This is a genomic window from Caldalkalibacillus thermarum, from assembly GCF_014644735.1.
Lineage (GTDB): Bacteria > Bacillota > Bacilli > Caldalkalibacillales > Caldalkalibacillaceae > Caldalkalibacillus > Caldalkalibacillus thermarum.
Map to the genome: position 1 here is coordinate 1 of NZ_BMKZ01000008.1, position 82,263 is coordinate 82,263.

81 protein-coding genes, 1 tRNA gene, 1 rRNA gene, 1 other RNA gene, 2 pseudogenes, 1 riboswitch and 1 other annotated feature are annotated in these 82,263 nt (G+C 47.9%); of the genes and pseudogenes, 63 read left to right on the forward strand and 23 right to left on the reverse strand.

Annotated features, from left to right (window positions below; translation table 11 throughout):
* The first annotated feature begins 193 nt into the window (after nucleotides 1-193).
* Nucleotides 194-964: a carbon-nitrogen family hydrolase gene (locus IEW48_RS04495; protein ID WP_042685613.1), complete on the forward strand. Its 771-nt coding sequence runs from the start codon at nucleotides 194-196 to the stop codon at nucleotides 962-964.
* A 54-nt stretch (nucleotides 965-1,018) separates the two neighbouring features.
* Here IEW48_RS04495 and IEW48_RS04500 read toward each other — a convergent pair whose 3' ends face one another.
* The 12 genes from IEW48_RS04500 to IEW48_RS04555 form a co-directional block, all read right to left on the reverse strand.
* Nucleotides 1,019-1,612, reverse strand: a complete 594-nt coding sequence (locus IEW48_RS04500; protein WP_188622760.1) for a TetR/AcrR family transcriptional regulator — start codon at nucleotides 1,610-1,612, stop codon at nucleotides 1,019-1,021.
* Between the two features lie 40 nt (nucleotides 1,613-1,652).
* Nucleotides 1,653-4,760 (reverse strand): efflux RND transporter permease subunit, encoded by a 3,108-nt coding sequence (locus IEW48_RS04505; RefSeq protein ID WP_188622761.1) that lies wholly within the window; start codon nucleotides 4,758-4,760, stop codon nucleotides 1,653-1,655.
* The gene (locus tag IEW48_RS04510; protein WP_188622762.1) at nucleotides 4,747-6,000 is read right to left on the reverse strand and encodes an efflux RND transporter periplasmic adaptor subunit; all 1,254 of its coding nucleotides are present in this window, start codon (nucleotides 5,998-6,000) and stop codon (nucleotides 4,747-4,749) included. Before IEW48_RS04510 ends, IEW48_RS04505 begins: the two co-directional genes overlap by 14 nt.
* A gap of 164 nt (nucleotides 6,001-6,164) precedes the next feature.
* Nucleotides 6,165-6,572 carry a c-type cytochrome gene (locus IEW48_RS16975; protein WP_007505493.1) on the reverse strand — a complete coding sequence of 136 codons (408 nt, stop codon included), beginning with the start codon at nucleotides 6,570-6,572 and terminating at the stop codon, nucleotides 6,165-6,167.
* A 240-nt stretch (nucleotides 6,573-6,812) separates the two neighbouring features.
* Nucleotides 6,813-8,162: a homoserine dehydrogenase gene (locus IEW48_RS04520; protein ID WP_188622763.1), complete on the reverse strand. Its 1,350-nt coding sequence runs from the start codon at nucleotides 8,160-8,162 to the stop codon at nucleotides 6,813-6,815.
* 131 nt (nucleotides 8,163-8,293) lie between these two features.
* A riboswitch (SAM riboswitch) is annotated at nucleotides 8,294-8,404 on the reverse strand.
* Nucleotides 8,405-8,511: 107 nt separating this feature from the next.
* Nucleotides 8,512-8,880, reverse strand: coding sequence for a monovalent cation/H(+) antiporter subunit G (mnhG, locus tag IEW48_RS04525; protein WP_007505497.1), 369 nt, complete (start codon nucleotides 8,878-8,880; stop codon nucleotides 8,512-8,514).
* The gene (locus IEW48_RS04530) at nucleotides 8,855-9,142 is read right to left on the reverse strand and encodes a Na(+)/H(+) antiporter subunit F1 (RefSeq protein ID WP_007505498.1); all 288 of its coding nucleotides are present in this window, start codon (nucleotides 9,140-9,142) and stop codon (nucleotides 8,855-8,857) included. The genes mnhG and IEW48_RS04530 overlap by 26 nt, the downstream gene beginning before the upstream one ends.
* Nucleotides 9,142-9,618 carry a Na+/H+ antiporter subunit E gene (locus IEW48_RS04535; protein ID WP_007505500.1) on the reverse strand — a complete coding sequence of 159 codons (477 nt, stop codon included), beginning with the start codon at nucleotides 9,616-9,618 and terminating at the stop codon, nucleotides 9,142-9,144. Before IEW48_RS04535 ends, IEW48_RS04530 begins: the two co-directional genes overlap by 1 nt.
* 62 nt (nucleotides 9,619-9,680) lie before the next feature.
* Complete coding sequence (locus IEW48_RS04540) at nucleotides 9,681-11,162, reverse strand: Na+/H+ antiporter subunit D (RefSeq protein ID WP_007505502.1); 1,482 nt, start codon at nucleotides 11,160-11,162, stop codon at nucleotides 9,681-9,683.
* A complete protein-coding gene (locus IEW48_RS04545; RefSeq protein WP_007505504.1) occupies nucleotides 11,155-11,493 on the reverse strand; it encodes a Na(+)/H(+) antiporter subunit C in 339 nt (112 codons plus the stop codon). The genes IEW48_RS04540 and IEW48_RS04545 overlap by 8 nt, the downstream gene beginning before the upstream one ends.
* Before the next feature lie 2 nt (nucleotides 11,494-11,495).
* The gene (locus IEW48_RS04550) at nucleotides 11,496-11,918 is read right to left on the reverse strand and encodes a Na(+)/H(+) antiporter subunit B (protein ID WP_188622764.1); all 423 of its coding nucleotides are present in this window, start codon (nucleotides 11,916-11,918) and stop codon (nucleotides 11,496-11,498) included.
* The gene (locus IEW48_RS04555; RefSeq protein ID WP_188622765.1) at nucleotides 11,915-14,335 is read right to left on the reverse strand and encodes a Na+/H+ antiporter subunit A; all 2,421 of its coding nucleotides are present in this window, start codon (nucleotides 14,333-14,335) and stop codon (nucleotides 11,915-11,917) included. The genes IEW48_RS04550 and IEW48_RS04555 overlap by 4 nt, the downstream gene beginning before the upstream one ends.
* Before the next feature lie 256 nt (nucleotides 14,336-14,591).
* Between IEW48_RS04555 and IEW48_RS04560 the strand changes: the two genes are divergently transcribed.
* The 9 genes from IEW48_RS04560 to leuS all read left to right on the forward strand — a co-directional run bounded on the left by IEW48_RS04560 (nucleotide 14,592) and on the right by leuS (nucleotide 22,377).
* Complete coding sequence (locus IEW48_RS04560; RefSeq protein ID WP_007505507.1) at nucleotides 14,592-14,828, forward strand: hypothetical protein; 237 nt, start codon at nucleotides 14,592-14,594, stop codon at nucleotides 14,826-14,828.
* 108 nt (nucleotides 14,829-14,936) lie between these two features.
* A complete protein-coding gene (locus IEW48_RS04565) occupies nucleotides 14,937-15,467 on the forward strand; it encodes a YqeG family HAD IIIA-type phosphatase (protein WP_188622766.1) in 531 nt (176 codons plus the stop codon).
* Between the two features lie 4 nt (nucleotides 15,468-15,471).
* Nucleotides 15,472-16,569 (forward strand): ribosome biogenesis GTPase YqeH, encoded by a 1,098-nt coding sequence (yqeH, locus tag IEW48_RS04570; RefSeq protein WP_188622767.1) that lies wholly within the window; start codon nucleotides 15,472-15,474, stop codon nucleotides 16,567-16,569.
* 76 nt (nucleotides 16,570-16,645) lie between these two features.
* On the forward strand, nucleotides 16,646-17,560 hold the full coding sequence (gene aroE, locus IEW48_RS04575; protein WP_371874821.1) for a shikimate dehydrogenase: 915 nt from the start codon (nucleotides 16,646-16,648) through the stop codon (nucleotides 17,558-17,560).
* 19 nt (nucleotides 17,561-17,579) lie between these two features.
* Nucleotides 17,580-17,870 carry a ribosome assembly RNA-binding protein YhbY gene (gene yhbY, locus IEW48_RS04580; protein WP_188622769.1) on the forward strand — a complete coding sequence of 97 codons (291 nt, stop codon included), beginning with the start codon at nucleotides 17,580-17,582 and terminating at the stop codon, nucleotides 17,868-17,870.
* Nucleotides 17,857-18,474 (forward strand): nicotinate-nucleotide adenylyltransferase, encoded by a 618-nt coding sequence (locus tag IEW48_RS04585; protein WP_229703944.1) that lies wholly within the window; start codon nucleotides 17,857-17,859, stop codon nucleotides 18,472-18,474. Before yhbY ends, IEW48_RS04585 begins: the two co-directional genes overlap by 14 nt.
* Before the next feature lie 21 nt (nucleotides 18,475-18,495).
* Entirely contained in the window at nucleotides 18,496-19,086 is a 591-nt protein-coding gene (yqeK, locus tag IEW48_RS04590; protein ID WP_371874824.1) for a bis(5'-nucleosyl)-tetraphosphatase (symmetrical) YqeK, read from the forward strand.
* Entirely contained in the window at nucleotides 19,064-19,414 is a 351-nt protein-coding gene (gene rsfS, locus IEW48_RS04595) for a ribosome silencing factor (RefSeq protein ID WP_007505515.1), read from the forward strand. Before yqeK ends, rsfS begins: the two co-directional genes overlap by 23 nt.
* Before the next feature lie 146 nt (nucleotides 19,415-19,560).
* Nucleotides 19,561-19,838 (forward strand) — a binding site (T-box leader).
* Between the two features lie 103 nt (nucleotides 19,839-19,941).
* Nucleotides 19,942-22,377 carry a leucine--tRNA ligase gene (gene leuS / locus IEW48_RS04600; RefSeq protein WP_188622771.1) on the forward strand — a complete coding sequence of 812 codons (2,436 nt, stop codon included), beginning with the start codon at nucleotides 19,942-19,944 and terminating at the stop codon, nucleotides 22,375-22,377.
* Nucleotides 22,378-22,566: 189 nt separating this feature from the next.
* Here leuS and comER read toward each other — a convergent pair whose 3' ends face one another.
* Nucleotides 22,567-23,397: a late competence protein ComER gene (gene comER / locus IEW48_RS04605; RefSeq protein ID WP_007505519.1), complete on the reverse strand. Its 831-nt coding sequence runs from the start codon at nucleotides 23,395-23,397 to the stop codon at nucleotides 22,567-22,569.
* A gap of 105 nt (nucleotides 23,398-23,502) precedes the next feature.
* Here comER and IEW48_RS04610 point away from each other — a divergent pair, with 105 nt between their 5' ends.
* From IEW48_RS04610 to IEW48_RS04620, 3 genes are all read left to right on the forward strand, one after another.
* Complete coding sequence (locus IEW48_RS04610) at nucleotides 23,503-24,180, forward strand: helix-hairpin-helix domain-containing protein (RefSeq protein ID WP_188622772.1); 678 nt, start codon at nucleotides 23,503-23,505, stop codon at nucleotides 24,178-24,180.
* Between the two features lie 15 nt (nucleotides 24,181-24,195).
* Nucleotides 24,196-24,690 carry a deoxycytidylate deaminase gene (locus tag IEW48_RS04615; RefSeq protein ID WP_188622773.1) on the forward strand — a complete coding sequence of 165 codons (495 nt, stop codon included), beginning with the start codon at nucleotides 24,196-24,198 and terminating at the stop codon, nucleotides 24,688-24,690.
* 88 nt (nucleotides 24,691-24,778) lie between these two features.
* Complete coding sequence (locus tag IEW48_RS04620; RefSeq protein WP_188622774.1) at nucleotides 24,779-27,301, forward strand: DNA internalization-related competence protein ComEC/Rec2; 2,523 nt, start codon at nucleotides 24,779-24,781, stop codon at nucleotides 27,299-27,301.
* A gap of 100 nt (nucleotides 27,302-27,401) precedes the next feature.
* Here the strand turns inward: IEW48_RS04620 and IEW48_RS16980 are convergent.
* Nucleotides 27,402-27,536: pseudogene (locus IEW48_RS16980) on the reverse strand (YqzM family protein); the annotation flags it as partial.
* A gap of 188 nt (nucleotides 27,537-27,724) precedes the next feature.
* On the opposite strand from IEW48_RS16980, the gene IEW48_RS04630 reads away from it, so the two are divergent.
* Genes IEW48_RS04630 through holA form a run of 3 tightly spaced genes read left to right on the forward strand, consistent with a single transcriptional unit; the run spans nucleotide 27,725 to nucleotide 29,954 of the window.
* The gene (locus IEW48_RS04630; RefSeq protein ID WP_188622776.1) at nucleotides 27,725-28,291 is read left to right on the forward strand and encodes an RNA polymerase sigma factor; all 567 of its coding nucleotides are present in this window, start codon (nucleotides 27,725-27,727) and stop codon (nucleotides 28,289-28,291) included.
* On the forward strand, nucleotides 28,288-28,884 hold the full coding sequence (locus IEW48_RS04635) for an anti-sigma factor family protein (protein WP_188622777.1): 597 nt from the start codon (nucleotides 28,288-28,290) through the stop codon (nucleotides 28,882-28,884). Before IEW48_RS04630 ends, IEW48_RS04635 begins: the two co-directional genes overlap by 4 nt.
* Nucleotides 28,885-28,925: 41 nt before the next feature.
* Nucleotides 28,926-29,954, forward strand: coding sequence for a DNA polymerase III subunit delta (gene holA / locus IEW48_RS04640; RefSeq protein WP_188622778.1), 1,029 nt, complete (start codon nucleotides 28,926-28,928; stop codon nucleotides 29,952-29,954).
* Between the two features lie 191 nt (nucleotides 29,955-30,145).
* On the opposite strand, the gene rpsT is transcribed toward holA, so the two are convergent.
* Nucleotides 30,146-30,424 (reverse strand): 30S ribosomal protein S20, encoded by a 279-nt coding sequence (rpsT, locus tag IEW48_RS04645; protein WP_007505527.1) that lies wholly within the window; start codon nucleotides 30,422-30,424, stop codon nucleotides 30,146-30,148.
* A gap of 196 nt (nucleotides 30,425-30,620) precedes the next feature.
* Between rpsT and gpr the strand changes: the two genes are divergently transcribed.
* The 14 genes from gpr to deoC all read left to right on the forward strand — a co-directional run bounded on the left by gpr (nucleotide 30,621) and on the right by deoC (nucleotide 46,630).
* Complete coding sequence (gene gpr, locus IEW48_RS04650; protein ID WP_188622779.1) at nucleotides 30,621-31,775, forward strand: GPR endopeptidase; 1,155 nt, start codon at nucleotides 30,621-30,623, stop codon at nucleotides 31,773-31,775.
* Between the two features lie 116 nt (nucleotides 31,776-31,891).
* Nucleotides 31,892-33,100 carry a stage II sporulation protein P gene (locus IEW48_RS04655; RefSeq protein WP_188622780.1) on the forward strand — a complete coding sequence of 403 codons (1,209 nt, stop codon included), beginning with the start codon at nucleotides 31,892-31,894 and terminating at the stop codon, nucleotides 33,098-33,100.
* 109 nt (nucleotides 33,101-33,209) lie between these two features.
* A complete protein-coding gene (locus tag IEW48_RS04660; protein ID WP_188622781.1) occupies nucleotides 33,210-33,635 on the forward strand; it encodes a DUF3679 domain-containing protein in 426 nt (141 codons plus the stop codon).
* A gap of 238 nt (nucleotides 33,636-33,873) precedes the next feature.
* Nucleotides 33,874-35,709: a translation elongation factor 4 gene (gene lepA / locus IEW48_RS04665; RefSeq protein ID WP_188622782.1), complete on the forward strand. Its 1,836-nt coding sequence runs from the start codon at nucleotides 33,874-33,876 to the stop codon at nucleotides 35,707-35,709.
* A gap of 8 nt (nucleotides 35,710-35,717) precedes the next feature.
* Nucleotides 35,718-36,851, forward strand: a complete 1,134-nt coding sequence (gene hemW, locus IEW48_RS04670; RefSeq protein ID WP_188622783.1) for a radical SAM family heme chaperone HemW — start codon at nucleotides 35,718-35,720, stop codon at nucleotides 36,849-36,851.
* 145 nt (nucleotides 36,852-36,996) lie between these two features.
* On the forward strand, nucleotides 36,997-38,037 hold the full coding sequence (gene hrcA, locus IEW48_RS04675; protein ID WP_188622784.1) for a heat-inducible transcriptional repressor HrcA: 1,041 nt from the start codon (nucleotides 36,997-36,999) through the stop codon (nucleotides 38,035-38,037).
* 99 nt (nucleotides 38,038-38,136) lie between these two features.
* Nucleotides 38,137-38,862 carry a nucleotide exchange factor GrpE gene (gene grpE, locus IEW48_RS04680; protein WP_188622785.1) on the forward strand — a complete coding sequence of 242 codons (726 nt, stop codon included), beginning with the start codon at nucleotides 38,137-38,139 and terminating at the stop codon, nucleotides 38,860-38,862.
* A gap of 94 nt (nucleotides 38,863-38,956) precedes the next feature.
* Nucleotides 38,957-40,804 carry a molecular chaperone DnaK gene (gene dnaK / locus IEW48_RS04685; protein ID WP_188622786.1) on the forward strand — a complete coding sequence of 616 codons (1,848 nt, stop codon included), beginning with the start codon at nucleotides 38,957-38,959 and terminating at the stop codon, nucleotides 40,802-40,804.
* A 130-nt stretch (nucleotides 40,805-40,934) separates the two neighbouring features.
* Entirely contained in the window at nucleotides 40,935-42,071 is a 1,137-nt protein-coding gene (dnaJ, locus tag IEW48_RS04690; RefSeq protein WP_188622787.1) for a molecular chaperone DnaJ, read from the forward strand.
* Between the two features lie 101 nt (nucleotides 42,072-42,172).
* On the forward strand, nucleotides 42,173-43,126 hold the full coding sequence (gene prmA, locus IEW48_RS04695) for a 50S ribosomal protein L11 methyltransferase (protein ID WP_188622788.1): 954 nt from the start codon (nucleotides 42,173-42,175) through the stop codon (nucleotides 43,124-43,126).
* A gap of 76 nt (nucleotides 43,127-43,202) precedes the next feature.
* Nucleotides 43,203-43,958 (forward strand): 16S rRNA (uracil(1498)-N(3))-methyltransferase, encoded by a 756-nt coding sequence (locus IEW48_RS04700; protein ID WP_188622789.1) that lies wholly within the window; start codon nucleotides 43,203-43,205, stop codon nucleotides 43,956-43,958.
* A 4-nt stretch (nucleotides 43,959-43,962) separates the two neighbouring features.
* On the forward strand, nucleotides 43,963-45,297 hold the full coding sequence (gene mtaB / locus IEW48_RS04705; RefSeq protein WP_188622790.1) for a tRNA (N(6)-L-threonylcarbamoyladenosine(37)-C(2))-methylthiotransferase MtaB: 1,335 nt from the start codon (nucleotides 43,963-43,965) through the stop codon (nucleotides 45,295-45,297).
* Between the two features lie 115 nt (nucleotides 45,298-45,412).
* Nucleotides 45,413-45,853, forward strand: a complete 441-nt coding sequence (locus IEW48_RS04710) for an NUDIX hydrolase (protein ID WP_188622791.1) — start codon at nucleotides 45,413-45,415, stop codon at nucleotides 45,851-45,853.
* 96 nt (nucleotides 45,854-45,949) lie between these two features.
* A complete protein-coding gene (gene deoC / locus IEW48_RS04715; protein WP_188622792.1) occupies nucleotides 45,950-46,630 on the forward strand; it encodes a deoxyribose-phosphate aldolase in 681 nt (226 codons plus the stop codon).
* Between the two features lie 39 nt (nucleotides 46,631-46,669).
* Here deoC and IEW48_RS04720 read toward each other — a convergent pair whose 3' ends face one another.
* The 4 genes from IEW48_RS04720 to IEW48_RS04735 form a co-directional block, all read right to left on the reverse strand.
* A complete protein-coding gene (locus IEW48_RS04720; protein WP_188622793.1) occupies nucleotides 46,670-47,611 on the reverse strand; it encodes a Na/Pi symporter in 942 nt (313 codons plus the stop codon).
* Between the two features lie 312 nt (nucleotides 47,612-47,923).
* Nucleotides 47,924-48,250: an NrfD/PsrC family molybdoenzyme membrane anchor subunit gene (gene nrfD / locus IEW48_RS17385; RefSeq protein ID WP_188622794.1), complete on the reverse strand. Its 327-nt coding sequence runs from the start codon at nucleotides 48,248-48,250 to the stop codon at nucleotides 47,924-47,926.
* A 2-nt stretch (nucleotides 48,251-48,252) separates the two neighbouring features.
* A complete protein-coding gene (gene nrfD / locus IEW48_RS17390) occupies nucleotides 48,253-48,711 on the reverse strand; it encodes an NrfD/PsrC family molybdoenzyme membrane anchor subunit (protein ID WP_188622795.1) in 459 nt (152 codons plus the stop codon).
* A 15-nt stretch (nucleotides 48,712-48,726) separates the two neighbouring features.
* Nucleotides 48,727-49,266 carry a 4Fe-4S dicluster domain-containing protein gene (locus IEW48_RS04735; protein WP_229703946.1) on the reverse strand — a complete coding sequence of 180 codons (540 nt, stop codon included), beginning with the start codon at nucleotides 49,264-49,266 and terminating at the stop codon, nucleotides 48,727-48,729.
* A 234-nt stretch (nucleotides 49,267-49,500) separates the two neighbouring features.
* Between IEW48_RS04735 and IEW48_RS04740 the strand changes: the two genes are divergently transcribed.
* From IEW48_RS04740 to glyS, 18 genes are all read left to right on the forward strand, one after another.
* The gene (locus IEW48_RS04740) at nucleotides 49,501-49,824 is read left to right on the forward strand and encodes a histidine triad nucleotide-binding protein (protein WP_188622796.1); all 324 of its coding nucleotides are present in this window, start codon (nucleotides 49,501-49,503) and stop codon (nucleotides 49,822-49,824) included.
* A 150-nt stretch (nucleotides 49,825-49,974) separates the two neighbouring features.
* Nucleotides 49,975-50,148 (forward strand): 30S ribosomal protein S21, encoded by a 174-nt coding sequence (gene rpsU, locus IEW48_RS04745; RefSeq protein ID WP_007504950.1) that lies wholly within the window; start codon nucleotides 49,975-49,977, stop codon nucleotides 50,146-50,148.
* An 11-nt stretch (nucleotides 50,149-50,159) separates the two neighbouring features.
* The gene (locus tag IEW48_RS04750; RefSeq protein ID WP_188622797.1) at nucleotides 50,160-50,606 is read left to right on the forward strand and encodes a GatB/YqeY domain-containing protein; all 447 of its coding nucleotides are present in this window, start codon (nucleotides 50,160-50,162) and stop codon (nucleotides 50,604-50,606) included.
* Between the two features lie 142 nt (nucleotides 50,607-50,748).
* A complete protein-coding gene (locus IEW48_RS04755; protein ID WP_188622798.1) occupies nucleotides 50,749-52,107 on the forward strand; it encodes an NfeD family protein in 1,359 nt (452 codons plus the stop codon).
* Nucleotides 52,108-52,179: 72 nt separating this feature from the next.
* On the forward strand, nucleotides 52,180-53,184 hold the full coding sequence (gene floA / locus IEW48_RS04760; protein ID WP_007504947.1) for a flotillin-like protein FloA: 1,005 nt from the start codon (nucleotides 52,180-52,182) through the stop codon (nucleotides 53,182-53,184).
* Nucleotides 53,185-53,262: 78 nt separating this feature from the next.
* Complete coding sequence (locus IEW48_RS04765) at nucleotides 53,263-53,856, forward strand: YqfB family membrane protein (protein ID WP_188622799.1); 594 nt, start codon at nucleotides 53,263-53,265, stop codon at nucleotides 53,854-53,856.
* A 164-nt stretch (nucleotides 53,857-54,020) separates the two neighbouring features.
* Nucleotides 54,021-54,311, forward strand: coding sequence for a sporulation protein YqfC (gene yqfC, locus IEW48_RS04770; RefSeq protein WP_188622800.1), 291 nt, complete (start codon nucleotides 54,021-54,023; stop codon nucleotides 54,309-54,311).
* A gap of 20 nt (nucleotides 54,312-54,331) precedes the next feature.
* Nucleotides 54,332-55,528, forward strand: a complete 1,197-nt coding sequence (gene yqfD / locus IEW48_RS04775) for a sporulation protein YqfD (RefSeq protein ID WP_188622801.1) — start codon at nucleotides 54,332-54,334, stop codon at nucleotides 55,526-55,528.
* A 4-nt stretch (nucleotides 55,529-55,532) separates the two neighbouring features.
* Complete coding sequence (locus IEW48_RS04780) at nucleotides 55,533-56,498, forward strand: PhoH family protein (protein ID WP_188622802.1); 966 nt, start codon at nucleotides 55,533-55,535, stop codon at nucleotides 56,496-56,498.
* 29 nt (nucleotides 56,499-56,527) lie between these two features.
* Nucleotides 56,528-58,708 carry an HD family phosphohydrolase gene (locus IEW48_RS04785; RefSeq protein ID WP_188622803.1) on the forward strand — a complete coding sequence of 727 codons (2,181 nt, stop codon included), beginning with the start codon at nucleotides 56,528-56,530 and terminating at the stop codon, nucleotides 58,706-58,708.
* Nucleotides 58,705-59,166 carry an rRNA maturation RNase YbeY gene (gene ybeY, locus IEW48_RS04790; RefSeq protein ID WP_188622804.1) on the forward strand — a complete coding sequence of 154 codons (462 nt, stop codon included), beginning with the start codon at nucleotides 58,705-58,707 and terminating at the stop codon, nucleotides 59,164-59,166. Before IEW48_RS04785 ends, ybeY begins: the two co-directional genes overlap by 4 nt.
* Before the next feature lie 5 nt (nucleotides 59,167-59,171).
* Nucleotides 59,172-59,675, forward strand: a complete 504-nt coding sequence (locus IEW48_RS04795) for a diacylglycerol kinase family protein (RefSeq protein WP_007504940.1) — start codon at nucleotides 59,172-59,174, stop codon at nucleotides 59,673-59,675.
* Nucleotides 59,668-60,081 carry a cytidine deaminase gene (locus tag IEW48_RS04800; protein ID WP_007504938.1) on the forward strand — a complete coding sequence of 138 codons (414 nt, stop codon included), beginning with the start codon at nucleotides 59,668-59,670 and terminating at the stop codon, nucleotides 60,079-60,081. Before IEW48_RS04795 ends, IEW48_RS04800 begins: the two co-directional genes overlap by 8 nt.
* A 19-nt stretch (nucleotides 60,082-60,100) precedes the next feature.
* Entirely contained in the window at nucleotides 60,101-61,012 is a 912-nt protein-coding gene (era, locus tag IEW48_RS04805; protein WP_188622805.1) for a GTPase Era, read from the forward strand.
* Nucleotides 61,013-61,127: 115 nt separating this feature from the next.
* Nucleotides 61,128-61,280, forward strand: coding sequence for a YqzL family protein (locus tag IEW48_RS04810; protein ID WP_007504935.1), 153 nt, complete (start codon nucleotides 61,128-61,130; stop codon nucleotides 61,278-61,280).
* A 71-nt stretch (nucleotides 61,281-61,351) separates the two neighbouring features.
* Nucleotides 61,352-62,104 (forward strand): DNA repair protein RecO, encoded by a 753-nt coding sequence (recO, locus tag IEW48_RS04815; protein WP_188622806.1) that lies wholly within the window; start codon nucleotides 61,352-61,354, stop codon nucleotides 62,102-62,104.
* A gap of 251 nt (nucleotides 62,105-62,355) precedes the next feature.
* Entirely contained in the window at nucleotides 62,356-63,249 is an 894-nt protein-coding gene (glyQ, locus tag IEW48_RS04820; protein WP_188622807.1) for a glycine--tRNA ligase subunit alpha, read from the forward strand.
* On the forward strand, nucleotides 63,246-65,339 hold the full coding sequence (glyS, locus tag IEW48_RS04825; protein ID WP_188622808.1) for a glycine--tRNA ligase subunit beta: 2,094 nt from the start codon (nucleotides 63,246-63,248) through the stop codon (nucleotides 65,337-65,339). The genes glyQ and glyS overlap by 4 nt, the downstream gene beginning before the upstream one ends.
* Before the next feature lie 36 nt (nucleotides 65,340-65,375).
* Here the strand turns inward: glyS and IEW48_RS04830 are convergent, their stop codons facing one another.
* On the reverse strand, nucleotides 65,376-66,317 hold the full coding sequence (locus IEW48_RS04830; protein ID WP_188622809.1) for an IolE/MocC family protein: 942 nt from the start codon (nucleotides 66,315-66,317) through the stop codon (nucleotides 65,376-65,378).
* A gap of 279 nt (nucleotides 66,318-66,596) precedes the next feature.
* Between IEW48_RS04830 and ccpN the strand changes: the two genes are divergently transcribed.
* From ccpN to IEW48_RS04875, 10 genes and pseudogenes are all read left to right on the forward strand, one after another.
* Nucleotides 66,597-67,247, forward strand: coding sequence for a transcriptional regulator CcpN (ccpN, locus tag IEW48_RS04835; protein WP_188622822.1), 651 nt, complete (start codon nucleotides 66,597-66,599; stop codon nucleotides 67,245-67,247).
* A 10-nt stretch (nucleotides 67,248-67,257) separates the two neighbouring features.
* Nucleotides 67,258-68,073, forward strand: coding sequence for a pyruvate, water dikinase regulatory protein (locus IEW48_RS04840; RefSeq protein WP_188622810.1), 816 nt, complete (start codon nucleotides 67,258-67,260; stop codon nucleotides 68,071-68,073).
* 314 nt (nucleotides 68,074-68,387) lie between these two features.
* The gene (gene dnaG / locus IEW48_RS04845) at nucleotides 68,388-70,250 is read left to right on the forward strand and encodes a DNA primase (RefSeq protein ID WP_188622811.1); all 1,863 of its coding nucleotides are present in this window, start codon (nucleotides 68,388-68,390) and stop codon (nucleotides 70,248-70,250) included.
* A complete protein-coding gene (rpoD, locus tag IEW48_RS04850) occupies nucleotides 70,250-71,365 on the forward strand; it encodes an RNA polymerase sigma factor RpoD (protein ID WP_188622812.1) in 1,116 nt (371 codons plus the stop codon). Before dnaG ends, rpoD begins: the two co-directional genes overlap by 1 nt.
* 291 nt (nucleotides 71,366-71,656) lie before the next feature.
* Nucleotides 71,657-71,779, forward strand: coding sequence for an acyl-CoA dehydrogenase family protein (locus tag IEW48_RS16990; protein WP_229703947.1), 123 nt, complete (start codon nucleotides 71,657-71,659; stop codon nucleotides 71,777-71,779).
* Nucleotides 71,763-72,264 (forward strand): annotated as a pseudogene (locus tag IEW48_RS04855) (acyl-CoA dehydrogenase family protein); the annotation flags it as partial. The gene IEW48_RS16990 and the pseudogene IEW48_RS04855, both read left to right, overlap by 17 nt.
* 161 nt (nucleotides 72,265-72,425) lie before the next feature.
* Nucleotides 72,426-72,794: a c-type cytochrome gene (locus IEW48_RS04860; RefSeq protein WP_188622813.1), complete on the forward strand. Its 369-nt coding sequence runs from the start codon at nucleotides 72,426-72,428 to the stop codon at nucleotides 72,792-72,794.
* A gap of 130 nt (nucleotides 72,795-72,924) precedes the next feature.
* Nucleotides 72,925-73,647, forward strand: coding sequence for a tRNA (adenine(22)-N(1))-methyltransferase (locus IEW48_RS04865; RefSeq protein WP_188622814.1), 723 nt, complete (start codon nucleotides 72,925-72,927; stop codon nucleotides 73,645-73,647).
* Nucleotides 73,644-74,759, forward strand: coding sequence for a Nif3-like dinuclear metal center hexameric protein (locus tag IEW48_RS04870; protein ID WP_188622815.1), 1,116 nt, complete (start codon nucleotides 73,644-73,646; stop codon nucleotides 74,757-74,759). Before IEW48_RS04865 ends, IEW48_RS04870 begins: the two co-directional genes overlap by 4 nt.
* A 76-nt stretch (nucleotides 74,760-74,835) precedes the next feature.
* Nucleotides 74,836-76,314, forward strand: a complete 1,479-nt coding sequence (locus IEW48_RS04875; protein WP_188622816.1) for an MATE family efflux transporter — start codon at nucleotides 74,836-74,838, stop codon at nucleotides 76,312-76,314.
* Here IEW48_RS04875 and IEW48_RS04880 read toward each other — a convergent pair.
* Nucleotides 76,311-77,270 carry a 4-hydroxy-3-methylbut-2-enyl diphosphate reductase gene (locus tag IEW48_RS04880; RefSeq protein WP_188622817.1) on the reverse strand — a complete coding sequence of 320 codons (960 nt, stop codon included), beginning with the start codon at nucleotides 77,268-77,270 and terminating at the stop codon, nucleotides 76,311-76,313. The two genes, IEW48_RS04875 and IEW48_RS04880, sit on opposite strands and share 4 nt — an antisense overlap.
* Nucleotides 77,271-77,447: 177 nt before the next feature.
* Between IEW48_RS04880 and rnpB the strand changes: the two genes are divergently transcribed.
* Nucleotides 77,448-77,898: RNase P RNA component class A (rnpB, locus tag IEW48_RS04885), an RNA gene on the forward strand.
* 172 nt (nucleotides 77,899-78,070) lie between these two features.
* On the opposite strand, the gene speD is transcribed toward rnpB, so the two are convergent.
* Both speD and IEW48_RS04895 read right to left on the reverse strand, forming a co-directional pair.
* Nucleotides 78,071-78,511, reverse strand: a complete 441-nt coding sequence (gene speD, locus IEW48_RS04890; RefSeq protein WP_007503732.1) for an adenosylmethionine decarboxylase — start codon at nucleotides 78,509-78,511, stop codon at nucleotides 78,071-78,073.
* A 245-nt stretch (nucleotides 78,512-78,756) separates the two neighbouring features.
* Nucleotides 78,757-79,359, reverse strand: a complete 603-nt coding sequence (locus tag IEW48_RS04895; RefSeq protein WP_188622818.1) for a hypothetical protein — start codon at nucleotides 79,357-79,359, stop codon at nucleotides 78,757-78,759.
* A 266-nt stretch (nucleotides 79,360-79,625) separates the two neighbouring features.
* On the opposite strand from IEW48_RS04895, the gene zwf reads away from it, so the two are divergent.
* From zwf to IEW48_RS04915, 4 genes are all read left to right on the forward strand, one after another.
* Nucleotides 79,626-81,104, forward strand: coding sequence for a glucose-6-phosphate dehydrogenase (zwf, locus tag IEW48_RS04900; RefSeq protein ID WP_188622819.1), 1,479 nt, complete (start codon nucleotides 79,626-79,628; stop codon nucleotides 81,102-81,104).
* 47 nt (nucleotides 81,105-81,151) lie between these two features.
* The gene (locus IEW48_RS04905) at nucleotides 81,152-81,784 is read left to right on the forward strand and encodes a cyclase family protein (protein ID WP_188622820.1); all 633 of its coding nucleotides are present in this window, start codon (nucleotides 81,152-81,154) and stop codon (nucleotides 81,782-81,784) included.
* A gap of 110 nt (nucleotides 81,785-81,894) precedes the next feature.
* A tRNA-Arg gene (locus IEW48_RS04910) sits at nucleotides 81,895-81,971 on the forward strand.
* A gap of 227 nt (nucleotides 81,972-82,198) precedes the next feature.
* Nucleotides 82,199-82,263, forward strand: a 16S ribosomal RNA gene (locus IEW48_RS04915); the annotation flags it as partial.

The following is an 82,263-nucleotide window of genomic DNA, read 5'->3' on the forward strand; positions in this document are numbered from 1 at the left end:
CTCTCTTTTTGTCTTTTTTTGCTATATGGTTTTACTTACGTCTTCAAGAAAAAAATAGTCTACCAAGAAACTTAAATTGAGCAAGTTAAAACTTAAAAAATGAAACTTTTTCAGCAATCCCTAATTAAGAAACATGAGCTTAGCCCTTGCTAAGTGGCTAGCTGAAAGTTGGCTGTAGTCGGGTAAAAACTGATTGGTCGCCTCAGTCCAATTTGAAATAAGGGATAGGGAAACAAAGGATGAGCGCATTGAACGCATGATTGGCCTGCTAAAGAAGCTAAAAGGGTATGATTTGATCGTGTTGCCGGAAATATGGGCGACAGGCTATTTTTCCTTTGATCGTTATAGGGAAGAGGCGGAGCCGATCTCCGGCCCTTTTGTGCAGCGTATGGCCCAGGTGGCGCGCCAGCTGAACAGTGTTTTGTTCGCTGGCAGCTTTGTGGAACAAGCAGGGGAGCAGTATTACAATACCGGTGTTCTGTTTGACGCTAACGGTGATCTATTGGCTACGTATCGCAAAATCCACCTTTTTCGCTATGGATCACAGGAAGGGGAGCTGTTAACCCGCGGCGAGGAAATTACAGTGACTGAAACTAAGGTAGGGCGGGTAGGATTGTCTACCTGTTATGATTTAAGGTTTCCTGAACTTTTCAGGAAGCAGGTTGATTTGGGGGTGGAAATTTTTCTGGTAACCTCGGCCTGGCCACACCAGCGCTTGGCGCACTGGCAATTGTTTAATGCTGTACGAGCTGTAGAGAACCAGTGTTTTCTCATCTCTGCCAACTGTGTGGGGCACACGCGTCATGTTTTGCTGGGCGGGTACAGTCAGGTTGTTGACCCGTGGGGCGTTGTCCGGGCACAGGCGGGGGAATCTGAAGCCATTGTCACGGCTGAGATTGACCTGGATGAAGTGAAGCGGATACGGGAGCACTTTCCGCAATTAAAACACCGGGTCCTTCAGTAATACAAAACGCATGGTTTGCTGAAACCATGCGTTTTGCACATCACGGCCCATCCCTTAAGCTTGGGCCGAAACCCTGCGGCTCATCCCGTGAAACAAAAGATCGACCAGTTCGTCAACTGAAAAACATTCGGAACTGTGTGGAGGTAAAAACACACCGAGACTGGAGATGATCAGTGCCGCTGCCAGCTTGGCATTAAGCGGCCGGAACTGACCCGTTTGGATGCCAGACTCAATGATAGCCGCAATGTGATTGACAAAATCTTTCTTTTCTGTTTCCAGCCAGGAACGGAATTGGTCATTGACAAAGGCAAAATCATGAAGATGCAACTGGACCAAGGAAGGATTCTCTTGCAACAGAGAGACATGGATAGTGTACATGACTTTCAATTTGGCCCAGGGATCTGTTTCTTCAGCCAGTTTTTGTTTCAATTCAGACAGATACTTCTTAATCATGGCCTTCAACATTTCCCGCAGCAGCTCTTCTTTACTGGTAAAGTAGAGATAAACAGTTCCCTTGCCGATACCGGCATGTTGGGCTACTTCTTCCACTTTGGTTTGCTGGTATCCTTTTTGGGAAAACACCGCAAATGCACTCTCCAATATTTTTTGACGCTTGCCAGCGTCCGGGTGTATGCCATTGTCTGACATGGTCACACCTCCTTCATCACACGGGATGTGAACTGGTGGTTCAATGCGGTTCAGCCAGCAGCTTTTTTCTCTGCTTTAACCGCCTTTTAAACCATTCTGTCAACCGGTCCATATAGATGTACATGACAGGGACCACAAACAGCGTGATCAACGTTGAAAAAGATAGACCAAAGACAATCACAACCGCCATAGGGGCTTGTAATTCGGCACCTTCACCCAGGCCAAGGGCCAAGGGTGCCATGGCCAGCACGGTGGTAAGCATGGTCATCATAATGGGGCGCAGCCGCTCTTGCCCGGCGGTTAAGAGCGCGTCTTCCCGGCTCAGTCCCCGCTGGCGCAAAGTGTTGGTATAGTCCACCAGCACAATGGCGTTGTTCACCACAATGCCAGCCAGCACAATTAAACCGATAAAGGCTGGTGTACTGAACGAATGGCCGGTTACAAACAGGCCGACAATCACCCCGATACTGGTCACAGGCAAACTAAACATGATAATAAAAGGATACATCAGCTTTTCAAACTGGACAGCCATAACGGCATAAACCAAGAAGACAGCCAAGCCCAATGCCAGGGTTAAGTCACCAAAGGCTTCGATCATTTGTTCATACTGGCCGCCAAACTCATACTGGTAGCCCTCGGGAAAAGGAATCTCCTCCAGCTGGCGGCGGATATCTTCTACCACACTGCCCAAATCCCGCTCAGTGGTTAAATCAGCACTGATGGCCACACCCCGCTGCTGGTTTTGACGGGAGATCACAGGCGGTCCTTCTGTCTGTTCAAAACGGGCAATTGTATTCAGGGTGATGCTGTCACCCAACGGGGTGACCAGCGGCAGTTGGGCCAGATCCTCAACAGATTGCCGGTTCTGTTCGGAAAGTAACACGCGAACATTGATCTCTTCGCCTTCCTTGCGGATCACGGTGGCCACTTGCCCTTGAAAACCCAGGCGGATGGTTTGCATCACTTCGTTCTGTGTCAAACCATACTGACTGGCTAAATCCTTGTCTATGATCACTTGCAATTCAGGGCGGCTCTGTTCAAGAGACGTGATGATATTGGCCAGACCAGGCACTTGTGCCATGCTCCAGCTGACTTCCTCAGCCAGTTCGGCCAAGGTGTCCAGTTCGTGCCCGGAGATCTCGATTCGGACAGGTGCTTCATCCATTCCAGTGCTGTCCAGCCTACTCACCGTCACTTCAGCATCAGGAATGGACTGGGTGAGCTGACGCAGCTCCTCCATCACAGCTGTGGTGGAGCGTTCCCGCTTATCTGCAGGGAGCAGGCGAATATACATGCTGCCCCGGTTTTGGGCATTGCCCCGCATAGCCATGTTGTCTTGTCCTGCTGAGGTAAAGACCAGTTCCACTTCAGCGATGTCCAGTATCTGTTGTTCCAGTCCGGCCAGCACCCCGACCGTGTGCTCCAGACTGCTGGCGACAGGCAGTTCTACCTCTACCAGGATTTCACCTTGGTCAAGAATGGGCAAAAACTCAACCCCAATGGAAGGAACCAATGTCAAACAGCCACCGAGCAACAACAGGGTGGCCACTAGAACCGTCTTGCGATGGGCAATGGCCCAGTTAAGGGCTTGCCTGTACCGCTGACCAATAAGCGCCAGCATGGATCCCAGCCGATCGCTCAGCCGGGTAAGCCAACCTTGGGTTTCTGCTGGGGAGGAGGGCGGCATCAAGCGGCTGGCCAGCATCGGCACCAGTGTGATAGCGACCGCCAGCGAAGCCAAAAGAGTAAAGGCGACCGTAATGGCCAGCGGAAAGAAAATTTCCGCTGCCAAGCCGGTGGTGAAGATGATCGGTAAAAACACAACCACGCTGGTTAAGGTGGAAGCGATGACGGCGCTGCCAATCTCTTGGGCTCCCCGTTTGGCCGCTTCCACAGCATGAAAGCCCCGTTCCCGGTACTTATAGATGTTTTCTAAAATAACAATGGAGCTGTCCACCATTAAACCGATGCCCAGAGCCAGCCCTCCCATGGTCAATATGTTTAAGGTTTGGCCTGAAAAATAAATGAGGGTAAAAGCGGAAATCAGGGCAATGGGGATGGAAGCCGCAATCACCAGTGTGCTATGCACGCTGCGCAAAAAAACTAAAAGAATAAACACAGCCATGCTTGCGCCCAAGATCATATTGCGGACCACATTGTTTATAGACTCCCGTATAAACTGGGAGGTGTCCAAGATGGTGTTAATCTCGATAAATGAAGGCAATTCAGCTGCCAGTTTCTCCAGTTCACGCTCGACAGCCCGGGCGACGGCGACAGTGTTGGCGTCTGATTGCTTGGTGATATTAAGGCTGAGTGTGGGTTGTCCATTGACAAAGGCATATGACTGGGTTGGAGCGGTGGTATCTTTGACCTCAGCCACATCCTCCAGCCGGATCACTTCTCCTGTGGGCAATGGGATGAGCAGACCGCGCACATCTTCACTGTCCTGCAATTCCCCGATGACCCGCAAGGACATTTCCATTTGTCCGCGGGGCAGCGTGCCAGCTGATGTGCTTACATTTTCAGTTCCCAACAACTGGACAATATGCAAAAGGTTTAATTGATAGGCAGCCAGACGGTGGGGATCGACTTCAACGTGGATCTCCCGTGGTGTTTGGCCGATCAGACTGACCTGCGCCACACCCGGTAACCGTTCCAGGCGGGGAATTACTCTTTCCTCAGCCAGACTGGTCAGCTGTGCTTCGCTGACACTGCCAGACAAGCTGAGTTGGATGATGGGGAAGGCATTGGGATCAAAGCGGAACAGCGCAGGATCATCAGCTCCGTCAGGCAATGCCTGGCGTATCAGATCCAGACGGTCCCGAATTTCCAGCATGGCTTGATCCATATTGGTGCCAAAATCGTAGACCAGAATGATTAAGGATTGGTTCTGGACCGACAGTGATTGAATCCGTTCCAGCCCTTCAAGCGTGCTTAGCCCTCCTTCAAGCGGGCGGGTCACCAACGTTTCCACCTCTTGAGGTGCCGCACCCGAATAGGAGGTCATCACTACAGCAACTGGCAAATTAATGTCTGGCAACAGATCTATAGACAAATTGGTCAAGGAGATGGCACCCAGAATCATGACAGCGATCACAATGATGACAACACCGACAGGGCGATGTACTGACAGATCAGTTAATTTCATCTACATGACGCTCCTTACGTATGTCCACTTTAGCACCATCTACCAGACTATATTGGCCGCTGACAACAATCTGTTCACCCTCGTCAAGCCCGTCTTCGATCACCAGCCATTCTCCCAACTCTTCACCAACTGTGACCGGCCGGGCCCTGGCCACGCCATCCGTGATCACAAAAACGACATGACGGTCCTGGTCGTAGACGACGGCGTCAACGGGTACCATGAGTTGCGCCTCGGCAGAAGTTAAATCTGCTGTCACCCGGGCCAGCATCCCCGGCACAACCCCGTCAGGGGCCTCTGCCCAGGATATTTCCACGGGATAGGAACGGGATTGCTGGGCGGGAAGAGGGCTGATGTAACTGATTTGCCCGGAGGTGACGCTGTTCAAGGCGTTTAAGACAATCTGCACCTCTTGGCCCACTTCAATCCACTGCAATTGATCTTCACTGACAGTGGCGTGCACATAGGGCCGGGACAGATCAACAATGCTCAGCAGTGGCAGCTGGGGAGAGACAAATTGGCCCTCCTGCACGGCCAGCTCAGCAACCTGGCCTGCAATAGGAGCTGTGAGACGCGTATGCTTTTTTTGTTGCTGGGCTATTCTTAAGCCAACTTCCGCCTGTTGGACGGCTGCTTCTGCTGCCTGTACTGATTCTGTTCCTTGAGCCTGTTCCAAGGCAAGTTGAGCGGCTCGGACGCTCATTTCTGCCTGTTGCAATTCCCTTTCCCGTTGAGCCTGATTCATTTGCACAAGAGGATCTAGCACTTCTCTGAGTTGTTCATTGTCTTCATCCAGACGGATTTCGGGCGCTTCAGCAGACTGGACGGCCTGGTATGCCTGCTTAGCTTGTTCCAGCTGCAGTTCAGCTTGGCGGATCGCTTGCTGCCGCATCGCTTTGGCACTTTCCAGCTGGGCCTGGGCTGCCTGAAGCGCTGCCTCCGCTTGTTCAATACTGTTGTGAATCTCTGTTGCTTCCAATTCTACTAATAGTTGACCCGCTTCCACTTGGTCACCGTTTTGGACATGCACTTTTTTGACTTCTCCTGTCACAACGGGAAAAATGGGCAGGTGTTCCCTGGCCATCACCGTACCTGTAAATGAGATGGTCTGTTCTACGCTTTGCTTACTGACAGTATAGAACTCAACCGGGTAGACCTCTGCCTCTTCCGTTTGTACATTGGTCCCATTGCATCCGCTTAAGAGCAGGATGACGAATATCAGCAGCAGATACCACTTTCTCATCCCGTACCCCTACTCCTCTCCACAGTTTACATGATTCTCTAACAAGTATACGTTCTGACTGACGGGTCAGTCAACAGCTAAAAAATATACAAAAAGTTGTTTGTGTGGTCTAAAGAAAAGAGAGGATTGCCATCCCCTCCTGTCCACTCTCACATGTGTGCATGTTAGTCTAACGTCATGAGGTAAGCAATGACCTCTTCCTCGTGACCGCGGGCCGTTCCAGCGGGCATGCTGCCGATGCCATTCACCAGGATGTCATACAGCTCTTCACGGGTATACTTTTCGGTTATGCCATGTAAACTGGGCCCCATTCCGCCTTCCAAGTTTTCACCATGACAAGAGACACAGCTTTGCTGTACGACAGCTTCCCCTTCAGCAATCATTTGGGCATCTGCTCCCTCTGGAGCGGCTTCTTCCTCAGGGGTTTCTGTGTCCGGTTCAGCCTCATCAGGTACCGTTTCATCTTCGACTATATCCTCTTCTGGAGGCGGTTCATCGGCTGGCCTGCACCCCCCTGTCAGCAATAACGTCAACAATGTACATACCAGCATTCCTCGATAAAGGAACTTCATTTAAGTCTCCTCGCTTTCTAGAAAGGTTCAGTCAGCGTTAGTATTTGCCACTTTCATGTCAGCTATGTAGCACGAAAGAAAAAAGACAAAAAAAGATTTTCTGGCTACAGCGGCCGCACAAGAACTGGCAACTGATGCAGGATAAGGATTTGATCAGGGTACCGCTGGCAGTGCGGCCACAGCAGAAAGCATGTTGGGCCCGTTAGGTGATATAAACAGGAGAGACAGCAGTTGTAAGGGTTAGGTATAAGCAGGGCTCTCCACATCTGTCTGTATGCTTTCCAGAGCGGTGGTTTGCCACTCATCTCCATTAATGAGAACCGGGTAAAGGGTAACTTCCGGACAGCAGATGAGTTCTTCCCGCCAGCGGGCATCGGTCATTCTTAACAGTCCTGTGCCAAATTGCTCTGTCTGCTCACAGTACAGCCATTCTCCTTGACTGTTTTGGACCAACCGCTCAACTTCACGCTGCCCCTTTGTTTGTTGCCAAAAAGCAATAACGTAATCTTCTCTGTGATGACGGGAGGGTTGATGCTTTTCCGCTCCATTTTTTTGCTCTGTCCCATTTGAGTCAAGGGCTGGCGCAGGGACTTCAGAGGATGCAAATCGCCCGGGATGGGCTGGAAAACAACCGGTTTTAAACTGCTGATGGCCGAAGACAAAGTCTTCAATCATGGCACTCGCAGTTGGATGTTTGCCTGCCCCAGGGCCTTGAAAGACCAACTGGCCGACCGTATCACCTGTGACCATGACAGCATTGGTCACTCCATTCACTTGGGCCAAAGGATGGCCAGCAGGCAAGAAGACAGGCTCAACGCGCCCTTCCACTCCTGTGGCCGTCCTGAACAGGGAGGCAGTCAGCTTGAGCGTCAGGCCGAACTTTTGGGCTGCCTTCAAGTGCCAAGCTTGGACCTCGCTGATCCCACGGCAGGTAAAGCTGGAGCTGTACTCCCAGCTCCCGGTTATCAGGTAAGCTAAAATTTGCAGCTTATATAAGGCATCCCATCCTTCCACATCGCTTGTGGGATCTGCTTCAGCATAACCTAATGCTTGTGCCTCATGCAAAACATCGCTGAAAGATTTTCCCTCCTGACTCATTTTGGTCAAAATATAGTTAGTGGTTCCGTTTAAGATGCCTTGAAGTTCTGAAATATGATTAAACTTTAAAGAATTTTTTAAAGCTGCCAAAATGGGAATACCGCCGGCCACACTGGCTTCATAGCTCAGCCAGGTGCCCGCTTGGCTGGCTATTTGATGCAATCGCTGTCCCCGCTTGGCGATCAATTCTTTGTTGGCTGAGATGACAGGAATGTGATGCTCCAAAAGATAGGAGACATAAAAGTAAGCGGGATCGACCCCCACAATAGCTTCAAAGACCACATCGGGTTTCCGGGCGATAAATGACTCAAAGTCGGTCACCAGCAGCTCCTGGGGGACATTTGGACGTTCCTTACGGCTGTCCTTGATGAGAATGCTGACCACTTCTACCTCCTCACCTAGCAGCCGTTTTAGCCTTTCTTTGCCGGTGGTAATGGCTTCATAAACACCGCTTCCCACCGTACCCAAGCCCAACAATCCGATTCGCAGCATCGGCCATTCTCCTTTCGTCTGCAATTTTTTTCTTTCAATCAAGGAACCTGTCTGCTCACACGCCACAACAATCTTAAATGAAAAACCCCCTTCCGCGAGGAAGGGGGAGAATATGCCCATTAGCATCCTTCCTCTTATCTCTCGAAGATGGAACCATCTTCGCAGGAATTGGCACCTTTCCAGCCTGAGCTGGCGGTTGCCGGGCTTCATCGGGCCAGTCCCTCCGCCTCTCTTGATAAGAGTGGTGACGTCACGCTATTCAGTTGAAAGGGGGTATAAGACTTGGCAATGCTTTTAAGTCTTGAAAATTATCTTAAGATATTCGCACTTGATTGTCAATGGTTCGCAATCACTGTTTTTCTTCTGACTGCTCTTTCTTCGGGGGATACAGTGTTTTTAAATCATCCTGAACCGTTTTTTCCCAGAGGGGGACACCCACGCGGTAAGCAGAACGGGAAATCATCAGTGCGGCCACGGGCGCTGTCAAAAACACAAACAGAATTGCTAATAAAATTTTTCCGCTGAAGATCCCGTGTTGCCACCAAAAGTAAAGGAAAGCGCTGAGCATGATACAGATCACCCCGAGGGTTGCGCTTTTGGTAGCGGCATGCAAGCGGCCATAGACATCTGGAAAGCGCATCAGTCCTACGGATCCTAATAAGCAAAAAAATCCGCCGATGAAGAGGAATATACTAATGACGATCTCGATCAAGATCAAGGACAGTCCCCCTTTCGATAAATTTAGCTAAAGCGATGGTTCCGATAAAGGCTAATATACCGATCACCAGGGCCACTTCGACATAGGCCAAGGTGTTTTGAACCATGATCAAAAGTCCCACAAAACCGATTAGGTTAATGCCAATGGTATCCAATGCCACCACTCTGTCAGCGGTGGTAGGTCCTTTCAGGACGCGCAGGAAACAAATGAGGATAGAAACTGACATCATGATCAAGACCAGCCATAACACGGCTGATAGCATCAGCGGGTCACCTCCAGAATGGCCCGTTCAAAGCCCTCTTTAATGTTTTTGACCGCTTCTTCTTTGTCTTTCATGTGAATAAAGTGGACATAGATGATGTCTCCCTCCTCGGAGAAAGCCATCGATAAGGTTCCGGGTGTCAGAGAGATCAAAGCGGCTAAAGTCGTCTTTTCCCAATCCGTCTTCAAGCTAGTGGGGACCGCCACAATACCAGGTGTAATGTTGAGCCTTGGACTCAGCACGATTTTGAGCATATCGATGTTAGCCAGGATCAACTCGTATATAAACAAAGCGATTAACTTCACCAGGGCCACGACACGCTCCATATAAAAGCGGGTTCCTAAAAAGCGGCGTAACACAAACAAGAGAACAATCCCCAAGACATAACCTAACGTAAATTGCACAAAAGTGAACTCATTCTGCAAAAACATCCATAATATGGCGATGCCAATGTTAATCACAATCTGAAAGGCCATAACAACCTACCCCTTATTTTGAAAATGAGAGGCTTCAGCGCCGCCGCGCTGAAGTGAAACAGCTACTGTCCAAGCACAGCCCGGATATAAACTGTTGGATCTAAAATCTGCTCAGCGACTTCCAAGGAGAAGCGGAAAATGGGCTCGGCCCCTAAACCAAGTCCGATCGTGAGTACAATCAGCGGGGCAATGGGCCACAGCAAACCGCTCACTCTGGTCCGTGCCTGCTCCTCAGAATGTTTTTGTTCACGCCAAAAGGCATACATAAATATTTTCATCATGGAGAACAAGGTGAGCAAGCCGACGACTAAGCTGACAAAGACGATAAACCAGCGGCCTTCTTCCAGACCCGCTAAAATTAAGGCAAATTTGCTGAAGAACCCACTCAATGGCGGAATGCCTGCTAGGGAAAGGGCCGCGACTAAAAACAGCCACCCCAGCCAGGGATGGGTTTTGAGCAGTCCCCCCATTTTATGCAAATCGGTGGTGCCCGTCACTTTTTGTGTCGCTCCGGCAAACAAGAATAATGCTGCTTTAACAATGATATGGTGGGCAATATAGTAAATGGCACCAGCTAAGGCCAAGGGGGTATAAATACCCAAGCCCATCACCATATAGCCTACCTGGCTGATGATGTGATAGGATAAAATGCGCTTAAAATCAAATTGGCTGACCGCCCCTAACACACCAAAGAACATAGTGGCACCGGCCAAAGCCAGAATAATATTGTGGGTAAAGGCCGGGTCATGGGTAAAGATGAGCGTAAACGTGCGAATGATCGCATAGATTCCTACTTTTGTTAACAATCCGCCGAACAAGGCAGCAATGGCCGCTGGTGGACCGAAATAGGAGCGGGGCAGCCAGAAATAAAGGGGAAAGAGTGCGCCCTTAATGGCAAAGACCAAAAGCAAGACAATGGCAATCACATTAAGAATTCCCTGTTGGTCTGCTTCGGCGACCCGCTCGGCAATATGGGCCATGTTCAGCGTACCTGTCACTCCGTACAGGTAAGCGATGCCAACGATAAACAGAATGGATGAGAAAATATTGATGGCCACATATTTAAACGATTCCCGCAGCTGATATTTGGTGCCGCCGAACACAATCAGGATATAGGAGGCAATCAGCATCACCTCAAAGAAAACGAACAGGTTAAAAAGATCTCCTGTTAAAAAGGCACCGTTGACCCCTGTTAACAAGAAAAAGTAGAAGGGATAGAAGTAAAACTTTTCGCGGTCAGGGTGAATGGTTTTAAAGGCAAAGAACAAACAGACAAAGCCAACAATAGCACACAAGATCACCATCATCGCGGCAAATAAATCGGCCACAAGCACGATACCAAAGGGAGCAGGCCAGTTGCCCAGCTCCAATGTTTGAATGCCTTCATGATAAACAACATAGGCCAGATAGATGGACACAGCCAGCAACATTGTTACCGCGACGGCGCTGATCACATGCTGAACTGTGCGGTGTTTGCTAAAGAAAATCAGCACCACACCAATGATAAACGGCAAAAGGATGGGTACAATGACTAAGTTATTCATCGGCAGATCCCCTTAACTGGTCTAAATTGTCGGTTTGATGTTCCTTATATGTCCGGTAGGCCAAAACCAGCAAAAATGCAGTCACGCCGAAACTGATTACAATCGCTGTCAAGATCAAGGCTTGGGGCAATGGATCAGTATAACTTAACGCATCTTCTCCCAAAAGGGGAGGGGCACCTGTCTTTAGTCTGGCCATGGTTAATAAAAGCAAGTGTGCGCCATGGGACATGAGGATAAGCCCCAACACAACCCTCAGGATACTTTTGGTTAAGATCAAATAAGTGCCAACCATAAACAGGACACCGACCAAAACGGACATTAGAAGTTCCATGCCTATCGATCCTCCCCGATGGTCAGAATAGACAACAACGTAATGCCTACAACGGTTAAGTAGATACCCACGTCAAACAGCACAGCTGTAGCCAGCTCCGTCTCTCCCAGGAAAGGAAGGTCAAAGTAGTCAAAAAACTGGGTGAGGAAGGGATAACCAAGCAGCATGCTGGCCACACCCGTTCCCAGTGACAACAATAAACCGATGGCGATCATCCAGGTGTAGTTAAACGGGATTATCTGTTTGATGGTCTTCAAGTCAAAACTGAGATATAACAATAACAGCGCGGCGGCCGTCATCAGTCCGCCGATAAATCCTCCGCCTGGATTGTGATGTCCAGCAAAGAAGAGATAGATGGAGAAGGAAAGAATGATAAAGACTACAACACGAGTAATGGTATAGAGCATGACATTGTTTACTCTCATACATCTTCCCTCCCCGTCATGCGCAGTTTAACCATGGTAACCACACCCAAGGCAGCTATGGCCAAAACAAGCACTTCCAGGACGGTATCAAGCCCCCGGAAGTCAACCAAAATCACGTTGACCATATTTTTTCCGCCCGCCAGGGTATAAGAATTTTCAATGAAATAAGTTGAAATCGGCTCGAAGTTAAGATGGTGACCCGCTGCCAGTGAACCAAAGGCAATCAGCGTAACGATAGCACCCACCGCAACTGAAATGATCACATTGGTCCATTTGAAGATCGGCTTGAATGATTCTTTACGCAGCTCTGGCAAATGATAGAAACAGAGCAAGAACAAGACCACCATCACTGTCTCCACCAACAATTGGGTGAGTGCCAAGTCAGGGGCACGGAACACAACAAAGAGTAATGCCAATAAGAAGCCAATGACACCAACAGCGATAATGGCCGTCAGGCGATGGTTGATAAAAGGTACACTTAAGGTGGATAAAATAAAGACAATGGCCAGGATCCACACGTAAGTTGAAATAGGTGCCACAGATTCCATATCAATCGCCAAAGCTTGGTAACGGTAAGTGGCATAACCCAAAAGCAAAATCATGAAGACAGACATATAGGCAAAATAATCTCGCAACAAGCCCGTCATTTGTACTCGGGTAATTGCGATCGAGCCCTTTATGAGGCCCACTAGAGCACTGTCATATATATGATTGAGGGGATCGGTTTGCCGCAGACGCTCGTAGATTGACTCCCCCTTAAACATGACACGGTACAGCACTGTTCCCGCAGCAACCACACCGATGGTCATCATCAGTTCCGCATTAAAGCCGTGCCACATATAAATATGGACACCAAAGTGGTCAATGGTTTCCAGCAGCATGGGTAAAATGGAAACCATGGCGGGTTTGAGTAAGGTGTGGGACAAAACGTTCGGGAAGAAGCCCAAAATAATAACCAACGAACCCAGAATGACCGGACTGACCAGCATGCCGACCGGTGCTTCGTGAGGTTTTTTATCCAGTTTTTCCGGCTGATATTTCCCGGTAAATGTTTTAAAGAGCAAGATCATGCTGTAGATAAAGGTAAACACACTGGCCACCCATGCAATGACAGGAAAAAGCAGTCCCCATGTTTCCATGTTGAAAATGTCTAATTGGGCAGCTCGGAGCACAGCTGTAAAAAACATCTCTTTACTCAGAAAGCCGTTAAAGGGGGGCAGGCCAGCCATAGATAAAGAGCCGACAACCGCTAAGGTGAAAGTGACCGGCATGAAAGTCATCAAACCGCCCAGCTTGCGAATATCACGTGTGCCTGTTTCGTGATCCACAATGCCGACCACCATGAACAAACAGCCCTTAAAGGTGGCATGGTTGATGAGATGAAAAACAGCGGTCAGGGTGGCAATTAAATACAGTTCAGACTCCGGTGAGCCATAGCCAAAGTGAACAGCACTGGAGCCAATGCCCAGCAAACACATGATCAGGCCCAACTGGCTGACCGTGGAGAAAGCCAGGATCGATTTTAGATCCGTTTGCTTAATGGCAGAATAAGAGCCCCAGATTAAGGTGAACAAACCAAATCCAGACACGATCCAGAACCATTCTGCTCCTCCGGCAAAAACAGGCGTCAGGCGAGCAACCAGGTAAATCCCTGCTTTGACCATGGTGGCCGAATGCAAATAAGCACTGACAGGCGTAGGGGCTTCCATGGCATCGGGAAGCCAGATATGAAAGGGAAATTGAGCAGATTTGGTAAACGCGCCCAACAAGACGAGCAGCATGGCAGGCAGAAAGAGGGCATGTCCAGCAATTACATCTGCCTGAGCGATCAGTTCACGAATGCTGAACGTTCCGGCCATCACGTACAGAAGTGAAAAGCCAGCCAGCATGGCGAAACCGCCAAAAACGGTGATTAACATTGATTTTTGGGCCCCATAACGGGATTTTTCCCGGTGGAACCAATAGCCGATCAAAAGAGATGAAGCCAAACTAGTCAATTCCCAGAACACGTACAACACAATTAAATTATCGGCCAAGACCACGCCCAGCATGGCGCCCATAAACATTAGCAGATAAACATAAAAGTTGTTTAATGCTTCCGTTTTTTTAGAAAGATAATAGATCGAGTATAAGACGACCAGGGCGCCAATTCCTGTAATCAAGAGAGCAAAGAGGAGCCCTAACCCGTCTACATAAACAGTAAAGTTGATCCCCAGTGACGGCACCCAGGCCATTGTTTCCATAATGGACTCTCCGTTAGCAACCGACGGCAAAAATTGAATAAGATACGCAAAAAGGAGAACAGGCAAAAGCAGAACAAACCAGCCTGTATGAATCTGACGCAAGTATCTGTATAAGAAAGGCACAACGATGGCCATCAAAAAAGGTGCCAATACGGCGAGATGCAGCAAGGTCAATGATGATACCTCCTTTACCCTCTCCTAAATGATCCCCTCTGAAAAATCCCTTTAAATTATAGCGTAAAATTTTTGCCCTTGCACCTTATGGTGTCTCATCAATTAAAATTTCACTCTTTTTTTGTGGTCTTATAAATAAGAAGGAAAACAGCAAAAAATTATTTGTTAAAATTTTGTGAACAAAAGGTGATAAACAGCTTTGAGGTATAAACTCTTTTTTTTTTTACCAAGATAAAAAAAGGAGTGTGGAGCAAAAATGTGGACAAAAGCTGGTGTTGCCTTAGGTATTTTCATCGTGCTTTTAAGTTCTGTCTGGTATTACGATCAGATCATTCTGCGTGACAAACATCCTTCCTTGCAGCTGATTAATGACCCTGATCAGGATGGCATTGAGATTCAGCAAATCAATCCTGAGCATTTATATTTGGAACCCATCATTGAGCCGTTTAAACCCCGGGAGTATATACGTATTTATGAACTGCCTTTACCTTAGCATCCTATATGGGATGCTTTTTTTGCTGACTAGAGAAGAAAAAGAAGCGAACACGGTCCAATATTTTGTTACAATATGGTATGATGGACTGGTTGGAGGTGACGTTGGTTGTTAAAGCAACTTCTGCCGGATTTGTATGTTCCCTCGGTGTATGATATTGACCTTGAAGCCTTAAAACAACGAGGGGTGAAAGGCATCATTACCGACTTGGATAATACCCTGATTGAATGGGATCGTCCCAGTGCCACCCCTGAGCTGGCCGAATGGCTCAAAAAGGTGGAGCATATGGGTTTTAAAATTGTGGTGGTATCAAACAATAATGAAGACCGGGTGAGGCGCTTTTGCCAGCCGTTAAGCATCCCGTTTATACATAAAGCGAGAAAACCGTTCCATTTTGCATTTAAGCGGGCGCAGCACATGATGAACTTGTCCTCCCGGGAAGTGGTGGTGATCGGCGACCAATTGCTGACCGATGTGCTGGGAGGCAACCGCCTGGGGTTATATACCATATTGGTTGTGCCTGTAGCGGATACAGATGGCTTTTTTACCCGCATCAACCGGCGCATTGAGCGCATTGCCTTTTATTGGATGAGAAAAAAAGGTATGCTGACCTGGGAACAAGAAGAGGGAAGGAGGTAAAGATATGGCCGTGTTCTGTACAGGATGCGGGGTGAAGTTGCAAAGTGAAAATCCTGGGCAATCAGGATATGTTCCTGCTTCAGCTTTGGAAAGGGAACAAGTCATCTGCCAGCGCTGTTTCAGAATCAAGCACTACAATGACTTGACGCCAGTACCCATGGACCATGATGAGTTCATACATATTTTGCACCGGATCGGGGAAGCGAGAGCCCTGGTGGTGAAAATTGTCGATCTGTTTGATTTTAATGGCAGCTGGCTGCCCGGTCTGATGCGTTTTGTCAATTTTAACCCTGTTGTGCTTGTCGTCAATAAAACAGACCTGTTTCCCCGTGTCAACTGGGGGCGGATTGAACAGTGGGTTCGCCGCCAAGCCAAGGAAGGGGGGCTAAAACCGGTTGACGTCGTCTTTTGCAGCGCAGAGAAGGGAACAGGTATTCAAGCATTGATGAAATCCATTGAACAGCACCGGCAGGGGGGAGATGTGTATGTAGTTGGCGCCACTAATGTGGGCAAATCGACCTTGATCAACCAGATTTTAAAGCAGGCCGGAGCGGAGAAAGCCCCGGTTTTAACCACGTCCAGATTTCCAGGAACAACATTGGATATGATTAAAATCCCCCTTGATGATGGACAGGCTCTGTATGACACCCCTGGTGTGATTAATGACCACCAAATGGCCCATTATGTCGCTTCCGAAGATTTGAAAGTCATTTTACCTAACAAGCCGCTTAAGCCTAAAGTTTACCAGCTTAATCCCCGTCAAACTTTATTTTTCGGGGGATTGGCCCGGCTGGATTTTGCGAGCGGAGAGCGTCAATCTTTTGTCTGTTATATGTCTAACGAGCTTCCTATTCACCGTACCAAATTGGAGAAAGCGGATGAATTGTATAGCAAGCACCTTGGCGGAATGTTGAGCCCTCCCGGGAATGAATCGCTAAAGGAGTGGGGACCTCTGGATCAACATACCTTTAGTCTGAAAGATGAACCATGTGATATTGTCTTTTCCGGTCTGGGGTGGGTAGCTGTAAAGGGGACGGGAGCCCGGCTGACAGCCTACGCCCCCAAAGGGGCAGGCGTCTATGTACGCCCCTCGATGATTTAGGCCCAATCTGTCCCTGTATTTAGTTTTACGTCAGTGGCTTAAGGAAAATGAGTATCTATGAGCTGGGAGAGGAGGAATGGGGGTGTCCGCATCACAAAAACAGTTATTCGGGTTGTTTGCCCACCCGGTTGGCCACAGCTTGTCTCCCGTCATGCACAACAGGGCTTTTCAAGCATTGGGGTTACCGTTTTATTATCATCCTTTTGATATTCCTCCTGAGCGCTTGCCGGAGGCGGTTGCCGGATTAAAAGCGCTGGGCATCAGGGGAATTAATGTGACCATTCCCCATAAGGAAAACATTGTTCCCCTGCTGGATGAGCTGGATCCCGAAGCGGAAGCGATTGGGGCAGTCAATACGGTTGTTTTGTCTGAAACAGGCCGGTTGACCGGGTATAATACAGATGGAGCCGGTTATGTGCAGTCGTTGCTTTCGGAGACAGGGATCAACTTGAAAGAGACAAACGTCCTGCTGTTGGGAGCCGGTGGCGCAGCAAAAGCGATTGCGGTCTATCTGATTAAACACGGCTGTGCCAGTTTGACCATTGCCAACCGGACGGAACACAAAGCCGAAACATTGGCGCACCATGTTCAGCGTTACGCCGCTCAGAGCCATGCTGGGAAAAGGAGTTCCTCACCCGTGCGGATTAATGTCCACAGCTGGTCCCAGCTGGACCGAGACGGGGTGAAGGCATACCAGCTGATCATCAATACCACGCCTGTCGGGATGTGGCCTAATGTGGGGCAGGTCCCTCTCGAACTGAAAGAACTTTCTCCGGGAACCATTGTCAGCGACATTGTTTACAATCCTCTGCAGACTGCGTTTTTAAAGGCGGCTGAACAACTTGGCGCACAGGTTCACCACGGGTTGGGCATGTTCATCTATCAGGGGGCGTTGGCCTTCAAACTGTTTACCGGGTATGAAGCCCCCCTTGAGGTCATGCGCAAGGTTGTGAAGGATCAGCTCAACTTATCGTCATCGCAAGGGAAATGAGATCGAAGGAGGGAAGAACATGCTAACCGGAAAACAAAAGCGTTATTTGCGTTCACTGGCCCACCATCTGAATCCTATTTTCCAGGTGGGCAAAGGGGGCGTCAACGACAATATGCTGCAGCAAATCAAGGATGCGCTTAAAGCCCGGGAACTGATTAAGGTATCCGTTTTACAAAACTGTGAGCAGGACAAACATGAGGTGGCTGAAGAGTTGGCCCAGGGCACCGGGGCTGAACTGGTTCAGGTTATCGGCAAACAGATTGTGCTGTACAAAGAGTCGGAGGAAAACAAGCAGATTGAGTTGCCGTAAAATTGGCCTCTTGGGCGGAACATTCGACCCGGTGCATCTTACCCATTTGCACATGGCTGAAGTGGCCCGGGATGAATGTCAATTGGATGAAGTCTGGTTTGTGCCTGCCAAGGTGCCCCCTCATAAGCAAGGATGCCCTATTACACCGGGAGAGACGAGGATTGAGATGCTTAAGCTGGCGCTGAAAGGTATTCCTTATTTCAAACTCTCTCTGGTTGAGTTCGAACGGGAAGGGCCGTCGTATACGATTGACACCGTTAAGCATTTGCAACGCCGTTATCCTGAGTGTCGCTTTTACTTCATTATTGGCGGAGACATGATAGCCGAACTGCCTGCATGGCACAAAATTGAGGAACTGGTTCAGCTGGTAAGATTTATTGGCGTGGGACGGCCGGACGTCACTCGTAAAATTAGCCACCCATGGGCACGTTATGTCCACCAAGTGGAGATGATTCCCTCCCATCTGTCTTCCTCCCTGATCCGCAAGCGGAGGCAAGAGGGAAAAAGCATTCGTTTTCTAGTGCCTGAGCCTGTATACGAGTATATTGAACGTCACGGCTTATATCACACGAGTGGCAAATACAGCCGAAACAAAGGAGAATGATGGATGTTTGCCCAAAGGAAACTGAACCGGGAAGAAATGTTTGCACAAGTGAAAAAGGTATTAACTCCTCACCGTTACCAGCATACGATTGGAGTCTGGCAAACAGCTGTCCGCTTGGCAGAGCGGTATGGTGCCGATGTGGAGAAAGCAGAAGCAGCTGCCATTTTCCATGATTATGCGAAATACAGACCAGAGGGTGAAATGCGCAAGCTGATTGAAACGGTAAGAGAGATTCCTAATGACTTGGTGGAGTACAACAAAGAATTATGGCATGCCTTTGTAGGCGCTTATGTGGTCAAGCATGAAGTGGGGCTCCAAGACGAAGAAGTGCTGGCCGCGATCCGTTATCATACCACGGGAAGAACTGGCATGACCCCGCTGGAAAAAGTGGTTTATCTGGCTGATTACATAGAACCTGGACGCTCCTTTCCCGGAGTGGACGATGTGCGGCGGACAGCTGAAGAGGATCTGGACCGGGCAGTATACATGGCTTTGGAGAGGACCATCCGTTTTCTTGAAGAAAGAGGGGAAAAAGTGTATCCTTTGAGCAGAGCTGCTTATGAAGACTTGAAAATTAAGGAGGAATCCCATGGAGACTCAGGACCTTCTTAAAGCGGTGGTGGATAGCGCCGAAGATAAAAAAGCCCAGGATATTGTGGTGCTGGATATTAGAGGGTTGTCTGTCGTTGCCGATTATTTCGTGATTTGCCACGGGAACTCGGAAACACAAGTACAAGCCATAGCTGAGGCTGTGCGGGAAAAGGCTGAGGAAATGGGATTAAATCTCAAGCCGCTGGAAGGCTTTGAGCAGGCCCGCTGGGTGTTGATTGATCTGGGAGATGTGATTGTTCACGTCTTTCACAGGGAAGAGCGTGAGTTTTATAATCTGGAAAAAATTTGGGCAGATGCGCCCCGCCTGGCTTGGTCAGCTGAAAGATAAACAAGGTTTAAGCTGAGCCGCAAACGGAAAAAATAAACAGTAAAAACAATAAAAAATCCCTCGAAAAATGTTGACATGCCTTCTGGTTGTTGCATATAATTCATACTAAAATACTATCAATCCCTATTGACAGACGAATATCAGGGTAAAGGGCGATGAGCAGGAGTAGTAGCTTCTGTTTTGCTTTACAGAGAGTTGACGGGTGGTGCAAGTCAACAAGCAAAAGGAAGCGAACTCGCCTGTGGAGTCCGTAAAGGTGAAGCTGAGTAGCCTTTACCGTTTTCCGCGATAAGGAGCAATGAGGAAACAGCAGTGTTGCCTGATCATTTGTAAATTAAAACATTTTTCACAACCATGCTGCTGTTTCGAATTAGGGTGGTACCACGGGAAGGTAGTTAACGTGAACAAACCTCTCGTCCCTAGCCAGAAGGCGCTGGGGGTGGGAGGTTTTTTAGTGACATCCACCGGTTTTGTTCAGCTGGTACATAAGTTTTCAAAAACATCAAGAGATAGAAGGAGGTTGCGGCATGTCCAAAGCAGGTTCAAGTTATCCCTTCCGTGACATTGAACGGAAGTGGCAAACGTACTGGGAAGAAAACAAAACTTTTAAAGCGACCGATGATCCGGATAAAGAGTATTTTTACGTACTGGATATGTTTCCCTATCCTTCCGGTGCCGGACTGCACGTGGGCCATGTGGAAGGATATACGGCCAGTGATATTGTGGCCCGTTACAAGCGGATGAAAGGCTATAATGTATTGCACCCTATGGGCTGGGATGCCTTTGGCCTGCCTGCCGAGCAGCATGCTTTAGAGACCGGTGAACATCCGCGGGAGATAACCAAGCGCAATATTGACAACTTCCGGCGCCAGCTCAAATCCCTAGGCTTTTCCTATGACTGGGACCGAGAATTTAGCACCACGGATCCAAAGTATTACAAGTGGACCCAGTGGATTTTTTTGAAACTGTACGAAAAAGGATTGGCTTATATCGATGAAGTGCCAGTCAACTGGTGCCCTGCCTTAGGCACAGTCTTGGCCAACGAGGAAGTGATCGATGGCAAGAGTGAACGGGGCGGCCACCCGGTCATCCGCAAACCGATGAAACAATGGATGCTCAAAATTACGGCTTATGCTGACCGTTTGCTGGAAGATTTGGATGAGCTGGATTGGCCTGAAAGCATCAAGGAGATGCAGCGGAACTGGATCGGCCGCTCGGAGGGGGCCAACATCACCTTCCGCGTTGACGGCCATGATGAAAGTTTTGTGGTCTTTACCACCCGCCCAGATACGTTGTTTGGCGCCACCTATTGCGTATTGGCACCGGAGCATCCGCTGGTAGATAAAATTACCACCCCTGAACACCGTGAAGCCGTCAAAGCATACCAGGAGCAGGCAGCCCGCAAGAATGACCTGGAGCGCACTGAACTGCAAAAAGAGAAAACCGGCGTGTTTACTGGTGCCTACGCCATCAACCCGGTTAATGGGGCCAAACTGCCCATTTGGATTGCTGACTATGTGCTGGCCCATTATGGCACAGGGGCCATTATGGCCGTTCCCGGACATGATGAGCGTGACCATGCGTTTGCCAAAAAATATGATCTGCCTATCGTGGAAGTGGTCAAAGGGGCGGAGGATATTCAAGAAGCCGCCTATACAGGAGACGGGGAGCACATCAATTCCGGGTTTTTAAATGGCTTGTACAACAAAGAAGCGATCGAAGCGATGATCAACTGGCTGGAAGAAAAAGGGATTGGCGAGCGCAAAGTCAGTTACAAGATGCGCGACTGGCTGTTCAGCCGCCAGCGCTACTGGGGAGAACCTATCCCTATTTTGCATCTGGAAGACGGCAGCATAAAACCTGTCCCTGAATCAGAATTGCCCTTGACTCTGCCGGAAGTGGACGAGATTAAACCGTCTGGCACCGGTGAATCGCCGCTGGCCAATGTGGAAGAATGGGTCAATACGGTCGATCCTGAAACAGGAATGAAAGCACGGCGGGAGACCAATACCATGCCCCAATGGGCCGGCAGCTGCTGGTACTATTTGCGTTTCCTTGATCCCCATAATAAAAAAGAACTGTGTTCAAAAGAGCAGCAGGAAAAATGGCTGCCTGTGGATCTGTATATTGGCGGTGCTGAGCATGCGGTTCTCCATCTTTTGTATGCCCGTTTCTGGCATAAGGTGTTATACGATCTGGGTCTGGTCACCACCAAAGAACCCTTTAAGAAACTGGTGAACCAGGGGATGATCCTAGGTGAAAACAATGAAAAAATGAGCAAATCCAAAGGCAATGTGGTCAATCCTGACGATGTGATTGAAGAATACGGGGCCGACACGTTGCGGGTGTACGAGATGTTTATGGGTCCGCTGGAGGCCAGCAAACCGTGGAGCACGGATGGCTTGGAAGGGGCTCACCGCTTCCTTAACCGCGTCTGGCGCCTGGTGATGACAGAGGATGGCACTCTGGCTGACAATATCCAAGATGTAGAGGGCAGCGAAGCGTTTCAGCGCATCTGGCACCAGACGATCAAGAAAGTGACCGAGGATATTGAGGGGCTCCGGTTTAATACAGCTATCAGCCAGTTGATGGTCTTTGTCAATGAGGCCTACAAACAAGACGTATTGCCCAAACGGGCCATTGAGGACTTTGTTAAATTGCTGTCCCCCATTGCCCCCCATATCTGCGAAGAAATGTGGCAGGCTCTCGGTCATCAAGAGACGCTGGCTTATGAGCCCTGGCCCACATATGACGAAAGCTTGCTGGTGGAAGACAGCGTTGAAATTGTGATTCAGATTATGGGCAAAATCAAGGCACGCATGGAGGTGCCGGTTGATTTAAGCAAAGAAGAGCTGGAACTGAAAGCCCTTGAACATGAAAAAATTAAGGACGAACTGGAAGGAAAAACCATCCGCAAAGTGATTGTAGTTCCCAATAAATTGGTCAACATTGTGGCAAATTAAAGACTAGCATCATGCCCTAATCCCTGTTAGGAAGGGGTTAGGGCATTTTATGCTCGGCATGCGGAAGAAGGCATAAAAAAACCGGAACATTTTCTTTTTTCTTTACGTAAGTAGACAGGATTTTTAAAAAACATGTAGAATAGTGTTAAAAAAGATAAAAAGAAAAGGCATGTTTCGAAGCGCAACAGGTTAGGTGGATGTTTTGTAAAACATTTCTTGCACCAGTTCCACATCTTCGTTGAACTTAAGCTGAGTCGCTTTGAACAGTTTATGGAACATGTCATCCACTTCCCGTTCCAGCACGCTGATGCCGACACCGGTAACGCCCCCTGGCACACACACCCTCTCTTGCAAAGACTCCAGAGTAAATTTGTTTTTGGCCATGAGTGCTCCAAAACCGATCATCATCTGGGTGAAGAGGGTGACCGCTTTATCCCGGGGAATTCCTGTTTCTTCTACAGCAGCGTCAATCATCCGTTGCAGAAGGAAGCTGATAAAAGCCGGGCCGCAGCTGGCAATATCAGCAGAGATACGGGTATATTTTTCATCCAGCCACAGGGGGTGGCTGATCGATTTCATCAGCTGGAAGAGGACATCTTTATCCCGTTCGGTCAGGCGCTCGCCGGCCATGATCAGGGAAGCCCCTCGCCCTGCGGAATTCGTAATGCTTGGAATCACTTTGGCCACTTTCGCTTTTAATTTCCGTTCCAAGTCTTTAATTTCAACGGGGCTTGTGATGGAAACAATGAGGTGTTCTTCATGCACCTCATCCTTGATTTGGTCAATGACCGTTTGGAATTCAAGCGGCTTAATGCAGAGAAAGATAATGTCGGCTCTCTGTACCACACGGACGTTGGAAGGATAAGCGTGTAAACCTGTGTATCTTTTAGCCAGCGCTTTAACTTTGTCAAATGTCCGGTTAGAGGCATGGATTTGTGACGGCAATAGGGCTTTGGTTTCAATAAAGGCTTCGATCAGGATACTGCCCATGCTTCCCGTGCCAATAAAACCGACGCGCATACTCCAATCCCCCTATCCCGTTTATGTTATACATATGTGGGCAGTGCTTGGCACATACCTCTTTTTCTGGGGAAAGGTTAAAAATTTAATAAGGAGCAGATAGGCGTGTTTAATGGGTGGACAAGCCGTGAAAAAATGCTGCTTTCGGTAACCATCATCCTGCTGCTGGCAGTGGCCAGCCTCTTGTTCAGCCGCTGGTGGGACCATCATGCACACGCACCCGCTGGCAGCTTAACGTTTCCAGCTGCTTTTGAGCAGTTTGAGCAGGAAAAGGTCCGGCTTCAAGGGGTTTCAATAACGACAGATGGCGGAACGGCTCCAGAGCAACAGGCAAAAGATAAAACGGTTGTGGTCGACATTAAAGGGGCGGTTCAAGTTCCCGGCGTGTATTCGTTAACAGACCAAGAGCGAGTTATCGATGCCATCCATGAAGCAGGCGGTCTGGCCGAAAACGCGTCTACGCTCCTTCTAAACCTGGCCCAGCCTTTATTTGATGGCATGGTGATTTACGTGCCCACAGAGGAAGAAGTGGAAAGGGAAGAACTCCCCCGCATATCACCTTCTGGAGCGGGCTTAGAGGGAAATGCTGCGGCTAAAATCAGCATTAACCGGGCGACAAAAGAAGAATTGCAACAACTGCCAGGCATTGGCCCGACACGTGCAGAAGCGATTATCCGCTACCGGGAAGAGAACGGTCCCTTTGGTTCTGTAGAAGAGATTATGAATGTGTCCGGGATCGGTCCAAAAATATTTGAGAATATTAAAGAGGAAATTGAACTTTAAGAAGGTGATGGACACTTGCGTAAATCATGGGATCATTACTTTATGGATATGGCCTACATGGCGGCCTCCCGGGCCACATGCCCCCGCCGGCATGTAGGCGCAATTCTTGTTAAGGATAAGAAGATTTTGGGCACAGCCTATAATGGTGCACCGGCCGGGGTGCCTGATTGTTATGAGGCAGGTTGTATGCTGGTGGAAACCTATGAGGAAGAGGACGGACAAATGGTTAGAAAGGAGCGGTGCATCCGCGCCATTCATGCCGAACAAAATTTGCTGCTGTTTACAGACAGGGAAGACCGGCAAGGGGCAACGGTATATGTGACAGACCAGCCATGCTGGACCTGCACCAATATGTTAGCCAACAGCGGCATTGCCGAGATTGTGTATCACCGGGCCTATGCCAAAGACCAGGACAAGGTGAGGGCGCTGTTGAAACAGAAGGGTATTGTGCTCCGCCACCTTTCAAATTATGTTCCGCCTGCCGGGTTAAAACGAGAGGTGGTCGAGTAAGCCCCTCTGCACAGCCTTTGAATTGTAACCACAAGAACCGGGATTGGGGCTGGCCAACACTCTTAAATGGAAAGTAAGTGAAAATATGTTGGAGTTGGCGACCTATTTCATCGTTTTGTTTACATTACAATTAATGATCATTCTCCAAGGGGGCTCTTCATGGTGGTTCAATCTGATCTGGGCCTCTTTTTTTGTCGCTTTATTCCTGGGGCGGGACAAGTTGTATTATCCGCCAGATCATCCCCATGCCAAGCTGCGCAGACAAAATATCCGCCTCTGGCTGGGCCTTTTTATTTTGCTTATTTTTTTCAACCTCTATTTTTCTATCTATGTGGCAACGCAGCACCAGTCAGCTATCACCTCATTCTTTACCGGGCAAGTGTTTAAAGGGGGGAGTGCATGGGAAGAAAAACGTTTGGCCCACATGGCACATATCAACCAAAGTTACGAACACGTGACGTTAAAAGGAACGATCCGTTCGGCTGTTGACATCGATGGTAACAGGGTCCGCTTTGACTTAAGGGTGGAGACGATCAATGGGGCTCCTTTAAGCCAAGCAGAGAAAGTTGCCGTTACCCATTTTGTGCGCACACTTAAGGAAAGGGAAAGATACATAGAGGTGCAGCGCGGAGATGAGTGGGAAGGAGTGGTAGATTTAACCCGGGCTCATCCAGCCAGAAATCCGGGGGCATTTGATTATCGACGTTATTTACAACAACGAGGGATCCATTATACGGCCCATGTCAGAGACTTAGGGAACATCCGCTCCAGGCCGGGGGTGGTGGATCAACTACTCAACAGGGCAGATCAATACCGGTTGAAATGGATTGGGCAAACGGAAGCGTTGTTTGGGGAACAGACAGCATCCATTGTGCAAGCGATGACAGTAGGTTACCGGGACGAATTGGACAGACAGGTGTTAGAGATGTATCAGCAACTGGGGATTGTCCACTTGCTGGCTATTTCAGGGCTGCACGTCGGAATCGTGCTTGGCTGTCTGTATCTTTTGCTTTCCCGGTTGCCGCTTACCCGGGAAACCATTTATCTCATCCTGTTTCTCGTGATTCCTGTTTACATCATGTTAAGCGGGTGGCAGGTGTCCGTTGTCCGGGCAGGCTTAATGGCGATGGCTGTTCTCATTTGTCTCTTTTTCCGGCTGCGGCACCATTCCCTGGTGGGGCTGTATGTGGTCTATATCCTGATCCTCATGGTCAATCCTTACTATTTATATCATGCAGGCTTTCAGCTCTCCTTTGCCACCACCTTTGCCCTCATCACTGTGGTGCCTAAGTTGTACCCGCTCTTGCCCGGCAAGAGTGAACGGTTTAAGCAGGCTGTGGCCGTGGCTGTGGTGGCCCAGGCGGTTTCGCTGCCTGTTGTGATGTATCATTTTTATTCTTTTTCCCCGTTGGCACTGCTTATAAATTTGATTCTGGTCCCCTTATATTCTGTGGTGTATATTCCCGGTGCATTTGGACTCACATTGGTCAGCTTCTTCAGCCTTGATCTTATCCGCTTGCCGGCCTGGGCCTATGAAGAGAGCCTCAATCTTTTGCACCGGGGATTGGAGTGGCTGTATCGTTTACCTTGGGCCACGGTCAATACGGGACAGCCAGGATGGTGGTGGCTTATACTTGCGGTTGTGTTACTCGTCATTTTGGGCCGGTGCGCCGAGTTGAGACAAAAGGGAGCGGTCGGGCTGGTTTTGGCTTGTTTTTCCTGTTTGCTTGTCCTCCAACCGCTGCTTCCCTATTTGGACAGGCAAGGGTATGTGATGGTCTTAGATGTAGGTCAGGGCGACGCGATTGTCATCGAGGCGCCTTATCGCCGCGAAGTTGTGTTGATTGACTTGGGAGGGCAGCTGGCTTTTTATCAAGAAGAATGGCAGCGGCCGTCCCGGACATTTGAAACAGGCCGCGATGTGATTTTACCCTATTTAAGGTACAGGGGAATTAACCAGGTGGATAAAGTTATCGTTTCGCACGGTCATTATGATCACTTTGGCGGCATTCAAGGCTTGTTGGGCCATATCTCCATTGGCATGGTGTTATATCCGCCTGTCATGCCTCAGAGTGATTTTGAACGCCTGTGGTTAACCCGAATCCAAGAAAAGGGTATTCCCCTTTACCATGTTAGCAAACAGGATCACTGGGGAAACAATGAAATTCAATTTCTCGTTTTACATCCCCCCTTGCCTCAAGGGGGACTTGTGAAACAGACGCCCAATCTCCATGACTATAATCTGGTGTTATGGAATAAGATTTATGATACCACTTTCATATGGACAGGAGATGTGGAAGAACCAGGTGAATACCAGATGTTAGATGCTTTTCCTTGGTTGCAAGCGGACGTCTTAAAGGTTGCTCATCACGGCAGCCATACGTCCACCTCGGAGCCCTGGCTGGCGCAGATAAAGCCCCAGGTTAGCGTTGTGTCGGTAGGCGGGAACAACCGCTATGGCCATCCTGATCGTGAAGTGATCCGGCGCCTTGCAGAGAGTGGAGCCCCACTGTTTCGGACTGATCATCACGGAGGAATTTTGATCGTCATCCGCCCTGGGCAGTACAGCGTGGTGCCAACTTTACAAGCAGATAGGGAACAGGTACAATAGGCGCATGGTAAATATTGATAAACCAAGGATGAAAAAACCCTGTTCCTCGCATTGGAACAGGGTCAAGGCAAATAGGGCAGGTCTTGCTGGCAAGCTGTCATTATGTAAGCTGGCTAATAATTTCAAACAGCACAAAGATGGCAAACACAGTCATGAAAAAGCCAAACGAAACAATAAAGCCGACACCGGAGTCAATCAGGTCGTTTCGCTGGTCATGGGGCTGTTCAAACTTGTTGCTGCGAACGGGTTGCTCTTGCTTTTGCTGATCATAATTTACACTCATCCACTTCAACCTCCTGTTTCTATTTTAGTATAAAAGAAATGCGTCCAAAAATCCATGCCTTTGAAAATTATTTTTGACGATCTTGCAACAAAAATGACGTTGTTTTCGTCTAACCCATAAGGGGAGAGGGGGAATAGTGAGTGCCAGACAGCGAACTGGTCAAACGGGCTCAGGAAGGCAATCAGGATGCACTGCTTCAATTGTTGCGCGAAATAGAATCCCCTTTATACCGCACTGCTTATTACATGCTGGGTCATGAACAGGATGCTCTGGATATGACCCAGGAAGCCCTGATCCGTATTTATCAAAATATTCATCAGTTTGACAAGAAAGCCCAGTTCAAGACCTGGGCCCAGCGGATTGTAACCAACTTGTGCATTGACCATTTCCGTCAGAAAAAAAACACTGTCTCCACTGACCAGCATGATCACTTGCTCCATCAGCGGCAATATGATCATGTGGAGCAAACCGTTGAACAATCCATTTTAAAGGATGAAATTCAGCAGGCGATAAGCCAGTTAAGCGAGCAGCAGCGGGCCGTGGTCGTTTTGCGCTATCTGCAAGACTTTTCCTACCAGGAAATCGCTGATGCTCTGGACTTGCCCCTCAACACTGTCAAGTCCCATCTGTTCCGGGTCAGAAAAGAGTTACAGCGTCTTCTCTTCCCCGAAGAAGAGGGGAGACTGAAAGGTGGTGTTAAATCGTGAGCTGTGAGGAAGTCCTCCACCTGATACAGCGCCTTTTGGATCATGATCTGACGGAGGACGAACATCGGCAGTTAGAACAACACCTGAGTCATTGTCCCAGTTGTGCCGCCACTTTTCAAAAGTATCAAGCGCTACACCAGCGATTGGAACAATTGCCTCAAGTGAATCCCCCCCTCTCTATTGTGGACCGGATAGATTTTGCCAAAGTGGACGAAAACAATGAAACAATAGGGAAGCAGAGCCATACGTCCACCTTTTTATCAAGCCGTAAAATCGTCTGGGCCATCGGCGGTGTGGCTGCCTTGATTTTAGCGTTAGCGGCTTTTTCCCTGCTGTTCGGCCAAGATCACGAGCAGGCTTTGGACGAAGGCAAACGAATTGATGGCCAAGATCAGCCGTACTATATATCTGCCAATCCAGTCAGCAGTGCCTGGATCATTGAAGAGATTGAATGGGTTTCTGACCATGAATTATACTATGTTCTGTACCATGAAGAGCGGGATGAGCGCCAATATTGGCTGTTCAATGCAGAGAAAAGGGAAGAAGTTCAGCTGGAAGGCCCCTATCCGGAATACCAGCCTGAAGGGTCTTAAGCAGCATGAACAATCGTTGATCACAGGGGTGCGAGGTTACCATGAATATCACGGAGGTCAACACACAAATTAAACAGGGCCATATTGCACCTGTCTATGTTCTGTACGGATCGCAGCGGTTTCTGATCGATGAGATCATTCGCAACTTAAGCGAGCATATTCTGGACGAGGCCAGTGTGGATTTCAATTATGAGACGTTCGACTTGGAAGAACATCCAATCCAGAGTGTACTTGAAGCGGCGGAAACACTGCCTTTCATGGGTGAAAAACGGTTGATCGTCGCCTACGGAGCCCATTTTTTAAGCGGGGCAAAAGAAAAATACAAGGTTGAACATGATTTAGAGGCCTTGATGCGCTATGTAAGCCATCCCGTTGATTATTCTGTATTGGTGCTTGTGGTGCCCCAGGAAAAGCTGGATGAGCGCAAAAAGGTAGTCAAACTGCTGAAGAAAGAGGGGGCTGTTGTGCAAGCCGGTTCCCTGCCACTGGATCAGCTTGTTCCCTGGCTGAAGCAACGTGCAGCCGATCTGGGGGTACAGATCACAGATGAAGCTTGTGCATTGTTACATCAATTTGCCGGGGATCACATGCAGATGCTGGCCAACGAAATGGCTAAAATGGCCAGTTATGTGGGCAAACAAGGCGTCATAACGGAGGAAACGGTTCATCAACTGATTGCCAAAACAGTGGAACAGGATGTGTTCAACCTGGTGGACCATGTGGTGCAACTTAGGGTCAGCCAGGCTTTTGCCACCCTGGAGGAGTTGCTCAGGCGAAATGAAGAACCCATTAAAATATTGTTTCTGTTGGCCCGGCAATTCCGCCTTATCTATCGCGCCAAAGATTTGGCTAAGCAAGGGTATTCTGAGCGCCAGATGAGCCAGATGATGGGTGTCCATCCCTATGTCTGCAAATTGGCGGTAAGGCAAGGACGGCGGTTTTCGCTGAAGCAGCTGGCTGAGGTCCTTGATCAATTGGCTGAGCTGGACTTTAAGCTGAAAACAGGCCAGCTGGACAAACGCTTGGCCCTTGAATTGTTTATTTTGCAGTTAACAAAAAAAGCAGTCTAAAGGTATAAAGGGCGGGGTAAACAGAACCCTGCCCTTATTGTTGCCGCTTAAGCTTGAGTACTTGGCTCCCCCTGCTCTGTATCTGAGAGATATAACAGGAGATTCCACCTGGCTGGTAGAAACCAATCTGGCAATAAAAAAGCTTATTGCTACACGGGCAGTGAGCAATAAGCTTGGTGGTTTCGTTGAGCTTAGGCGGACGCTTCCTTATTGAGGGCGTTAAATTTTTTCATTAAGCGGGACTTTTGGCGGGAAGCCGCGTTTTTATGGATAAGGCCTTTGGAAGCAGCTTTGTCTAGCTTCTTGGTTGCCAGAGCCAGCGCTTCTTTAGCCCCTTGAATATCATTTTGCTCAACAAGCTTTTCAAATTTTTTAATGGCTGTACGTAATGCTGATTTCATCGCGCGGTTGTGGGCGCGTCTTTTTTCGTTTTGTTTGGCACGTTTAATTGCCGATTTGATGTTAGCCACTTTCTTCACCTCCTTGACTGGCGGTTGAACCGTCCAAAATGAACATCAAAAATTATACATTGAAAATATACCAATTGCAACAGTTCAGCCTTAAATCTAAACAATGGTCTTATGGAATAATGTGCGCAGACCGGCGGCACACTAAGCAAAATAGTTGATACAGTAAGGATAACAGTGTGCTGTGAGGTGATCCCCCATGACTGATAACCAACAGAAACAACATCTGGATCTTTCTCCTTACCAGATTCGGACCGATTTAGCTGTTGAAGCGCACCAACTGGCTTTGGAAAAGCAAGCTCAAGCAGAAAGGGCGGAGAAGAAGGATGCCATTGACGGGGTTCGTATTGACGAATTTGAAGAAGATGACATTAAAGTGATTAAAGTCCATATTGATACACAAGAGGCAGCCGAGCGAGTGGGCAAGCAAAAAGGACGGTATTTAACCATTGAAGCCAAGCGCTTAAGGCAGAAGGACAGTGACTTTCAAGATAAAGTCACGACGCTCATGGCCAATCAGTTTTATCAGTTTCTGCACGAGATCGGTATTCCTTCTCATGCCAGTTGTCTGGTGGTTGGTTTGGGGAACTGGAACATTACGCCCGATGCCTTGGGACCCATTGTTGTGGAACATATGATTGTGACCCGTCACCTGTTTAAGCTGCAGCCAGACCAAGTGGAAGAAGGCTTCAGGCCGGTCAGTGCCCTCACTCCCGGTGTGATGGGATTGACCGGGATGGAAACGAGTGACATTATACGGGGAGTTGTCAATGAAACCAAACCAGACTTTGTGGTTGCCGTTGACGCCTTGGCGGCCCGTTCCATTGAGCGTTTAAACACCACCATTCAAATTAGTGACACCGGGATTCATCCCGGATCAGGTGTGGGGAACAAGCGTGTCGGTTTGAACCGGGAGACTTTAGGCATCCCGGTCATTGCTGTTGGCGTACCTACCGTAGTGGATGCCACCTCTATTGTCAGTGATGCCATTGATTTCCTGTTGGCCCATCTAGGCAAAGAAATGCGGGATCAGGAAGAAGGCACCAATGCCAGACGAGCTTTGGTTCCTGGCGGCATGAGCTTTGGTTTTCAAAAGCCGGAAGACTTCGATCCGAGCACCATTCCTGATGAAGAAGGCCGGCGGGCCCTGTTGGGGCTGGTGGGCACCTTGGAAGATCAAGAAAAGCGCCAGTTGATTTACGAGGTTTTAAAACCCCTTGGCCATCACCTGATTGTGACCCCTAAAGAGGTGGACGAGTTTATCGATGATATGGGCAATATGCTGGCCAATGCGATCAGTGCCGCCTTACATGAAAAGATTGATATGAGCAATGTTTCAGCTTATACCCATTAAACTTTTTCACGGGAGACAATCCCCTTTCATCATGTGGTTCTATTTCTTAGCTGGTGTTCATATGCTGGAGTAGACAAGCTAGCTGCTGGGGAACCGCAGATGAAAGGATGATGGACATGTCTCCCCGTTTTTTTAACAAGAGGCGTTCTTATCCCCGCAGGATTCGCCCATTCCGGGGCCAGCACTGGAACGCGTCATACATGGTCAGGCGTATGGCCCTGTATGTGATGATTGGTTTCTTTTCGTTGTTAACCTTAGCTTCTGTTTTTTCCTACGTTCAGGCTCAGTTTAACTTGACCTCAGAAACATTAAAAAAGTGGACAAACCATATGTCAGTTCATACGTTTATCGCTGCCCTTACAGTGGAAATTCCTCAATTGCAAACCTACAATAAATCAGCCCAAGTAGATTTGCCCAAGGTTTCAAATATTGTGGTGGAAATGGCCACCTCGTTAAACCCTGAAGATCCGCGCACTTTGATCCGGCGTGAAATCCCGGGCTTTGCCTTTTTTGACGGGGAATTGATTGTCGCCGGCCAAGGTGTGACCTATGCCGATATTTCCTATGAGTCATCTCCTCCTTTGGATGTGGTGCTGGCCGAACGGGAAGCAATCACCGCAGCATTGGAAGAAGAGGAACGGGATGAAGCACCGTCACAACAGCCTTCCTTAAGTACGGAAGGACGGAAAGTGGTGTTTATCTACCACACCCATAACCGGGAATCATGGATGCCCCATGTTCCTTCCGCTTCTACTCCGGATGAGGCTTTTCATCCTGAAATCAACATTACTAAAGTTGGATTGAGATTAGGGGAGGAGTTGGAAAGAAGGGGCATAGGTGTCCAGGTGGACACGACCGATATTGGCCAGTTGTTAAGTGAGGCAGGCTTGCCATATAACTACTCTTACGCCAAGTCCCGTCACATTGTAGAAACGGCCATACAGGAAAATGAAGATATTACCTTTATGTTTGACCTGCATCGTGATGCTGTGTCACGGGAGAGCACCACATTTGAAATGGATGGCAAAACCTATGCCCGGCCGTTCTTTGTCATAGGTAAGCGCAACCCGGATTATCAAAAGAATGTGAGATTTGCCGAAGAGTTAAACCACCTGTTAGAAGAACGTTATCCAGGGCTGTCCAGGGGCATTATGGCCCGAAATAGAGGCAATGCAGAGTATAATCAATCCATTTCTGAGCACAATGTATTAATAGAAATTGGTGGTGTGGAAAATACATTGGAAGAATCATACCGGACCGCTGAAATACTGGCTGAAGTGATTGCCGATCTTTATTGGGAGAAAGCAGGCGTTCCTGCTCAATAGTTTTAATTGGCAGTTTTACCTGACAGCGCCGGTGGTGAAAAGAGCATCGTTTATTTTGTTTGTTAACAAAGAATGGTACAAAATCGGAGTCCAGAAAGGATGGACAATGATGGCCCGGTTTATGGTGAAAGTGCTGCTTTTAATCTGCACGTTGCTGTTCGGGATCCTGTTGGGCATCCAGCAGGCAGAACACGGCATTTTGTCCATTTTGGGCACATCCTCACTAGAGGCTGCTTCCGGACCAGCAGCACAGCAGGCAGAAGAGGCGGAAGAGCAAACAACTGAAACGCCAGAGAATGGAGAAGATAAAGAGCCTGAAGTGTATATTAAGCGTATTGATGGTGAAGAGGTGGAAGTGGGCGTGGTTGGCGAACACTTCTCCATTCAGGATTTGGAAGAGAAGCAGGAGAAATGGGAAGCCCTGCACCATCATAACCGGTACAGCAAGCTGGGCACCGCCTTAGGTGATGCAGTGTACGGCCTGTCGCAGAAGGGGGCAGAGTGGTTTGCCCGGCAGCTGGCTAAAGTGTTTTAGAAAGGCACCTTCCAATACGGAGGTGCTTTTGTTTTGTATGCGTCCAGAAAGGGGCGGTATGTTAAAGTGTAAACTAATAAAATGTTGATTTTTGGATCCGTTTTTGTCTGTGCAACGGTCTTTTCGTCTTTCCTTCACCCGTTTTCTTTGCTCAGCTCATCTGCTATAATCAAATTTAGTGTACTTGCTGTCAACATTGGATTTCTTAAATCGGCAAATGTGTAGGAGTGAACGTTTGATGAACCACGAACAGCGCAAACAACGGCAGCAAAGAATTCGCAATTTCTCCATCATTGCTCATATCGACCACGGCAAATCTACACTGGCTGACCGCATATTGGAGAAAACGGGAGCGTTAACAGAACGAGAGCTTAAGGAGCAGTACCTGGACCAAATGGACTTGGAGCGCGAGAGGGGCATCACGATTAAGCTCAATGCGGTCCGCCTTAACTATACAGCCAAAAACGGTGAAGAATACATCTTTCATCTGATTGATACCCCGGGGCACGTGGACTTCACCTATGAAGTATCCCGCAGCCTTGCTGCTTGTGAAGGGGCGCTATTGGTCGTCGATGCGGCTCAGGGTATTGAGGCCCAAACCTTGGCCAATGTTTATCTGGCCTTGGATAATGATCTGGAGATTCTGCCAGTGATCAACAAAATTGATCTGCCCAGCGCTGAGCCGGAACGGGTCAAGCAGGAAATTGAAGAGGTTATTGGTTTGGATGCCAGTGAAGCTGTTCTGGCTTCCGCCAAGGAAGGCATCGGGATAGATGAGATCCTGGAACAAATTGTGGAGAAAGTGCCCCCGCCCTCTGGTGACCCTGAAGCACCGCTAAAAGCTCTTATTTTTGACTCATTATATGATCCTTACCGGGGGGTCATCACTTATATCCGGGTGGTAGACGGCGTGTTGCGCCCAGGTATGAAAGTAAAGATGATGGCGACGGGCAAAGTGTTTGAAGTGACCGAAGTGGGCACTTTTTGTCCCCACCCAACCCGGGTAGACGAATTAACGGTGGGCGACGTGGGCTTCATGGCTGCCTCGATTAAAAGTGTGGGCGACACGCGTGTGGGGGATACCATTACGGATGCTGACAACCCGGCCACGGAACCATTGCCCGGTTACCGCAAAGTGAATCCAATGGTCTTTTGCGGCATGTACCCGGTGGATTCCGCTGATTATAACGCTTTGCGTGATGCCTTGGAAAAATTGCAATTAAACGATGCCTCACTGCAGTGGGAACCAGAATCGTCTCAAGCACTGGGCTTCGGGTTCCGTTGCGGTTTTCTTGGATTGTTGCATATGGAAATTATTCAGGAGCGCATTGAACGAGAGTTTAAAATTCCCTTGATCACCACAGCGCCTAACGTCATTTACAAGGTCTACAAAACAAACGGGGAAGAAGTGCGGATTGACAACCCCAGTTTAATGCCTGAACGGCAAAAAATTGACCGCATTGAAGAGCCATACGTGAAAGCAACCATCATGGTGCCCAATGACTATGTGGGGGCTGTGATGGAGTTGTGCCAGAGAAAGCGCGGCATATTTAAGAATATGCAATATATGGATGAGAAGCGTGTCAACATCCAGTATGAAATGCCGCTGGCTGAAATTGTCTATGATTTCTTTGACCAATTGAAATCCAGCACCAAAGGGTATGCTTCCTTTGACTATGAATTGTGCGGCTATAAACCGTCTGATTTGGTGAAAATGGATATCCTGATTAACGGGGAGCGGGTGGATGCCTTATCCGTTATCGTGCACCGTGACCAGGCCTATTATCGGGGCAAGGCTCTGGCAGAGAAGCTGAAAGAGTTGATTCCCAGGCAAATGTTTGAGATCCCTATCCAGGCGGCGATCGGTCATAAAATCATTGCCCGTGAGACCATCCGTGCTCTGCGCAAAAACGTGTTGGCCAAATGTTACGGCGGTGACGTGACCCGCAAACGGAAGCTGTTAGAGAAACAAAAAGAAGGTAAAAAGCGGATGAAAGCCGTTGGCAATGTGGAAATCCCCCAGGAGGCCTTTATGGCTGTCTTGCAAATGGATCAAGGCAACGACAAGAAGTGAGGACCAAGATGCCACACGCTGTATATATCCACATTCCCTTTTGCCACCATATTTGTCCCTATTGTGATTTCAACAAATATGTCCTGGCTGGCCAGCCGGTGTGGGAGTATTTGGAGGCGCTCAAACAGGAAATGGCGGTTACTTTTGAGCGCTGGCCGGCCCGGGAGATCCGCACCATTTACGTGGGGGGAGGAACGCCAACGGCTTTAAATGCTGAACAGATGAACTTTTTCCTGGAGGCTGTGGCCCGGTATGTACAGCCGCAGGCCTCAAATGTTGAATTTACCGTGGAAGCCAATCCGGGCACTGTGGATGAGGAACTTTTACGAGTGATGAAAACAGGGGGCGTCAACCGCCTTTCCTTCGGGGTCCAAACCTTTGACGCCAAGCTGCTCAAAAAGCTGGGCCGGATTCATACCAGTGAAGATGTGCATCAGTCCCTTGTTTTGGCCAAACAGCTCGGGTTTAATAATTTGTCTGTCGATTTGATGTTCGGTCTTCCCGGTCAAAGTGTGAAGATGTTTATGGCGGACGTGGAGCAAGCATTGGCTCTCAATATTCCGCACATTTCCGCCTATAGCTTGAAAATTGAAGAAGGCACCCCTTTTTACCGTATGTATAAACACAACAAGCTCCACTTGCCGTCTGAGGACGAAGAGGCTGAAATGTATGAACTGCTCATCAAGCGCCTGACAGAAGCAGGTTACGTCCACTATGAAATCAGCAATTTTGCCTGGCACGGTTACGAAAGCCGTCACAACTTAACCTACTGGCGCAATGAAGAATATTATGGATTTGGTGCCGGAGCCCATGGGTACGTACAGGGAATCCGTCATGTGAACGCCGGCCCTGTTCGGCAATATATTGACATGGTCACCACCGAAACCTTGCCCCGGGTGGAAGTCCACCCTGTGACGAAGCAAGAAGCGATGGAAGAGATGATGATCATGGGCTTGCGCACCCGTGAAGGGGTGGCCAGGCAAACCTTTCTGGAGCGCTTCGGGATTAAGCTTGAGCAGCAGTTTGGAACCCAACTGAAAGAACTACAAGACAAAGGGCTCATCACCACCGATGGAGAACGATATTGGTTAACGGAAAAAGGCCTTTTTTTAGGCAATGAAGTGTTTGCCTCCTTTATATGAAAACGAGATGAACATCTCGTAAATAAGCACGAGATGAACATGTCATAAATAAGAGTAAGTGCATTGACATTTAGGCAGCTGTTTGGTATGTTTTTAGTAGTTTTAGCACTCGTGTAAAAAGAGTGCTAACAGGTGGTGAGGCATCATGTTAACAGAGCGTCAAAAATTAATTCTCCGTCTTGTAGTGGATGATTATGTCCGCTCGGCAGAACCGGTGGGTTCACGCACCATTGCCAAGCGTGAAGGGATTAACTTTTCGCCTGCTACGGTCCGAAATGAAATGGCCGACTTGGAGGAAATGGGTTATTTGACCCAGCCACATACGTCTGCAGGCCGTATTCCTTCCCATAAAGGGTACCGGTTCTACGTGGATCATCTCATGGAACCTGAACAGTTATCTGTGGATGTGATTCAGAAAATTCGCCGATTGTATACAGAAAGGTTCATGGAATTTGAACAAGTGATCCAACAAACAGCGTCTGTTTTGTCCAAGCTGACCAATTATATGGCTATTGTGTTGGGGCCTGAGTTTTTTGACGCCAAGTTAAAACATATTCAGCTTGTTCCCATTTCTGAAGGAACAGTCGTGGCTATTATTGTGACGAATACCGCCCATGTGGAGCACCGCGCCCTGTCTGTGCCAGAAGAGATCCCCGTGTCTGAAATGGAGAAACTGGTCAACCTGCTTAATCATAAACTGAGAGGGGTACCCCTTTACCAGTTTAGGGAACGTCTCTATTCTGAAATTGCCCAAGAGCTGAAAAAGCATATTTCCCAATACCAAGCCGTCATGAAGATACTGGAGCAAGCCTTGCTCAGCGACAGAGAAGACCGTGTCTTCATGACAGGCACCACAAACATCTTTTCCCAGCCTGAATTTCGGGATGTGGAAAAAGTAAGGGGGTTGTTTGAACTCCTCGAACAGCACGACCGCATTCAGGGTATCTTGGCTTCCACGAAGACGAAAACGGGCGTTCAAGTATTGATTGGGCAGGAAAACCTGGATGAGGCCTTTGCAGACTGCAGCATTATCACAGCTTCGTACTCCATAGGCGGCAGGCCGGTGGGCTCTCTCAATATTTTGGGACCAATGCGTATGGAGTATAAAAAAGCGGTCTCTATCTTGCGTTATTTAACCCAGGATTTGAGCTATTACCTCGACCGTTTGTATGAAAAGGGCACTTAACGGCAACAAAAAATAAAAACAGAAATGGGAAGCTCAGGGGCTAAAGCTGTGTCTTTAGCCCCTCTGCTGGGTAAACATATAAAATAGGAGGTGTCCGGCGTGACCGGTGAGAAAAACACCACGCAAAGCGGGCAAAAGGATCAAACGGAAGTGAAAGAAACAGAAGTAAAAGACCAGTCCAAACCGGAAGAAGAGGTAAATGGTGCACAGGAAACAACCAATAACCAGCCTGAATCCAACGGGTCAGCGCAGGAAAGCGGACGGTCAACAGAACAGACCGGCTCAGAAGATAACGGAAACGAAAATGAACAAGAGAACGCTCAGAGCGTGGAGGAAAAGCTTGCCGCTCAAAAACAGCCTTCCGTTGAAGAGCTTCAAGCTCAACTAGAAGAGGCGCTTCAAAAAGCAGACGAATATTACCAACGCTATTTGCGTGCTCAAGCCGATTTCGATAACTTCCGCAAACGGACACGCAAAGAAAAAGAAGAGCTGCAAAAGTACGCTGCTTTGCCAGTGATTGAGCAGCTGCTTCCCGTGCTGGATAATTTCGAACGGGCTTTGGCTGCCGGCCAGTCCACGAAGGATGCAGAGTCCCTGATGAAAGGTGTAGAAATGGTTTTCAAACAGGTGCAGCAAGTGTTGACCAAACAGGGACTGGAAGAGATTGAGGCCGTAGGAAAACCCTTTGACCCCCACTTTCATGAAGCCGTCATGCAGGTGGAAAGTGAAGAACACGAATCAGGTATCGTTGTGGAAGAGTTGCAAAAGGGGTATATGTTAAAAGGCAAAGTGATCCGTCCTGCCATGGTGAAAGTGAGCCAATAGCGCAACATGCTTCCCAACGATCGTAGGGTTTAAATAGATAGTCTTCACACCAAACTATCCAATTCACACAGATACGCCAAAGGAGGAAGGAAACATGAGCAAAGTGATCGGTATAGATTTGGGAACAACCAACTCTTGTGTGGCTGTCATGGAAGGGGGCGAGCCCGTTGTTATCCCCAATGCAGAGGGCGGGCGAACCACCCCGTCTGTGGTGGCCTTTAAAAATGGAGAGCGTTTGGTCGGTGAAGTGGCCAAACGGCAGGCCATTACCAACCCGGAAAAAACCGTGATTTCCATCAAACGGCACATGGGCACTGACTACAAGGTCAAAATTGACGACAAAGAATACACGCCACAAGAGATTTCTGCCATGATTCTGCAAAAATTGAAAGCAGATGCTGAGGCTTATCTGGGCGAAAAAGTAGAAAAAGCAGTCATTACTGTTCCCGCCTACTTCAACGATGCCCAGCGCCAGGCCACGAAAGATGCTGGTCGTATCGCCGGTTTAGAGGTGCTGCGCATTGTCAATGAGCCGACGGCTGCTGCGCTTGCTTACGGCTTAGACAAAGCACAAGACCAGACCATCCTGGTTTACGACCTTGGCGGAGGAACGTTTGACGTTTCTATTTTGGAGCTGGGGGACGGTTTCTTTGAGGTTAAGGCGACCAGCGGGGATAACCACCTTGGTGGGGATGATTTTGACCAGGTGATTATTGATTACCTGATCGATAAATTTAAAAAGGATACGGGCATCGATCTCAGCCAGGATAAAATGGCCCTGCAGCGCTTGAAAGATGCTGCGGAAAAAGCCAAAAAGGATTTGTCCGGTGTCACCTCCACGACGATCTCCCTGCCCTTTATTACCGCAGATGCTACCGGACCGAAGCACCTGGAAGAAACTTTAACCAGAGCCAAGTTTGAAGAGCTTTCCGAGCATCTGGTGGAGCGCACGCTGGGACCCACCCGCCAAGCACTGAAAGATGCCGGCCTTGAGCCCAGCGATATTGACAAGGTGGTGCTGGTCGGAGGATCCACCCGCATCCCTGCCGTCCAAGAAGCGATTAAGAAACTGATTGGTAAAGAGCCCCATAAAGGGATTAACCCTGACGAAGTGGTAGCCATGGGTGCTGCCGTGCAAGCTGGTGTGTTAACTGGTGATGTCAAAGATGTTGTCCTGCTCGACGTAACCCCCTTGTCATTAGGGATTGAAACCATGGGCGGAGTTTTCACCAAGCTGATTGAACGCAATACTACCATTCCGACCAGCAAATCTCAGATTTTCACCACAGCGGCGGATAATCAAACATCTGTTGAGATCCATGTCCTGCAAGGCGAGCGGGAAATGGCCGCTGACAATAAAACTTTGGGTCGTTTCCAGCTGACCGACATCCCGCCAGCGCCTAGAGGGGTACCGCAAATTGAAGTGACTTTCGATATTGATGCCAACGGAATTGTGAATGTATCAGCCAAGGATCTGGGTACGGGTAAAGAACAAAAAATCACCATTAAATCCTCCAGCGGTTTGTCCGAGGAAGAAATTCAGCGCATGATCAAAGAGGCGGAAGAGAACGCGGAAGCAGACAGAAAGAAACGGGAAGCTGCTGAGACCCGCAATGCGGCAGATTCCCTCTTGCACACTGTGGAAAAAACCTTGAAAGAACTGGGCGACAAAGTGGATCAAGCCGAAGTGGATAAAGCCAACGCTGCGAAAGACAAGCTGAAAAAAGCCCTGGAAGGGGACGATATAGAGGAGATCAAAAAGGCGAAGGACGAGTTGCAGGAAGTGGTGCAGCAGCTCTCGGTCAAGTTATATCAGCAAGCCCAGCAACAGCAAGCACAAGGCGCAGCCGGCACCCAGCAGCAGGGTGAGGACAAGACCAAGCGGGATAATGTGGTCGATGCCGAGTACGAAGATGTCAATGACCAGAAGAAAAATAACTAGTATAAGCACCGTCTAGGACAACTGCAGCCGAATCCTAACAAAAAAGTCAAAGCCGCTTACAGGCTTTGACTTTTTTGCTCAACATGTTAAGATAAATCTTATGGATAAAAGTCGGGAGTGTGCATAAAGGATGAGTAAACGGGACTACTACGAGGTGCTTGGTGTCAGCCGGAATGCCAGTCCGGAAGAGATCAAAAAAGCATACCGCAAGCTGGCGCGCCAATACCATCCGGATGTCAACAAATCTCCAGACGCTGAACAGAAATTTAAGGAAGTGAAGGAAGCATATGATGTTCTGAGTGATCCCCAAAAACGGGCCCAATACGACCAATTCGGCCATGCTGGTGTGGGACAGGGGGCCCAGCAAGGAACAGGGGGCTTCGGTGGTTTCGGCAGCCATGATTTTGGTGGCTTTGAAGATATTTTTGACATGTTTTTTGGCGGAGGCAGCCGTCGCAACCCCAATGCCCCAAAAAGGGGAGCCGACCTGGAATATACCATGACCATTGATTTTACGGAAGCGGTTTTTGGCACGAAAAAGGAGATTCGCATTCCGAAAGAAGAAACGTGTGATACATGCCATGGTTCAGGGGCCAAACCAGGTACTCAGCCGGAAACTTGTCCTGTTTGCCGTGGAACCGGACAGCAGGAACAGGTGCAAAACACACCTTTTGGACGCATTGTCAACCGCCGTGTATGTATGAGTTGTCAAGGCAAAGGCACCATCATTCGCCACAAATGTCCCACCTGTCGGGGCACCGGCCGAGTGAGAAGACAGAAAACTATTCCCGTTCATATTCCCCCTGGAGTGGATCACGGCACGCAGGTCCGGGTGGCTGGCCAAGGTGAACCCGGGGAAAACGGCGGGCCTCCTGGTGATCTGTATATCTTGTTACGCGTAAGAAAACATGAGTTTTTTGAACGGGACGGCCAGGACATCTACTGTGAAATGCCCATCACCTTTGTTCAGGCTGCCTTGGGGGATGAAATTGAAGTGCCCACGCTGACCGGCCGGGTTAAGTTAAAGATTCCCCCCGGCACCCAAAGCGGCACCTATTTCCGCCTCAGAGGCAAAGGGGTGCCAGCCAACCGGAACAGAAGGGAAGGGGATCAGCATGTGAAAGTGAAGGTGGTCACTCCCACCAAACTTACTGAGCGCCAGAAAGAATTGCTCAGAGAGTTTGCAGCGATCAGTGGTGATCAAATTCCGGAAGAACAGACCGAATCCTTCTTTAAACGGATCAAAAAGGCGTTTCGCGGTGAATAACGTCTAGCATAACGGGAATGTGGTCTGAGACTTCTAGAACATTGATAGGGCAGTGGGGTTGTTGTCAGGAAGAATGGGAGAAAAGGATGGATGATTGAAGAATGACGAAATGGGCGGAAGTGAGTGTACACACCACTCAAGAAGCGATTGAAGCGGTGGCCAACATCTTGCATGAAGCGGGCGCAAGCGGCGTTGTCATTGAAGATGCGGAGGACTTAAAACGGTTGGCCTGGCAAAAGCAAGCCGAAGCTGAACAGTACTTGGTTGAACTGAATCCTGAAGACTATCCCAAAGAAGGGGTAATCTTAAAAGCCTATTTTCCCATGAACAGCTTTTTGGGAGAAACGATTGAGGAAATTAAGACGGCTTTAAATAATCTGCTTCTGCATGATATTAATTTGGGCCGGGGAACAGTGACCATGACCGAAGTGTATGAAGAAGATTGGGCCCATGCTTGGAAAAAATACTACAAGCCTGCGCGCATCTCGGACAAAATTACCATTACCCCCACTTGGGAAGATTATCAGCCGCAAACAGAAGAGGAGCAAGTCATTGAACTGGATCCGGGAATGGCTTTTGGCACCGGCACGCATCCTACCACAATCCTGTGCATTAGGGCCTTGGAAAAATATGTACGCCAAGGGGATAGGGTGATTGATGTGGGCTGCGGCTCCGGTGTGCTTAGCATTGCGGCAGTCAAGCTGGGGGCAGGCCAAGTGCTAGCGCTGGATATTGATGAATTGGCCGTTAAAGTAACCCGCGAAAATGTGAAGTTGAACGGCGTAGCCAACCAGGTGCAAGTGAAACAAAACAACTTGCTCGATCACATTAACCAAGAGGCAGATGTCATTGTGGCCAATATCTTGGCTGAAGTGATCCTGCGCTTTGTGAAAGAAGCCTATGCGCTGCTCCGGCATGGCGGCTACTTCATTACATCCGGGATTATCTTTCAAAAGAAAGAAGCGGTGCAAGAGGCGCTGGTTTCCCATGGATTTACCATTGTGGAAACAGTTTTCATGGAAGACTGGGTAGCGATGATCGCCAAAAAAGAGTAAGATAGTATCAGCTTGCCCGTACCCGGTCCATTTGCCTTGCGGCCATTTTAACGAGTTAAACAAGGAGTAAAGGGATATGCAGCGTTACTTTTTGCCACCTGATCACTTCACACCGAACCAGTGTGTCATTACCGGGCAAGATGCCTATCATATACAGCGTGTGATGCGCATGTCACTGGGTGAACGGGTGATCTGCTGCGATGGACGCGGGCGCTCCGTAGTGGCAGAACTGACTCACTTTGATACAGATGTGGTCCGTTGTCATATTGTGCAGGAATTGGATGAACAGCGGGAGCTCCCTGTTCAGGTGACGATTGCACAAGGGTTGCCCAAGGGAGACAAAATGGAATGGGTCTTGCAAAAAGGGACTGAACTGGGTGCTGTCCGCTTTGTGCCCTTTGTTTCTGAACGGACCATTGTGAAATATGACCAGCAAAAAGAAAAAAAGAAAAGGCAACGGTGGCAAAAAATTATTAAAGAAGCGGCTGAGCAGACCCACAGGCAATGGTTGCCTGAGCTCAGTCCGATTGTCACGATAGATGAGCTGGCCCAGCTTGAAGCAGACACCAAGCTGGTGGCTGACGAAGAACAAAGCACCAAGCTTTCCTCATGTCCGTCTGCCTTTGTACAAGCCCTGAAGGGACTGGAGGAAAAACAACATCTCGCTGTGGCCATTGGGCCTGAAGGTGGCTTTTCCAGGGAGGAGATCCACTTTCTAAAACAGCACGGGTTTACGCCGATTTCCCTAGGCCGGCGGATATTGCGCACAGAAACCGCCTCACAGTACGTGTTAGCGGCAATCTCTTTTTATTTCGAACAGATGGGAGGTTGAAAAGATGGCAACAGTCGCTTTTCATACGCTGGGATGCAAAGTGAACTACTACGAAACGGAAGCGATTTGGCAAATCTTTAAAGAAGCCGGCTATGAAAAGGTTGATTTTGAACAAGTGGCCGATGTCTATGTCATTAACACCTGCACCGTGACCAACACCGGGGATAGAAAATCCCGGCAAGTCATTCGCAGGGCGATTCGCAGAAATCCTGACGCTGTGATTTGCGTGACCGGCTGCTATGCCCAAACATCGCCTAAAGAGGTTATGGCCATCGAGGGCGTAGATATTGTCATCGGCACCCAAGGCCGATCTAAAATCATTGATTACATTGAACAATACCGCCGGGAGCGGGAGCCGATTAATGCGGTGGGCAATATTATGAAAACACGCACGTTTGAAGAGCTGGATGTGCCCACGTTCAGTGAGCGGACCCGTGCTTATCTGAAAATTCAAGAGGGATGCAACAACTTCTGTACTTTCTGCATTATTCCCTGGGCCCGCGGTTTGTTGCGTTCCCGCAAGCCAGAAAATGTGCTCAATCAGGCCCGTAAACTGGTGGCGTCCGGTTACAAAGAAATCGTTTTAACCGGCATCCACACGGCAGGGTATGGTGAAGACCTGGAAGATTACAGTTTTGCCCAGTTGCTGTGGGATCTGGAACAAATCGAAGGATTGGAACGCTTGCGTATCAGTTCCATTGAAGCAAGTCAAATTACAGATGACGTGATCAATGTATTGCAACGTTCGTCTAAAATCTGCCGCCACTTACACATTCCGTTGCAAGCCGGTGACGATACAGTGCTGAAGCGGATGCGGCGCAAATACACGACGGCTGAATTTAAAGCAAAAATTGAAGAAGTGCGCCAGGCTTTGCCCAACTTTGCCCTGACCAGTGACGTGATTGTCGGTTTTCCAGGGGAAACGGAAGAGCAGTTTATGAACACTTACCACTTTATTCGTGACTTACGCTTTGCCGAGTTGCATGTCTTTCCTTATTCACCACGAACAGGCACTCCAGCAGCCCGCATGAAAGACCAGGTGGATCCGGATGTGAAGCAGGAACGGGTTCAGCGTTTGATTGCCCTGTCTGTACAGTTATCCAAGGAATATGCGTCACAATTTGAAGGTCAGATTCTGGGAGTGATTCCTGAACAGCATTATGAGCAAAATCCGGATCTTCTGGTCGGTTACACAGACAATTATCTCAGAGTGGTGTTCAAAGGCGATGACAGCCTGATGGGCCAATTGGTCAAGGTGCAGATTGACCGGGCCGGTTATCCCTACAATCTCGGTTCAATGATCACCCCATCCACAGAGCAACGTGTCAATACGGCTTGACAGGTTATGAAGATTCACAGTCAGGGCCTCAGGGCCGTTGCTAGCCATAACGGCAACGGCCCCTCTTCTCTTATTTTTTTGTGTTGATTTTTAAACAGAGGAGCTGAGTCGAATCATGAAGGAAATTTCTGCTGGAGGCGTGGTGTTTAAACAGGAAGGATCCAAAATAAAAGTGTTGTTAATTGAAGACCGTTATCACCAGCTTACAATCCCTAAGGGGAAACAAGAAGCAGGCGAAACATTAGAGCAAACAGCGTTAAGGGAGATTGAGGAAGAGACAGGGATTAAGGGAGAAATTATCCAGCCTTTGACCAAAGTGTATTACACCTATACGGATCCTAAGCGCGGCCACATTGAGAAAGAAGTCATGTACTATTTGGTTAAGGCCACAAGCGGTGAAGTGGAGCCGCAGCTGGAAGAAATCAACAAAGTGTTTTGGTTGGATTTGCACAGCGCTTGGCAAGCACAGCAGGAAAATGGATATGATAATAATGATGAAGTGTTCAAACAAGCCTATACATACTTGCAATCCTTTCTTAACTCAGCTGAGAAGTGACTCTGCCATGACAACCTCCCTTTTCTCTGTCAAAATCATACACACCAGTTTTTTATTGAAAACAAACTTTACTTTGTAAAATTGGAGGAAACATTGATGCAGATGGATCAATTGGCTGCTTATATTGACCATACCTTGCTAAAGCCAGACGCTACTCAGCAAGAGATAGACAAGCTGTGTGAAGAGGCCCGTCAATACCAATTTGCCTCTGTCTGCGTCAACCCGACCTGGGTGAAAAGATGTGCTCAACAACTTAAAGATACCCCTGTCAAAGTGTGTACTGTTGTCGGTTTTCCTCTCGGGGCCAACACTTCGACGATCAAAGCGGCCGAAACGGAACAAGCCCTTGCCGACGGGGCTCAAGAAGTGGACATGGTCATCAATATTGGGACTTTAAAGTCCGGCCAGCATCATGCGGTAGAAGAAGATATTAAAGCTGTGGTGAAGGCAACCCAAGGCAAGGCTGTGGTGAAGGTGATTATTGAAACCGCTTTGTTAACGGATGAAGAAAAAATCATCGCCTGTCAGCTTAGCAAACGGGCCGGCGCCGACTTCGTCAAAACTTCGACCGGCTTTCTTGGCGGGGGTGCCACCGTTGCAGATGTAGAGCTCATGAAAAAGACGGTCGGAGACACCTTAGGGGTGAAAGCCTCCGGAGGCATTCGTGACTATGCAACAGCCATAGCCATGATCAAAGCGGGTGCCACCCGTCTTGGTGCGAGTGCCGGAGTGGCCATTGTCACCGGAGCCAAGGCATCAGGCGAGAGCCAGTATTAAGCAGGAAACAGGATGCGCTCATATTTGCAGGACGATTTTTTAAGCCTGAGCTGATCCTCGCGTCACGAAAAGCACCATGCGTTCAAATGCCTTCGTAAAAGGCAAGGCCAACAGCGAACACAATACATTAAAAATGGTTTGGGCATGGGCCACCTGCAGCATGGGGTTGCTGGTCAATTGCTCAACAATAACAGTCAGCAAGGGAATAAAGGGAATGAACAGGAATACTCCCAGGACATTTAAGAGGACATGGGCCACGGCCACTTGCCGCCCGGCCAAATTGGTGGCCATGCTTCCCAAGAGGGCGGTAACGCAGGTGCCAATATTGCTCCCCAGCACGATGGCAATGGCCAGCGGCAGGGAGATCAGCTGTTCATAGGTTAAATTCATGGCAATCGCTGTTGTTGCCGTGGAGCTTTGAATGACAGCGGTGAGCAGCAGGCCAAACCCAATACCGCTTAATATCCCTTTTTGCCCCCATTGGGAGGCATTCTCCATCCAGCTTAAGGACTCTAAAAAGGGAGCAATGCCCTGCATCGTTTCCATGCCTAAAAAAAGCAAACCAAAGCCTCCGGTCACCATCCCTGAAGCGCGCAAGGCTGTCCGGGGACACAAAAAGAGCACGGCACCAAGAATAAAAAAATAAACGCCCAGTTGGTGCACACTGATAGCTAACAGCTCTGTGGTTACCACTGTGCCAATATTAGCACCCAGGATCACACCGATGGTTTGCCGGAAAGTCATTATCCGGGCGTGGGTTAAACCTATCACCAGCAACAACACGGCACTTGAGCTTTGCAAAATGGCAGTGGCAACAGTTCCGCTCACCAAGCCTGTCACAGGGGTGCGTGTCAGGGTACCCAGTATCTTTTTGGCTTTTTCTAAAAAAAGATGCTCAAAACCAATGCGCATCACTTGCATGCCAAATAAAAAAATGGCCAGTCCCGCAGCCAATGGTATGACCAGATCTTTCATCACCATTCCGTTTGTCCTCCCCTCAGTACATGCATATGAAGAGGGGAGGATAGGCATGACTGGCTTAGGATAGTAGAATTTCAACCTAGAATTTATTACTGTTAACGCTATAATAAAAATAGAAGGCTTAATGTATCCAATATTCATACTTTAAAGTGGGTTAAGATATTGACCGCCAGGCGACGGCGAAATTGAGTCCGTGGTTAGAAAATGCCAAGCTGCCCAGAATAACCAGAAAACTGGACAGGATTAAACTTGATCTGCTTCCTAACAGACCGGGTTTTAATTTCATGAGCAGGGGCAGAAGGAGTCCCAAGATCACGAACCCCCCCACAACAACCAGGCATAATGGCCACTATTAACGGTGTGGGACCAGTCGCCCAAGCTTAGCACAAAGATCATAATGGCTGCGAAGTTGAGAATCAATGCCGAAATGACGATACGGTTCAAACCTTGGATAAGGGCCTCATACTCCTTAGGCTTGGAGAATATCAAGACCAGAATAATGGCTGAGGCGCCAACTACCAGTGCAGATACAAGCCATAACATTGGAATGAAGGGTGTTGCATTCCAAGCCGGGACATGGGTGGTGGTCACCAGTATGCCAAGATAGGAGCCAAACCAGGCGGCTAAAGCACTGCCCACAGTCAGATAAATTTTTGCTGCCAGGCCCCCTCATGAAGATAGCCGGCCAGCGCACCAAGTTTTTTAAACCATCTCCAGTGGAGCAAACCGTCTTTATTGATCGCATAGATCACGCTGATGACAGCAAACAGGCTGAAAACTGTTAACACCCAGGCTCCCATGGACATGGGGGAGTTGGTGTTCAACATCAGCATGCTATCTCTGGAATTCCACAACACGTTGATGAAACGTGTCTTAATCTGTAATTTGCCGATCAGGAACAGACCGCATAATGGTAGAAAAAGGAAAGTGATGTAATAAGCCTTATGCAGGCCATTGCGGCCTGTTTTCCCTCCAAAAGCCTGCAACAGGGCAGCAACGAGAAAGGAACCGGCAGCGATTCCGTTGACAAAGAGATAGGCGACAACTTGCCAAGGGAAATGGGGGCTCTTTATTTGGGTAATTTCATAAATGTAGGGCATCCTGATAACCCCCTTTTACAGATTGATGTCTTGCGTCTCTTCTTGTTGTTTGCGTTGTCCGCGTGTGCGGAAAGAGAGGAGAGACACCAGGCCAATACCGATAAAGCTCAGTATACTGCTCCAGTAACCGCCGAGCATGTTTTTCTGGGGCAGTTGAGGATTAGCCGGTAAACCATATTTTTCAGGCTTATCCAATAGCAGATAGAAAACGTTCAATCCCCCCAGGATATCGGAATCGCCATATATTTGGGCTCTGGATTCACCATTGGCTTGCAGCTGTTTTTCTCTTTCTTTGGCTTTAGCCATCAATTCATCCACATCGCCAAATTCAATGCAGTCTGTGGGGCAGGCCTGGGCACAAGCCGGCTGCTGCCCCACCTGCAATCTGTCGTAACATAAGGTGCATTTTTCAGCTGTACCTGTAAACAGACCGATATCGATAACGCCAAATGGGCAGCCGGAAACGCAGTATTTACAGCCAATACAAACGTTGGGATCGATGTATACCGTATCATATTCCGTGCGGATGATGGCGTTGGTTGGACAAACTTCCATACACCTTGCTTGCTGGCAATGTTTGCAGGAATCACTTAGAAACAGCCAGTCGCTTCAGAACGGTCTTCTGAAAAATCTTCTATAAATTTAAAATTTATTTTTTATTATCTATTTTCGGATTTAGCCACTCACTTCTTGCCTCTGAATTCTTATACCTTGTTCTATTGAATATTTACACCAAAGAGGCCAAACTCATGATATAATCAATAAAAAAGGTGAGGAGTGGAAAAAACAATGAGTGAAACCATTTTCAGTAAAATTATCCGCCGCGAAGCACCAGCCAAGATTGTGCATGAAGATGAGCTGACCATGGCTTTTCACGACATTAACCCTAAAGCGCCCATACATATTTTGATTGTCCCGAAAAAGCCGATCCCGACGTTGGCTGATGTGAGCGAAGAAGATCTGCCATTAATCAGCCATATTCACAAGGTGGCACAAACGCTGGCCAAAGCGTATGAGTGTGAAGGTTGGCGGTTGGTGGTCAATGTAGGTGAAAAAGGCGGGCAAGAAGTGTTCCACCTTCATTATCACTTCCTGGGCTGGCCGAAAGCATAGCCAGCCACAAAGGAATGTTTGACCTTCTCCAACAGGTATACTATAATAAAGGGTGACCTGTCAGGACTTCTTCTATCCTTTTAGGTTTGAAAGCTAAAAGGTATGTGAGATTGAAGTCCTCCTACCGTGTTACGGAGGGAGGGAAAGATATTGGCTCAGGTACGCGTCCGTAAAAACGAATCCATTGACGATGCATTGCGCCGTTTCAGACGTACATGCTCCAAAGCTGGCGTGATTTCTGAGGTGCGCAAACGCGAATTTTACGAAAAACCGAGCGTGAAGCGCAAAAAGAAATCAGAAGCGGCTCGCAAACGCAAGTTCTAGGGGGTTTTTGGATGTCCTTAGTTGATCAATTAAATCATGACATGAAGCAAGCGATGAAAAACAAGGAAAAGACCAGATTATCGGTTATCCGTATGGTTAAAGCAGCCCTTAAAAATGAAGAGATCAAACTGGGGAGGACTTTAACCGATGACGATGTGTTAACTGTTCTCTCCAGGGAGATGAAACAGCGCAAAGAATCCCTCCAAGAGTTTGAAAAAGCGGGACGCGATGATTTGGTTGAAACATTAAACCAAGAAATCGCTGTTTTAGAGACGTACCTGCCTGAGCAATTGTCAGAAGATGAGCTGCGTCAGCTTGTCTCTGACACCATTGCTGAAGTTGGGGCTACCTCTAAGGCAGACATGGGTAAAGTGATGGGGGCCATCATGCCTAAGGTGAAAGGAAAGGCAGATGGTTCACTGGTTAACCGTTTGGTTCAGGAAGCTTTAGCCAAATAATCGCCTATTGTTTCCTTCAAGTATCATCGCGGCTGACAAATCATAAATCAAGCGTCTTACTTGCCAGTAAGGCGCTTTTATTACGCTCTCATTTTGGTATAATAAAATATACGGTTAATAATGGAAAGCAGGGAGACAAAAGATGAATGTCATCGGATGGAAGACGAAGAGCATCGTAACGGTCTTTGTTGCCTTGTTCGTCATAGTCAGTGCGGCAGGTTCCTTTTGTTTTGTGTCCAAGGATGCCTCTGCTCAGAATGAAGCGTTAGTTTATGTGGTTCAAGTAAACAACGTCGTAGAGAAAGGGCTCCTGGCCTATATGGAGCGGGCCTTTGGGGAAGCAGAGGAAGCGGGTGCAGATCATATTATCCTGGAGATCCATACGCCGGGCGGCGCTGTGGACGCAGCCGGTGATATTGGCAACTTGATGCAGCGCACCACGATTCCCATAACCGCCTTTGTCAATACAGATGCCACCTCAGCCGGAGCATTTATTGCCTTAAATGCGGATACGATTGTGATGGCGCCTACAGGGGCCATGGGATCAGCCCAAGTGGTTGATCTGGAAGGAAGAGCTGCCGATGAAAAAGCCCAGTCCTACTGGAAGAGCCGCATGGCGGCGGCTGCGGAAGCAGCCGGGCGTGACCCCATCTATGCCATCGCCATGGTGGATCCCAGCGTGGAAATAGAAGGTCTGGTCACAGATGGACAACTGCTCAATTTCAGGGCTGACGAGGCGCTGGAACATGGCTATGCGGAAGCAATCGCCAGCAATTTACAAGAAGTATTGCAATCTTTAGGGCTTGAGCAGGCCAGAGTGGTGGAAGTGGAAATCACCTGGGCTGAACAGTTGGCCCGTTTTATTACACATCCTATCGTGGCGTCCATCCTCTTGTCCGTGGCCAGTCTCGGCCTGATTCTGGAATTATACAGCCCTGGATTTGGGGTTCCCGGTATTTTAGGCATTGCTGCCCTGCTGCTGTTTTTTTTCGGTCATACGGTGGCCGGCTTTGCCGGAATGGAAGCCATATTATTGTTGATTGCTGGATTAATTTTAATTGTCATTGAAATGTTCATGCCAGGGTTTGGTATATTTGGTATATTAGGAATAGTCGCCGTAGGGGCTAGTTTAACCTTGGCCAGTGAAAGTGTGATCATTGGCTTGCAAAATCTTGGTATTGCTTTGTTACTCACAATCGTGGCCGCTGCCATCTTAAGCCGTTATTTGCATACAAAAGGCGTGTGGTCCCGCCTGGTGCTGCAAGAAGAGTTATCAACGGAGGAAAGCCGGGCTGTTTTGCAGCAAAAGTCAGCGCTGGTAGGAAAAACAGGTATTGCTTTAACAAAATTGCGCCCATCGGGAGCTGTGCAAATTGACGGTCAGCGTTATGACGTTGTCAGTGACGGCACCATGATTGACCGGGGGGCTAAAGTGAAAGTCATTAAAGTGGAAGGACCAAGAATTGTTGTCACTGAAGTTGATGACGATCCTGAGGCGTAATAAGGAAAGACTTGTGGTTATAAGGGGGCTTTTCCCTTATCATAAACACATTAAAAATGAAGGAGGATGACTATGGAAGCCGAAGCGATTATGCTCATACTGATTATTGCTTTAGCAATAATCGCCATTTCCATCTTCTTTACCTTTGTCCCTGTAATGCTCTGGATCTCCGCTTTAGCTGCGGGTGTGCGCGTCCCCATCTTTACTTTGGTCGGGATGCGTTTCCGCCGGGTTATTCCGGCCCGAGTGATTAACCCGTTGGTTAAAGCACGTAAAGCCGGGCTGGACTTAAGCATCAACCAGCTGGAAAGCCATTATCTGGCAGGTGGTAACGTCGATCGCGTGGTTAACGCTCTGATTGCTGCTCACCGGGCTAACATTGATCTCAGTTTTGAACGGTGTGCTGCCATTGACCTGGCCGGGCGTGATGTGTTGGAAGCGGTCCAAATGAGCGTTAATCCTAAAGTGATTGAAACGCCGTACATTGCCGGGGTGGCCATGGATGGAATTGAAGTGAAGGCCAAAGCGAGAATTACGGTCCGTGCCAATATTGACCGCCTGGTTGGTGGTGCCGGTGAAGAGACGGTGATCGCCCGTGTTGGTGAGGGTATTGTGTCCACGATCGGTTCTTCTGAGCTGCATAAAGAAGTGCTGGAGAATCCGGACAAAATTTCCACCACTGTACTGGAAAAAGGACTGGATGCTGGAACCGCCTTTGAAATCTTGTCCATCGATATCGCTGATGTTGATATCGGCAAAAACATTGGAGCCGAATTACAAACCGACCAGGCTGAAGCCGACAAGAAAATCGCCCAAGCCAAGGCAGAAGAGCGCCGGGCTATGGCTGTGGCTAAGGAACAAGAGATGCGTGCCCGCGTAGAGGAAATGAGAGCCAAAGTCACCGAGGCAGAGGCACAAGTGCCATTGGCTCTGGCCGAAGCATTGCGCAGCGGTAAGCTGGGTGTCATGGACTACTACAACCTGCAAAACATTATGGCTGACACCGATATGCGTCAATCCATCGGCCGTGTCACTGACCAAGGCGACGACAGCGGCAAAACAGGCCGGGAGAAATAGGGATTTCATACACCAGCTGCGCTCTGGGCTAACTGCCTTAGACCTGGAGAGCAGGACTTTAAACTGGAGGAATGTCCAGTGGATCTTTTTGAGTTTATTATGAACAACTTTATATTCTTCCTTGTTTTACTGTGGATTGTGTCCAGTTTGTTTGGGAAAAGAGGTCAGTCTGAAAATGAACAGCCGCGGCCTGTGCGCCGCCATCCCCAGGAGCAACCAACCTGGGAAAAGATGGAGGGTTGGGAGCAGGAAAAACCTTGGGAAAAGGCTAATGAACTTCAAGAAAAAGTGTCAGACCAGCCAGGCCAAGAAACATTGGCAATAGAACTGGAAAAACAACCTGGCAGAGTGGGGGGAGAAAGCTCGCCCCGTGAAGCTATTTATAAGCAGATTGGTCTGACGGAAAAACAACGCCGGGCTAAGGAGATGGACTTAACTGACGCCAAGGTGGCTGCCAATGAAATTGGCAGCATGGGAGAGATGAGCGGACTCAGGCCTAAAGAGCGCTTCCGGCAAGAAGCACAGGCTTGGCTGGACTTCAAAAAAATGACAGATAAAAGTGTGGTGCAAGGCTACATCTGGTCCGAAATATTCGGCAAGCCAAGATCCAAGCAGCCGCATCCCTTGTATGCCCGTTACCGGCGACTTTCTCACGTTAACAAAGGAAAATAAAGGAATATCAGTTATGGGGCTGCCCTTAAGCGTGCTGAAACTCTAGGGCAGCCTGTTTTATGTTATAGGTTATAGGGCTCGCCATTTGGCGAGCTTGCTTTGTGTTTGGAGTCATACTCCCCTTCCTGTGATGCATAACATCAATAAGAGGGGAGGAGGAGCGGATGCGAAAGCTTCATCAGAAGTTGAAGCGCTGGGCAGCTGGAGTACTCGATATACCCCAGGACGTTATTTTGGATTTGCCCCGCATCACCATGATCGGGCCGTTGCAGATGTACGTTGAGAATCACCAGGGGGTTTTGCTGTTTAATCACAATGAGCTGAGACTTCTGCTAAGCAATAAAGGACAATTGCTTGTCCGTGGGGAAAAGCTGGTCATCCGCCAAATTTTACCCGAGGAAGTATTATTGGAGGGATATATCCGCCAGGTGCAGTATTTAGACCCGGGTCACTAATGGCAAGGGGAGGGATTGAGATGATCAACAATGAGGAATTGGTCTATTGGTGGAAAGGTTACGTGGTCATCACCATTAGAGGAAAACGCTTGGAACGTCTCATCAACCGTATGATGCACCAGCGTTTAGCGGCTTGGGATCTTACCCGCGAATCTGAAGACAAGGCCCAGGTGTGCATTACGGTACCGGACTTGTTCCAGTTGCGCAAGTCTTTAAAGGAGACAGGCTGTCGCATCCGTATCGTCAAAAAAATAGGATTGCCCTTTATACTGAAAAAAATGCGCCGGCAGTCCGGTTTATATTCAGGAGCTATTTTGTTTCTGGCCATGCTCTATCTGTTATCCTCTATGATCTGGTCTGTTGAGATTGAAGGGATCAGTGTGCCGGAACGGGAGGCCCAGGTCCGGCAAACTTTGGCTGACTTAGGAGTCAAGCCTGGGGCTTTTAAATTCAGAGTTGCGGAACCAAGTGAAATTAAACGGCAGGTTACTCAACGGCTTGACAATGTGACTTGGGTGGGTTTTGGTTACAAAGGAACCACGGCTTATCTCGAAGTGGTGGAAAAAACATTACCCGAAGAACCAGAGCCCGTTTATCCCCGCGATTTAATAGCCAAGAAAAAGGCAGTGATCCACGATATATTTGTGGAGTCAGGAACGCCCATGGTCAAACCGAATCAGTATGTGAAGCCCGGTGATCTTTTGGTATCCGGAAAAATTGGCAGCGAGGAGGCCCCTCAGCTAACGGCAGCCAAAGGGAAAGTGTGGGGAGAAGTGTGGTATGTGAGTGAAATCAGGGTACCCTTAAAACTGGAGAAAGCGGTATTGACCGGGGAGCGGAAAACCCGGTATTATCTGCATGTCGGACCGTACAAGCTCAAAGTGTGGGGATACGGGCAGATCCCGTTTGACCATTATGTAACCCGGGATGATAGGTATTCATTATCTATCGGCTCCTTTACCTTGCCAATAGCTTGGACGATTGAACAGGTGCAAGCAGCCCGTCAAGCCGAGGTGACGCTGGATGAAGCAAAAGCATTGAACATGGGCCTCAAACTGGCCCGGGAAAAAATGGTGGCCAAGCTGCCGGAGGATGCTGAAATTGTGGAAGAAAATATTTTGAAAAAGGGAATTGATAGTGGTAAAGTTTATATTAAGATACACTATAGTGTGATTGAGGAAATCTCAATGGCAAAATATACAAGTCAAGGGGAATGAGGCATTGCAGAACCAACTAGAAAAGTACGTTTTACCCATTGTGTCATCTCAAGAAGAGCAAGTATTGTTCGGGCCACGGGACCGTTTTATCCGCAACATTGAAGAAGCGTTTCAGATTCAGGTGCATGTTCGGAACGGGAAGGTTACCTTGGCCGGACAGGGTGACAATGTTCAGGCAGCTGCTTCTATGTTTCAGGTGCTCCTGGAGCTGATCCGTAAGGGATATACTTTAGCTGACAGGGATATCTTGTATGCCATTCAGCTCGCCAAAGAAGGGCTGATCGGTCAGCTGAGAGAATTGTTTGAGGAAGAAATCACTAAAACGTATAAAGGGAAACCCATCCGGGTCAAAACATTGGGACAGAGACATTATGTCTCCGCTATCCGCAAGCATGATATCGTTTTCGGCATTGGTCCCGCAGGTACAGGAAAAACTTATCTTGCCGTTGTGCTGGCCACCCATTATTTGAAAAAGGGGCTGGTTAAACGGATTGTGCTCACCCGTCCTGCCGTAGAAGCAGGGGAAAATTTGGGATTTTTGCCCGGGGATTTGCAGGAGAAGGTAGACCCCTATCTCCGACCGCTGTATGATGCGTTGTATGATGTGCTTGGCGTGGAGCAGGTTGCCAGGTATTTGGAAAGGGGAACGATTGAGATTGCCCCTTTAGCCTATATGCGCGGCAGAACCCTAGATGATTCCTTTGTCATTTTGGATGAAGCCCAAAATACAACTCCGGAACAAATGAAGATGTTTTTAACCCGGCTGGGTTTTGGCTCTAAAATGGTGATTACGGGTGACCGCACCCAAATTGATTTGCCCAAAGGAAAAAAATCTGGATTAATAGAAGCGGAGGGACTGTTGAGAAATGTTGAGGGGCTGAGCTTTATTTATCTTCAGCAGGCAGACGTCGTACGCCATCCTCTGGTTCAGCGGATTATTGAGGCTTATGACCAGCATGACCGCCGGTGATCCGTCTTGCAAGCTAAGGAGATGTTATTATGAAAAAACGTATCAATGTTGATGGTGATATCTCGCGTTGGGGGCGCTTTTGGAATAAATGGAAAGATCATGGGCTGGTGCGAACCGTCATATACGTCGCCTTGGGTCTCATTTTATACTTATTGATGATTGGCAATATTGCCCCCGATTTTGTAGACGTCCAAGTTGGCTCCAGGGCAGAGCAGGACATCATTTCACCGGTTACCGTTGTGGATGAAGAAGCTACGGAAAGGGCCAGGGAACGGGCTGCCCGTGAAGTGGCTCCTGTCTATATCCTGGACCCCTCCATCACCGAAAACCAGGTTGCCAACCTGGAGCGGGCTTTTGATGTGATTAAGGAAACTTTGACTAACGACAATTTATCCCGGGAAGAAAAGCGCCAGCAGCTTAAAGAGCGCATTCCATACGAATTGAGTGACGAGGCCTATGACATCTTCTTGAACCATTCTCTGGAGGAAATTGAAACCTTAAAGCAATTTACGCGTAGCATTGTCTACGAAATTATGTATGCCGGGGTGAAAACTGACACCCTCGAAGCTGCTTTGCAGGAAGTGAATAACTCCCTGATTTTATCCACCTTGGACAGCGATCTGCGCAAAGTATCGCAAGAGATGGCCAAAGCAAGCATTGTCCCTAACTATGTACTGGATCCTGAGGAAACAGAACGCTTGCGCCAAGAAGCCCGGGAGCAGGTGCGCCCCATTGAGATTCGTGAGGGCGAGATTATCGTGGCTGAAGGGGATATTGTCACCCAAGAGATTTACCGCAAGCTGGGCAAAGTGGGTTTGTTAAGCGAATCAGCCAATTTATACCCCTATCTGGGATTGGCTTTGTTTATCGGACTGATACTAGCTTTTATCGCCTGCTATATCCATTACAGTGATTTACCAATCAAGAAAGATAACACCCAATTTTTGATGTATATTGTCATTTTTATCTTAAACGTGGTGTTCTTAAAAGTGGTTAGCATCGGGCAAGTGCTGGACTATCATGGTATTGGTTTTATGGCGCCGGTCGCGTTTGCCACGATGTCTATGACCATGTTGCTGCATCAGCGTATCGCTTTGTTTAGCAGCTTTCTGTTTGGGTTGATTGCCGCCATTATTTTAAACGGTGAAACCACCCGTTATATGGATTTTACCTACGGGTTGGTGGCCATGTTCAGCGGAGCTGCCGGTGCCTTTTTCCTGGGAAATGCCACGCGCAAGACACGCATTTTACAGGCTGGATTTGTGGTATCTGTGGTGACAGTCTGTGCTGTGGTTACGATGATCATGTTAACCCAGTCACCGTTCGGCTGGTTAGATTTGGCCCAATATGTCGCCTACGGGCTGATGAGCGGCATTTTGGCTTCCGTTCTGACCATTGGCATCATGCCGTTCTTTGAAGCGGCTTTTGGCATTTTGTCACCGATGAAACTCATTGAATTGTCTAATCCCAACCAACCTCTCTTGCGTAAAATTTTGCTGGAAGCGCCGGGGACATATCATCACAGTGTGATGGTGGCCAATCTGGCTGAAGCCGCTGCCGAGGCAGTAGGGGCTAACGGCTTGTTGGCCAGAGTGGGTGCTTACTATCATGACGTGGGTAAAACCAAACGTCCCCACTTTTTCATTGAGAATCAATTCAACATGGATAATCCCCATGACAAAATCGCACCTCAACTGAGTGCCACCATTATTACCGCCCATACGAGGGACGGTGCTCAGATGTTAAGGGAGCACAAATTTCCCAAGGCGATTTGTGATATTGCCGAACAGCACCATGGGACGACTCTGCTTAAATATTTTTACCATAAAGCTAAAGAAGGGTCGGATTGTCAAGTCAATGAAAGTGATTTTCGCTATGACGGACCAAAAGCCCAGTTTAAAGAGTCAGCTATTGTGGGGATTGCCGACAGCGTGGAGGCAGCTGTGCGTTCATTATCCAAACCGACCCCCGAGCGGATTGAAAATATCGTCAGACAAATTATCAAGGATCGTTTGGAAGACGGACAATTTAATGAATGTGATTTGACCCTGAAGGAATTGGATACCATTGCCAAGGTGATTTGTGAAACATTGAAGGGTATTTTCCATTCCAGGATTGAGTATCCTGATGAAACGCTCAGAAAAGCACACCCTAAAGGAAGAGAGGATAAACAAGCACCAAAACTGCCAAAGGTGGAAAATCAATCATGATCAAGGTACAGATACAGGATAACCATGCTTTACTTGAGGAACAACATGTCCGTCTGTTGGAGGAGCTGATTGCAACAGCGGCCCGTATTCTTAACCTGGGTGAGGGAGAAGTCTCAGTTACTTTGGTGAACGATGAGGAAATCAGGGAATTAAACCGTCAATACAGGAACAAAGACCGGCCGACAGATGTCCTGTCCTTTCCCATGTATGAAGCAGAAGAATGGCCACACGTGCTTAAGACGGGTGAGTACCTGATGCTGGGTGACATCATTATTTCTGTGCCCCGCGCCCGGGCACAGGCCGAAGAACTGGGTCATTCGTTTGAACGGGAGCTGGGCTTTCTCCTCGTGCATGGCTTATTGCACCTTGTTGGTTATGACCATCAGGATGAAGAAAGTGCCCAGCGTATGTTTCAGAAACAAGAAGATATATTAAGTGCACATCGCTTATTCAGGTGAGGACCATGCCCCAGGCGAAGCAAACCAAAAGATTGTCCCAAAGCTTTAAATATGCCTTCCAGGGCATCGCCTATGTCTTAGCCAGCCAGCGGAATATGAAAATTCATTTCGCCGCAGCCGTCGTTATTTTGATCTTATCCTTCGGTTTAGATGTTTCTGCATCCCAGTTTATCTGGGTTATTTTTTCTATTTTTTTTGTATTATGCATGGAAACACTAAATACAGCCATAGAACGGACTGTGGATTTGGTGACGACGGACTACCATCCTTTAGCCAAGCTGGCCAAAGACATTGCAGCGGGAGTGGTCTTGTTTGCTACTCTGTTTGCTGTGGTAACGGGACTGGTTGTCTTTACTGAGCCTTTATTGTCTATAGCAGAGATTCAACTGCCCTTCCCCATTGAGCATATGATCATCGTACTGATATTATGCTTTCTGGCTGCTGTGTTTCTCTTCAGCATTGGGCAAGGCAGGAGAAAAGTAAGAAAGGCAGGGAAAAAAGATGGATAAAGGCCAATTGATTGCCCAAGCTAGAGCTGCCCGCCAAAAGGCTTATGCTCCTTATTCAGGATTTCCAGTTGGAGCAGCGCTGCTTACGGCTTCTGGAAAAGTAGTATGGGGTTGCAATATTGAAAACGCATCGTATGGCTTAACCAATTGCGCTGAGCGCACAGCTGTCTTTAAGGCGGTTTCAGAAGCCGAAAAGGAGGCAGACCGCACATTTCTAGCTATTGCTGTGATTGCTGACACCGATCGCCCCGTTGCCCCGTGCGGAGCCTGCCGCCAGGTGTTGGCTGAATTTTGTAAGCCGGATATGCCGGTCTATCTTGCCAATGTTAAAGGTGAACAGCTGGAGACAACAGTGGGGGAACTGCTCCCCAATTATTTCAGCCAACTTGATCTTCAAAAGAAATAGAAAGGAGGATGGTCAGCCTATGAGTGAAGGTACTTTTCGTTCTGGATTTGTGGCTCTGATTGGCCGTCCCAATGTGGGCAAATCGACGCTGATGAATCAAATCATTGGTCATAAAGTGGCCATTATGTCTGACAAACCCCAAACCACCCGCAATAAGATTCAGGGCATTTATACTTCGGCCGAAGGGCAAATTATTTTTGTGGATACCCCTGGCATTCACAAGCCCAGAACCAAACTGGGTGATTACATGGTTAACGTCGCCCAGAACACCTTGAGAGAAGTCGATCTGATTCTGTTTCTGGTCGATGCCAAAGAGGGCTTAGGACCTGGGGATCAATGGATTATCAATCACCTTAAAGATGTCAGCACACCTGTTTTTCTGGTTATTAATAAAATTGATCTGGTTCATCCCGATGAGCTTTTACCATTGATTACCCGTTACGTAGAACTATATGATTTTAAAGAGGTCATTCCTGTTTCTGCTTTGCAAGGCAACAATGTGAGCCGTCTGATGGAACAAATTTTCCGCTATTTGCCCGAGGGGCCGCAATATTATCCTAGTGATCAGGTGACGGACCATCCTGAGCGGTTTATCGTTGCCGAATTAATCCGGGAAAAGGTGCTCCAACTCACCCATGAGGAAATACCCCATTCCATTGCTGTCGATATTGAAGAAATGAAGCAGCGGGACGGCAGGGGCACGGTGTTCATCTCGGCTGTGATCTACACTGAACGGGATTCGCAGAAAAAAATTGTGATCGGCAAACAGGGACGGATGTTAAAAGAGATTGGTACCCGGGCCAGACAAGAGATCGAAGCCTTATTAGGAAGCAAAATTTATCTTGATCTATGGGTTAAAGTGAAGAAGGATTGGCGCAACAAGATGAGTCAGCTGCGTCTGTTTGGTTACCATGAACGGGAATACTCATAAGGAATATGAATTGTTAATGATTTCATGGCATAGGGGAATACGGGTGAGTTATGCTAAGGGTAGCAGGGGGTTTTTGTGTTAAGCAAGGATCGACAGAAGAGAGGAGAGCACTGCCATGCGCCAATTTTCCTGGAACGTCTTTGCGGCTACGGGCAATATTGAAGCTTATCTTTTGTATAAGGAATATGAACTGTTCAACAAAAGGCAAGACCAAAACAGCAAGCTTTTGCCAGAGGATAAGACAGACGAAGAAGCGAAACTGATGTGAGTACCTGTGCTCCAAACGGCAAGACAATGAGGGATGACCCCCGCTCATGACCAAAAAGCAGGTGGCAGACGATGCTGTTAAAAACGGAAGGCATTGTGATACGTTCCAAAGACTATGGTGAAGCAAACAAGATTATTACGTTATATACTAAAAATTATGGAAAACTCTCCTTAATGGCCAGAGGGGCGAAAAAACCAAAAAGTCGCCTCTCTTCTATTTCCCAGTTGTTTACCTACGGCCATTATTTATTTTTCCGCGGTTCTCCACGGACAATGGGAACGCTGTCTCAAGGTGAGCGTCTGGATTCCTTTAGGGGGTTGCGGCAAGATCTGGCCAAAACAGCCTATGCGGCTTATGTAGCGGAACTTGTTGACAAGCTGATAGACGAAGAAGAACAACCGCATAGTCTGTTCAGTTTGCTGTTAACCATCCTAAAATTTTTAGATGAAGGAAAAGACCCTGAGATTTTGGCCCGCTTATTTGAATTAAAAATATTGGTCATGGCCGGCTATAAACCAGAAGTGGACAGGTGTGTGGTTTGTCACAGCGTTAAAGGCCCTTTTGCGTTTAGCGTCAAGGAAGGAGGGTTTCTTTGCCAACGCTGCCATCACGCCGATCCACAAGCGCTTCGCCCCAAAGACAATACCCTTAAATTGATGCGGTTTTTGTATCATTTTGACCCTTCCCGTTTGGGTGAAATCAACGTAAAACCTGAAACAAAAGCTGAGCTGCGCCACGTGATGTGGCTGTTCATGGATCACCATACGCCGCTACGTCTTAAGTCCCGACACTTCCTGGAACAAATGGGTCAATTTTGGAAATAAATTGACATACCGATCAGAAATCAGTATGATATTTATCAGTAAAGTGGATTGAAAACATACATATGGAAGCCTGCGATGAAGGAAGTGGCGCTCCCGAGCATGGCCGGAAAAAGAGGATGGGTGAGGCGCCTGGCGATGCCTGGCAGTGCTTCCCATCAAGTAGGGTGGAACCGCGGGAAAACTCTCGTCCCTAGTCTTTTGGACTAGGTATGAGGGTTTTTATTTTGTTCATGATAGTGGAGGTGTGCGAGATGAATGTTCAAGACATGATTCTGACCTTGCAGCAATTTTGGGGCAAGCACAATTGCATCATTGCCCAGCCCTATGATGTGGAAAAGGGTGCGGGAACGATGAATCCCATGACTTTTTTGCGCTGCATCGGCCCTGAACCGTGGAATGTGGCCTATGTGGAACCCTCCAGACGGCCTGTAGACGGCCGCTACGGGGAGAATCCCAACCGTTTATATCAGCACCATCAATTTCAAGTGATTATGAAACCGTCTCCTGATCATATTCAAGAGCTATACCTGGATAGTTTAAAAGCCTTGGGCATCGAACCGGCCCAGCATGATATCCGCTTCGTGGAAGACAACTGGGAAGCCCCAACCCTGGCTGCTTCAGGCTTGGGCTGGGAAGTGTGGTTGGACGGAATGGAAATCACCCAGTTTACCTATTTTCAGCAAATCGGCGGACTGGAAGCGAAGCCCGTCTCAGTTGAAATCACCTATGGTCTCGAAAGGTTAGCTTCTTACCTTCAAGACAAGGAAAATGTGTTTGATCTGGAATGGGTGAATGGCATTACCTATCGGGACATTTTCCTGCAGCCGGAGTATGAGCATTCCAAATACACCTTTGAGCTGTCGGACAGCAAAGTCCTGTTCCAGTTATTTAACATTTATGAACAGGAAGCCAAACGGGCACTTGAGGAAAAATTAATTTTTCCTGCTTATGATTATGTATTGAAATGTTCCCATACTTTTAACCAGCTGGATGCCAGAGGAGCCATCAGTGTGACCGAGCGGACCGGTTATATCGGGCGAGTGAGGCAGCTGGCCAGAGCGTGTGCCAAAGCTTATTATGCTGAGCGGGAACGCCTCGGCTTTCCTTTGTTAAAAGCTGAAGAGGACAAGGGGGATTTAGCATGAGCCAACAAGATGTGTTGCTAGAAATCGGACTGGAGGAGATTCCGGCCCGCTTTGTTGAAGAAGCAAGGCGACAATTAGAGGAACGTTTGTCGGAATGGTTTAACGAACAGCGCATTCCTTTCCGTGACAGCATGTCCTTCGCCACACCCCGCCGCTTAGCCGTACTGCTGAAGGGAGTTGCCGACAAACAGGAGGATCAAGTGGAAGTGGCCAAAGGTCCGGCCAAACAGATTGCCCTGGATGAACAAGGTAACTGGACCAAGGCAGCCCTCGGCTTCGCCCGTTCCCAAGGAGTTGAGCCGGAAGAACTTTATGTGGATACCTATAAAGGAACTGAGTATTTGTTTGTTAGAAAGCACATCAGCGGACAACCGACGAAAGAGTTGTTGCCGCTGATGAAACGCGTCATTGAAAGTATGACCTTTCCTAAAAATATGCGCTGGGGAAACCATGAGTTTACTTTTATACGCCCGATCCGGTGGATTGTGGCCATGTACGGCCAGGAAGTGATTCCCCTCGAGATCACCGGGGTCAAGAGCAGTAAACAGTCTCGGGGCCACCGGTTTTTAGCCGGTCAGGTCACCATTGAAGATCCTGCCCAGTACAGAGAAGTGATGAAGGCACACTATGTACTGGTAAATCCGGACGAAAGGAAAGCAACCATTTGCAAGCAGCTGCAGCGTTTGGAAGAAGAGCATGGCTGGCTGATTCCAATTGATCAAGATTTATTGGAAGAAGTCACCAATTTGGTTGAGTATCCAACGGCAATCTGGGGTACGTTTGATGAAGCTTTTCTAGACATTCCAGAAGATGTACTGATTACGTCCATGAAGGAACACCAGCGCTATTTTCCGGTGAAAAACAAGGAAGGCCGGCTCCTGCCATACTTTGTGACGGTTCGGAACGGACAAGCGGATACGGAAGGTATTGTGGTTAAGGGCAATGAGAAAGTGTTGAGGGCCCGCTTAGCCGATGCCCGCTTCTTCTATGAAGAAGATAAAAAATTGGAAATCTCGACCGCCCTGTCCCAACTGGAAAATGTTATCTTCCATGAGAAGCTGGGTTCCATAGGGGACAAAGTGCGGCGAGTCAAGACGCTGGCACTGGAAGTGGCAGCCATGTTAGAGTTTAAGGATCCGGTTAAAGCTAAAATCGGCCGGGCAGCAGATATCTGCAAATTTGATCTGGTCACTCAGATGGTCTATGAGTTTCCTGAATTGCAAGGGAAGATGGGAGAAGAGTATGCCAGACTTGCCGGTGAAGACGAACAAGTGGCTAAGGCCATTTTTGAGCACTATCTCCCACGCTCGAGCGGTGACCAACTTCCCCAAACCGATGTGGGTGCTGTTTTGGCCATAGCCGATAAGCTGGATTCTGTCGCCAGTTTCTTTGGTATTGGCATTGTTCCTTCCAGCTCCCAAGATCCCTATGGTTTGCGCCGCCAAGCGGCAGGCATCGTCTCCATTCTAGTCGATCGCAAATGGGCCCTGTCTTTGACAGCACTATTCGATTTGGCAGTCGGTATTTTGGAACAGCGCCAGCTTCTGGAACTTCCCCGGGACAAGGTGTTACAGGAGTTGTCTTCCTTCTTCAAGTTGCGGTTGAAGACCCGTATGCAAGAAGAAGGGTGGCGGTACGACATTGTTGAGGCGGTGTTGGAGGCGGATGACGACGCAGTCGTGGCTATGCTTGACAAAGTAAAAGCATTGTCTAGCGAAATGGAAAGAGAGACCTTTAAACCCAATGTTGAAGCGTTGACTAGAGTGACCAATATTGCCAAGAAGCTGGACCGGCCGCTCGAGGACGTCCAAACGGATTTGTTTGAGCAGGAAGAAGAGAGGGTGTTATATACCCGCTACTGCCAAGTGGAAGAACAAGTGAACCGCCTGGCCGAACAGGGAGATTGGCAAGGGGTGTTACAGGCCTTGTTTGAATTGAAAGATCCCATCGATCGTTATTTTGACCAGGTGCTGGTGATGGTGGAGGAAGACACGCTTCGCTACAACCGGCTCAATATGTTGGCTTCGATCGCCCGGTTGATTAATCGTTTTGCGGATTTTGGAAAATTGGTTTTTCCAACTCAAGCATAAGCTTCGGCTGGAAAATCAAAACCGGTTAGGCTTGTCCTAACCGGTTTTCAGCTCTTTTAAGATTTGCAGCATTTGTTCCAGATAAGTCCCTTGCAAAGGATCATCTTCATTTTCCCGCAGATGGAGAACAATAGGGGGAAGGTCATCACCCAATCGTTCGGCAAACTTCAATAGTTCTTGGATATGATCAGAACGGAAAGGAATGTTGTTGCTTCCTGGCGTGTCACCCCAGGACAGGCTGTCGCAAAGATGAATAAGCTGGACATGATCCCGGATCTCTTCATAAAACTCCAGCCAGTCTGCCGGTGCAGTTAAAATCTCTTCTTCAGTCGCTGCTGCAAATACACTGCGGGAACGTTTCATATACTGGAGCACGTTGGTTGAGATGCGTGCATGACCGGTGTGAAAGCACAAGCCAATCCCTGTTTTCTCCGCGATCTGTTTCAAATGGCGGGGAGTGCGCAAAGCAGGATATATTTTGGCTTGGCCTGGTTCAAAATAACAGGGGCCTCCCATAGGGACATTTTCAATCAACAGCTGGAGGTTATGCTTGTCAGCGACGGGTTTAATGAGTGCGCAGGTTTGGATAATGTTTTCCACCCACACTTCTTTGAAATCATACAGGGCTTTAAAATCGCCTGGCTTGGTTTCAAAGTACTCAAAAATCTCTCCCAATGCTACTGCTTTGGTTTCCAGAACAATAAACGGACGGGGATCTTGGAATGCTTGGGCCAGTGTATCCAAAAGACGGAACAGGTTTTCTAAGTCTACCGCTTGAAGTCCCAGATGAAACATTTGAGGCAGGCGAACGGCAACCGGGGTCACCTGGGTGATTTTCAGCATATCTTGTAGTTCATCGGTGGTATAATCCATATGTTTCAGCTCCAGTGTGACCCAGTGGATGCCTTTTTCGCGGATTTTCCGTAAGGCATGATAATCAAAGGGACTGAGGGCGCCCAGCTGCTCCTTAAATAACATGTCCATCACCTCTTTGTGGGGTTTCATCCTGTCCGGATAATATCCTGCGTTTGTATTATAGCTTAGTTTTACCTGGCTGTCTGAAACTAAGAATAGCAAGTGCTTTCTCAACATTGGTATAATTATTTATAATTACTATAGTTCAGGGAGGAAAGGACTTGAATCCTGCCTAGTGAACGGCTAGTATTATTTTTAGACGCAATGAAACCTGAAGGCGGATGATTTGATTTGGCCAAGAGTGAGCAGGGGTTGCCTGGAAAATAAAGGTGGTGAACAATCATAGAACTTACAGACCGTCAGGAAAAAATTATTCAGATTGTCAAAGATGAAGGCCCGATCACCGGGGAGAGCATCGCTGAAAAACTGAACGTGACCCGGGCCACGTTAAGGCCAGATTTAGCTATTTTGACCATGGCCGGGATTTTGGATGCCCGGCCCCGGGTTGGCTACTTTTACACAGGCAAAACGACGATGCAGGCGATTGGGGCAAGCATAAAAAATAAGAAAGTGAAAGATTATAAATCGATCCCTGTATTGGTCAAAGAAAACACATCCGTGTATGACGCCATATGCACCATGTTTTTGGAAGATGTAGGCACTCTGTTTGTGGTCAATGAGAACAATGACTTGGCCGGTGTGGTTTCCCGCAAAGACTTGTTGCGGACGGCCATCGGCAAGCATAATTTGGAGGACATTCCGGTCAGCATCATCATGACGCGCATGCCTAACATTATTTTAACCTATCCAGATGAAAGCTTGCATGAAGCAGCTTCAAAGCTGATCCGTTACCAGATTGATGCTCTGCCTGTGGTCAAACCGAAACAAAAGGCGGATAACAACCAGAAGGAGAACAAGTATGAAGTTGTAGGTCGCATCACTAAAACCACGATTACCCGAGCATATGTAGATTTAGGCAATGAGGAGCTATAGGGAGGTTATGATGAGTCAACGATCTGAAAAACCCAAAGTCTTTATTGTGTCAGACTCTGTAGGTGAGACAGCAGAACTAGTGACGAAAGCGGCCGCAAGCCAGTTTGACATGTCCCAAATTGAGTTGCGCCGCATTCCCTATGTGGATGACGTGGTGACCATTAACGAAGTGATCAGCATGGCCAAAGATACGGAATCCATTATTGTTTTTACCCTTGTGGTGCCTGAATTGAGGGAACATCTGCTCACTGAAGCGAAAAAGGCTAACATTAAGGCGATTGACATTATGGGCCCCATGATCGACGGATTGCAGCTCTTGTTTAAACAACCGCCCCGTTTCCGCCCAGGTATCATTCATCAACTGGATGAGGATTATTTCCGCAAAGTAGAGGCCATTGAATTTGCCGTTAAATATGATGACGGACGGGATCCCAGAGGATTGTTACGGGCAGATGTGATCTTGATCGGTGTCTCGCGCACATCCAAGACACCCCTTTCCATGTACCTGGCCCACAAACGGGTGAAAGCCGCCAATGTCCCCTTAGTGCCAGAGGTTGCTCCGCCCGAGGAATTATTTAAAGTGGATCCTGAAAAGTGTGTAGGTTTAACCATCATGCCTGAAAAGCTGATTGAAATTCGCTCGGAAAGGTTAAAAGCGTTGGGCTTGCAAGCTCAAGCCAGTTATGCTAACTTGGAGCGGATTAAAGCAGAGTTAGCCTATGCCCGGCAGGTGATGGATCAGATCGGCTGCCAAGTGATTGATGTTTCCAATAAAGCAGTGGAAGAAACGGCCAACATCATCCTTCAAAAATTGCGCAAGCCTTAAGAACCCTTGTGTTCTTCAGGCTTATTTTTTATAAATTTATCAAAAAGAAGGAATGTCAGCCGTTATGGAGAATAATAATGTGAAAGAGCAAGTGTGAAAACAAAAAATGAAAAAGTCAAGTTTTTTTTTAGGATAAGGTGGTTAAGATAATAAAAAAACAAAGTGTCAAGTTAAACTTTTCGACAGAATACGACAAAATTCGAATTATTAAAACATGTTTTTTGCGGAAGGAATTTTGATGTTTATGTAGAATAGGAAACTATGGCGAAAAATTGACAAGGTTACCGTTCTATTATGTATGGGGTTAAGGGTGTATGTATAAGCCAATCTCCGAAGTAACAATCCAGAACATTTTGCGGCAGGTTGATCTGGTTGAGTTAGCAGGTGAGTATGTCCAGCTTAAAAAAACCGGAAAGAATTTCATGGGTTTATGTCCCTTCCATTCAGAAAAAACACCTTCTTTTTCTGTTTCACCCGAAAAGCAAATATATCATTGTTTTGGATGTGGGGCGGGAGGCAACGCCATTACTTTTTTAATGGAAATTGAAGGTCTATCCTTTCTGGAAGCTGTCAGGAAGCTTGGGGAAAAAACAGGCATTCCTGTTCAAGCCGGTGATGACCTTCCAGTCCGGGATAAAGGCAAACAGGAAGAGAAAAAGTGGATGTTAACAGCCCACCGTTTGGTGGCACAACTGTATCATCATTTTCTGCTAGAGCGCAAGGAAGGTCAGGAAGCCCTCCATTACCTTAAACAAAGAGGCTTCCACGAGGAAACGATCAAGGTGTTTCAGATAGGTTATGCGCCGGATTCATGGGACTTTTTAACCCGCTTTTTGGCCAAACGCAATTTTCCTCTTCCGCTGATGGAGAAAGCTGGATTGTTAGTAAAAGAAGAAGGTGGTGATCGTTATTTTGACCGTTTTCGGGGGCGGGTGATGTTCCCTATCTGGGATAACCAGGGTCAAGTGGTCGGGTTTGGAGGACGCTTGATAGGAGAGGGTCACCCCAAATATTTAAATAGTCCGGAAACCCCTATTTTCCGCAAAAGCAGACAGCTGTTCAATTTTCATCGTGCCCGGCAGGAGATGCGCAAGCAGCAGACAGCAGTACTTTTTGAAGGGTACGGTGATGTTTTGTCCGCCTATCAAGCGGGTATATTATATGCGACAGCAACGCTGGGAACGGCCTTGTCCGAGGAGCAGGCGCGTATGTTGCGGCGCAATGCGGAAAAGGTGATCATTTGTTACGACGGAGATGAGGCTGGTATGAATGCTGCTGTCAAAGCGGCTGAGGAGCTCCATAAACAAGGGTGTTTGGTGAAAGTGGCTGTTGTGCCGGATGAGCAGGATCCAGATGAGTATATCCAAAAATATGGCAAAGAGGCGTTTCAACGCCATATCCTTGATGAAGCCCAGTCCTTGACCGCGTTCCAGCTAAACCGGTTGAAAAAAGGACGGCGGCTTGCAGATGATGTGGAGCGCTTGGCCTATATTCAGGATGCCTTGCGCGTCATCAGCCGCTTAAACCGGGCAGTGGAACGGGACCATTACTTGCGCCAGCTGGCCGAGGAATTCTCCCTGTCCCTTGATGCTTTAAAAAGGGAACAGTACAAATTGTATAAGCTAGAGCAGAGACAAAACGAACAGCGACAATCGCCCTTTGAAGGGGTACAAAAAGCAAGTGCCTTGCCTGCCGCGTCCAAGTTGCAACCAGCCTATGTTAACGCTGAACGCATGTTGCTTGCCTATATGCTGCACAGCGAAGAAATTGCCAAAGAAGTGGAAAAGGTTGTTGGCAGCCAATTTAACCAGGAAGAACATCAGCGGCTGGCCGCCTATCTATATGCTTTCTATGCAGAAGGCCATAAAGCTGATGTCCGTTTGTTTATATCAACCTTGGATGACCAAGAGCTGATCCGTCTGGCCGGCCAGCTCGCGGCCATGACGATAAATCCTGAACTATCCCCTAAACAATTGCAGGATTATGTTCAACAGATATTGAAATATCCATATCTTAAACAGATAGAGCAAAAAGAAAAGGAGAAGAACAAAGCGGAGCGGCAAGGCAATGTCATTGAAGCCGCCCGTATTGCAATGGAGATTATTGAAATGAAAAAACAGCTCAAGCACCTTTCAACTTTACATGATCCCCATACTTCATGGAAGGAGGGAGAATAATGGCGGACCAACAAATTGAACATCAAGATACTGATCTCACACTGGAGCAAGTAAAGGAACAACTGACAGAATTAGGGAAGAAGCGCGGCGTATTAACCTATAAAGAAATCATGGAACACCTTGCCCCATTTGATCAAGATGCTGACCAAATTGATGAGTTTTATGAATATCTGACCGAACAGGGGATTGAAGTGCTAAACGATGCCGAAGATGATGATGAACTTCCATTAGACATGGAAGATGATGATGAATATAAACTGGATGATGAACTTGTTCCACCCGGAATTAAAATCAATGATCCGGTACGTATGTATTTAAAAGAGATTGGGCGCGTTCCCCTGTTGTCTGCTGAAGAGGAAATCGAACTGGCCAAACGGATTGAACAAGGGGACGAAGAAGCCAAGCGGCGTCTGGCTGAAGCCAATTTGCGTCTGGTAGTCAGCATTGCCAAGCGTTATGTGGGACGCGGTATGTTGTTTTTGGATTTGATTCAAGAAGGAAACATGGGTTTAATTAAAGCTGTTGAAAAATTTGATTACCGCAAGGGGTACAAATTCAGCACTTATGCCACCTGGTGGATCCGTCAGGCCATTACCCGCGCCATTGCTGACCAGGCCCGGACCATTCGCATTCCGGTACACATGGTGGAAACCATCAACAAACTGATTCGTGTTCAACGTCAACTTTTGCAAGATTTAGGTCGTGAACCGACGCCAGAAGAAATTGCTGAAAAAATGGACTTCACACCAGAAAAAGTAAGGGAGATTCTAAAAATTGCCCAGGAGCCGGTTTCTTTGGAAACCCCGATTGGGGAAGAAGATGACTCCCATCTTGGTGATTTTATTGAAGACCAGGATGCCCTGGCACCTTCAGACGCAGCAGCATATGAACTTCTGAAGGAACAATTGGAAGACGTACTGGATACGCTAACGGATCGTGAAGAAAATGTTCTGCGTTTGCGGTTTGGATTAGATGACGGACGGACGCGCACATTGGAAGAAGTGGGTAAAGTGTTTGGTGTCACACGGGAGCGCATCCGTCAAATTGAAGCCAAAGCGCTGCGCAAACTCCGTCATCCCAGCCGCAGCAAACGCTTAAAAGACTTCCTGGAATAACCTTGTATAATCTGGCTAAAGGTATCCTGTCAGGTGTCTCCTTTTAAGCCTATTTCCGTTTTCGGGAATAGGCTTTTTTCTTTGGACACGGTTTTCTTTTTCATGACAGGGTATCTTTTTCTCCTATTTTAGCTGCTTTTATAAGGGATTGCAAATCAAATCTGCAGTTATTTAATTAAAATTTAACCTAAAAAGAATATTCTTGCAAAAAGACCCTCTAAACGACTATAATAAACCTTAAGGTGGTGCAGGTCTCGTTTGAAAGCGCATACAATACAAGGGGGGAAACGAATGCATTTTGAACTTAATCAGGACCAGAAATTATTATGGAAGATGATCCGGGAATTTGCTGAAGAAGAGGTGGCCCCCGGTGCTGAACACCGGGATAAGCACCGGTTGTTTCATCACCAATGATAGATACGCCAAGAACTTAGCCCTAACAGCGGTGACAGGGGAAAAAGACGGTAAGAAAGAGATCACGGCCTTTATTGTTCCTACCGATGCGCCAGGTTTTTATTGCCCAGGCTGCCTACGAGAAAGCGCTCAAGTATGCTAAAGAAAGGGTTCAATTCGGCCAGGCGATATCCAAGTTCCAAACCATTCAACACAAACTGGCAGATATGGCCATGAATATCGAATTGGCCCGCTTAATGGTCTATAAAGCCGCATGGTTAAAAGATCAAGGCCGCAAATTTACCAAAGAGGCTTCCATGGCTAAACTGTTTGCCTCAGAGATGTGTATGCAAGTGTGTAACCAGGCCGTGCAAATTCATGGGGGGAATGGATACATGCGGGATTATCATGTGGAGCGTTACTTCCGCGACGCCAAATTACTGGAGATTGGGGAAGGCACATCTGAAATTCAGCGTAATATCATTGCGCGGGAGATTGGCTGCTGATCTTGAGCCCGGTCGCTGAACGATTGCTCGCTCAAGTTGCTAAACCTAGTCCTTTTCGCTAAAATACAAAGGGTAATCCATGCAAAAGTGGATAGAATCATAAGGACATGGTATAATTTTCAGTTGTGGGGATTTATCATGAACAAGGAGGAATTGTGGCAGTGAACCCGATTAAAGTGTTTTTCACCATTTTTGCCTTAGGATTAGGTTTAGCCATTGTTCTGGGTATTATCGGGCTTCAGCAGGGGGACCTGGCTGAGGAAGAAAACGGAGCACAGGAGAATGTAGTGGCTTTGGACCTTCCCCCTTCATTTGACAGTTGCCTGGCCTGTCACGGTCAAAACTTGGAAGGTGCTTCAGCCCCTTCACTTATTGATACTGATTTAAGCAAAGAAGAAATTATCCAAGTGTTGCAGAACGGCCTAGGGGCAATGCCTGCCCAAACCCATTTAAGTGCTGAAGAAATGGAAGAAATTGCTGATTATCTGGTTTCGCTTGATTTTGAAGAGGGAGAGGGCCAGCAGGAGTAAGCATTTGTTGGTAACCCTTCTCTAGGCAAGCCGTACAACTTCTCAGACCTAAACAAGAGAAAAAATATGACTAAACAAGAGAACTTCTTCTGCCAAGAGAGGTTCTCTTTTCTCTAAGAAGGAGATACATATGAGGGAACCACAATCATTATCTAAACGCTTGGCTGCTGTCGCCAGTTTTATTCCCATTGGGGCACGTATAGCCGACATTGGCACCGATCACGCCTATTTACCGGTATATCTTGCCTTACAAGGCAAAATCAGCACAGCGATTGCCGGGGATGTGAACGAAGGACCTTTGGCTTTGGCTAAGGCCCATGTCCAGCAATATCAATTGGAGAGTGTCATTGATGTCAGGAAGGGTGATGGACTGGAAGTCATTGCGCCGGGGGAAGTGGATGTGATTGTGATTGCTGGGATGGGTGGTTCCTTGATGCAAGAAATTTTGAGCAGGGGACAAGACAAGCTGGAAGGGGTTCGCCGCTTAGTAGTGCAGCCTAATGTTTCCGCCCACGTGCTGCGGATGTGGATGATGGAGCATGGTTGGGAACTGAAGGGGGAAAAAATAGTTGATGAGAATGGAAAGTATTATGAAATCCTGATGGCTGAACCGGGAGACGGTGAAACCCCTTATGCTGAGTTGTCCTCCCAAGAAAAAGCACGGGCCATATTGATGGGGCCATTTTTGCTGGCTGAAAAAAACGAGGTGTTTAAGCGCAAATGGCAGCAGGAATACGAGCTCCGGAAGCGGATTCTCTCCTCTTTGAAAAAATCGGAGAGCGAAGCAAGTCAAGCAAAACGGGAGCACATTGAGCAAGAATTAAGATTGATTGAAGGAGGAATCGCCCCATGACCATTCATGCCCAAACCGTCATTCAGTGGCTGGAACAGTTTGCTCCCAAATCACTGGCTGTAGAAGGGGACAAAATCGGTCTGCAAATTGGATCATTGCAAAAAGAGATCAGCAAGGTGCTGATCACTTTGGATGTCACCCCGGAAGTGGTTGAGGAGGCTATCTCCAAAGGAGCAGAGCTGATCATTGCCCATCACCCACCTGTGTACCGCCCGTTAACCCATGTGCGGACCGATCTCCCCCAGGGGGAGATGATTGCCCGGCTGTTGAAACATGACATTGCTGTTTATGCTGCCCATACCAACCTTGACGTGGCTGAGGGCGGGTTGAATGACTGGCTGGCCCAGCGTCTGGAACTTGCGGATGTTGAGGTGCTTGCCCCTACACACCATGAATCATTAAAAAAACTGATCGTTTTTGTTCCCCATGACCATGAGGCAGCGGTGCGTCAAGCCCTGGGGAATGCTGGTGCTGGTCATATTGGCAATTACAGTCACTGTACATTTAGAACGGAAGGCATCGGGACCTTTAAGCCGGGAGAAGGAACGAACCCGTACATCGGTACTCAAGGGGAAATTGAGCAGGTCAAAGAAGTGAAAATAGAGACGGTTTTTCCAGCCTCCCTCGAGAATAAGATCGTCCAGGCCATGCTTAAGGCCCATCCTTATGAAGAAGTAGCTTACGATATCTATGAGTTGGCTCAGCCGGGAAAAGCACGGGGGCTGGGCCGGATTGGCTACCTGAAACAAGAAATGAACCTGAGGGCGTTTGCGGAAAAAGTAAAAAAAGCATTGGATGTTCCGTTCTGCCGTGTTGTTGGCCCATTGGACACTCCCATCAAGAAAGTGGCTGTACTTGGCGGAGATGGAAACAAATATGTCCAGCATGCCCTGTTTAAGGGAGCGGATGTTTTGGTCACTGGTGATGTTTATTTCCATACTGCCCAAGATGCTTTGCTGAGTGGTCTTAGCCTGGTTGATCCCGGCCATCATGCTGAAAAAATCATGATAAAAGGGCTGGAGCACGTCTTAAGGGAAAAAGTGAGGGAACATAAGGCTGAGGTGCAGATTATAGCTTCTGAAGTGAATACCGATCCCTTTCAATTGATTTGATGCAGTTGTTTTTAAAACTGCATCTTTTTTTTGGTTTAATATTTCGGTATACTAAATAATATCGGAGGAGAGTGAGATGGGAAATCTGAATGTGCAACGGGAGAGTGACCCTGCTTTTGTACAACTGAAAGAGGTGGAAGACAGTCCAAGTGAAGGGAAAGACCAACAAAAGTTAAAAGGGAACGGGCTTGACGGTGAGGAAATTCGCATGTTGGAAAAGGGCGGGTCAAAAGCCATTCGCCGCAAAATTTTGCAATTAGCCGGACCGTCCCTCATGGAAATGGTTTTGCTCAATGTGGTCCAGTTAATCAATATGATGATGGTGGGGCGGGTAGGTCCTGAAGCATTGGCAGCTGTAGGTTTGACGACTCAGCCTGTATTTTTTGCCTTAGCTGTTTTTATGGCATTAAACGTGGGCACAACAGCTGTTATTGCCCGTTCAATTGGAGCCGGTGAATACCAGGAGGCCAACCGGGTGGCAGAGCAAGCCTTTTTGCTCAACACGGTTCTGTCAGTCCTGGTGGTCAGTATGATGTTTCCCCTTAGTGAGCAAATTCTTATTTTTATGGGGGCGGCGCCCGAGGTGTTGGCCGAAGGGGTGCTGTATGCCCAAATTATTTTTGCTTCCTTGGGTTTCTTCAGCTTTTCCATGGGGCTGGCGGCTGTTTTGCGGGGAGCTGGGGACACGCGCACCCCAATGAAAGTGAATGTAATTTCCAATATTTTGGTGGTTGTGCTGGGCTTTCCGCTGATTTATGGTTACTTCGGTTTCCCGGCCCTTGGGGTAGTGGGTGCAGCGATTGCCACGGCCTTGTCTCGCTTGGTGGCTACGGCAGCCTTTATGACCATCCTTTTCAGCGGCAGAGGTGACATTCACTTACAATGGAAAAACCTCTTTCGTGTCGCCCCGGCTACTATGAAGCGGATTGTCCATGTGGGACTTCCGGCAGCTGGGGAACAATTTGTTCTCCGTGCCGGCCAAATTATTTTTGCCCGGATCGTCGCTTACTTAGGCACCATTACCTTTGCCGCCCATCAGATTTGTTTTACAGTGCTTGGCCTGACTTTCATGCCCGGCATGGCCTTTGCTGTTGCGGCCACCACGCTGGTGGGCCAAGGGCTGGGAGCCCAAAAGCCTCAACTGGCTGAACAGTTTGGTTGGGAAGCGCGCAAATTGGGCATGATGGTGTCTGGAAGCGTTGGGTTGTGTTTTATTCTTTTTGCCCCTTATATTTTAATGTTATTTACCGCGGACCAGGCCGTGATCCAGGAAGGAACAAATGCTTTGCGCATTATCGGAGCGGTACAAGTGGCCCAGTCTACACAATTTATTTTGGCTGGGGCCCTGAGAGGGGCAGGGGATACGAAGTACCCCCTGTATATCATGATGATCGGTGTTTGGGGATTCCGTGTCATACTCTGCTTAGTGTTTGTGTTTTTGTTGGAATGGGGGCTTGCGGGTGCCTGGCTGGCTATTGCTGTGGATCAGATCGTCCGCTCGTTTTTAATTTACAGACGCTTTAGGGGAGGGAAGTGGAAAACATTGCGCTTCTAACGCTTGCAGGATGAATGATCACGTCTGGGCTTGGGCAGAATGCGTTTTAAGTTAAGCCGCCGTTTCGGCTCCCATGTTTTTGGGTCATGGGGATCGTATTGTTCCAGGAAGCGGATCACTTCATTGGTCACCTGAGTGGGGGTCGAGGCGCCTGAGGTAACGCCAACCACTTTTACTCCCTCTAGCCATTCGCGCTTAATTTCACTAACGTCAGCCACCCGGTAAGCCGGGGTTCCAGCAATTTCTTCCGAAACCTGAGCGAGCCGGTTGGAGTTGTTACTTCTGGGATCCCCCACCACAATGGTTAGATCACATTGTTTGGCTTGTTCGGCTACAGCTTCCTGGCGAACTTGTGTGGCCAAACAAATTTCATTGTTGAGTTCGGCATAGGGATATTTTTCCAGAATTTTATCCATGATCTCCTTGACATCCCATTGACTCATCGTGGTTTGGTTGGTCACCAAAATTCTGTCACTGTGAATATCCAGTCTCTCCACTTCTTCCACTGATTCAATCAGCACCACATCGTTGGGGGCAACCCCCATTGCGCCTTCGGGTTCAGGATGCCCCTTTTTACCGATATAAATCACTTTATATCCTGCGGCCACTTTTTCTTTGATCAACTTATGGGTTTTGGTTACATCCGGACAAGTGGCATCTATAATTGTCAGCCCTTTTTCTTGGGCAATCCGGCGTACTTCAGGTGAAACCCCATGGGCGGTAAAAATCACAGTGCCTCTATCAACCTGTTTGATGATCTCCACACGGTTAGGCCCATCAAGGGTGATGACACCTTGTTCCTTGAATGCGTCAACCACATGCTGGTTATGCACAATCATGCCTATAATGTAGATCGGACGCGGCAGGTCAGGATTGGCTGCTGCCTCACTGGCCAGTTTCATGGCATCGACAACACCGTAACAGTACCCTCTGGGGGAGATTTTTACGACTTTCATCGGCAGGACAACTCCTTTGTGTGTTATTGTTATCATCGTACCACGAATGAAGGCAAGATAAAACCCATTTGCTTGAGGGGAAAAATAGTCTTTTTTCCTCTATTGACAAAAATTAAGGGTTGAATGAAGCTAAACAAGCATGGTATACTGTCAAATGCACAATAAACTAGAATGATGAAAGTGAGCCGGGCAATCGCAAGTGATCGGTTAAGATCACTTGAGGAAAGTCCGGGCACCACAGGGCAGGATGCCAGCTAACGGCTGGTCAGCGCGAGCTGAAGGAAAGTGCCACAGAAACATAGACCGCCGATGGTTGCCTGTGGTGGGCTGATTGCCTCCTCGGCAACCGCCCATCCACGGGCTTCACAGGCAAGGGTGGAAGCGTGAGGTAAGAGCTCACGAGGTCAACAGGCAACTGTTGACCTGGTAAACCCCATCCGGTGCAAGACCAAATAGGGAGTAGTTGACCATTGTGTCAACCGCTTTGGCCCGAAGCGTCCCGTGGTTGGTCGCTTGAGCTATACAGCGATGTATAGCCTAGATAGATGATTGCCACTCCATGGTGTGGGAGGCTGAAGCCGTCATACCACCAGGAGGACAGAACCCGGCTTACAGGCTCACTTTCATCACTGGTTGCATCATACATAGCACAGACATAGCACAGATCAAGCATAAAAAATCCTTAACAATGGCCTGTTTGACCAAACAAATGGCCACGAACATTGTTAAGGATTTTTTTTACATACTAAAGGCTTTCGCCAGCGATAAGCTGGGCGAAAGCCACATTTGTCTTCACCATATTATTTTTTGGCGGCTTGCTTTTTGTTTGAAGCCGGATGCGAGTTTGGTGTGGCGTGGTTTTTAAAATGAGGTGTTGAAACTTCGATGTCGCCACTACCTCTAATCAGTTTTCGGGAGTAAATTTTGGTTGGTTTTAAGATGTCTACCAAATATTGAATAGCAATTTCTGGGTCAACCTGTTCTCCACAGGTATAACAGTCCAGTGCGGCAAAGCCTTTTTCAGGATAAGTGTGAATGGACAGATGGCTTTCCGATAAGAGTACCAGGACTGTTGCCCCCTGAGGTTCGAACTGTTTGGCTTGAACGGATAATACCGTTGCCCCGCAAGCTTCCGCAGCTTCTACCAGGTACTGCTTCAGCTTTTCCGCGTGATTCAGCAAATCAAAATCAACACCCCAAGTATCAAGTGCAATATGTCTTCCAAAAGTTGAGTATTCCATTTTTTCGGTCCCCTCCCCTAGCTAATGATATCGTCATATGGCTAGGACCTACGTCATTCACTTAGAGGAGATGATCCTTGAGTGAATCCTGGTTCCTAATGGCTACAAGACATAAGATAACATGTGTGAGGGTAATTGTGCAATAGATTTTAGATAAATTTTTTACCCAAAAAATGACAAGCAAGATGCAACACCTTTGCATCTTGCCAGTCAAGAGGGATAGAACATGGAAATGCTATCTAGCGCTAAGCTTCAAGGACAAATAATTTTTTAACCAAACCTTTCAATTGCTCATCAATATCTGCCACTTTTGTTTCATCCGTCACCTTGGTGTGACTTGCGGCGATGCGTTGGTCCAGCAGGGAATCGATTTCGGCTTTAATTGCAGCAATTTGTTCCTCGATTTTGGTTGAATGATAGAGTTGCTGCTGGATATAAGGGAACATATGGTCAGATTTGTAAATCAACTGTCTTTTTCCGTTTTTTATTTCTGTAATTTTGATAATTTGACCTTGGACATATTCGTATTCAATCATTTCTCCCTGGTAAATCCGGTAACACATGGCGTTTCCTTTAAATTGTTGCAATGATCTTTGCAAAGCATAGGCGATGTTCCAGTCGTAGACAACAAAAGTGCCTGTGCATTTCAGATAAGATCCCATATTACGGAAAGCAAGCGGAATCAAGCAATACTTATCATATAACATACATTCTTTGTCACCATTTTCAAATATGCGCACTTCCGTTTGGATATCCGCCTCCTGTAATAGATGCATAAACTCCTCAAACTGGGTAAGATTGAGATCAATAAGGATATTTCTGTACTCGGTGGCTATCCTTCGAGCCATAAATGTATCTCTCCTATTTGTAGAAGAATATATATGGGCATTTTTTTATCTTAATTATAACAAATTTGCATCCAACACTTAAGGGGGAATCTTGTCGATTAGTTAAAAACGCTTAGTACAAACGGATCATTAATCGGCCAGAGGGCTTGTCAATGTGTTCAGATATAATTTTGTTATAATCCATTGGTTTTCATGATCAACTTAGGATAAGATATGATATTGAGGGGTTGGCAACATAAAGATTATATCCAGTGGAGGAGTCCTTCATGACAGAAGCAGCAACAATGATCTTATTTGGCGCAACTGGAGACTTGGCTAAACGCAAATTGTTTCCGGCTTTGTACAGTCTGTTTCAGGAGAATCAATTGCCCCAACAATTTGCTGTGGTAGGGGTTGGACGCCGCACATTAAGCCGGGAAGCCTTTCAAACCCATGTCAAATCGTCCATAGAATCGTTTGCCCGCTATTCAGTCAATGAAAAATGGCCTGACTTTATCTCCCGTTTTTATTATGTTTCTTTGGATATCCGGGAGCTAGGGGATTACCAGACCCTTTTACATACGATCAAAACAGTTGAACATGATTACTCTATTCCTCAAAACCGTCTTTTTTATTTGGCCATTGCACCGGAATTATTTGAACCAGTCACCTTTCATTTGCAACAGAGCGGCATTTTGCGACAGAGGGGCTGGAAACGGGTGGTGATCGAGAAGCCGTTCGGCCATGATCTGCCTTCTGCGGAAGCATTGAATAAAGAAATCAGCCAGGTGTTTACGGAGGAAGAAATTTACCGTATTGACCATTATCTTGGTAAAGAGATGGTCCAGAACATTGAAGTCATCCGCTTTGCCAATACCTTGTTTGAACCGGTATGGAACAATCAGTACATCTCCAACGTGCAAATCACCTCCAGTGAAGTGGTTGGTGTGGAAGGACGTGCCGGATACTATGATCAGGCCGGCGCTTTGCGGGATATGGTCCAAAATCATATGTTACAGATGATGACGATGGTGGCGATGGAGCCTCCCAGTCGGCTGAAACCGGAAGCTGTCCGCGATGAAAAAGTAAAAGTATTGCGCTCTATCCGCCGGCTTCACCAGGCCGATGAGATTGCCCGTCACGTTGTCCGGGGCCAGTATGTGGCTGGTGAGATAAACGGTGAGGTTATGAAAGGTTATCGTGAGGAAGAAAAAGTGAATCCCAACTCTCAGACGGAAACGTTCGTGGCTCTCAAATTTCACATTGACAACTTCCGTTGGGCGGGCGTTCCTTTTTACATCCGCACAGGAAAGCGTTTAGCCAAAAAAGCAACTGAAGTCATTATCCAGTTTAAACAGTTACCCCCGCTTTATTTTAACCAATCTGGGCAGCTGGATCCCAATGTACTGGTGATCCGCATATATCCGGAAAATGGGCTGCATCTTAAACTGAACCTTAGACAGCCTGATAATATGGACAAAATTGCACCTGTTTCCATGTCTTTTACCCAAAACGGTTCGCCAGGGTTTCACTCCCCTGAGGCATATGAACGGCTGGTCAAAGATTGTATAGAAGGAAACTCTACATATTTTACCCGTTGGGATGAAGTGGCGTTGGCTTGGAAAATTGTTGATCCGATTGTCCAGGCATTTGAAACGGGGGAGGTGCCGCTTTATACATATAAAGCGGGATCCTGGGGGCCGACTGAAGCTGATCAATTGGTTGCTCAGGAAGGCTTGAAATGGTGGCCCGTTTTAGGCCAATAGGGCATATCCTCGTCAGATGTCATGACTGGGTTTAAGGAGGGATAACTTTGAAAATATATGATATTTCAATGCCTATTTATGAACAGATGCCCGTTTACAAAAATAAAGAGGAAAAAAGACCCCGGTTTGAGGTCATGAGTGATTTTAAAACTGGAAAAGTTCATGAGACGCGGATTCACCTTGATGTGCATACGGGGACTCATGTTGATGCCCCGTTGCATATGTTTGAGGATGGGGAGACGATTGAAAGCATTTCCCTTGAAAAATTGGTGGGACCATGCAAGGTGTTGGACTTCACCTATGTCAAAGACGCCATTTCCAAAGCAGATTTGGAACAAAAACAAATGAAGGCCAATGATTTTGTGTTGTTTAAAACGAAAAACTCCTTTGATACGGGGTTTAACTTTGGGTTTGTTTATTTAAAAGAGGATGGAGCTCGTTACTTGGCTGAAATGGGTGTGAGAGGTGTTGGCATCGATGCCTTGGGCATTGAGCGTAATCAGCCTGGGCACCCTACGCACAAGACTTTAATGAATAAAAACATCATCATTATCGAGGGATTAAAACTGGATCAAGTCGCTGAGGGTGAATATTTTTTAGTGGCTGCCCCCATAAAGTTATTAAATGTGGATGCTGCTCCGGCCCGTGTCTTGTTATTTGACCAAATCCCTGCCCGGTAAATCGGGCAGGTGTTAAAAATTACTATTGACTATATCTCTTGGCCATGATATATTACACTTCGCCTTTTTTGTTGAGTCGTGTTTTTCTAACCTTACCTGACAATATGTGGGTGTCAGTAGCTCAGTTGGATAGAGCAGCGGCCTTCTAAGCCGTCGGTCGGGGGTTCGAATCCCTCCTGACACACCATTTTGCCTTTCGTGACGTTGTAAATCATGGTATTTGCAAAAAGTATTTGACCAGGGGAATAAACGTTCTTTTCGTATCGCAAAAACTGACGCAAAAAAACATATTGACTTTTTGATCTGAGGATGTTATTATGAAGAATGTCGCTTCAAAAAGCCGAATTTTTGTAAGAGAACCTTGAAAACTGAACAAAGCACAAGCGTGCGTGGCTCATTCCTTTGGGATGAGTTTTGATGGAGAGTTTGATCCTGGCTCAGGACGAACGCTGGCGGCACGCCTAATACATGCAAGTCGA

What these genes read in the sequence shown, in the direction of transcription:
- IEW48_RS04500 (WP_188622760.1), bottom strand. Translation starts at nt 1,612, where the DNA reads ATGTCAGACAATGGCATACACCCGGACGCTGGCAAGCGTCAAAAAATA.
- IEW48_RS04505 (WP_188622761.1), bottom strand. Translation starts at nt 4,760, where the DNA reads ATGAAATTAACTGATCTGTCAGTACATCGCCCTGTCGGTGTTGTCATC.
- IEW48_RS04510 (WP_188622762.1), bottom strand. Translation starts at nt 6,000, where the DNA reads ATGAGAAAGTGGTATCTGCTGCTGATATTCGTCATCCTGCTCTTAAGC.
- IEW48_RS16975 (WP_007505493.1), bottom strand. Translation starts at nt 6,572, where the DNA reads ATGAAGTTCCTTTATCGAGGAATGCTGGTATGTACATTGTTGACGTTA.
- IEW48_RS04520 (WP_188622763.1), bottom strand. Translation starts at nt 8,162, where the DNA reads ATGCTGCGAATCGGATTGTTGGGCTTGGGTACGGTGGGAAGCGGTGTT.
- IEW48_RS04530 (WP_007505498.1), bottom strand. Translation starts at nt 9,142, where the DNA reads ATGCTATCAGCCGTGTTATGGCTGGTCTTGATCATGATGTCAGTTTCT.
- IEW48_RS04535 (WP_007505500.1), bottom strand. Translation starts at nt 9,618, where the DNA reads ATGGCCTTTCAGATTGTGATTAACATTGGCATCGCCATATTATGGATG.
- IEW48_RS04540 (WP_007505502.1), bottom strand. Translation starts at nt 11,162, where the DNA reads ATGAATAACTTAGTCATTGTACCCATCCTTTTGCCGTTTATCATTGGT.
- IEW48_RS04545 (WP_007505504.1), bottom strand. Translation starts at nt 11,493, where the DNA reads ATGGAACTTCTAATGTCCGTTTTGGTCGGTGTCCTGTTTATGGTTGGC.
- IEW48_RS04550 (WP_188622764.1), bottom strand. Translation starts at nt 11,918, where the DNA reads ATGAGAGTAAACAATGTCATGCTCTATACCATTACTCGTGTTGTAGTC.
- IEW48_RS04560 (WP_007505507.1), top strand. Translation starts at nt 14,592, where the DNA reads ATGTGGACAAAAGCTGGTGTTGCCTTAGGTATTTTCATCGTGCTTTTA.
- yqeH (WP_188622767.1), top strand. Translation starts at nt 15,472, where the DNA reads ATGGCCGTGTTCTGTACAGGATGCGGGGTGAAGTTGCAAAGTGAAAAT.
- aroE (WP_371874821.1), top strand. Translation starts at nt 16,646, where the DNA reads ATGGGGGTGTCCGCATCACAAAAACAGTTATTCGGGTTGTTTGCCCAC.
- yhbY (WP_188622769.1), top strand. Translation starts at nt 17,580, where the DNA reads ATGCTAACCGGAAAACAAAAGCGTTATTTGCGTTCACTGGCCCACCAT.
- rsfS (WP_007505515.1), top strand. Translation starts at nt 19,064, where the DNA reads ATGGAGACTCAGGACCTTCTTAAAGCGGTGGTGGATAGCGCCGAAGAT.
- leuS (WP_188622771.1), top strand. Translation starts at nt 19,942, where the DNA reads ATGTCCAAAGCAGGTTCAAGTTATCCCTTCCGTGACATTGAACGGAAG.
- comER (WP_007505519.1), bottom strand. Translation starts at nt 23,397, where the DNA reads ATGCGCGTCGGTTTTATTGGCACGGGAAGCATGGGCAGTATCCTGATC.
- holA (WP_188622778.1), top strand. Translation starts at nt 28,926, where the DNA reads ATGAATATCACGGAGGTCAACACACAAATTAAACAGGGCCATATTGCA.
- gpr (WP_188622779.1), top strand. Translation starts at nt 30,621, where the DNA reads ATGACTGATAACCAACAGAAACAACATCTGGATCTTTCTCCTTACCAG.
- IEW48_RS04655 (WP_188622780.1), top strand. Translation starts at nt 31,892, where the DNA reads ATGTCTCCCCGTTTTTTTAACAAGAGGCGTTCTTATCCCCGCAGGATT.
- IEW48_RS04660 (WP_188622781.1), top strand. Translation starts at nt 33,210, where the DNA reads ATGGCCCGGTTTATGGTGAAAGTGCTGCTTTTAATCTGCACGTTGCTG.
- lepA (WP_188622782.1), top strand. Translation starts at nt 33,874, where the DNA reads ATGAACCACGAACAGCGCAAACAACGGCAGCAAAGAATTCGCAATTTC.
- hemW (WP_188622783.1), top strand. Translation starts at nt 35,718, where the DNA reads ATGCCACACGCTGTATATATCCACATTCCCTTTTGCCACCATATTTGT.
- hrcA (WP_188622784.1), top strand. Translation starts at nt 36,997, where the DNA reads ATGTTAACAGAGCGTCAAAAATTAATTCTCCGTCTTGTAGTGGATGAT.
- dnaK (WP_188622786.1), top strand. Translation starts at nt 38,957, where the DNA reads ATGAGCAAAGTGATCGGTATAGATTTGGGAACAACCAACTCTTGTGTG.
- dnaJ (WP_188622787.1), top strand. Translation starts at nt 40,935, where the DNA reads ATGAGTAAACGGGACTACTACGAGGTGCTTGGTGTCAGCCGGAATGCC.
- prmA (WP_188622788.1), top strand. Translation starts at nt 42,173, where the DNA reads ATGACGAAATGGGCGGAAGTGAGTGTACACACCACTCAAGAAGCGATT.
- IEW48_RS04700 (WP_188622789.1), top strand. Translation starts at nt 43,203, where the DNA reads ATGCAGCGTTACTTTTTGCCACCTGATCACTTCACACCGAACCAGTGT.
- mtaB (WP_188622790.1), top strand. Translation starts at nt 43,963, where the DNA reads ATGGCAACAGTCGCTTTTCATACGCTGGGATGCAAAGTGAACTACTAC.
- IEW48_RS04710 (WP_188622791.1), top strand. Translation starts at nt 45,413, where the DNA reads ATGAAGGAAATTTCTGCTGGAGGCGTGGTGTTTAAACAGGAAGGATCC.
- deoC (WP_188622792.1), top strand. Translation starts at nt 45,950, where the DNA reads ATGCAGATGGATCAATTGGCTGCTTATATTGACCATACCTTGCTAAAG.
- IEW48_RS04720 (WP_188622793.1), bottom strand. Translation starts at nt 47,611, where the DNA reads ATGGTGATGAAAGATCTGGTCATACCATTGGCTGCGGGACTGGCCATT.
- nrfD (WP_188622795.1), bottom strand. Translation starts at nt 48,711, where the DNA reads ATGCCCTACATTTATGAAATTACCCAAATAAAGAGCCCCCATTTCCCT.
- IEW48_RS04735 (WP_229703946.1), bottom strand. Translation starts at nt 49,266, where the DNA reads ATGGAAGTTTGTCCAACCAACGCCATCATCCGCACGGAATATGATACG.
- IEW48_RS04740 (WP_188622796.1), top strand. Translation starts at nt 49,501, where the DNA reads ATGAGTGAAACCATTTTCAGTAAAATTATCCGCCGCGAAGCACCAGCC.
- IEW48_RS04750 (WP_188622797.1), top strand. Translation starts at nt 50,160, where the DNA reads ATGTCCTTAGTTGATCAATTAAATCATGACATGAAGCAAGCGATGAAA.
- IEW48_RS04755 (WP_188622798.1), top strand. Translation starts at nt 50,749, where the DNA reads ATGAATGTCATCGGATGGAAGACGAAGAGCATCGTAACGGTCTTTGTT.
- floA (WP_007504947.1), top strand. Translation starts at nt 52,180, where the DNA reads ATGGAAGCCGAAGCGATTATGCTCATACTGATTATTGCTTTAGCAATA.
- yqfC (WP_188622800.1), top strand. Translation starts at nt 54,021, where the DNA reads ATGCGAAAGCTTCATCAGAAGTTGAAGCGCTGGGCAGCTGGAGTACTC.
- yqfD (WP_188622801.1), top strand. Translation starts at nt 54,332, where the DNA reads ATGATCAACAATGAGGAATTGGTCTATTGGTGGAAAGGTTACGTGGTC.
- IEW48_RS04785 (WP_188622803.1), top strand. Translation starts at nt 56,528, where the DNA reads ATGAAAAAACGTATCAATGTTGATGGTGATATCTCGCGTTGGGGGCGC.
- ybeY (WP_188622804.1), top strand. Translation starts at nt 58,705, where the DNA reads ATGATCAAGGTACAGATACAGGATAACCATGCTTTACTTGAGGAACAA.
- IEW48_RS04795 (WP_007504940.1), top strand. Translation starts at nt 59,172, where the DNA reads ATGCCCCAGGCGAAGCAAACCAAAAGATTGTCCCAAAGCTTTAAATAT.
- IEW48_RS04800 (WP_007504938.1), top strand. Translation starts at nt 59,668, where the DNA reads ATGGATAAAGGCCAATTGATTGCCCAAGCTAGAGCTGCCCGCCAAAAG.
- era (WP_188622805.1), top strand. Translation starts at nt 60,101, where the DNA reads ATGAGTGAAGGTACTTTTCGTTCTGGATTTGTGGCTCTGATTGGCCGT.
- IEW48_RS04810 (WP_007504935.1), top strand. Translation starts at nt 61,128, where the DNA reads ATGCGCCAATTTTCCTGGAACGTCTTTGCGGCTACGGGCAATATTGAA.
- recO (WP_188622806.1), top strand. Translation starts at nt 61,352, where the DNA reads ATGCTGTTAAAAACGGAAGGCATTGTGATACGTTCCAAAGACTATGGT.
- glyQ (WP_188622807.1), top strand. Translation starts at nt 62,356, where the DNA reads ATGAATGTTCAAGACATGATTCTGACCTTGCAGCAATTTTGGGGCAAG.
- glyS (WP_188622808.1), top strand. Translation starts at nt 63,246, where the DNA reads ATGAGCCAACAAGATGTGTTGCTAGAAATCGGACTGGAGGAGATTCCG.
- IEW48_RS04830 (WP_188622809.1), bottom strand. Translation starts at nt 66,317, where the DNA reads ATGTTATTTAAGGAGCAGCTGGGCGCCCTCAGTCCCTTTGATTATCAT.
- IEW48_RS04840 (WP_188622810.1), top strand. Translation starts at nt 67,258, where the DNA reads ATGAGTCAACGATCTGAAAAACCCAAAGTCTTTATTGTGTCAGACTCT.
- dnaG (WP_188622811.1), top strand. Translation starts at nt 68,388, where the DNA reads ATGTATAAGCCAATCTCCGAAGTAACAATCCAGAACATTTTGCGGCAG.
- rpoD (WP_188622812.1), top strand. Translation starts at nt 70,250, where the DNA reads ATGGCGGACCAACAAATTGAACATCAAGATACTGATCTCACACTGGAG.
- IEW48_RS16990 (WP_229703947.1), top strand. Translation starts at nt 71,657, where the DNA reads ATGCATTTTGAACTTAATCAGGACCAGAAATTATTATGGAAGATGATC.
- IEW48_RS04865 (WP_188622814.1), top strand. Translation starts at nt 72,925, where the DNA reads ATGAGGGAACCACAATCATTATCTAAACGCTTGGCTGCTGTCGCCAGT.
- IEW48_RS04870 (WP_188622815.1), top strand. Translation starts at nt 73,644, where the DNA reads ATGACCATTCATGCCCAAACCGTCATTCAGTGGCTGGAACAGTTTGCT.
- IEW48_RS04875 (WP_188622816.1), top strand. Translation starts at nt 74,836, where the DNA reads ATGGGAAATCTGAATGTGCAACGGGAGAGTGACCCTGCTTTTGTACAA.
- IEW48_RS04880 (WP_188622817.1), bottom strand. Translation starts at nt 77,270, where the DNA reads ATGAAAGTCGTAAAAATCTCCCCCAGAGGGTACTGTTACGGTGTTGTC.
- speD (WP_007503732.1), bottom strand. Translation starts at nt 78,511, where the DNA reads ATGGAATACTCAACTTTTGGAAGACATATTGCACTTGATACTTGGGGT.
- IEW48_RS04895 (WP_188622818.1), bottom strand. Translation starts at nt 79,359, where the DNA reads ATGGCTCGAAGGATAGCCACCGAGTACAGAAATATCCTTATTGATCTC.
- zwf (WP_188622819.1), top strand. Translation starts at nt 79,626, where the DNA reads ATGACAGAAGCAGCAACAATGATCTTATTTGGCGCAACTGGAGACTTG.